At 73.1% G+C, this 110942-nt stretch carries 110 protein-coding genes and 2 pseudogenes (2 of these 112 running past the window's edge); 58 read left to right on the forward strand and 54 right to left on the reverse strand.

Annotated features, from left to right (window positions below):
* Together trpS and ACZ4V6_RS19305 are read left to right on the forward strand one after the other, a co-directional pair.
* A protein-coding gene (gene trpS, locus ACZ4V6_RS19300) for a tryptophan--tRNA ligase (protein ID WP_467828684.1) crosses the window boundary here: on the forward strand, positions 1 to 871 show its 3' portion. It extends 143 nt beyond the left edge of the window; the window shows 871 of its 1014 coding nt (coding positions 144-1014); its start codon lies beyond the left edge, outside the window; it ends in the stop codon at positions 869 to 871.
* Positions 872 to 1043: 172 nt separating this feature from the next.
* A complete protein-coding gene (locus ACZ4V6_RS19305) occupies positions 1044 to 1622 on the forward strand; it encodes a 2'-5' RNA ligase family protein (protein ID WP_467828687.1) in 579 nt (192 codons plus the stop codon).
* A 10-nt stretch (positions 1623 to 1632) separates the two neighbouring features.
* Here the strand turns inward: ACZ4V6_RS19305 and ACZ4V6_RS19310 are convergent, their stop codons facing one another.
* Together ACZ4V6_RS19310 and ACZ4V6_RS19315 are read right to left on the reverse strand one after the other, a co-directional pair.
* The gene (locus ACZ4V6_RS19310; protein ID WP_467828690.1) at positions 1633 to 2388 is read right to left on the reverse strand and encodes a decaprenylphospho-beta-D-erythro-pentofuranosid-2-ulose 2-reductase; all 756 of its coding nucleotides are present in this window, start codon (positions 2386 to 2388) and stop codon (positions 1633 to 1635) included.
* 17 nt (positions 2389 to 2405) lie between these two features.
* The gene (locus ACZ4V6_RS19315; protein WP_467828693.1) at positions 2406 to 3755 is read right to left on the reverse strand and encodes an FAD-binding oxidoreductase; all 1350 of its coding nucleotides are present in this window, start codon (positions 3753 to 3755) and stop codon (positions 2406 to 2408) included.
* Positions 3756 to 3888: 133 nt separating this feature from the next.
* Between ACZ4V6_RS19315 and ACZ4V6_RS19320 the strand changes: the two genes are divergently transcribed.
* The 4 genes from ACZ4V6_RS19320 to ACZ4V6_RS19335 are packed head-to-tail and all read left to right on the forward strand — an operon-like array spanning position 3889 to position 6702.
* A complete protein-coding gene (locus ACZ4V6_RS19320; protein ID WP_467828695.1) occupies positions 3889 to 4395 on the forward strand; it encodes a phosphatase PAP2 family protein in 507 nt (168 codons plus the stop codon).
* The gene (locus ACZ4V6_RS19325; RefSeq protein ID WP_467828698.1) at positions 4392 to 5342 is read left to right on the forward strand and encodes a decaprenyl-phosphate phosphoribosyltransferase; all 951 of its coding nucleotides are present in this window, start codon (positions 4392 to 4394) and stop codon (positions 5340 to 5342) included. The genes ACZ4V6_RS19320 and ACZ4V6_RS19325 overlap by 4 nt, the downstream gene beginning before the upstream one ends.
* Complete coding sequence (locus tag ACZ4V6_RS19330) at positions 5336 to 5806, forward strand: GtrA family protein (protein ID WP_467828700.1); 471 nt, start codon at positions 5336 to 5338, stop codon at positions 5804 to 5806. The genes ACZ4V6_RS19325 and ACZ4V6_RS19330 overlap by 7 nt, the downstream gene beginning before the upstream one ends.
* A complete protein-coding gene (locus tag ACZ4V6_RS19335) occupies positions 5794 to 6702 on the forward strand; it encodes a YihY/virulence factor BrkB family protein (protein ID WP_467828701.1) in 909 nt (302 codons plus the stop codon). Before ACZ4V6_RS19330 ends, ACZ4V6_RS19335 begins: the two co-directional genes overlap by 13 nt.
* On the opposite strand, the gene ACZ4V6_RS19340 is transcribed toward ACZ4V6_RS19335, so the two are convergent.
* Positions 6650 to 7939, reverse strand: a complete 1290-nt coding sequence (locus tag ACZ4V6_RS19340) for a D-alanyl-D-alanine carboxypeptidase family protein (protein WP_467828703.1) — start codon at positions 7937 to 7939, stop codon at positions 6650 to 6652. The genes ACZ4V6_RS19335 and ACZ4V6_RS19340 overlap by 53 nt on opposite strands.
* A gap of 91 nt (positions 7940 to 8030) precedes the next feature.
* On the opposite strand from ACZ4V6_RS19340, the gene ACZ4V6_RS19345 reads away from it, so the two are divergent.
* Together ACZ4V6_RS19345 and ACZ4V6_RS19350 are read left to right on the forward strand one after the other, a co-directional pair.
* Positions 8031 to 8270, forward strand: coding sequence for an SCO4848 family membrane protein (locus ACZ4V6_RS19345; RefSeq protein WP_467828705.1), 240 nt, complete (start codon positions 8031 to 8033; stop codon positions 8268 to 8270).
* 36 nt (positions 8271 to 8306) lie between these two features.
* On the forward strand, positions 8307 to 9605 hold the full coding sequence (locus ACZ4V6_RS19350; protein WP_467828708.1) for a metallophosphoesterase: 1299 nt from the start codon (positions 8307 to 8309) through the stop codon (positions 9603 to 9605).
* On the opposite strand, the gene ACZ4V6_RS19355 is transcribed toward ACZ4V6_RS19350, so the two are convergent.
* From ACZ4V6_RS19355 to ACZ4V6_RS19400, 10 genes are all read right to left on the reverse strand, one after another.
* A complete protein-coding gene (locus tag ACZ4V6_RS19355) occupies positions 9596 to 10342 on the reverse strand; it encodes a TetR/AcrR family transcriptional regulator (RefSeq protein WP_467828711.1) in 747 nt (248 codons plus the stop codon). The two genes, ACZ4V6_RS19350 and ACZ4V6_RS19355, sit on opposite strands and share 10 nt — an antisense overlap.
* Before the next feature lie 11 nt (positions 10343 to 10353).
* Positions 10354 to 10839 carry a thiol-disulfide oxidoreductase DCC family protein gene (locus tag ACZ4V6_RS19360; RefSeq protein ID WP_467828714.1) on the reverse strand — a complete coding sequence of 162 codons (486 nt, stop codon included), beginning with the start codon at positions 10837 to 10839 and terminating at the stop codon, positions 10354 to 10356.
* A gap of 4 nt (positions 10840 to 10843) precedes the next feature.
* Positions 10844 to 11251, reverse strand: coding sequence for a hypothetical protein (locus ACZ4V6_RS19365; protein ID WP_467828717.1), 408 nt, complete (start codon positions 11249 to 11251; stop codon positions 10844 to 10846).
* Between the two features lie 109 nt (positions 11252 to 11360).
* Entirely contained in the window at positions 11361 to 11771 is a 411-nt protein-coding gene (locus ACZ4V6_RS19370; protein ID WP_467828720.1) for a VOC family protein, read from the reverse strand.
* A gap of 41 nt (positions 11772 to 11812) precedes the next feature.
* Positions 11813 to 12433 carry a Uma2 family endonuclease gene (locus tag ACZ4V6_RS19375; protein WP_467828722.1) on the reverse strand — a complete coding sequence of 207 codons (621 nt, stop codon included), beginning with the start codon at positions 12431 to 12433 and terminating at the stop codon, positions 11813 to 11815.
* A 165-nt stretch (positions 12434 to 12598) separates the two neighbouring features.
* Positions 12599 to 13372, reverse strand: a complete 774-nt coding sequence (locus tag ACZ4V6_RS19380; RefSeq protein WP_403516664.1) for a succinate dehydrogenase iron-sulfur subunit — start codon at positions 13370 to 13372, stop codon at positions 12599 to 12601.
* Entirely contained in the window at positions 13372 to 15126 is a 1755-nt protein-coding gene (sdhA, locus tag ACZ4V6_RS19385) for a succinate dehydrogenase flavoprotein subunit (RefSeq protein WP_467828724.1), read from the reverse strand. The genes ACZ4V6_RS19380 and sdhA overlap by 1 nt, the downstream gene beginning before the upstream one ends.
* A 19-nt stretch (positions 15127 to 15145) precedes the next feature.
* Positions 15146 to 15628, reverse strand: a complete 483-nt coding sequence (locus ACZ4V6_RS19390; protein WP_467828726.1) for a succinate dehydrogenase hydrophobic membrane anchor subunit — start codon at positions 15626 to 15628, stop codon at positions 15146 to 15148.
* A gap of 5 nt (positions 15629 to 15633) precedes the next feature.
* Entirely contained in the window at positions 15634 to 16014 is a 381-nt protein-coding gene (sdhC, locus tag ACZ4V6_RS19395; protein WP_467828728.1) for a succinate dehydrogenase, cytochrome b556 subunit, read from the reverse strand.
* Between the two features lie 262 nt (positions 16015 to 16276).
* A complete protein-coding gene (locus tag ACZ4V6_RS19400) occupies positions 16277 to 16777 on the reverse strand; it encodes a 2-oxo-4-hydroxy-4-carboxy-5-ureidoimidazoline decarboxylase (RefSeq protein ID WP_467828730.1) in 501 nt (166 codons plus the stop codon).
* A 224-nt stretch (positions 16778 to 17001) separates the two neighbouring features.
* Here ACZ4V6_RS19400 and ACZ4V6_RS19405 point away from each other — a divergent pair, with 224 nt between their 5' ends.
* From ACZ4V6_RS19405 to ACZ4V6_RS19435, 7 genes and pseudogenes are all read left to right on the forward strand, one after another.
* Complete coding sequence (locus ACZ4V6_RS19405) at positions 17002 to 18630, forward strand: beta-N-acetylhexosaminidase (RefSeq protein WP_467828732.1); 1629 nt, start codon at positions 17002 to 17004, stop codon at positions 18628 to 18630.
* A gap of 108 nt (positions 18631 to 18738) precedes the next feature.
* Positions 18739 to 19284: a hypothetical protein gene (locus ACZ4V6_RS19410; RefSeq protein WP_467828734.1), complete on the forward strand. Its 546-nt coding sequence runs from the start codon at positions 18739 to 18741 to the stop codon at positions 19282 to 19284.
* 88 nt (positions 19285 to 19372) lie between these two features.
* Positions 19373 to 19905, forward strand: a pseudogene (locus ACZ4V6_RS19415) (hypothetical protein).
* Between the two features lie 206 nt (positions 19906 to 20111).
* Positions 20112 to 20729: an RNA polymerase sigma factor gene (locus tag ACZ4V6_RS19420; RefSeq protein WP_467828736.1), complete on the forward strand. Its 618-nt coding sequence runs from the start codon at positions 20112 to 20114 to the stop codon at positions 20727 to 20729.
* A 50-nt stretch (positions 20730 to 20779) separates the two neighbouring features.
* A complete protein-coding gene (locus ACZ4V6_RS19425; RefSeq protein WP_467828738.1) occupies positions 20780 to 21685 on the forward strand; it encodes a hypothetical protein in 906 nt (301 codons plus the stop codon).
* Positions 21686 to 22054: 369 nt separating this feature from the next.
* Positions 22055 to 22717, forward strand: coding sequence for an RNA polymerase sigma factor (locus ACZ4V6_RS19430; protein ID WP_467828740.1), 663 nt, complete (start codon positions 22055 to 22057; stop codon positions 22715 to 22717).
* Positions 22717 to 23877, forward strand: a complete 1161-nt coding sequence (locus ACZ4V6_RS19435) for a hypothetical protein (protein WP_467828742.1) — start codon at positions 22717 to 22719, stop codon at positions 23875 to 23877. Before ACZ4V6_RS19430 ends, ACZ4V6_RS19435 begins: the two co-directional genes overlap by 1 nt.
* Before the next feature lie 231 nt (positions 23878 to 24108).
* Here the strand turns inward: ACZ4V6_RS19435 and ACZ4V6_RS19440 are convergent, their stop codons facing one another.
* Complete coding sequence (locus ACZ4V6_RS19440) at positions 24109 to 25011, reverse strand: L,D-transpeptidase family protein (RefSeq protein WP_467828745.1); 903 nt, start codon at positions 25009 to 25011, stop codon at positions 24109 to 24111.
* 252 nt (positions 25012 to 25263) lie between these two features.
* On the opposite strand from ACZ4V6_RS19440, the gene ACZ4V6_RS19445 reads away from it, so the two are divergent.
* Together ACZ4V6_RS19445 and leuE are read left to right on the forward strand one after the other, a co-directional pair.
* Entirely contained in the window at positions 25264 to 26862 is a 1599-nt protein-coding gene (locus tag ACZ4V6_RS19445) for an acyl-CoA mutase large subunit family protein (RefSeq protein WP_467828748.1), read from the forward strand.
* A 99-nt stretch (positions 26863 to 26961) separates the two neighbouring features.
* A complete protein-coding gene (gene leuE, locus ACZ4V6_RS19450; RefSeq protein ID WP_467828750.1) occupies positions 26962 to 27612 on the forward strand; it encodes a leucine efflux protein LeuE in 651 nt (216 codons plus the stop codon).
* Between the two features lie 10 nt (positions 27613 to 27622).
* On the opposite strand, the gene ACZ4V6_RS19455 is transcribed toward leuE, so the two are convergent.
* Positions 27623 to 29023, reverse strand: coding sequence for an FAD-dependent oxidoreductase (locus tag ACZ4V6_RS19455; RefSeq protein WP_467828752.1), 1401 nt, complete (start codon positions 29021 to 29023; stop codon positions 27623 to 27625).
* Between the two features lie 79 nt (positions 29024 to 29102).
* Between ACZ4V6_RS19455 and ACZ4V6_RS19460 the strand changes: the two genes are divergently transcribed.
* A complete protein-coding gene (locus ACZ4V6_RS19460; RefSeq protein WP_467828754.1) occupies positions 29103 to 29753 on the forward strand; it encodes a TetR/AcrR family transcriptional regulator C-terminal domain-containing protein in 651 nt (216 codons plus the stop codon).
* Here the strand turns inward: ACZ4V6_RS19460 and ACZ4V6_RS19465 are convergent.
* From ACZ4V6_RS19465 to ACZ4V6_RS19480, 4 genes are all read right to left on the reverse strand, one after another.
* Positions 29738 to 30724, reverse strand: coding sequence for a class I SAM-dependent methyltransferase (locus tag ACZ4V6_RS19465; RefSeq protein WP_467828756.1), 987 nt, complete (start codon positions 30722 to 30724; stop codon positions 29738 to 29740). The two genes, ACZ4V6_RS19460 and ACZ4V6_RS19465, sit on opposite strands and share 16 nt — an antisense overlap.
* Before the next feature lie 76 nt (positions 30725 to 30800).
* Positions 30801 to 31961 (reverse strand): acyltransferase family protein, encoded by a 1161-nt coding sequence (locus ACZ4V6_RS19470; protein ID WP_467828759.1) that lies wholly within the window; start codon positions 31959 to 31961, stop codon positions 30801 to 30803.
* 241 nt (positions 31962 to 32202) lie between these two features.
* On the reverse strand, positions 32203 to 33537 hold the full coding sequence (locus ACZ4V6_RS19475) for a polysialyltransferase family glycosyltransferase (protein ID WP_467828761.1): 1335 nt from the start codon (positions 33535 to 33537) through the stop codon (positions 32203 to 32205).
* The gene (locus ACZ4V6_RS19480) at positions 33534 to 34514 is read right to left on the reverse strand and encodes a glycosyltransferase family 2 protein (RefSeq protein WP_467828763.1); all 981 of its coding nucleotides are present in this window, start codon (positions 34512 to 34514) and stop codon (positions 33534 to 33536) included. Before ACZ4V6_RS19480 ends, ACZ4V6_RS19475 begins: the two co-directional genes overlap by 4 nt.
* A 198-nt stretch (positions 34515 to 34712) precedes the next feature.
* Here ACZ4V6_RS19480 and ACZ4V6_RS19485 point away from each other — a divergent pair, with 198 nt between their 5' ends.
* From ACZ4V6_RS19485 to ACZ4V6_RS19545, 13 genes and pseudogenes are all read left to right on the forward strand, one after another.
* Entirely contained in the window at positions 34713 to 36029 is a 1317-nt protein-coding gene (locus ACZ4V6_RS19485) for a DUF6716 putative glycosyltransferase (protein WP_467828765.1), read from the forward strand.
* A gap of 65 nt (positions 36030 to 36094) precedes the next feature.
* A complete protein-coding gene (locus ACZ4V6_RS19490) occupies positions 36095 to 37336 on the forward strand; it encodes a cytidylyltransferase domain-containing protein (protein WP_467828767.1) in 1242 nt (413 codons plus the stop codon).
* Between the two features lie 40 nt (positions 37337 to 37376).
* On the forward strand, positions 37377 to 38315 hold the full coding sequence (locus ACZ4V6_RS19495; RefSeq protein WP_467828769.1) for an N-acetylneuraminate synthase family protein: 939 nt from the start codon (positions 37377 to 37379) through the stop codon (positions 38313 to 38315).
* 42 nt (positions 38316 to 38357) lie between these two features.
* Positions 38358 to 39425: a hypothetical protein gene (locus tag ACZ4V6_RS19500; protein ID WP_467828771.1), complete on the forward strand. Its 1068-nt coding sequence runs from the start codon at positions 38358 to 38360 to the stop codon at positions 39423 to 39425.
* A gap of 242 nt (positions 39426 to 39667) precedes the next feature.
* The gene (locus ACZ4V6_RS19505) at positions 39668 to 40900 is read left to right on the forward strand and encodes a M20 family metallopeptidase (protein ID WP_467828773.1); all 1233 of its coding nucleotides are present in this window, start codon (positions 39668 to 39670) and stop codon (positions 40898 to 40900) included.
* A 174-nt stretch (positions 40901 to 41074) separates the two neighbouring features.
* On the forward strand, positions 41075 to 42127 hold the full coding sequence (locus ACZ4V6_RS19510) for a BMP family lipoprotein (RefSeq protein WP_467828776.1): 1053 nt from the start codon (positions 41075 to 41077) through the stop codon (positions 42125 to 42127).
* A gap of 272 nt (positions 42128 to 42399) precedes the next feature.
* Positions 42400 to 43449 carry a BMP family lipoprotein gene (locus tag ACZ4V6_RS19515; protein WP_467828779.1) on the forward strand — a complete coding sequence of 350 codons (1050 nt, stop codon included), beginning with the start codon at positions 42400 to 42402 and terminating at the stop codon, positions 43447 to 43449.
* A 219-nt stretch (positions 43450 to 43668) separates the two neighbouring features.
* A complete protein-coding gene (locus ACZ4V6_RS19520; protein WP_467828782.1) occupies positions 43669 to 45234 on the forward strand; it encodes an ABC transporter ATP-binding protein in 1566 nt (521 codons plus the stop codon).
* Positions 45234 to 46358 carry an ABC transporter permease gene (locus ACZ4V6_RS19525; RefSeq protein ID WP_467828784.1) on the forward strand — a complete coding sequence of 375 codons (1125 nt, stop codon included), beginning with the start codon at positions 45234 to 45236 and terminating at the stop codon, positions 46356 to 46358. Before ACZ4V6_RS19520 ends, ACZ4V6_RS19525 begins: the two co-directional genes overlap by 1 nt.
* Positions 46355 to 47629, forward strand: coding sequence for an ABC transporter permease (locus tag ACZ4V6_RS19530; RefSeq protein WP_467828786.1), 1275 nt, complete (start codon positions 46355 to 46357; stop codon positions 47627 to 47629). The genes ACZ4V6_RS19525 and ACZ4V6_RS19530 overlap by 4 nt, the downstream gene beginning before the upstream one ends.
* Complete coding sequence (locus ACZ4V6_RS19535) at positions 47626 to 48018, forward strand: cytidine deaminase (protein WP_467828789.1); 393 nt, start codon at positions 47626 to 47628, stop codon at positions 48016 to 48018. The genes ACZ4V6_RS19530 and ACZ4V6_RS19535 overlap by 4 nt, the downstream gene beginning before the upstream one ends.
* Before the next feature lie 18 nt (positions 48019 to 48036).
* A complete protein-coding gene (locus ACZ4V6_RS19540; protein WP_467828985.1) occupies positions 48037 to 49314 on the forward strand; it encodes a thymidine phosphorylase in 1278 nt (425 codons plus the stop codon).
* 96 nt (positions 49315 to 49410) lie between these two features.
* Positions 49411 to 49991: pseudogene (locus ACZ4V6_RS19545) on the forward strand (Uma2 family endonuclease).
* 1 nt (position 49992) lies between these two features.
* Here ACZ4V6_RS19545 and ACZ4V6_RS19550 read toward each other — a convergent pair.
* On the reverse strand, positions 49993 to 50916 hold the full coding sequence (locus ACZ4V6_RS19550) for an AEC family transporter (protein ID WP_467828791.1): 924 nt from the start codon (positions 50914 to 50916) through the stop codon (positions 49993 to 49995).
* A gap of 132 nt (positions 50917 to 51048) precedes the next feature.
* On the opposite strand from ACZ4V6_RS19550, the gene ACZ4V6_RS19555 reads away from it, so the two are divergent.
* A complete protein-coding gene (locus tag ACZ4V6_RS19555; protein ID WP_467828794.1) occupies positions 51049 to 51435 on the forward strand; it encodes an STAS domain-containing protein in 387 nt (128 codons plus the stop codon).
* On the opposite strand, the gene ACZ4V6_RS19560 is transcribed toward ACZ4V6_RS19555, so the two are convergent.
* On the reverse strand, positions 51328 to 52332 hold the full coding sequence (locus ACZ4V6_RS19560) for a sigma-70 family RNA polymerase sigma factor (RefSeq protein WP_467828797.1): 1005 nt from the start codon (positions 52330 to 52332) through the stop codon (positions 51328 to 51330). The two genes, ACZ4V6_RS19555 and ACZ4V6_RS19560, sit on opposite strands and share 108 nt — an antisense overlap.
* Positions 52333 to 52439: 107 nt before the next feature.
* The gene (locus tag ACZ4V6_RS19565) at positions 52440 to 53753 is read right to left on the reverse strand and encodes an MFS transporter (protein ID WP_467828799.1); all 1314 of its coding nucleotides are present in this window, start codon (positions 53751 to 53753) and stop codon (positions 52440 to 52442) included.
* 63 nt (positions 53754 to 53816) lie between these two features.
* Between ACZ4V6_RS19565 and ACZ4V6_RS19570 the strand changes: the two genes are divergently transcribed.
* Positions 53817 to 54770 carry a LysR family transcriptional regulator gene (locus ACZ4V6_RS19570; protein ID WP_467828802.1) on the forward strand — a complete coding sequence of 318 codons (954 nt, stop codon included), beginning with the start codon at positions 53817 to 53819 and terminating at the stop codon, positions 54768 to 54770.
* Between the two features lie 8 nt (positions 54771 to 54778).
* On the opposite strand, the gene ACZ4V6_RS19575 is transcribed toward ACZ4V6_RS19570, so the two are convergent.
* Positions 54779 to 55540 carry an alpha/beta hydrolase gene (locus tag ACZ4V6_RS19575; RefSeq protein WP_467828805.1) on the reverse strand — a complete coding sequence of 254 codons (762 nt, stop codon included), beginning with the start codon at positions 55538 to 55540 and terminating at the stop codon, positions 54779 to 54781.
* Between the two features lie 172 nt (positions 55541 to 55712).
* Between ACZ4V6_RS19575 and ACZ4V6_RS19580 the strand changes: the two genes are divergently transcribed.
* Together ACZ4V6_RS19580 and ACZ4V6_RS19585 are read left to right on the forward strand one after the other, a co-directional pair.
* Positions 55713 to 56888 carry an adenosine deaminase gene (locus ACZ4V6_RS19580; RefSeq protein ID WP_467828807.1) on the forward strand — a complete coding sequence of 392 codons (1176 nt, stop codon included), beginning with the start codon at positions 55713 to 55715 and terminating at the stop codon, positions 56886 to 56888.
* A 144-nt stretch (positions 56889 to 57032) separates the two neighbouring features.
* Complete coding sequence (locus tag ACZ4V6_RS19585) at positions 57033 to 57431, forward strand: ATP-binding protein (RefSeq protein ID WP_467828809.1); 399 nt, start codon at positions 57033 to 57035, stop codon at positions 57429 to 57431.
* Between the two features lie 115 nt (positions 57432 to 57546).
* Here ACZ4V6_RS19585 and ACZ4V6_RS19590 read toward each other — a convergent pair whose 3' ends face one another.
* The 5 genes from ACZ4V6_RS19590 to afsQ1 all read right to left on the reverse strand — a co-directional run bounded on the left by ACZ4V6_RS19590 (position 57547) and on the right by afsQ1 (position 61378).
* Positions 57547 to 57750, reverse strand: a complete 204-nt coding sequence (locus tag ACZ4V6_RS19590) for a PspC domain-containing protein (protein WP_467828812.1) — start codon at positions 57748 to 57750, stop codon at positions 57547 to 57549.
* Between the two features lie 94 nt (positions 57751 to 57844).
* Positions 57845 to 58396, reverse strand: coding sequence for a VanZ family protein (locus tag ACZ4V6_RS19595; protein ID WP_467828815.1), 552 nt, complete (start codon positions 58394 to 58396; stop codon positions 57845 to 57847).
* An 89-nt stretch (positions 58397 to 58485) separates the two neighbouring features.
* A complete protein-coding gene (locus ACZ4V6_RS19600) occupies positions 58486 to 59088 on the reverse strand; it encodes a hypothetical protein (RefSeq protein ID WP_467828817.1) in 603 nt (200 codons plus the stop codon).
* A complete protein-coding gene (locus ACZ4V6_RS19605) occupies positions 59088 to 60704 on the reverse strand; it encodes an ATP-binding protein (protein WP_467828820.1) in 1617 nt (538 codons plus the stop codon). The genes ACZ4V6_RS19600 and ACZ4V6_RS19605 overlap by 1 nt, the downstream gene beginning before the upstream one ends.
* The gene (gene afsQ1, locus ACZ4V6_RS19610; RefSeq protein ID WP_029394402.1) at positions 60701 to 61378 is read right to left on the reverse strand and encodes a two-component system response regulator AfsQ1; all 678 of its coding nucleotides are present in this window, start codon (positions 61376 to 61378) and stop codon (positions 60701 to 60703) included. Before afsQ1 ends, ACZ4V6_RS19605 begins: the two co-directional genes overlap by 4 nt.
* A gap of 224 nt (positions 61379 to 61602) precedes the next feature.
* On the opposite strand from afsQ1, the gene ACZ4V6_RS19615 reads away from it, so the two are divergent.
* On the forward strand, positions 61603 to 62346 hold the full coding sequence (locus ACZ4V6_RS19615) for a SigE family RNA polymerase sigma factor (protein WP_467828822.1): 744 nt from the start codon (positions 61603 to 61605) through the stop codon (positions 62344 to 62346).
* Positions 62347 to 62580: 234 nt separating this feature from the next.
* Here the strand turns inward: ACZ4V6_RS19615 and ACZ4V6_RS19620 are convergent, their stop codons facing one another.
* The 4 genes from ACZ4V6_RS19620 to deoC form a co-directional block, all read right to left on the reverse strand.
* Positions 62581 to 63285 (reverse strand): uridine kinase family protein, encoded by a 705-nt coding sequence (locus tag ACZ4V6_RS19620; RefSeq protein WP_467828824.1) that lies wholly within the window; start codon positions 63283 to 63285, stop codon positions 62581 to 62583.
* 167 nt (positions 63286 to 63452) lie between these two features.
* Complete coding sequence (locus ACZ4V6_RS19625) at positions 63453 to 64346, reverse strand: aldehyde dehydrogenase family protein (protein WP_467828827.1); 894 nt, start codon at positions 64344 to 64346, stop codon at positions 63453 to 63455.
* Positions 64339 to 65775 (reverse strand): aldehyde dehydrogenase family protein, encoded by a 1437-nt coding sequence (locus ACZ4V6_RS19630; RefSeq protein ID WP_467828829.1) that lies wholly within the window; start codon positions 65773 to 65775, stop codon positions 64339 to 64341. The genes ACZ4V6_RS19625 and ACZ4V6_RS19630 overlap by 8 nt, the downstream gene beginning before the upstream one ends.
* A 5-nt stretch (positions 65776 to 65780) precedes the next feature.
* Positions 65781 to 66764: a deoxyribose-phosphate aldolase gene (deoC, locus tag ACZ4V6_RS19635; RefSeq protein ID WP_467828988.1), complete on the reverse strand. Its 984-nt coding sequence runs from the start codon at positions 66762 to 66764 to the stop codon at positions 65781 to 65783.
* Between the two features lie 113 nt (positions 66765 to 66877).
* On the opposite strand from deoC, the gene ACZ4V6_RS19640 reads away from it, so the two are divergent.
* Positions 66878 to 67576 carry a PH domain-containing protein gene (locus ACZ4V6_RS19640; RefSeq protein WP_467828832.1) on the forward strand — a complete coding sequence of 233 codons (699 nt, stop codon included), beginning with the start codon at positions 66878 to 66880 and terminating at the stop codon, positions 67574 to 67576.
* A 138-nt stretch (positions 67577 to 67714) separates the two neighbouring features.
* Here the strand turns inward: ACZ4V6_RS19640 and ACZ4V6_RS19645 are convergent, their stop codons facing one another.
* The 4 genes from ACZ4V6_RS19645 to ACZ4V6_RS19660 form a co-directional block, all read right to left on the reverse strand.
* Entirely contained in the window at positions 67715 to 68944 is a 1230-nt protein-coding gene (locus ACZ4V6_RS19645; protein ID WP_467828834.1) for a hypothetical protein, read from the reverse strand.
* Between the two features lie 169 nt (positions 68945 to 69113).
* Positions 69114 to 70757 (reverse strand): phospho-sugar mutase, encoded by a 1644-nt coding sequence (locus ACZ4V6_RS19650; protein ID WP_467828990.1) that lies wholly within the window; start codon positions 70755 to 70757, stop codon positions 69114 to 69116.
* 647 nt (positions 70758 to 71404) lie between these two features.
* A complete protein-coding gene (locus ACZ4V6_RS19655; RefSeq protein ID WP_122615924.1) occupies positions 71405 to 72229 on the reverse strand; it encodes a purine-nucleoside phosphorylase in 825 nt (274 codons plus the stop codon).
* 94 nt (positions 72230 to 72323) lie between these two features.
* Positions 72324 to 72761 (reverse strand): gamma-glutamylcyclotransferase family protein, encoded by a 438-nt coding sequence (locus ACZ4V6_RS19660; protein WP_467828836.1) that lies wholly within the window; start codon positions 72759 to 72761, stop codon positions 72324 to 72326.
* Between the two features lie 86 nt (positions 72762 to 72847).
* Here ACZ4V6_RS19660 and ACZ4V6_RS19665 point away from each other — a divergent pair, with 86 nt between their 5' ends.
* Positions 72848 to 74296: an NAD(P)H-quinone dehydrogenase gene (locus ACZ4V6_RS19665; RefSeq protein WP_467828839.1), complete on the forward strand. Its 1449-nt coding sequence runs from the start codon at positions 72848 to 72850 to the stop codon at positions 74294 to 74296.
* Between the two features lie 167 nt (positions 74297 to 74463).
* Positions 74464 to 75444: a DeoR/GlpR family DNA-binding transcription regulator gene (locus ACZ4V6_RS19670; RefSeq protein ID WP_467828841.1), complete on the forward strand. Its 981-nt coding sequence runs from the start codon at positions 74464 to 74466 to the stop codon at positions 75442 to 75444.
* A gap of 105 nt (positions 75445 to 75549) precedes the next feature.
* Here ACZ4V6_RS19670 and ACZ4V6_RS19675 read toward each other — a convergent pair whose 3' ends face one another.
* Positions 75550 to 77322: an acetyl/propionyl/methylcrotonyl-CoA carboxylase subunit alpha gene (locus ACZ4V6_RS19675; protein ID WP_467828843.1), complete on the reverse strand. Its 1773-nt coding sequence runs from the start codon at positions 77320 to 77322 to the stop codon at positions 75550 to 75552.
* 374 nt (positions 77323 to 77696) lie between these two features.
* Here ACZ4V6_RS19675 and ACZ4V6_RS19680 point away from each other — a divergent pair, with 374 nt between their 5' ends.
* A complete protein-coding gene (locus tag ACZ4V6_RS19680) occupies positions 77697 to 78176 on the forward strand; it encodes a hypothetical protein (protein WP_467828846.1) in 480 nt (159 codons plus the stop codon).
* Here the strand turns inward: ACZ4V6_RS19680 and ACZ4V6_RS19685 are convergent.
* The 4 genes from ACZ4V6_RS19685 to ACZ4V6_RS19700 form a co-directional block, all read right to left on the reverse strand.
* Positions 78145 to 78765, reverse strand: a complete 621-nt coding sequence (locus tag ACZ4V6_RS19685; protein WP_467828848.1) for a Maf family protein — start codon at positions 78763 to 78765, stop codon at positions 78145 to 78147. The two genes, ACZ4V6_RS19680 and ACZ4V6_RS19685, sit on opposite strands and share 32 nt — an antisense overlap.
* 32 nt (positions 78766 to 78797) lie before the next feature.
* On the reverse strand, positions 78798 to 78926 hold the full coding sequence (mmpB, locus tag ACZ4V6_RS19690; protein ID WP_351025917.1) for a morphogenic membrane protein MmpB: 129 nt from the start codon (positions 78924 to 78926) through the stop codon (positions 78798 to 78800).
* A 150-nt stretch (positions 78927 to 79076) separates the two neighbouring features.
* Positions 79077 to 79286, reverse strand: coding sequence for an acyl-CoA carboxylase epsilon subunit (locus ACZ4V6_RS19695; RefSeq protein ID WP_467828851.1), 210 nt, complete (start codon positions 79284 to 79286; stop codon positions 79077 to 79079).
* Between the two features lie 9 nt (positions 79287 to 79295).
* Positions 79296 to 80897 carry an acyl-CoA carboxylase subunit beta gene (locus ACZ4V6_RS19700; RefSeq protein ID WP_467828854.1) on the reverse strand — a complete coding sequence of 534 codons (1602 nt, stop codon included), beginning with the start codon at positions 80895 to 80897 and terminating at the stop codon, positions 79296 to 79298.
* 110 nt (positions 80898 to 81007) lie between these two features.
* On the opposite strand from ACZ4V6_RS19700, the gene ACZ4V6_RS19705 reads away from it, so the two are divergent.
* Together ACZ4V6_RS19705 and ACZ4V6_RS19710 are read left to right on the forward strand one after the other, a co-directional pair.
* Positions 81008 to 81874: a biotin--[acetyl-CoA-carboxylase] ligase gene (locus ACZ4V6_RS19705; RefSeq protein ID WP_467828856.1), complete on the forward strand. Its 867-nt coding sequence runs from the start codon at positions 81008 to 81010 to the stop codon at positions 81872 to 81874.
* An 867-nt stretch (positions 81875 to 82741) separates the two neighbouring features.
* Positions 82742 to 83881, forward strand: coding sequence for an adenylate/guanylate cyclase domain-containing protein (locus ACZ4V6_RS19710; RefSeq protein WP_467828859.1), 1140 nt, complete (start codon positions 82742 to 82744; stop codon positions 83879 to 83881).
* Between the two features lie 36 nt (positions 83882 to 83917).
* Here ACZ4V6_RS19710 and ACZ4V6_RS19715 read toward each other — a convergent pair whose 3' ends face one another.
* Entirely contained in the window at positions 83918 to 84580 is a 663-nt protein-coding gene (locus ACZ4V6_RS19715) for a hypothetical protein (RefSeq protein ID WP_467828862.1), read from the reverse strand.
* A 215-nt stretch (positions 84581 to 84795) separates the two neighbouring features.
* On the opposite strand from ACZ4V6_RS19715, the gene ACZ4V6_RS19720 reads away from it, so the two are divergent.
* Both ACZ4V6_RS19720 and ACZ4V6_RS19725 read left to right on the forward strand, forming a co-directional pair.
* Entirely contained in the window at positions 84796 to 85596 is an 801-nt protein-coding gene (locus ACZ4V6_RS19720) for an enoyl-CoA hydratase/isomerase family protein (protein ID WP_467828864.1), read from the forward strand.
* 77 nt (positions 85597 to 85673) lie between these two features.
* The gene (locus ACZ4V6_RS19725; RefSeq protein WP_467828866.1) at positions 85674 to 86825 is read left to right on the forward strand and encodes a GGDEF domain-containing protein; all 1152 of its coding nucleotides are present in this window, start codon (positions 85674 to 85676) and stop codon (positions 86823 to 86825) included.
* A 173-nt stretch (positions 86826 to 86998) separates the two neighbouring features.
* Here the strand turns inward: ACZ4V6_RS19725 and ACZ4V6_RS19730 are convergent, their stop codons facing one another.
* Positions 86999 to 87316: a hypothetical protein gene (locus tag ACZ4V6_RS19730; RefSeq protein WP_467828868.1), complete on the reverse strand. Its 318-nt coding sequence runs from the start codon at positions 87314 to 87316 to the stop codon at positions 86999 to 87001.
* A 109-nt stretch (positions 87317 to 87425) separates the two neighbouring features.
* On the opposite strand from ACZ4V6_RS19730, the gene ACZ4V6_RS19735 reads away from it, so the two are divergent.
* Positions 87426 to 87779: a hypothetical protein gene (locus ACZ4V6_RS19735; protein WP_467828871.1), complete on the forward strand. Its 354-nt coding sequence runs from the start codon at positions 87426 to 87428 to the stop codon at positions 87777 to 87779.
* A 223-nt stretch (positions 87780 to 88002) separates the two neighbouring features.
* Complete coding sequence (locus ACZ4V6_RS19740; protein WP_467828874.1) at positions 88003 to 89250, forward strand: L,D-transpeptidase; 1248 nt, start codon at positions 88003 to 88005, stop codon at positions 89248 to 89250.
* A gap of 45 nt (positions 89251 to 89295) precedes the next feature.
* Here ACZ4V6_RS19740 and ACZ4V6_RS19745 read toward each other — a convergent pair whose 3' ends face one another.
* A complete protein-coding gene (locus ACZ4V6_RS19745) occupies positions 89296 to 90021 on the reverse strand; it encodes a TetR/AcrR family transcriptional regulator (RefSeq protein ID WP_467828876.1) in 726 nt (241 codons plus the stop codon).
* An 81-nt stretch (positions 90022 to 90102) separates the two neighbouring features.
* Here ACZ4V6_RS19745 and ACZ4V6_RS19750 point away from each other — a divergent pair, with 81 nt between their 5' ends.
* Positions 90103 to 90741, forward strand: coding sequence for a CatB-related O-acetyltransferase (locus tag ACZ4V6_RS19750; RefSeq protein ID WP_467828878.1), 639 nt, complete (start codon positions 90103 to 90105; stop codon positions 90739 to 90741).
* Between the two features lie 49 nt (positions 90742 to 90790).
* Here the strand turns inward: ACZ4V6_RS19750 and ACZ4V6_RS19755 are convergent, their stop codons facing one another.
* On the reverse strand, positions 90791 to 91666 hold the full coding sequence (locus ACZ4V6_RS19755; RefSeq protein WP_467828880.1) for a helix-turn-helix transcriptional regulator: 876 nt from the start codon (positions 91664 to 91666) through the stop codon (positions 90791 to 90793).
* A gap of 153 nt (positions 91667 to 91819) precedes the next feature.
* Between ACZ4V6_RS19755 and ACZ4V6_RS19760 the strand changes: the two genes are divergently transcribed.
* Positions 91820 to 92863, forward strand: a complete 1044-nt coding sequence (locus tag ACZ4V6_RS19760) for an NAD(P)-dependent alcohol dehydrogenase (protein ID WP_467828883.1) — start codon at positions 91820 to 91822, stop codon at positions 92861 to 92863.
* 302 nt (positions 92864 to 93165) lie between these two features.
* Here ACZ4V6_RS19760 and ACZ4V6_RS19765 read toward each other — a convergent pair whose 3' ends face one another.
* A complete protein-coding gene (locus ACZ4V6_RS19765) occupies positions 93166 to 94413 on the reverse strand; it encodes an MFS transporter (protein WP_467828885.1) in 1248 nt (415 codons plus the stop codon).
* Between the two features lie 120 nt (positions 94414 to 94533).
* Here ACZ4V6_RS19765 and ACZ4V6_RS19770 point away from each other — a divergent pair, with 120 nt between their 5' ends.
* Together ACZ4V6_RS19770 and msrA are read left to right on the forward strand one after the other, a co-directional pair.
* On the forward strand, positions 94534 to 95466 hold the full coding sequence (locus tag ACZ4V6_RS19770) for a LysR family transcriptional regulator (protein WP_467828888.1): 933 nt from the start codon (positions 94534 to 94536) through the stop codon (positions 95464 to 95466).
* 124 nt (positions 95467 to 95590) lie between these two features.
* Complete coding sequence (gene msrA / locus ACZ4V6_RS19775) at positions 95591 to 96103, forward strand: peptide-methionine (S)-S-oxide reductase MsrA (RefSeq protein WP_467828891.1); 513 nt, start codon at positions 95591 to 95593, stop codon at positions 96101 to 96103.
* 52 nt (positions 96104 to 96155) lie between these two features.
* On the opposite strand, the gene ACZ4V6_RS19780 is transcribed toward msrA, so the two are convergent.
* Entirely contained in the window at positions 96156 to 97274 is a 1119-nt protein-coding gene (locus ACZ4V6_RS19780; RefSeq protein WP_467828894.1) for a hypothetical protein, read from the reverse strand.
* Positions 97275 to 97370: 96 nt separating this feature from the next.
* Between ACZ4V6_RS19780 and ACZ4V6_RS19785 the strand changes: the two genes are divergently transcribed.
* Positions 97371 to 98525 carry a cystathionine gamma-synthase gene (locus tag ACZ4V6_RS19785; RefSeq protein ID WP_467828896.1) on the forward strand — a complete coding sequence of 385 codons (1155 nt, stop codon included), beginning with the start codon at positions 97371 to 97373 and terminating at the stop codon, positions 98523 to 98525.
* 10 nt (positions 98526 to 98535) lie between these two features.
* Here ACZ4V6_RS19785 and ACZ4V6_RS19790 read toward each other — a convergent pair whose 3' ends face one another.
* From ACZ4V6_RS19790 to ACZ4V6_RS19800, 3 genes are all read right to left on the reverse strand, one after another.
* Positions 98536 to 98793, reverse strand: coding sequence for a hypothetical protein (locus tag ACZ4V6_RS19790; protein WP_467828898.1), 258 nt, complete (start codon positions 98791 to 98793; stop codon positions 98536 to 98538).
* Between the two features lie 34 nt (positions 98794 to 98827).
* Positions 98828 to 99328 carry a sigma factor-like helix-turn-helix DNA-binding protein gene (locus tag ACZ4V6_RS19795; RefSeq protein WP_467828900.1) on the reverse strand — a complete coding sequence of 167 codons (501 nt, stop codon included), beginning with the start codon at positions 99326 to 99328 and terminating at the stop codon, positions 98828 to 98830.
* A 197-nt stretch (positions 99329 to 99525) separates the two neighbouring features.
* Positions 99526 to 100029, reverse strand: coding sequence for a MarR family winged helix-turn-helix transcriptional regulator (locus ACZ4V6_RS19800; protein WP_467828993.1), 504 nt, complete (start codon positions 100027 to 100029; stop codon positions 99526 to 99528).
* Between the two features lie 162 nt (positions 100030 to 100191).
* On the opposite strand from ACZ4V6_RS19800, the gene ilvA reads away from it, so the two are divergent.
* The 3 genes from ilvA to ACZ4V6_RS19815 all read left to right on the forward strand — a co-directional run bounded on the left by ilvA (position 100192) and on the right by ACZ4V6_RS19815 (position 103522).
* The gene (gene ilvA / locus ACZ4V6_RS19805) at positions 100192 to 101421 is read left to right on the forward strand and encodes a threonine ammonia-lyase (protein WP_467828903.1); all 1230 of its coding nucleotides are present in this window, start codon (positions 100192 to 100194) and stop codon (positions 101419 to 101421) included.
* 251 nt (positions 101422 to 101672) lie between these two features.
* Positions 101673 to 102719, forward strand: coding sequence for an ATP-binding cassette domain-containing protein (locus ACZ4V6_RS19810; RefSeq protein WP_467828905.1), 1047 nt, complete (start codon positions 101673 to 101675; stop codon positions 102717 to 102719).
* Between the two features lie 5 nt (positions 102720 to 102724).
* Entirely contained in the window at positions 102725 to 103522 is a 798-nt protein-coding gene (locus ACZ4V6_RS19815) for an ABC transporter permease (protein ID WP_467828995.1), read from the forward strand.
* 195 nt (positions 103523 to 103717) lie between these two features.
* On the opposite strand, the gene ACZ4V6_RS19820 is transcribed toward ACZ4V6_RS19815, so the two are convergent.
* Positions 103718 to 104188: a hypothetical protein gene (locus tag ACZ4V6_RS19820; RefSeq protein WP_467828908.1), complete on the reverse strand. Its 471-nt coding sequence runs from the start codon at positions 104186 to 104188 to the stop codon at positions 103718 to 103720.
* A 136-nt stretch (positions 104189 to 104324) separates the two neighbouring features.
* On the opposite strand from ACZ4V6_RS19820, the gene ACZ4V6_RS19825 reads away from it, so the two are divergent.
* On the forward strand, positions 104325 to 104654 hold the full coding sequence (locus ACZ4V6_RS19825) for a hypothetical protein (RefSeq protein WP_467828911.1): 330 nt from the start codon (positions 104325 to 104327) through the stop codon (positions 104652 to 104654).
* 97 nt (positions 104655 to 104751) lie between these two features.
* On the opposite strand, the gene greA is transcribed toward ACZ4V6_RS19825, so the two are convergent.
* Both greA and ACZ4V6_RS19835 read right to left on the reverse strand, forming a co-directional pair.
* Positions 104752 to 105249, reverse strand: coding sequence for a transcription elongation factor GreA (gene greA, locus ACZ4V6_RS19830; RefSeq protein WP_467828913.1), 498 nt, complete (start codon positions 105247 to 105249; stop codon positions 104752 to 104754).
* A 168-nt stretch (positions 105250 to 105417) separates the two neighbouring features.
* Positions 105418 to 105816: a DUF4307 domain-containing protein gene (locus tag ACZ4V6_RS19835; protein ID WP_467828916.1), complete on the reverse strand. Its 399-nt coding sequence runs from the start codon at positions 105814 to 105816 to the stop codon at positions 105418 to 105420.
* A 149-nt stretch (positions 105817 to 105965) separates the two neighbouring features.
* On the opposite strand from ACZ4V6_RS19835, the gene mca reads away from it, so the two are divergent.
* Entirely contained in the window at positions 105966 to 106847 is an 882-nt protein-coding gene (mca, locus tag ACZ4V6_RS19840) for a mycothiol conjugate amidase Mca (RefSeq protein ID WP_467828918.1), read from the forward strand.
* On the forward strand, positions 106840 to 107100 hold the full coding sequence (locus ACZ4V6_RS19845) for a hypothetical protein (RefSeq protein ID WP_467828921.1): 261 nt from the start codon (positions 106840 to 106842) through the stop codon (positions 107098 to 107100). The genes mca and ACZ4V6_RS19845 overlap by 8 nt, the downstream gene beginning before the upstream one ends.
* Before the next feature lie 122 nt (positions 107101 to 107222).
* Here ACZ4V6_RS19845 and ACZ4V6_RS19850 read toward each other — a convergent pair whose 3' ends face one another.
* Entirely contained in the window at positions 107223 to 110432 is a 3210-nt protein-coding gene (locus ACZ4V6_RS19850; RefSeq protein WP_467828923.1) for a tetratricopeptide repeat protein, read from the reverse strand.
* Between the two features lie 435 nt (positions 110433 to 110867).
* Between ACZ4V6_RS19850 and fabG the strand changes: the two genes are divergently transcribed.
* Positions 110868 to 110942, forward strand: partial view of a 3-oxoacyl-[acyl-carrier-protein] reductase gene (gene fabG, locus ACZ4V6_RS19855; RefSeq protein ID WP_467828925.1) — the 5' portion only. Its footprint extends 672 nt past the window's final position; only the first 75 of its 747 coding nucleotides appear in the window; its start codon is at positions 110868 to 110870; the stop codon falls past the right edge of the window.

Below are 110942 nucleotides of genomic sequence, written 5' to 3' on the forward strand. Positions count from 1 at the left end.
CGCGATCACGGTCCCGCAGGACCCGAAGGTGCTCCGGGAGAACACCCGGGTCGCCGCCGCCCAGCTCCTCGCGGCCGGCCTCGACCCGGAGCGCTGCACGCTGTTCGTGCAGAGCCACGTGCCCGAGCACGCCCAGCTCGGCTGGCTGATGAACTGCATCACGGGCTTCGGCGAGGCCTCCCGGATGACCCAGTTCAAGGACAAGTCCGCCAAGCAGGGCAGCGACCGCACCACTGTCGGCCTGTTCACGTACCCGATGCTGATGGTCGCCGACATCCTGCTCTACCAGGCCGACCAGGTCCCCGTCGGCGAGGACCAGCGCCAGCACCTCGAGCTGACCCGCGACCTCGCCGACCGGTTCAACCAGACCTACGGCGACACCTTCACCGTGCCGAGCGCGTACATCCTCAAGGAGACGGCGAAGATCTACGACCTCCAGGACCCGACCGCCAAGATGAGCAAGTCGGCGGCCACCCCGAAGGGCCTGATCAACCTGCTCGACGAGCCGAAGGTCACCGCGAAGAAGGTCAAGAGCGCGGTCACCGACACCGACACGGTGATCCGCTTCGACCGTGAGCTCAAGCCCGGCGTCAGCAACCTGCTGACGATCCACTCCACGCTCACCGGCACGTCGATCCCCGAGTTGGAGCAGCGGTACGAGGGCAAGGGCTACGGCGCGCTGAAGACGGACCTCGCCGAGATCATGGTCGAGTTCGTGTCGCCCTTCCGGGAGCGCACCCAGCAGTACCTGGACGACCCCGAGACCCTCGACGCGGTGCTGGCCAAGGGTGCGGAGAAGGCCCGTTCCGTGGCCGCGGAGACCCTCGCCCGCGCCTACGACGGCATGGGGTTCCTGCCCGCCAAGCACTGACCGGCGGTACCGCACCGAGCGCCCGGCACGCCGCCGTAGCGCTGCACATCACTCCGGTTGCGCCTGCCCGGGGCGGGGCCGTGGCCGTACAGTCGATAACCGGGTGGCCGCATCGGCGGCCACCGCCGCGCGCCGGTGGGCGGCGGCACCGACAGAACGACAGGGAGACGACGTGGGGACCGTAACGATCGGCGTGTCGATCGCGGTCCCGGAGCCTCACGGCAGCCGGCTTCAGCAGCTGCGCGCGGGCTTCGGCGACGCCGCGGCGCACGGCATCCCCACGCACGTCACGCTGCTGCCGCCGACCGAGATCGACGGCGCGGCGCTGCCCGCCGTCGAGTCGCACCTGGCGGAGGTGGCGGCCCGCGGCCGGCCCTTCCCGATGCGGCTGTCCGGCACCGGGACCTTCCGCCCGCTGTCGCCCGTGGTCTTCGTCCAGGTCGTCGAGGGCGCCGCGGCCTGCTCCTGGCTCCAGAAGCGGATCCGTGACTCCTCCGGGCCGGTCCCGCGCGAACTGCAGTTCCCGTACCACCCGCACGTCACCGTCGCGCACGGCATCGACGAGGCCGCGATGGACCGCGCCTACGAGGAGCTGGCCGACTACGAGGCCCAGTGGCCCTGCACCGGCTTCGCGCTCTACGAGCAGGGTTCCGACGGGGTGTGGCGCAAGCTGCGCGAGTTCCCCTTCGGCAGCGCGGTCGTCCCCCCGCAGGCGGGCCGCGTGGAGAGCGGCACCCTGCCGGCCCGCTAGCGCACGGCCACTACACCGGCAGCCGCCGGAACAGCGGTCGCGGCAGGTGCCGCAGCGCCGACATCACCACCCGCAGCGCGCCCGGCACCCACACCGTCTCCGAGCGGCGCCGCAGCCCCAGCTCGATGGCCGACGCGACCGCCTCGGGCGTCGTGGCGAGCGGCGCCTCCTCCATCCCGGCGGTCATCCGCGACCGCACGAAGCCGGGACGTACGACCATGACGTGCACGCCCGTGCCGTGCAGCGCGTCGCCGAGGCCCTGCGCGAAGGCGTCCAGGCCGGCCTTGCTGGAGCCGTAGATGAAGTTGGCCCGGCGGGCCCGCTCCCCGGCCACGGACGACAGCACCACCAGCGAGCCGTGCCCCTGCGCCTGCAGCGCGCGGGCGCTGACCAGGCCGGCCGAGACCGCGCCGGTGTAGTTCGTCTGCGCGACCCGCACGGCGTTCAGCGGCGCGCGCTCGTCGTGCGCCTGGTCGCCGAGGATGCCGAACGCGAGCAGCACCAGATCGATGTCGCCCTCGGCGAACACCTTGCCCAGCGCCTCCTCGTGGGACTCGGGATCCAGCGCGTCGAAGGCGACGGTGCGCACCTCGGCGCCCAGCCCGCGCAGCTGTCCGGCCGCCGCGTCCAGCGCGGGGGAGGGGCGGCCGGCCAGCCACACGGTGCGGGTGCGGCGGGCGACCAGCCGGCGCGCGGTGGCCAGCGCGATCTCGGACGTACCGCCGAGGACGAGAAGGGACTGGGGGAGGCCGAAGGCGTCCTTCACGACAGCTCCAGGAGGGGTCACAGGGCGAGGCGCCGGGACAGGTCGGACGTGAACACCCCGCGCGGGTCCAGCTCCGCGCGCAGCGCGCGGAAGTCGTCCAGGCGCGGGTACATCGCGGCGAGCAGCTCGGGCCGCAGCCGGGAGTCCTTGGCGAGGTAGACCCGGCCGCCGGCCGCGGCGACCTCCTCGTCGAGCTCGTCGAGGAAGGCGCCGAGCCCCGGCAGCCCGGCCGGGACGTCCAGCGCGAGGGTCCAGCCGGGCACCGGGAACGACAGCCAGCCCGGGTCGGCCTCGCCGAAGCGCTTGAGGACGGCCAGGAAGGAGGGGCAGCGGTGCGCGGAGATGCGCCGCACGATCCGGTGCAGGGTCTCCTCCCGGCCGTGACCGACGACGAACTGGTACTGCACGAAGCCGCCGCGGCCGTAGATCCGGTTCCAGTGGGGCACCCCGTCCAGCGGGTGGAAGAACGTGGAGATCCGCTGGAGCTGCCCGCGCCGCGCACGGGGGGCCTTGCGGTACCAGAACGCGTTGAACAGGCCCACGCTCGTCCGGCTGAGCAGTCCCTCCGGCAGGAAGGCGGGGGCCGCCGGCAGGCGGGAGGCGCGGAAGACCAGCGGTTCGCGCCGGGCACGGGCCGGCAGCGCGTCCAGCGGGGCGTGGTCACCGCGGGTCAGGACCGCGCGGCCGGTCGCCCTGCCGCGCGCCAGCAGGTCGATCCAGGCGACCGAGTAGCGGTAGCGGTGGTCGGTGGCCGTCAGGCGGGCCATGAGGTCGTCGAGGTCGGCGGCGCGCTCGGTGTCGACCGACATCAGCGCGGTCTCGACCGGCTGGAGCCGCACGGTCGCGGTGAGGATCACCCCGGTCAGGCCCATGCCGCCGGCGGTGGCGTCGAACAGCGGCGTGCCCCGCTCCACCGTGCGGACCCCGCCGTCGGCGGTGAGCAGTTCCAGGGACGGCACGTGCCGGGCGAAGGACCCGGACACGTGGTGGTTCTTGCCGTGGATGTCGGCGCCGATCGCCCCGCCGACCGTCACGTAGCGGGTGCCGGGCGTCACCGGCACGAACCAGCCGAGCGGCAGCAGGACCTCCATCAGCCGGTGCAGGGAGACGCCCGCGTCGCACAGCACGGTGCCGCCGTCGACGTCGACGGCGTGGATGCGGTCCAGGCCCGTCATGTCGAGCACGGCACCGCCCGCGTTCTGCGCCGCGTCGCCGTACGCCCGGCCCAGCCCCCGCGGGATGCCGCCGCGGGCCCCGCAGTCCCGGACCGCCGCCGCGGCCTCCTCGTACGTCCGCGGACGGACCAGACGGGCCGCGGTGGGCGCCGTGCGGCCCCAGCCGGTGACGGGAACGGTGTCGGCAGACATGCCGGCGACCGTATCCCCCCGGTGTGACCGATCAGTTCCGTAACATCCCGTCCCTCCCCGAAACGGGTGATTAATGGTATGTCGCTCGATCATGCCGGACTTACCGCGCCTCCGCGGTGAACAGTGAGTCCACATGGACGACCTCGACGACATGGACCACCGGATCGTGACGGCGCTCAGAGCCTGCGGCACGGACCCGCGCGTGGCCGGTGCCGCGCGCGCCCTGTCCTGGGCCGGGGAGCACGGAACGCTGTGGCTCGCGGCGGGCCTCGCCGCAGCCGCCGTGGACGGCCCGCGACGCGCGGTCTGGCTGCGCGGCACCGCGCTCACCGCGGGCGCGCACCTGGCCAGCATGGGGCTGAAACGGGTCGTGCGCCGTCCCCGCCCCGCGCACGTCCAGCCCCTGGTGCGCACCGCGGGCCGGCACTCCTTCCCCAGCTCCCACGCCACCTCCGCCGCGGCCGCCGCCGTCGTCTTCGGCGCGCTCGGCGTGCGCGCGGCCTGGCCGCTGGCCGCCGCGGTGTGCGTGTCCCGGCTGGTCGTCGGCGTCCACTACCCGTCCGACGTGGCGGCGGGGGCGGCCCTCGGCGCGCTCACGGCCCGGCTCGGCGCCGACTGGATGCGGGGAGGGACCCGGTGACCGACACGGCCGTCCTGCGGCAGCGCTCGTCCGAACAGCCCCCGCAGTCCGCCCCGCCCCGCAGCGGCGGCCTCGCGGGCGGCCTGCTCAGGACCGCGCGCCCCCGCCAGTGGATCAAGAACGTCCTGGTCGTCGCCGCCCCGGCCGCCGCCGGCGAGCTGTTCTCCCGGCACGCCCTGGCACAACTCGTCCTCGTCTTCCTCCTGTTCACGGCCTGCGCCGCCGCCGTCTACCTCGTCAACGACGCCCGCGACGCCGAGGCCGACCGCGCCCACCCGGTCAAGCGCCACCGCCCCGTCGCCGCCGGACAGGTCCCGGTGCCGGCCGCCTACGCCGCCGGGGGCGTCCTGGGCGTCCTCGCGCCCGCCCTCGCGGCCTGGCTGTGCCCCCCGCCCGTCGCCGCCCTGCTGGCCGCCTACCTCGTGATGCAACTGGCGTACTGCGTCAGCCTCAAGCACGTCCTGGTCGTCGACCTCGCCGTCGTCACCACCGGCTTCCTGATGCGGGCCGTGATCGGCGGGCTCGCGCTGGGCATCCCGCTGTCGCGCTGGTTCCTCATCACCACCGGCTTCGGCGCCCTGTTCATGGTCTCCGCCAAGCGCTACAGCGAAGCCGTGCAGATGGCGGACAAGGCGGGCGCCACCCGCGCGCTGCTCACCGAGTACACCACCGGCTACCTCCGCTTCGTCTGGCAGCTCGCGGCCGGCGTCGCCGTCCTCGGCTACTGCATGTGGGCCATGGAGGAGGGCGGCGTCCCGCACACCAGCGTGCTGCCCTGGCGGCAGCTGTCCATGGTCGCCTTCATCCTCGCCGTCCTGCGCTACGCCGTCTTCGCCGACCGCGGCACCGCCGGCGAACCCGAGGACGTCGTCCTGCGCGACCGGGCCCTCGCGCTGATCGGCGCGGTGTGGGTGGCGATGTACGGCCTGGCGGTGGCCAATTGGTAGCAGCCCGGCGCGAACTGGTGGGCTTCGCCTGTGCCGGGCTGCTCGCCTACGCCGTCGACCTCGGTCTCTTCACCGTGCTGCGCGGCCCCGCCGGACTCGGCCCGCTCACCGCCAAGTCCCTGTCCTTCGTCGCCGGCTGCTCCGTGGCCTACGCGGGCAACGCGCTGGGCACCTACCGGCACACCCGCCCCCGCGGCCTGCGCCCGTACGCCGTGTTCTTCGCGGTGAACGTCGCCGGCGCCGCCGTGCAGCTGCTGTGCCTGGCCGTCAGCCACTACGGCCTCGGCCTCACCTCGCAGCGCGCCGACACCGTCTCGGGGGCGGGAATCGGCATGGCGCTGGCCACCATCCTGCGTTTCTGGGGCACAAGGACACTGGTCTTCCGCTCCGGGAGGACGACCGGCCGCGGGCCGGGACCGTGGACCGGGACGACCGGGGGCAGAGTCGGATCATGGACTGGCTGAAGAGGCTCCCCGTGGTGGGGCCGTGGATCGCACGGCTGACGACCACGCACGCGTGGCGGTCGTACGAGCGGCTGGACCGGGTCACGTGGACACGGCTGGCCGCCGCGATGACGTTCACCAGTTTCGTCGCGCTCTTCCCGCTGCTCAGCCTCTCCGCCTCCGTCGCCGCCGCCCTGCTCAGCGAGGGCCGGCAGAAAGAACTCCAGGACAAGATCGCCGAGCAGGTGCCGGGCATCTCCGACCAGCTGGACATCCAGGGCCTGATCGACAACGCCGGCACCGTCGGCCTCATCTCCGGCCTCCTGCTGCTGTTCACCGGCATGAGCTGGGTCGACGCCACCCGGGGCTGTCTGCGCGCCGTGTGGGAGCTGCCGGACGAGGAGGAGAACCCGGTCCTGCGCCGGGGCAAGGACGCGGGCATCCTCGTCGGACTCGGCGGCGCGCTCCTGGCCACCGTCGCCATCTCCACCGTCGCCTCGGCGCTGGTCGGCTGGATCATCCGCCACCTCGGCATCGCCGAGGGCGGCTTCGGCGGCGTCCTGCTGCACATCGCCGCCTTCGCCGTCGCCGTCCTCGCCGACTTCCTGCTCCTGCTGTACGTGCTGACCCTGCTGCCCGGGGTCCATCCCGCCCGCCGCCGTCTGCTGGTCGCGGCGCTGATCGGCGCGGTCGGCTTCGAACTGCTCAAACTGCTGCTGAGCGGCTACATGCAGGGCGTCGCCGCGAAGAGCATGTACGGCGCCTTCGGCGTCCCCGTCGCCCTGCTGCTGTGGATCAACTTCACCTCGAAGCTGGTGCTGTTCTGCGCGGCCTGGACGGCCACGGGCAGCAAGGCCGAGGAACTCACGGACGGGACCGGCGGCGCACCAGCTCCGGCAGCGGCCAGCGACGGTTGACCAGGAACGCGCCGCCCGCGAGCAGCACCAGCACCCCGGCGGCGATGCCGGCCGCGACGCCGACACCGGTGGAGCCGTCCGCGGCCGGGGCGCCCGCCACCGGCTTCGTCCCCGCGGCGCCCTTCCCCTCACCGCCCCCGGCCTGACCCGAGGCGTCGGTCCCCGGGCTCGCCGGCACCGCGCTCCTCGGCGGCACCAGCTCGCCCACCGGCCTCACCTTGCCGGCCGCCTGGAACCCCCAGTCGAACAGCCGGGCGGTCTCCTTGTAGACCTCGTTGTGCTCGTTCTTCGCCGGGTTCATGACGGTGACGAGCAGCACCCTGCCGTTCCGCTCGGCGACACCGGTGAAGGTGGCGCCCGCGTTGGTGGTGTTGCCGTTCTTCACACCGGCGATGCCGGGGTAGACGTCTATGTCGGAGTCGCCCCGCAGCAGGCGGTTGGTGTTCTGGATCTCGAAGGACTCACGGGACGTCCTGCCCTTCTTGTCCTTGGTGGTCTCGCCCGGGAACTTCGCGCGGACCGTAGAGGCGTACTCGCGGAAGTCCTTCTTCTGCAGCCCCGAGCGGGCGAACAGCGTCAGGTCGTACGCGGAGGAGACCTGGCGCGGCGCGTCGTAGCCGTCGGGGCTGACCACGGTCGTGTCGAGGGCCTGCAGCTCCTCGGCGTGCTCGTTCATCTCCGCCACGGTCTTGTCGACCCCGCCGTTCATCGCCGACAGCACGTGCACCGCGTCGTTGCCGGACATCAGGAAGACGCCGCGCCACAGGTCCTCCACCGTGTACGTCTCCTCCTCCTTGACGCCGACCAGGCTGGACCCGGCGCCGACGCCCGCGAGGTCGGACACCGCCACCTTGTGCCGCGCGGTCTTCGGCCACTTCGGCAGCAGCGTGTCGGCGAACAGCATCTTCAGGGTGCTCGCCGGGGCCAGGCGCCAGTGCGCGTTGTGCGCGGCGAGCACCTCGCCGGACTCGGCGTCGGCCACGATCCAGGAGCGGGCGGTGAGGTCCTTGGGCAGGACGGGCGCCCCGCCCGCGAGATCGACCTGCGTCCCGGGCCGCCCGAGCCGCGTGCCGCCCACGGACGACATCGTCGCCGGGGGCGTGGCCGACGGGCTCGCCGAGGGACTGGCCGAGGGGCCCGGGGCCGCGAGAGCGGCGGGCGCGAGGAGGACGAGCGAGGTCAGGGCGGCGGCGGTGACCGGCAGGGGACGCCGGACGGTCTTCTTGGATGCGGGCACGAGCGAGAACGTACCGCCCGGCGGCGGAGTGCTCCCACCCCGCTCCCCACCCCGGACACGGAACCGGACGGGCGGCGGCGATACTGGATTCATGAAGCTCAGCCGCCCCGTCTCCTGGTTCCTGCTCGCCTTCGGGGTGTGGAGCTGGATCATCTGGATCACTTTCGTCAAAAACCTGGTCAAGGACGGCAGCGGGCTGGCCTTCGAGGACGGCGACCCCACGGCGTACTTCTGGGTGCACCTGCTGCTCGCCGTCGTCTCCTTCCTCTTGGGGACGGCCGTCGGGGTCATCGGGTTGCGCGGACTGCGCGCACTGCGCCGAACGTCATAACGTCACGCAGGTCACAACCTAGGGGGATCCGACGCCATGGTGGTCGTCTTCGCGCTCGTCGTACTGGCCGTGGTGGGCGTCCTGGTGACGGCCAACTGGTACGTGTGGCGGCGCCTGTTCCGCGACACGACCCGTGGGCCCGGCACCGCGCGCCGCGTCGGCGCCCTGGTGATCGCCGGGGGCTGGGCGCTGGCCGTCGGCGCGCTGGTCGCCGAGCGCACGGGCGCCCCCTTCCGGCTCCAGCGCGTCCTGGCCTGGCCGGGCTTCCTGTGGCTGGCGCTCTCGGTCTACCTGCTGCTGGCGGTGCTGGCGGGCGAGGCCGTACGGCCGCTGCTGCGCCGGTTCCTGGAGCGGCGGGCGGCCGCGCGGCCGGCGGAGCCGGAAGAGCCGCGCGTCCCGGCCGAGGAGCCCGAGCGCACGACGGCGGGGACCGCGACCCAGGGCACGCCCCCCGCCCCTCCCGAGCCCTCCGCCGCGTCCGGCGCCACGCCCCCGAGCCCCCTCGCCGTCCCCTCGCGCCGCCTGTTCGTCTCCCGCGTCGTCGCCGGCGCCGCGGCCGCGGCGGCCGTCGGGACGGTCGGGTACGGCACGTACGGCGTGCTGCGCGGCCCGAAGGTGAAGCGGGTCACCGTGCCGCTGGCCAAGCTGCCGCGCGCCGCCCACGGCTTCCGCATAGCCGTGGTCAGCGACATCCACCTCGGCCCGGTGCTCGGCCGGGGCTTCGCGCAGACGGTCGTCGACACGGTCAACTCCACGCAGCCCGACCTCATCGCCGTCGTCGGCGACCTGGTGGACGGCAGCGTGAAGGACCTCGGCCCGGCGGCGGCCCCGCTCGCGCAGCTGCGGGCCCGGCACGGCGCGTACTTCGTCACCGGCAACCACGAGTACTTCTCCGGCGCCGAGCAGTGGGTCGCCGAGGTACGGCGGCTCGGCCTGCTCCCGCTGGAGAACGCCCGCACCGAGCTGCCCCACTTCGACCTGGCCGGCGTCAACGACGTGGCGGGCGAGGACGAGGGCCAGGGCCCCGACTACGCCCGTGCCCTCGGCGACCGGGACCGCTCCCGCGCCTGCGTGCTGCTCGCCCACCAGCCGGTGCAGATCCACGACGCCGTCGACCACGGCGTCGACCTCCAGCTCTCCGGCCACACCCACGGCGGCCAGCTCTGGCCCGGCAACCTGATCGCGGGTGCCGCCAACCCGACGCTGGCGGGCCTGGAGCGCTACGGCGACACCCAGCTGTACGTCAGCCGGGGCGCGGGCGCCTGGGGTCCGCCCACCCGGGTGGGGGCGCCGTCGGACATCACGGTGATCGAGCTGGCGTCCCGTCAGGCCTGACCGGCGGTCCTCCCGGCCGCCGGGTCGGGCAGCGCCCGGGTCATCCCCGGCAGGAAGTCCGTGAACAGCTCGTGCACCTCGCGCACCAGCGGGCGCAGCACCCGGAACCGGGCCAGCGCGACACCCCGGGCGGTGAGCCGGGCGCCGCGCTCGGCGAGCCGGTAGCTGCGCTCGCGGCCCGGGGTGCGGTCGAACACCCAGTACAGGACCAGCCCCATCTGGGAGAGCCACATCAGCTCGGGGAGGATGTCCCGCAGTTCCTCGGGCACCTTGGTCTTCGCGCCGGCCAGCACCGCGCGGTGGACGCTGACGGCCTCCACGCGCGCGTGCTCCGACTCCGGGGAGAAGGGGCTGAGCGGGCTGTCCGGGTCGGCGGCGTTCTTGAAGAACTGCACCGCGAACTCGTGGTACGGCGTCGCGATGTCCAGCCACACCTTCAGCACGCCCGCGAGCCGCGCTTCCAGGTCGGTCTCCCGCGCCAGGACCTCGCGGACCGCCGCCTGGTGCTCGGCGGCGATCCGGTCGTAGAAGCCCTGGATCAGGTGCTCCTTGCCGGCGAAGTAGTAGTAGGCGTTGCCGACGGAGACGCCGGCCTCCTGGGCGATGGCCCGCATGGTCGTCCGGTCGTAACCGCGTTCCTGGAACAGCCGCATGGCCGTCTCCAGGATCAGCGCGCGGGTCTGCTCGGACTTGCTGAGGGGGGCACCGTCGTCGGGGCCGTCGTTCTTCGCAGGCACAGGACGAGAGCCTAACGAGTGGCGCAGGCGCCGTCGTCGCAGCCCGGCCCGGTGTACAGCCAGCCGAGCCCCGGCTCGTAGACCCAGCCGTCCGCGCGGCGGTACCCGTTGCCGCCCCACCGCTGCTGTCCGGCCCGCCACCTGGCGGCGGCCAGGACGGCGCCCCGGGCCAGCCGGGCCCCGGCGGGCGTGCTGAGCCGGTGGGCGAGCCTGCGGTACTTGCGCAGCGCCCACAGGACGACGATCCAGGCGGCGGCGCCCCGGTAGACCTGTCCGGCGTCGCCGACGGCGGTGACCTCGTCGAGGGAGGCGCCGTGGTCGAGCCCGGGGAAGCGCAGCCGGGCCTCGTCCGACCCCGCCGGGAGCAGTTCCAGCGGCACCAGCCGGGGCTGCCGCAGCAGCCAGTCCCGCACGTGGGTGCACAGGGAGCACTCGGCGTCGTAGAGGACGGTGAGCCGGCGCACGGGGGCGCCGGCCGCCCCGGGAGCGGGAGCCATCGGCTCAGGCCCCGGCCGTCGGGGCCACCCAGCCCTGCGGCGGGACCGGCGGCACCTGCTCCCGCTCCATCATGCCGCGCCGCCGGATCCTGTTGAGCACGTACACGTTGCCGAGGTGCATCACGCCGAGCACCAGCAGCACCACGCCCAGCTTGGTCGACAGCGCCTCGAAGACGCCGCGGGTGTCGGTGATCGTCTCGTCGCCGCTCAGGTACAGGGCGACGAAGCCGAGGTTGACGAGGTAGAAGCCGACCACCAGGAGGTGGTTGACGGCGTCGGCGAGCTTCTCGTTGCCGTGCAGGACGTCGGCGAGGAAGACCCGGCCGTTGCGGCTGAGCGTGCGGGCCACCCAGACGGTCAGACCGATGCTGACGACCAGGTAGATGACGTAGGCGATGACGGTGCGGTCCATGCCCCACCCCTTCTTGAACGCGTTCAAAACGCTGACGGGAGTGACTGTAGACCTGCTTTTGAACGTGTTCAACTCAAGGGCGGAGTGGCCCGCGTCACGCGACCGGCGGCTACGGGCGCCGGCCCAGCTCGGGCCGCTTGGAGTAGTCCGTGAGGCCGATGACGTTGCCCCAGGGGTCGGCGAACTCGACGGTCCAGCCGGTGGCGACGGGGAACGGCTCGTCGAGCGGCGTGATGCCCGCCTCGCCCAGCGCCCGGGCCGCCGTGCGGGCGTCGGGAACCTCCAGCCACACCCGCGCGGAGGGCCACGGCGGCGGGCGCCGCCCGAACTCCTCCTCGGCCCGCAGCAGGACGCCCGGCGTCTCTCCGCCGACCTTCAGCAGCGCGATCCCGGCCTCGTCGAGCCGGAAGGCCACCGGGAAGCCGGCCCGCTCGTAGAACCCGACGGCCTCGCCGAGGTCACCGACGGGCAGCAGCACGTTGTCGAACCCGAGCAGTTCGTACGACTCGTCATCTGACATGGAGTCAGGCTAGGACGGTCATCGCCCGGAGCGGCTGATTGTCAGCCCTCGTCGGGCGCGCTCTTCGGCCGTCCGGCGGCAAGGATCCCGGCGACGTCCAGGGTGACCTCGGCACCGAGGGAGTCGGGCAGGGTGACGGTCTCACCGGGGGAGTGGACGCGGTGGGTGGAGTAATCGGCACAGTCGGGGTCGGTCAGGACGTGGAGGCGCTGGTGCTTGCGGTCGACGATCACGTACACGGGGACCATGGCGGCGGCGTAGGCGGTGACCTTGGCCTTCAGGTCGTTCTTCCAGTTGCTGGAGGTGACCTCCAGGACGAGGCGGAAGCAGACCGGGTCGTAGCAGTTGTTCTCGACGAGGTGGTCGTCGACGTCGGCGTCCACGATCGCCAGGTCCGGAATCGCGTAGTCCTCGGCGTCGGTGGGCAGCCAGAGACCGATGCCCTGGTGTACTTCGGTTTCGCCGTCATCAAGGCCTGCCGCGATGAACGGGCGCATGAGTTTGGTGAGGGCCCGCGAGTGCGGAACGTCCGGTGGCGGGGTCACGAGGAGCTGGCCTCCGATGATCTCGACGCGGTAGCCCGGGAGCCGGTCCATGAGGCGGTTCGCCTCCGCGATCAGCGGAAGTTCGCCGTGGGGCAGCTCGACGGATGCTGCGGACATCGCGTGCCTCCTAGGGGCTGGTGTCGAGAGCATCATCGTAGGCCGGACCGGGCCCGCGGGGCCCTTCATCGCCCCTTCACCCCATCGTGTGGCATATGCCAGAGGGCCCCGCTTCCAGGGGAAACGGGGCCCTCACGGACGTGAGGCGGCGTCAGCCGGCGGACGTCAGAAGCGGCGCGTGATCAGCGCCCGCTTCACCTCCGCGATCGCCTTGGTGACCTCGATGCCGCGCGGGCAGGCGTCCGTGCAGTTGAAGGTCGTGCGGCAGCGCCAGACGCCGTCGCGGTCGTTGAGGATCTCCAGCCGCTGCTCCCCGGCCTCGTCGCGCGAGTCGAAGATGAAGCGGTGGGCGTTCACGATCGCGGCCGGGCCGAAGTACTGCCCGTCGTTCCAGAACACCGGGCACGAGGACGTGCAGGCGGCGCACAGGATGCACTTCGTGGTGTCGTCGAAGCGCTCGCGGTCCTCGGCGGACTGCAGACGCTCGCGCGTCGGCTCGTTGGTGTCCTTCGTGATCAGGAAGGGCATCACGTCCCGGTACGCCTGGAAGAACGGCTCCATGTCGACCACGAGGTCCTTCAGGACCGTCAGGCCCTTGATGGGCTCGACCGTGATCGGCTTCTCGGGGTTGATGTCCTTGATCAGCGTCTTGCAGGCCAGCCGGTTCTTGCCGTTGATCCGCATGGCGTCGGACCCGCAGATGCCGTGGGCGCAGGAACGGCGGAAGGTCAGCGTGCCGTCCAGGTCCCACTTGATCTTGTGAAGGGCGTCGAGGACGCGCTCCTTCGGGTCGATCTCCAGCTGGAAGTCCTGCCAGGTCGCCTCCGCCGAGACCTCCGGGTTGAACCGGCGGACCCGCACGGTGACGGTGATGTAGGGGGAGTCGGCGAAACCGGGCTCGGGGGCCTTGTCGCTCTTCTCCATGACAGGGGTAGCCATCAGTACTTACGCTCCATCGGCTGGTAGCGGGTCTGGACGACCGGCTTGTAGTCCAGACGGATGGACTCGGTGCCGTCGTCGCCCACCTCGCGGTACGCCATGGTGTGGCGCATGAAGTTGACGTCGTCGCGGTTGGGGTAGTCCTCGCGGTAGTGACCGCCGCGGGACTCCTTGCGGGCGAGCGCGGAGACCGCCATGACCTCGGCCAGGTCGAGCAGGTTGCCCAGCTCGACGGCCTCCAGCAGGTCGGTGTTGAACCGGCGGCCCTTGTCCTGGATGGCCACGTTCTTGTACCGCTCGCGCAGCTCGCCGATCTTCTCGACGGCCGTCTTGATCGTCTGCTCGGTGCGGAACACCATGACGTTGGCGTCCATGGTCTCCTGCAGCTCGCGGCGCAGCGTCGACACCCGCTCGGAGCCGGTGGAGGTGCGCAGCCGCTCGATCTGCTCGACGACCAGGGACTCCGGGTTCTCCGGCAGCTCGACGAAGTCCGCCTTCTGCGCGTACTCCGCGGCGGCGATGCCGGCCCGCTTGCCGAAGACGTTGATGTCCAGCAGCGAGTTGGTGCCCAGGCGGTTGGCGCCGTGCACGGACACGCAGGCGACCTCGCCGGCCGCGTACAGGCCCGGCACGACGGTGGTGTTGTCCGCGAGGACCTCACCCTGGACGTTGGTCGGGATGCCGCCCATGGCGTAGTGCGCGGTGGGCTGGATCGGGATCGGGTCCGTGTAGGGCTCGATGCCGAGGTAGGTCCGCGCGAACTCCGTGATGTCGGGCAGCTTGGCGTCCAGCTGCTCCGGCGGGAGGTGGGTGAGGTCCAGGTAGACGTGGTCGCCCTCGGGACCGCAGCCGCGGCCCTCGCGGATCTCCGTGTAGATGGAGCGCGAGACGACGTCACGGGACGCGAGGTCCTTCATGACCGGCGCGTACTTCTCCATGAAGCGCTCGCCGTCCTTGTTGCGGAGGATGCCGCCCTCACCGCGGGCGCCCTCCGTCAGCAGGATGCCCATGCGCCAGATGCCGGTCGGGTGGAACTGGAAGAACTCCATGTCCTCCAGCGGCAGCCCGCGCCGGTACACGGCGGCCTGGCCGTCACCGGTCAGCGTGTGCGCGTTCGACGTCACCTTGAAGAACTTGCCGGTGCCGCCGGAGGCGTAGATCACGGCCTTCGCCTGGAAGATGTGGATCTCGCCGGTCGCCAGCTCGTACGCCACCACGCCGGCCGACTTCTTGACGCCGTCGACCTCGGTGATGAGCTGGTCCAGGACGTAGAACTCGTTGAAGAACTCCACGCCCTCCTTGACGCAGTTCTGGTACAGCGTCTGGAGGATCATGTGGCCGGTGCGGTCGGCCGCGTAGCAGGAGCGGCGGACCGGGGCCTCGCCGTGGTTGCGGGAGTGACCGCCGAAGCGGCGCTGGTCGATGGTGCCGTTCGGCGTCCGGTTGAACGGCAGGCCCATCTTCTCCAGGTCGAGGACCGAGTCGATGGCCTCCTTCGCCAGGATCTCGGCGGCGTCCTGGTCGACCAGGTAGTCACCGCCCTTGACCGTGTCGAAGGTGTGCCACTCCCAGTTGTCCTCCTCTACGTTGGCCAGCGCGGCGGCCATGCCGCCCTGCGCGGCGCCCGTGTGGGAGCGGGTGGGGTAGAGCTTCGTCAGGACGGCGGTGCGGCTGCGCTTGGTCGACTCGATGGCCGCGCGCATGCCGGCGCCACCGGCGCCGACGATGACGGTGTCGTACTTGTGGATCTTCATGATTCTCGCAGCCCCGTGCCTAGCGGATGTTCGGGTCGAAGGTGAAGATCACCAGCGTGCCCAGCAGGATGGTGAACACCGTGGCGGTGTAGAGCAGGCCCTTGAGCCACAGCCGGGTGTTCGCGCGCTCCGCGTAGTCGTTGATGACCGTGCGCAGGCCGTTGCAGCCGTGCAGCATCGCGAGCCAGAGCATCAGCAGGTCCCAGACCTGCCAGAACGGCGAGGCCCAGCGGCCGGCCACGAAGGCGAAGCCGATCTTCGAGACGCCGCCGTCCAGCACGAGCTGGATGAGCAGGTGCCCGAGGACCAGGACGACCAGCACCACGCCGGACAGGCGCATGAACAGCCAGCCGTACAGCTCGAAGTTGCCGCGCGTGGACTTCGGGGTCTTCTTGGTCCGGACGCGGGGGGCTTCGATCAGCGGTGCCGGGTTGTCGACCGTGTAGACGGAGGCGCCCTCGACGGGGCCGATCCCGGAAGCGGTGGATTCAGAGGTGGACATGCGCGTCAGCTCCCGAACAGTTCACGAGCGGCGTGGCCGAGGACGGGGTAGATCGCCCCGAGCATCAGCACGACCCAGACGGCGACGACGGTCCAGAGCATCTGCTTCTGGTAGCGGGCGCCCTTGATCCAGAAGTCGACGGCGATGACACGCAGACCGTTGAGCGCGTGGAACAGGATGGCGGCGACGAGGCCGTACTCCAGCAGCGCGACGATCGGGTTCTTGTACGTGGCCACGACGTTGTCGTAGGCCTCGGGGGACACGCGGACGAGCGCGGTGTCCAGCACGTGGACGAACAGGAAGAAGAAGATGAGGACGCCGGTGACTCGGTGAGCCACCCAGGACCACATTCCTTCCCGGCCGCGGTACAGCGTTCCAGCCGGCACGGAAATTTCCTCCGGGAGCGGGGATTGGGGCCGCGCCGGCTTTCCTTGTCGGTCGGGCCCGGCCGGGTACGGTCCACCGGCCCCCAGCATGGTAGCGACGTGTGCCTGTGGTGCTTACGGGGGGCCTGCCTATGTGATCAAAGTTGCACTCAAAGGAGCAGTCGGCCGACTGCGGACGGCTACCGGAGTGACATGGTTTGCCCGGTTCGCCGGGTGCGGGGCGCCCGCTGTCGCCCGCGACCGTGCGGCGCGGCCGCCGTCCTCACGGCCCCGTGCCCCCGAAGACGCCGGTCAGCCGCGTCCTCGCCAGGCGCCGGAGCTCTTCGGCCGCCACCAGCCGTTCCTCGTCCGGATCGTTCGTCAATCGTGACCGGATGGCCGCCAGCACGTGGTCCAGCGCCTCGTTCGGCGGCATGCCGTCCAGGCAGATGGCGAACGCGTGTCCGAAGCGGCTCTCGTAGGCCGCCGTCGCCGCGCTCAGGGCCGTGTGGGCCACCGCGTACGTGTCCTCCGGCAGGGCGGGCAGGGCCTCCGCCGCCAGCGCCTCCGCCAGGTCCCGCGGGGTCAGGTCGTACGCCGCCTCGTCGGCCGCCGCCCATAGTGCCGGCAGGTCCGGGTAGGGGCGGTGGGAGGCGAGGAGCCGGGCCCAGCGGCGGCTGTTCAGGCAGGTGAGCAGGGTCCGGGCGGCTTCGTCGGCGGGGGCGGCGTTGAAGAGCTCCAGCGGGGAGCCGGCGGCCGGCGCGACGCGGGTTTGCGTCGGCACCGGTATGGCGACTCGTCCGGGGAGGTCTGGGAGACGGTGCACAGGCAGCGTGGGTCCTTGTGGGCGTCACGTGTGTGTCGGCAGGGGATTGTGCGAGAGATGTGGCGACACGTTATCGAGCGAGGGCACCGCGTGTCCGTACGCTGCCCGAATTTCACCCGAACGGGAGAGTTTCGGAACATGTGGTGGACGCGTTGTGAAGCCCGCGGACTTAGGTTGGCGATGTGAGCCAGCACGGACGCCGGACACCGGCACGCAAGGTGAGGCAGCGAGCGGTGATCGCCGGCGCGGCGGTCGCGGCGCTCGGCGTGGGAGCCGGCCTGTGGGCCGCCGACGGCGGCGGAACCGGCGGGCCCGCCGGTTCCGCGGCGCGGCCCTCGGACGAGGCGGCCGCCCCCTCCGCCCCGCCCAGCCCCAGCCGCTCCTACGCCCTGTCCCGGGCGCCGCGGACCATACCGGCCGTACGGCAGCACACCCCGGCCCGCGGCCCCGGCTGGCGGCCCGCCCCCGGCCACCGGGTCGTCGTCGCCGACGCGTCCCTCGCCGACGAGGGGCGTCTGGTGGCCGGCGAGCTGGGGATGGCGTACGCCGGCGAGAAGGACGACGCGCGCGCCGGGGACCTGCGGCTGGAGGTCGGAACCGACAAGGGCGCGAACCCCGAGTCGTACACCATGACCGTGCGCGACGGCCGCGTCACCGTCAGCGGGCCGGCCGAGGCGGGCGTCTTCTACGGCACCCGCACCCTGAAGCAGGCGGTGGACGGCGGCGGCACCGCGCCGGAGGGGGTGGTGGAGGACGAGCCGGCCAAGCCCAAGCGGGGCTTCATGCTCGACATCGCCCGCAAGCACTACGACGCCGACTGGATCAAGGACCGGGTCCGCGAGCTGGGCGACCTGAAGTACAACGAGCTGGGGCTGCACTTCTCCGACGACCAGGCCTTCCGCATCGAGTCCGACTCGCACCCGGAGATCGTCTCCCAGGACCACCTGACCAAGGCCGAGGTCAAGGAGATCACCGACCTCGCCGCCTCCCGGCACATCACCGTCGTCCCCGAGATCGACTCGCCGGGACACCTCGGCGCGGTGATCGCCGCCCACCCCGACCTCCAGCTGCGCAACGCCCGGGGCACGGCCACGCGCGGCGCCATCGACATCTCCAAGCCCCAGGCCGCCGAGATCGTCGACGACCTGCTGGACGAGTACGCCGAGCTCTTCCCCGGCTCCCAGTTCCACCTGGGCGCCGACGAGTACCAGGCGCTCGTCGTGCCGGACCCCGAGGCGTCCTACCCGACGCTGGCCGCCGCCGCCCGCGACGCCTACGGTCCCGGCGGCACCGTCGCCGACCTCACCACCGGCTGGCTCAACGGCCGTGCCAAGACCGTCCTGGCCCACGACCGCACCCCGCGCGCCTGGAACGACGGCTTCTTCAAGGACACCTCCGTCGAGCCCCTGAAGGACATCAAGGTCGCCTACTGGACCGGCAAGGAGATCGGCGCCCGGAAGCCCGCGGAGTACCTGAGCGCGGGGCGCGAGGTCCTCAACTACAACGACGAGTTCCTCTACTACGTGCTCGGGGAGCCGCAGACCTTCGTCTACCCGACCGGCGAGCGCATCTACGAGCAGTGGACCCCGCGCGTCCTGCGGGGCACCACGGCCGTCGACGCGAAGTACGACGACCAGATCCTCGGCGGCAGCTTCGCGGTCTGGGGCGACATCCCGAACGCCCAGACCCAGGCCCAGGTCGCCGCCGGCATCCGGCTGCCGCTGGCGGCGACGGTCCAGAAGCTGTGGGACCCGGACGAGCCCGAGCTGTCCTGGGCCGACTTCAAGACGCTGGCCGACCGGCTCGACTGACCGGGGCGCGGACCGGCCGCGCCGTGTTGCCCGATACGGCTGCGAACTCCCGTGCGGCTGTGGTGATGTGTGGACGAGCCGAACCGACACGCCGGGGGGAGCCGGGACATGGGCTACTGGGGATATTTCGTCGTGGGCCGCGCCGAGCGGCCGCTCGCGGAACTGGACGCGCTGGCGGGCGCCGCGGACATGGACCTGCGGGTGTCCGCGCCGGACGGCTGGCAGATGTGGGAGTACCCGGGCGGCGAGGGCGACGTCGGGAACATGAACGACCTGGCCGCGCAGACCGGCGCGCCCGCGCTGTTCGGGTACGTCATGGACAGCGCCTGCGTGGTCGTGGAGGCGGCGGCCCCCGGGAGCGGGGCGTGGACGACCTGTCTGGTGCGGGCCGCGATGGCCAAGTACCTCGGCGCCGAGAACGAGGGACTCACGCTGGAGGACTACTTCCTCGAGCCCCGCGACGCCGCCGAGCGCGCCGTCGCCTGGGCCGCCGAGGCCGGGCGCACCGCGGACGCCGGGGAGCTGGCCGACGTGCTGGCGGCAGAGCCGGGGGACGACGCGGGCCCCGGCCCGGGCGCCGCGACCGGGGCGGCCCCGACGGCCGAGGACCTCTTCTTCCGCTTCCTCGACCGGCTGGGCGTGGTGCCGCTGTGACACTCGCGGGCCGTCGCGCGCAGGAGGGGGAAGTGCGGGTTCCGCGGCGGGACGCGGGCCGGAGCGGCAGGGACGAGGGAAGCGCCGGATGAGTCCGGTGGAACTGATCGCGCAGGCCGACGCACGCGGGCTCGCCTGTCTGGACCGCTGCCTGCCCCTGCTGGACGGCGACGACGACGTGCTGCGGCCCTTGTGGGCGACCCTCGCCGACGCGGACGTGACCGGGAACGGGCCCGCCTGGGCGCCGGCGTGGGAACGGGTGCGCGGCGACCTCGCCGGGCCCGACGCGGCCGGCGAGGACGAGGCCGTCCCGCCGCCCCGGCCGGGGGCTCGGCCGCCGAGGTGCGGGCCTGGGCCGACGCCTGCTCCGTGGCCTCGCTGCGGATCCACCGGCTCCTCGACCCCGCTCCGGTGGCCGCCGGTGGCGCCGGCACCGGCCGCGAGGAGCCCGCGCGGGGAACGTCACCGCTGGTCGCCCCCGAACTGCGCCGCCAGGTCACCGTCCTGGAACTGCCCGCCGGCCACGGCCCGGCGGGGCTGCGCGGCGCCCTGGACGTGTCCGTCGAGGGGCGCCGGGTGCTGCGGGCGGTGGTGTCCCGCAGGGCGCGCGGGCGGGGCTGACCGGGCGGGGCTGACCGGGCGGGGCTGACGCCCGCCGGTCCGCGGCCGTCCCGGGGGGACGGCGCGGTGGTGGGGCGGACGCGGGGAGGCGGGACGGGCGGGCCCACGGGCCGTTCGCTGTGACACTTCCGCGCGGCCCGGCGCTGATGACCGTGGAGGCGGGCCCGAGGGGCGCGCCGGGAATCCGGTACGGACGAGGACGCTTCTTGGGCCAGGGAGGGGAACCCCGCCGCGTACAGGCGTACGACGGGGAACTGGGCGAGGCCGTCGCGCTGGCCCAGGAGGGCGACGAGGCCGCCTTCGCGGCCGCCTACCGGCTCGTGCAGCCCGGTCTGCTCGGCTACCTGCGCGGGCTGGTCGGGGACGACGCCGAGGACGTGGCGTCCGACGCCTGGTTGGAGATCGCCCGCGACCTCGGGCGCTTCCGGGGCGACGGGGCCGGTTTCCGGGGCTGGACGGCGACCATCGCCCGGCACCGGGCACTGGACCACCTGCGCCGCCAGAAGGTGCGGCCCCGGGCGTCCGCGCTGGAACAGGACGTGCTGGACCTGCCCGGCCCGCACTCCACCCACGACCAGGCGCTGGAGACGCTGTCCACCCGGACCGCCCTGGAACTGGTGCGCGGGCTGCCGCGCGACCAGGCGGAGGCCGTGCTGCTGCGCGTCGTCGTGGGTCTCGACGGCCCCGCCGCCGCGCGCGTCCTCGGCAAGCGGCCGGGCGCGGTGCGCACGGCGACGTACCGGGGGCTGAAGCGGCTGGCCCGGCAGCTGGGCACCGGCGGTGTGACGGACGAGGGGCCCAGGACGCTGGGGGAGTCGACATGACGGGCGCCGACGGCGGCGGCCCGGCGGACCGAGCGGGAACGGAAGCGGACATGGGTGCACAGCGGAGCGCCGGCAGCCTCCACGGCCGCCGGTCTGCCCGTCCCGACGCGGGGGACGACGCCCGGGACGCCCCCGGTGCCACGCGGGCCGCGGTACTGCTCGCCGCCGCCCTGCGCGGTGACCGCGTCGGGGGCGAGGGGGAACGGCGGGCGGTGGACGCCTTCCGGGACGCCCGGGACGCGGGGGCGCACCAGGCGGCGCGCACCGCGCGCGTCCGCCGACGGGACGACTGGCGGCCCCGGGAACGGCGTCGCGCGCGGCGCTCCCTGAGGACCACCCTCTCCGTCGTGCTGGCGAGCCTCACGCTCGGCGGTGTCGCGTACGCGGCGATCGGCGCGGGCGACACGGGCGGTCCCCCGGCCACGGGCACACCCCCCGCCGGAGACCGCGGGCCGGCGCCCATCGCCCCCACCGGCACGGGCGGTGACGGCCGTCCCGCCGGGCCGGGGCCTTCCGCCGTACCCTCCGCCATGCCCTCCGGCGCCACCGCCGCGCCCGGCGGCCCGGCCGCCGACCGGGACTCCGCCGCCCGCTGCCGCGCGCCGGACGCCGGGGACCGGCAGCGGCCCGTCGCGGTGGCGGGCGGCGAGCAGCACGTCGCGGAGGACTGCGCCCGGCGGCACGCGCGGCGGACGGAACCCTCCACCGCGGACGACGGGAGCACCGGGCCTGCCGGGAACACCGGCTCCGCCGGGGGCCGGCCGGGCGGACCGGCCGGGGCGAGCGGTGACCTCGGAACGGACACCGGGCCGGGCGGCGGCAGCGGCACGGACGGCGGAAACGGCGACGGGAACGGCAACGGGAACGGCGACGGGAACGGCAACGGGAACGGCGACGAGAGCGGGAACGCCGGCAACGGGAAGAAGGCGGACCAGGGCCGCGGCAAGGGCGGGTAGACCCGCGACGGAGGCGTGGCGGCCCCGGCCGAGGCAACGGCCGAGGCCGCCACCCCCCACAGGAGAGGCCCCGGCCGTCGCGCGGCACGGGCCGCGCGGCGGCCCGTACTCCCTACAGCGTCGCCGACGCGTTTTCTGTCACACCTCACCGAGTCACGGCTTAGTTGCATCTTGTACGGCAATGCGATGAGGACATGGACGAGCGGCGGTTTCAAGACGTAACGTGCCTTTCGCGCCGACCAGCGGGGGGATCTTCCTCCCGCGTCGCACCAGCGGTGGACCACCGCAACCACTCAACGCGGAACCACGACGGCGAGCACCCGGTCCGCGAGAGCGGTACCGGCTCAGGCGCAGAGAGAGGCGCGTTCGGTGCTGGGGGACGACGCGGAGCTGACCGCCGCGGTGCGTGCGGCACAGGACGGGGACGAGACCGCGTTCCGGACCGTGTACCGCGCGGTGCACCCGCGGCTGCTCGCGTACGTGCGGACGCTGGTCGGTGATCCGGACGCCGAGGACGTGGCATCCGAGGCGTGGCTCCAGATCGCCCGTGACCTGGAGCGTTTCGACGGTGACGCGGACCGGTTCCGCGGCTGGGCCGTCCGTATCGCCCGCAACCGCGCGCTGGACCACATCCGCCTGCGCGGACGCCGGCCCGCGATCGGCGGCGACGAGACCGAGCTGACCGGCCGGCCCGCCGAGTCCGACACCGCCGGCGAGGCCATCGAGGCCCTGGCCACCGACAGCACCCTCTCCCTCATCGCCCGGCTGCCCCGGGACCAGGCCGAGGCGGTCGTCCTGCGGGTGGTCGTCGGCCTCGACGCCAAGAGCGCGGCCCGGACGCTGGGCAAGCGCCCCGGCGCCGTCCGTACGGCGGCGCACCGTGGTCTGAAGCGCCTGGCCGAACTTCTCGGCGGCGATCCGGAATCCACCGGGGCGCTCGACGTCGTGCCGCCCCAGCGAGAACCGCGCGGCGGTACGGTGACGTCCGCGACGGTGACGCATACGCGTGCGCGGACGCAGAAGGACATGTGATGGCGGACGAGCAGGACGGGTGGCTGGACCGCGAAACGGCGGAGATCCTGCTGCGCGGAGAGTCACTGAAGGCTGTCGACCCCGCGGTCCGGGAGCGGGCCGAACGGCTCGCCGGGGCCCTGGACGCCCTCGCGGCGTACCCCGCCCCGACCAGCGGCGAACTGCCCGGCGAGGCCGCCGCGCTGGCCGCCTTCCGCAAGGCGCGCGCCGATCGCGCCGGGGAGCGGGCCGACGTGCCGGGCGCCCTCGGCCACGGCACCGCGGCGCGGTCCTTTGACGCCGGACCGGTCCGCACCGGTGCGCGTCGCGGCGGCGCCCGGGGCCCCCGCTGGGGCCGTCCCCTGCGCCTCGGGCTGGCCGCGGCGCTGACCGCGGGAATGGTCGGCGGGGTCGCGGTCGCGGCCGGAACCGGAGTCCTGCCGACGCCGTTCGGCGGTACCGAACCGGCCCCCGCGCCCACCGTCTCGGCGGCGGTGTCGTCCTCCGACGGCCCGCTCGGTCCGTCCACGCGGCCGGGCGGCCCGCGGGGCGGATCCACGCCCGACGGTGCCACGCCCGGCCCCTCCGGAACCACGCGCGACGAGGCGGGCGGCGGCACGGCCGGTGACCACGACCCGGGCGCCGACGACCGGGCGCGGGACGGCGCCGGCGGACGGTGGCCGGAACTCGCCAGGTCCTGCCGTGACATGAGCGCCGGCAAGGCACTCGACGGCGCCCGCGGGCGCGCGCTGGCGGAGGCGGCCGGCGGCACCCCGGGGGTGGGCGCGTTCTGCCGGAGCGTCCTCGCCGGAACCGACACCGGCACCGCGGCCCGGGGCCGCGCCGGGGCAGGGGCAGGGGCGGGGGCCGGTGCCGGGAAGACCGCGGAGGGCCTCCTCCGCGGGGCGGGGAGCGACGGCGAACCCCAGAAGGACACCGGCGGCACCGGCGGCAAGGGCGACAACGGCGAGCAGGGCGGCGGCAAGCAGGGCGACAACGGCAAGCAGGGCGGCGGCAAGCAGGGCGGGGGCGGCGGGAACGGCGGGGGCGAGCACGGCGACGGTCCCCGCACGGTCCCCCGCGCCCACGGGGCCCCGGCACCGCGGCCCGCCCACGCCACGGGCGCTCACACGGCCCTCGTGCCCCCGCCGGACCAGCGGCCGAAGCGCGCGTCGCAGTAGGCGGCGGTGCTTGGCAATACCGCCTGACCTGCGATTTCGTGAACGGGCGGGGTTTTTTCCGCGGTAGGTGTGACACTTTTGGCCGCCGGTGCGCAGTACTGAGTGAGCCGACTGGTCATCGGCTTTCGCACCGAGCCGGGGTTCCCCCCGTACCCGCGGCTCGTGCCCCTCGGCGCGGGCGGGACACGTTCCCCCTGTCCCGCCCGCGCCCCTTCCCGCTCCCGCGCCGTCTCACCGGTACACGACGACCTTGTCGCCGTTGCGCACCCGCGCGTACAGATCCGCGATGGCCCCCTCGTCCCGCACGTTGACGCACCCGTGCGAGGCGCCGGCGTAGCCGCGGGCGGCGAAGTCGTACGAGTAGTGCACGGCCTGGCCGCCGCTGAAGAACAGCGCGTACGGCATCGGCGAGCGGTAGAGCGTCGACCAGTGGTGACGGGACTTCCAGTAGACGTGGAAGACGCCCTCGCGGGTCGGCGTGTACTGGGAGCCGAACCGCACCGCCATCGTCGACACCGTCCGGCCGTCGACCATCCAGCGCAGCGTCCGGCTCGACTTGCTGACGCACAGCACCCGTCCGGTCATGCAGCGCGGATCGGGCGCCGCGGCCGGCTGCCCGCCCATCAGGTACAGCTGCCACTTTCCCGGTTCGCGCGTCATCGCCAGCAGCCGCTGCCAGGTGACGGTGTCCGTGCGGCCCGTCCCGGGCAGCCCGCGCTTGCGCTGGAAGCCGCTCACCGCCCGCTCGGTCAGGTCGTCGTACGTCCCCGTCGGTCCGTCGACGAGCCAGCCGATCTGGCGCAGCCGGGCCTGCAGTTCGCGGACGTTCCGGCCCGTGTCGCCCCGCGACCACAGCACCGGCGCGGGCCGGGCGGGCGGAGCGGCGGCCGGCCGGCGGGCGGACGGGGCCCGCTCCGACGGCCCACCGGGGGCGGCGCCGGGCACGGGCGAGCCCCCCGGCCCGCCGGCGCCGGGCGCCGGCCGGCCCGTGCCGTCGACGCCGGGAAGCGGCCGGCCCGTGCCGTCGATGCCGGGGCCCTGCACCGTGCAGCCGCCCGCCGCCAGCACGGCGCCCAGGGCACAGGCCACCGCGCCCCGCCCGTACCGCACACTCCTCATGCGCCTCATACGCATCACTGTCCCCGCCGTCTCACGGTTCCGCACGGATGTCCCCCCGAGATGCTCCCCGCGGATGACGCGCCGCGAACGGCGCGGCATCGTTGTGACCGGGACCGCAACGCGGCTGTGAGGAAGGTCCCAGCGTGTGCCCCTCCACCCGGGCGCGCGCCCGCCGATACCCTCCGTCGGAGGGTCGGTCTGTACTGGCGAGTAACTGACGGGCAGTTCGAGCAGCTCGAACACATGCTCAGCGGGAGGCAACACACCATGACGCGCGAGTCGGGCGGTGCTCGGTCCACCGAGAGCGGACTGCCCATCGAACCGGTCTACGGACCCGGCACCCAGGAGGGCTGGGACCCGGCCGAGAAGCTGGGCGAGCCGGGGCGGTACCCCTTCACCCGCGGCGTGTACCCGACGATGTACACCGGCCGCCCCTGGACGATGCGCCAGTACGCCGGTTTCGGCACGGCGACGGAGTCCAACGCCCGCTACAAGCAGCTGATCGCCAACGGCACGACGGGCCTGTCCGTCGCCTTCGACCTGCCCACCCAGATGGGCCACGACTCCGACGCCCCGATCGCCTCGGGCGAGGTCGGCAAGGTCGGCGTGGCGATCGACTCGATCGACGACATGCGGGTGCTGTTCGACGGGATCCCGCTGGACAAGGTCTCCACGTCCATGACGATCAACGCGCCCGCCTCGCTGCTGCTCCTGCTCTACCAACTCGTCGCGGAGGAGCAGGGCGTCAGCGCCGACAAGCTGACCGGCACGATCCAGAACGACGTGCTGAAGGAGTACATCGCGCGCGGGACGTACATCTTCCCGCCCAAGCCGTCGCTGCGGCTGATCGCGGACATCTTCAAGTACTGTCGGGCCGAGATCCCCAAGTGGAACACCATCTCGATCTCCGGCTACCACATGGCCGAGGCGGGCGCGTCCCCCGTGCAGGAGATCGCGTTCACCCTCGCGGACGGCATCGAGTACGTGCGCACGGCGGTCGCGGCCGGCATGGACGTCGACGACTTCGCGCCCCGCCTCTCCTTCTTCTTCGTGGCCCGCACGACGATCCTGGAGGAGGTCGCCAAGTTCCGCGCGGCCCGCCGGATCTGGGCGCGGGTGATGAAGGAGGAGTTCGGCGCGCGGAACCCCAAGTCGCTGATGCTGCGCTTCCACACCCAGACGGCCGGCGTCCAGCTGACGGCCCAGCAGCCCGAGGTGAACCTGGTCCGCGTCGCCGTCCAGGGCCTGGCGGCCGTCCTCGGCGGCACCCAGTCGCTGCACACCAACTCCTTCGACGAGGCCATCGCGCTGCCGACCGACAAGTCCGCCCGCCTCGCGCTGCGCACGCAGCAGGTCCTCGCCTACGAGACGGACGTGACGGCGACGGTCGACCCGTTCGCCGGGTCCTACGTCGTCGAGAAGATGACCGACGACGTCGAGGCCGCAGCCCTGGAGCTGATGCGGAAGGTCGAGGACCTCGGCGGCGCGGTCAACGCCATCGAGCACGGCTTCCAGAAGAGCGAGATCGAGCGCAGCGCCTACCGCATCGCCCAGGAGACCGACTCCGGCGAGCGGGTCGTCGTCGGCGTCAACCGCTACCAGCTCGACGAGGAGGAGCCGTACGAGCCGCTCCGCGTCGACCCGGCCATCGAGGCCCAGCAGGCCGAACGCCTCGCCAGACTCCGTGCCGAGCGCGACCAGCAGGCGGTGGACACGGCCCTGACCGCCCTGAAGAAGGCCGCCGAGGGCGAGGACAACGTCCTCTACCCGATGAAGGACGCGCTGCGGGCCCGGGCCACGGTGGGCGAGGTGTGCGACGCGCTGCGCGAGGTGTGGGGGACGTACGTGCCCTCGGACGCCTTCTGAGCGCGTTTCTGATCACCCGTCGGACGCGCTGCGTGCGCGTCCGTACCGACGGCTGGAACGCCGGTACGGAGTGTCGCACCCCCGTGCGACACTCCCTCCATGTTCGGCGTCATCGACCTCCCCACCTACCTGGCGGGCCTTGCCCTCATCGTCCTGCTGCCCGGCCCCAACTCCCTCTACGTCCTCTCCGTGGCCGCCCGTCGGGGCGTGCGCGCCGGGTACACGGCCGCCGCCGGGGTCTGGTGCGGGGACACGGTGCTGATGACCCTGTCGGCCGCCGGGGTGGCCTCGCTGCTCCAGGCCAACGCCGTGCTGTTCGGGATCGTGAAGTACGCCGGCGCCGGCTACCTCACGTGGCTCGCGGTCGGGATGATGCGGGCCGCGTGGGGGATGTGGCGGACGCGCCGGGAGCAGGCGGCGCCCGACGCCGCCGCCCCCGTGGCCGGGGACGAGCGGCCCTTCCGCCGGGCACTGGTCGTCAGCCTCTTCAACCCGAAGGCGATCCTCTTCTTCGTCGCCTTCTTCGTGCAGTTCGTCGACCCGGGCTACGCCTACCCCGCCCTGTCCTTCGTCGTCCTCGGCGCCTTCGCCCAGTTCTTCAGCTTCCTCTACCTCAGCGCGCTGATCTTCAGCGGCACCAGGCTGGCCGCCGCCTTCAGCCGCCGCAAGCGGCTGTCGGCGGGGGCCACCACGGCGGCGGGAGCGCTGTTCCTGGGCTTCGCGGTGAAGCTGTCGATGGCCGGCGCCTAGGCACCGGCCGTCAGACCAGGCCGAAGCGGGCCAGGTAGCCGTCGAGGCCGGCCGGGTCCTCGCCCGCCCAGCCGACGTGGCCGTCCGGCCGGACCAGGAACAGTCCCGTCCCGTACGCCCGGTGCCCGGGCCCCCGGACCACGGACACCGGCTCCGGCACCGGCGGCGCCCCGGTGCCCAGGGCCAGCAGCGTCCAGTGCGGTCCGCGGAACGCGTCGAAGAGCCGGACGCCGTCCACCGTGCCGTCGGGCGCGCGGTCGCCGGCCCGCAGGGCACCGTCCGGGACGGCGCGCGTCTCCGTCGTCAGGGACGACTCCCGGTAGCCGATCCCCAGTTGCCGGGTCGCCCCGCCGCGCCGCACCTCGCCGCGGTGGACGGCGGTCGACAGGCCGAGCATCTCCGCGGCGACCGGGCGCCGTTCCTCCTCGTAGCTGTCCAGGAGCGTGGCCGGGGCGCCGCCCGTCAGCACCGCGTCCAGCTTCCAGCCCAGGTTGTAGGCGTCCTGGACGCTGGTGTTCAGCCCTTGACCGCCCGCGGGTGAGTGCACGTGCGCCGCGTCGCCGGCGAGGAAGACCCGGCCCGCGCGGAAACGGTCGGCCAGGGCCGCCCGCGGCCGGAAGTCGGAGGCCCAGCGGATCTCGGTCACGTCCTCGACGGCGATGTGCGAACGCTCCGCGACGACCTTGCGGACGCCGTCGGGGGAGGTGTCCACGTCCGCGCCCTCCGGGAACCGCGCCATCACCTGGAAGTCCTCGGTGCCGGCCAGAGGGCAGACGGCGAGGAACCCGTCGCCCTCGTGCGGCGGGAAGACGTGCCAGTTGTCCCGGTCCAGGCCGTTGATCCGGACGTCCGCCACCAGCGTGGGATTCGGGTCGACGGGCTCGCCGGTCATGCCGATGCCCAGCGCGCGGCGCACCGCCGACCGGCCGCCGTCCGCCGCGACCAGGTGGCGGGCGCGCACCGTCCCGCCCGAGGAGAGGTGCGCGGTGACGCTCTCGTCGTCCTGCGAGACGCCGACGACCTCGTGCCCGAAGGCGATCTCGCCACCCAGTTCCGCGAGCCGTGCCGCCAGGATCTCCTGCGTGCGCCACTGCGGCACCATCCACGCCCTGTTGTACGGCGAGTCCTCGCTCGGCTCGGCCGGGTCGAACATGTGGTGTTCGCCGACCCGCTCGCCGTTCTTCCAGATCATGCCGACCGGGTAGCCGCCGCCGGCCGCGTGGATCGCGCCGAGGACGCCCAGGTCGTCGAAGACCTCCATGGTGCGGGGCTGGAGGCCCTTGCCGCGCGATCCGGGGAACAGTGTCCCCTCCCGCTCCACCACCAGCGCGTCCACGCCCCGCCGGGCCAGGTCGATGCCGAGCGCGAGTCCGGTGGGGCCCGCGCCGACGATCAGGACGTCCGTGTGCATGCCGCTTCTCCTTAACGCTGTTAAGTGCCGCCTGCCCCCGAGGATCCCCTTAACGGCGTTAAGGTGTCAAGCTGTGGGCGTGGGAACGGAACGGCGCGCCCCCCTCGACCGCCGACGGGTCGCGGACACGGCGCTGAAGCTGCTGAACGAGGTGGGCCTCGACGGCCTGACCCTGCGCACCATCGCCCGGGAACTGGACGTCAAGGCGCCCGCCCTGTACTGGCACTTCAAGGACAAACAGGCCCTGCTCGACGAGATGGCCACCGAGATGTACCGCCGGATGGTCGCCGAGGGCTCGCTCGACCCGGGCGACACCTGGCGCGAACGGCTGCTCAAGACCAACCGGGGCCTGCGCGCGGCGCTGCTCCGCTACCGCGACGGCGCCAAGGTCTTCAGCGGCTCACGCTTCACCGGCCTGGAGCACGCCGAACAGATGGAGGACGGCCTGCGCCTGTTCACCGCGGCCGGCTTCACCCTCCCCCAGGCGGTGCGGGCGACCTCGACGACGTACGTCTACACGCTCGGTTTCGTCACCGAGGAACAGGGCGTCGCACCCCTGCCCGACCAGCGGCGCGAGGGCTACGACATGAACGAACGCGCCCGCCGGATGGCCGACTTCCCCCTGTCGGCCGCGGCGGGCGCGGAGATCTTCGCGGACTACGACCGGCACTTCGAGGAAGGGCTGGCGCTGGTGATCGACGGGATCGCGGCGCGCTACGGCTTCGGCTGAGCCCCGGCCCGCCGCCGGGCCAGCCGACGGCGCACCGCCCGGGTGACGACCGGCGGCAGCAGGTCCACGGCGAGCCGGCGGGCCCGGGCGCGGGGGGACGGTGCGGGCGCCTGCCGTGCCGTGCGGCCCGCCTGCGGCGCCGCCTTCGTCTGTCCCGGAAGCGACGCGGCACCCGGCTGCCGGCCCGCCGGGCCCGGCGCGGGCGCCCGGTGCCGGGAGACCGGCAGCGACGGCGGCCGCACGGTCCTGCCCTCGGCGCGGGCCCGCACCAGCCGGTGCCCGGCGGCCTGCTCCACGGTCACCGCGACGTCGTCGCGTTCGCGCAGCGCGGCGAGCAACTCCTCCTGGACGGGCTCGGGGTCGCCCCAGGTGCCGTACATCTTCTGGCTGCTCAGGCAGACCGGGCGCAGTCCCCGGTCGAGCACGGCCTCCCAGGCGGCGGCGGCCACGCCCGGGGTGTGCTCGGTGCGGTAGTCGTCGAGGACGACGATGCCCTCGGGCAGCAGCAGGTCACGGGCCGCGCCGATGTCCCCGTGGACGTGCTCGTACAGGTGCGAGGCGTCGACGTGGGCGAAGCGGCAGGTGCCGGGCGCGACCTCCCCGGTGATCGCGGAGCTCGGGGCCTGGACGATCGCCGGCAGGGTGTCGTGGAAGGACAGGTAGTTCCGCTCGAAGGCCTGCCGGGTGAGCGTGGAGTACGACTTCGCCGACTCGGCCCGGTTCGCCTCGTCCGGGGCGTCCGCCTCGAACAGGTCGCAGACGGTGAGCTTCTCGCCGTCCCGCAGGTGGTGACCCAGCAGGATCGCGCTCTTGCCGAGGTAGGCGCCCAGCTCGAGCAGGTCGCCGCGGGTGCCCGCGATCTCCTGCCGTTCCAGGAACCAGGAGAACAGCACCTGGTCGAGCGGCCAGAACCAGCCGGGGACGTCGTTCAGCTCAGCGGGATACGTGTGCGTAGCTTGCGCGGTCGCCATGAGGGGAGGATGCCCCCTCGGCACCGGAAGGCGGCGGGCGCGCGCGGCCCGGTGGGCGGAATATCGCACGAATCGCTCAATGTGACCGGTTGAGGACCGCCCGCAGCCGCGGCGTCAGCGGCTTCTCGACGAACCGGTGCAGCAGCCAGGCCAGCCCCAGCATCCCGGCCACCGTCAGCGCGAAGGTCGCCGCCGACGGCACGTGCAGCCCGCGGTGCAGGAAACGGATCACCACCCAGCCCAGGTGCTCGTGGACCAGGTAGAACGGGTACGTCAGCGCGCCGGCCACCGTCAGCCAGCGCCAGTTCGCCCGGTTCAGCCATCCCAGCGCGACGGCCGCGACCGCCACGAAGCCGAGGGCGACGACCAGGACGATGCCGAAGGTGGTCCGGTGCGCGAAGGCGTTCGGGTCGGTGGCGTTCCACAGGTCGCGCACCGCGTGGTGCTGGCCGATCAGGAACCCGGCGGCCACCAGGCCCCAGGCGTGCGCGTCCCGCCGGTCGCGGTGGACGAGGTACAGGCCCACGCCGCCCACGAAGAACGGGGCGTACTCCGGCATCAGCACCAGTTCGAGCAGCGGCTCGTGCGCGGCCTGCGCGAGCGCCGCGGCCAACAGCCAGCCGGCGCAGAACATCAGGACGCGCCGGCGGTTCGCGCCGGGCAGGACGACGCACAGCGCGAACAGCGCGTAGAAGCGGATCTCCACCCACAGCGTCCAGCACACGCCCAGCACCCGGTCCGCGCCCAGCGGCTGCTGGAGCATCGTCAGGTTGACCAGCGCGTCGCTCGGCGACACCGCCTCGTAGACCACCACCGGCAGCGCGAACACCGCCGTCACGAGGATCACCGCCGCCCAGTACGCGGGCAGCAGCCGGGAGGCGCGGGAGGCGACGAACGACGTCAGGGAACGGCCCCAGCCGCTCATGCAGATCACGAAGCCGCTGATCACGAAGAAGACCTGGACGCCGAGACAGCCGTAGGCGAAGAAGGCGTGCAGCGTGGGGAACTGAAGCCGGGCCGAGCTGCCCCACGCGTCGGTGACGGAGCCGCCGCGCCCGCCGTAGTGGTACGCCGCCACCATCAGCGCGGCCACCAGCCGCAGCCCGTCCAGGGCCCGCAGCCGGGCCGGCGCCGCCTTCGCCTTCGGCGCCTCCGGTACCGGCGGGCCGGACTCCGCGGTGGGGGCGGTCGCCGTGCCCGGCCCCGCTGCCGTCGTGCTCACGACCGTCTCGGTCACTGCTCGTCTCCCTCGGCCGTTCCCTCACCCGTCGTCGTCGGGACGCCCGCGGACAGGCCGGTGCGAACAGCCGTGCGGGGAACGTGTGTGTGGTGGGTGGGGCAAGGCTAGGCATGCCCCCGGCCGGGAACGGCACCGCCGAGCGGACCACCGGGGGAATTTCTGCCGAACGTCGGACGACGGAACGGTGACGGCCGCCGGTCCCCCCGCGCGGTTCACCTTCCCGTCGTCCGGCGTCACCTCAGCGTTTGACCGAGCGCCGAATGGCCCGCGCCCGCCGCACCACCTTCCGGGCCGCCGAATTGTGCGGCAGGAAGGCCAGCCGCTCCGGAATTCCGCCGGGCAGCCCCAGCGAGGTGAGCCGCCGCTTCTTGAAATACCGCCGGGTGCGGGCGTCCGGATTCCCGCGCAGGAATTCCTCCGCGTCCGGCCGCAGCCCGGTCAGGATCTTCGGCTGCATCGCGAAACCCACCGCCCGCACCAGCGCGCCGAGGGTGTCCGTGTCCATGCCCGGGCGCCCCTTCGCGACGGCCGCCGCGTCGTCCGGCTCGGGCAGCAGCGCGTCGACGATCGTGACGGGCACCCGGTTGCTGTTCTCGTACGGCGTCAGCCGGTCCAGCAGCGCCCCGGTGCCGACCCGCGCGACCGGCAGGCCGTACAGCGCGGACGCGGTGAGCAGCGCCGTGGAGAAGCAGCCGACCACCAGCGCCGGGCGCATCCGCTGGTACAGCACCTCCGCGAGCACCGGCGTGTCCACCACCGTGAGGGCGACGCCGAGCCGCTCCGCCTCCTCCTCCAGGGTGCGGATGAAGCGGGCCGGGGCCGTGGGGTGCGGCTTGAACACCACCCGGGTGTGCCCGAGGCCGACGGCGCCGGTGAGCATCCGCACGTGCAGGGCCTCCTCCTCCTCGGCGGAGAGGATGCCCAGCGCCGACAGGTACTGGCCGAGCAGCAGCGCGGGTTCCTCGACGTCCGGCAGGCCGGCGCCGGTGTCCGCCAGCTCGGCCAGCACCCCGGTGAACGCCGGGGTCGGCACGAGCTGCGGGCCCACCCCGAACTCGGTCAGCAGCAGCGGGGTGAGCCCCGGCACCAGGTCGAGGTGGAGCAGCCGCTCCACGCGGGTGCCGACCAGCGGGTCGAGCTTGTTGCGGGTCGGCCCGTAGCTCATCAGACCGTCCGCGTACACGGTCAGGGGCGCGTCCGGGAACATCTGCGCCACCCCCAGCGCCGGCTGCACCTGGATCGACTCCACGACCAGTGCCACGTCGTCGTCCCCGAGCCCCCAGGCCAGCCGCAGGTACCGCTCCCACATCGGGGCGTCGTCCACGCGCGGCGCCCAGCCGCCCGGGTGGAAGGGGAAGACCGTCTCGTTCCACGACACCACGTCGTCGAACCGGTCCCGCAGCTTCTCGAACCCCGGCATCGCGTCCAGGGACGGCGTCGTCTCGGGCGTCGCCGCGTTGTTGGACACCAGCAGGATCCGCCGGTCGGCCGCCTCGAAGCAGCCCGCGTCCAGGGCGGCGGCCAGCGTGGCCGTGCCGTACAGCGTCGACGCCAGGAAGATCTGCGTGCTCACGCGGCCACCTCCGCGGCCGGCACCGGACGGCGGCGCAGCCGGCGCAGCCGCGTCGCCCGCTCGGTGTCCATCGAGGCGAGCACCTCGTCGAGCGCGTCCTGCGGCATCCGCCGCAGCGCGGCGGCGCTCATCGCCTTCAGTTTGCGTGCCACGGCAGGCTCGAACCTCTCGATGGAACCCAGATGGTGGGAGATGATCGCGCAGTACGTGCGCACCGCCTTCGGCAGCAGCCGCGCGGCGTCGGCGTCCGCGGCCGTCTCCGCGACGACCTGGTCGAAGGCGCGGACGAAGTCCAGCTGGCGGACGTCCCCGATCTGGGTGAGCGAGGACGCCACCCCGCGCCGGTAGAAGACGCCGAGCAGCCCGGTCACCGCGAAGGACTCCGCCTCCCGGTGCAGCTTCCAGATCCACGGCCGGTCCTCGGCCGTGCGCAGCCCGTCGGTGAAGTGCAGCAGACCCCGGTCGGCCAGCCGGCGGTGGTAGATCCCCGCCCAGGCGTACGCGTAGTCGACCGAGGTGGAGCGGTGGGCGGGCAGGATCGCGTCGCGCGGGCACAGGGAGACGTTCCGGCGCCCGTGCGGCACCCGGAACACGGCCCGGGACCTGGCCGTGCACTGCACGTGGTCGGTGCGCACGAAGTCGCAGCCCAGACCCTCGATCGCGGCGACCAGACGGTCGTAGTGGCCGGGGGCCAGCCAGTCGTCGCCGTCCAGGAAGGTCAGGTACTCGCCGCGCGCCCGGTCGATGCCGGTGTTGCGGGCGGTCGCCAGGCCGCCGTTGCGCTCGTGGCGGACCAGCACCGCCCCCGGCAGCTCGTCCCGAGCGCGCGCGAGGAGGTCCGCGGTGCCGTCGGACGAACAGTCGTCGACGAGAATGAATTCGAAGTCGTCCCGCGCGTTCGCGCGCAGACTCCGCAGGGTGTCGGGTGCGTATTGCCGCACGTTGTAGAACGGCACGATGACGGAGAGCTTGGGCACGTCCGCGACGTTAGGCGCCGGCCCGGCATGCCGCTTTACCTGTGTCTTGATGCGAGGTGAACGAGGCATGGCGAAGCCGTGAAGCGGACGGGATTTCCGGCCCCCGGTGCACCGATTCGCCGTTCGGCGACGTGCTGTTCACCCTTTGTTGCTTTCCGGTTGGGCGGTTCCTAGAAATGGATTCCTAGCGTCTTAGGCGTGCCAGCAAGTGCAACGAAGGCCCGGCGAGTCGCCGTTCTCGCGGATTCCGACACCCGGTGGAAATGGGGCGCGCTCACCGCGGCCCGCATCTCCCCCGACGGTGCGGACCTCCACCTGGACGGCTACCTCCTGCGGGGCCGAGCCACCCCCACCGCCCGCCAACTGGCGGAAGTCGGCGCCGAAGCGGACTCGCTCCGCGAGGTGACCGCCGCCGAGTTCCTGCGCGTCATGGCCGAGGAGCCGTACGACGTGCTCGTCCTCGCCCTGGTCGGCGGCGGCGTCCAGGCCGTGCTGCACGGCCTGCGACACGTGTGGGAAGGCCGCACCGGCCGGCCCGTCGTCGTCACCGGCTACGTCGGCGTCGTCTACGAGAAGCTCACCGACGGCCTGCTGCTGCGCCACGGCGCCGACCTCGTCCTCGCCAACTCCCGCCAGGACGCGGACCGTTTCCGCGCCGTGTACGAGGGGGTCGGCGCCGACGCCTCCGCGGTGACCGAGGTCGCGCTGCCCTTCCTGGGCGGGGCGGAGCACACCGGCGAGCACGGCCACCCGTACACGGTGGTCTTCGCCGCCCAGCCCTCCGTCCCGGACAGCCGCCGGGACCGTACGTACCTGCTCGACCGGCTCGTCGGCCACGCCCGGCTCCACCCCGAGCGGGAGGTGCTGCTCAAGCTGCGCTCCAAGCCCGGCGAACACACCACGCACATCGAGGAGCTGCCCTACCAGAAGCTGGTGCAGAAGGCCGACCCGCCGCCCAACTTCCGCCTGGTCTACGGGCACATGGGCGACGTCCTCGACCGCACCGACCTGCTGGTCACCGTCAGCTCCACGGCCGCCCTGGAGGCCCTGCACCGCCGCATCCCGACGGCCGTGCTGACCGACCTCGGGGTGCGCGAGGCCCTCGGCAACCACCACTTCACCGGCTCCGGCTGCCTCGCCTCCTGGGACCAGCTCGACGACGGCCACCTGCCCGTGCCCGACCCGGTGTGGACCGCCCGGCAGGGCGTCGCGGCCGACGGCACGTACGCCACCGCCTTCGACACCGCCCGCGCCCGCATCACCGCGCTGCTCGACCGGCCCGGCGGCCTGCCCCCGCTGGCCCCCTACTACACGCCCGTCACCGCCCCCGGCTACCTGCCCGGCATCCTCGCCCGCCACCACCTCGCCCCGGACGGCAGCCCGCTGCCCGGCGCCCCCGCGGCCGACCGCGCGCCCGGACCGGTCCGCCAGATCGTGCGCCGCGCCGCACGCGGCGCTTACCGGCACGGCGTCCAGCGCGTCGCCCCGGTGATCCGGCGGATGGGGGAGCTGTGACCGGCCCGCGCCCCGCCCGACCCCGCACCCGCGTACCCGCCCCCGGAGACCGAGGAGCCCCTCCCATGACCCAGCCGGACGACCCGCGAGCGGGCCGAGACGCCTCGGTGCGCCGTGTGCTCGCCGTCATCCCCGCGCGCGGCGGCTCCAAGGGCGTGCCCGCGAAGAACCTCGCCCCCGTCGGCGGCGTCCCCCTCGTCGCCCGCGCCGTCCGCGAGTGCCGGGCCACCCGCCTGGTGACGGACGTCGTGGTCTCCACCGACGACCGGGCCATCGCCGCCGCCGCCCGCGAGGCCGGCGCCGAGGTCGTGCTGCGGCCCGCCGCCATCGCCGGGGACACGGCCACCTCCGAGGCCGCGGTGCTGCACGCCATGGACACCCACGAGGCCCTGCACGGCGCCGCCGTCGACGTGGTGCTGCTCGTGCAGTGCACCAGCCCCTTCCTCGTCCGCGAGGACGTCGACGCGGTGGCCGGCGCGGTCGCCGAGGGCGGCGCCGACACCGCGGTCACCGTCGCCCCCTTCCACGGCTTCGTCTGGCGGGACGGCGAGGGCGAGGGCGACGGCGGCCACGGCGTCAACCACGACAAGGCCCACCGCCCCCGCCGCCAGGACCGCCCCCAGGACCTCCTGGAGACCGGCGCCGCCTACGCCATGGACGCGGCCGGCTTCCGCGCACACCGGCACCGCTTCTTCGGCCGCACCGAACTGGTCCGCACCGACCCGGCCCGCGTCCTGGAGATCGACGACCCGCACGACCTGGCCCGCGCCCGGGCCCTCGCCCCCCTCCTCGACGGCGCCCGGCCCGGCGCCCTCCCGGCCGGCGAGGACATCGACGCGGTCGTCCTCGACTTCGACGGCACCCAGACCGACGACCGGGTGCTGATCGACTCCGACGGACGGGAGTTCGTCTCCGTGCACCGCGGCGACGGACTCGGCATCGCCGCCCTGCGCCGCAGCGGCCTGAGGATGCTGATCCTGTCCACGGAACGGAACCCGGTCGTCGCCGCCCGCGCCCGCAAGCTCCGGATCCCGGTGCTGCACGGCATCGACCGCAAGGACCTCGCCCTCAAGCAGTGGTGCGAGGAACAGGGCGTCGCCCCCGAGCGGGTGCTCTACGTCGGCAACGACGTCAACGACCTGCCGTGCTTCGCCCTCGTCGGCTGGCCCGTGGCCGTCGCGAGCGCCCACGACGCCGTCCGCGGCGCCGCCCGCGCCGTCACCACCGTCCCCGGCGGAGAAGGCGCCGTCCGCGAGATCGCGAGCTGGCTCCTCGGCCCCTCCCTCGACGTACCCGACTCCCTCTGAACCCCCACGCACACCCAGCCCACGTAAGGAACCCCCTGGCATGAGCACCGACTCCCGCACCCGCACCTTCGGCACCCGCGAGGCCGGCCCCGGCCGCCCCGTCTACATCACCGGCGAGATCGGCATCAACCACAACGGCGACATCGAGAACGCCTTCAGGCTGATCGACGCCGCCGCCGAGGCCGGCTGCGACGCCGTCAAGTTCCAGAAGCGCACCCCCGAGATCTGCACCCCGCGCGACCAGTGGGACATCGAGCGCGACACCCCCTGGGGCCGGATGACCTACATCGACTACCGCCACCGCGTCGAGTTCGGCGAGGACGAGTACCGGCAGATCGACGACTACTGCAAGTCCAGGAACATCGACTGGTTCGCCTCCCCGTGGGACACCGAGGCCGTCGCCTTCCTGGAGAAGTTCGACGTCCCCGCCCACAAGGTCGCCTCCGCCTCCCTGACCGACGACGAGCTGCTGCGCGCCCTGCGCGCCACGGGCCGCACGGTCATCCTGTCCACGGGCATGTCCACCCCCAGGCAGATCCGCCACGCGGTCGAGGTCCTGGGCAGCGACAACATCCTGCTGTGCCACGCGACGTCCACCTACCCGGCGAAGGCCGAGGAGCTGAACCTCCGCGTGATCAACACCCTCCAGCAGGAGTACCCGAACGTCCCGATCGGCTACTCCGGCCACGAGACGGGCCTGCAGACCACCCTCGCCGCGGTCGCCCTCGGCGCCACCTTCGTCGAGCGCCACATCACCCTCGACCGCGCCATGTGGGGCTCCGACCAGGCCGCCTCGGTCGAGCCGCAGGGCCTGGCCCGCCTCGTCCGCGACATCCGCACCATCGAGGCCTCCCTCGGCGACGGCGTCAAGAAGGTCTACGACTCTGAACTCGGCCCCATGAAGAAGCTGCGCCGCGTCACCGGCGTCGTCGCCGAGGCGGAGATCGCCGCGGCGGCCGGCGAGCCGGTCACGGTCTGACCCACCCTCCACCACGCCCTACGACGGGACGGTCGCACACCGATGAGCCCCCGTGCCGGGAACACCGGCTCCCGCACTCTCGCCTTCGTCGAGAGCCCGGTACAGCTGCTGAACGTACTGGAGTGGGCGCACACCCGTGCGCCCGGCGCGGAGCTCACCCTCGTCGTCCTCTCCCCGGTGGACCCCATGACCCGGGGCCAGCTGCGCCGCATGGCGGAACTGGCCCGGCGCGAGGGCCACGAGGTCCGCTGGGAGGAGGCGCGGGGCGGCGCCACGGCCCCCTTCCGCACGGTGGGGGGTCTGACGGCCCCCCTGCGCCGCGCCGACCGGGTCGTCATGGGCGACCCGTTCTCCCGCTACGTCCAGCTGCTCCTGACCATCACCCGCGCCCGCGACCTGGTCGTCGTCGACGACGGCACGGCCACGATGGAGTTCGTCACCCAGCTGGCCCGCGGCGAACGCCTGGTCCGCTGGCACCGCAAGGGCGCCCGGCCCGGCCCCCGCGACCTGCTCCTCGCCCCCGTCTCGGCGTCCGCCCGGCGACGCCTGACCCCGGCCCGGGGCCGCGACGTGGAGGTCTTCTCCGCCATGCCCGTGGACGACACCCCGGACGGCGTCACCGTCACTCCCAACGCCTTCGCCTGGACCCGTGCCCGCTTCGGCCCGCCCCGCATCACCAGGGGCGCCGACATGGTCGGCACCTCCCTGGTGGAGACGGGCGTCGTGGACGGCGACCGCTACGTGGACGCCGTACGCGGCCTCGCGCAGACCCACGGGGCCGCCCGCTACTTCGCCCACCGCCGCGAGAGCGCGGAGAAGCTCCACCGCCTGGCCGTCGAGACCGGCCTGGAGATCGTCCGCCCCGACCTCCCCCTGGAACTGATCGCCCGCCGCGGCCCCATCGGCCGCACCGTCCTCAGCTTCCCGTCCACGGTCGTCCACACCCTCCCGCTGGCCCTCGCCGGCACGGACGTCCGCGTCGCCGTCTGCGACATCGACCCCGCCTGGCTCACCCGCTCCGCCTCACCCCGGGCGAGCGGCTTCCTGTCGGGCGTGACGGGCACGGCGAGGGGGGCGCACCGGCTGTCGGCGGTGACGGGGGCCGGGTAGGGGCACCCGGCCGGGCCACGACGTGGACCACTCCGGCGTGGCACGCCCGTACCGTGGTATCCGTGGATACAGCAAGGAAAGCGGAGGCGGGCAGGGCAGCCAAAAGCGGGTGAGTTTACCCACCTCCGTCGGCAGCCATGCGCCGTACGGCCAACTTTTCTTCCCCTAACGGGTTGAACTTTTGTTGATCGCAGGACAGTTGACCGCCTCGGCGTCCTACCCTTCAAAGGGTGAAGCAATTGATGTCCCGAGAGTCCGAGGCCGACCCGTCCGGGGAAGCGCTGCTTCCCGGCACCCTTCCCGAGGCGCTGCGCGCCGAGCTCGTGGCCTTCCGCCGCGATCTGCACATGCACCCCGAGCTGGGCAATCAGGAGTTCCGCACGACCGCCGCGATCAAGGAGCGGCTCGAGCGGGCCGGTCTCAAGCCGCGGGTGCTCCCCGTCGGCACCGGGCTCGTCTGCGACATCGGCACGGACTCGGGGCAGTGGGCCGGCGGGCCGCGCATGCTCGCCCTGCGCGCCGACATCGACGCGCTGCCCATCCCGGACACCAAGAGCGAGTGCCCGTACCGCTCGATCGTCCCGGACCGCGCCCACGCCTGCGGGCACGACGTGCACACCACCGTCGTCCTCGGGACCGGTCTCGTCCTGGCCGCCCTGCACGAGCAGGGCCTGCTGCCCCGGCCCGTGCGGCTGATCTTCCAGCCCGCCGAGGAGGTGCTGCCCGGCGGCGCCGCCGACGCCATCGAGGGCGGCGCGCTCGACGGGGTGCGCCGGATCCTGGCCGTGCACTGCGACCCCCGGGTGGACGCCGGGAAGATCGGGCTGCGGGTGGGCCCCATCACCTCCGCCTGCGACCGGCTGGAGATCTCCCTGAACGGGCCCGGCGGGCACACCGCCCGGCCGCACCTGACGACCGACCTGGTCACCGCCGCCGCCCGCGTCGTCGTCGACGTGCCCGCGATCGTCGCCCGGCGGGTGGACAGCCGCAGCGGCCTCGCCATGACCTGGGGCCGGATCGACTGCGGCCACGCCCCGAACGTCATCCCGCAGCACGCCGAGCTCGCGGGCACCGTGCGCTGCCTCGACCTCGACGCCTGGCGCCAGGCGCCCGACCTCCTGGTCGGCGCCATCGACGAGGTCGCCAACCTGCACCGGGCCAAGTCCGAGATCACCTACGTGCGCGGGGTCCCCCCCGTCGTCAACGAGGTGACCAGCACCGAACTGCTCCAGGCCGCCATGGTCGCCCGGCGCGGCACGGACGCCGTCGAGAGCACCGAGCAGAGCCTCGGCGGCGAGGACTTCTCCTGGTACCTGGAGCACGTGCCCGGCGCGATGGCCCGGCTCGGCGTCCGGCCGCCCGGCGAGCGCACGGTGCGGGACCTGCACCAGGGCGACTTCGACGTGGACGAGCACGCCATCACCGTCGGCGTGGAGATGTTCACCGCGGCCGCCCTCATCGACGCCGTGCAGTAGCCCGCCCCGGTACCGTTCGACCGCGTTCGGCCCGGTGGCCCACCGGGCCGTGACGGGCCAGCGGCACGAATGGGTAACGGCCCCGCGGAATCCCGTTCCCAGGAGTTTCTACGCGCGTTAATGTGCGCCGAACCGAGCGCCCGCTGCGGGGCTTTGGAGAATGGGGAACTTCGGATGCGTCGGATATCGAGACTGACCCGCGTCGCGGTGGGGGTCGCGTCGCTCGCACTCGCCGCCACGGCCTGCGGAGGCACCAGCAGCGAAAGCGACAGCGTCGACAAGGGCACCAAGGGCGACAAGGGTCTCGCCATCGCCTACGACATCGGTGGCAAGGGCGACCAGTCCTTCAACGACGCCGCGTACGCGGGCCTGGAGCAGGCGAAGAAGGAGTTCGGCTACGAGACGGCCGACATCGAGCCCACCGAGGGCGAGACGGACGCCGACAAGGAGCAGCGGCTCGCCTCGCTGGCGAAGCAGGGCTACAACCCGGTCATCGGCGTCGGCTTCGCCTACGGCCCGGCGATGAAGGCCGTCGCGGAGAAGTACCCGGACACCACCTTCGGCATCGTGGACTCCGTCGTCGAGGGCAAGAACGTCGCCTCCCTCGTCTTCGCCGAGCAGGAGGCCTCCTACCTCGCCGGCGTCGCCGCCGCCAAGGCCACCAAGACCAGGACGGTCGGCTTCGTCGGCGGTGTGGACGTCCCGCTGATCCACAAGTTCGAGGCGGGCTTCAAGCAGGGCGTCACGGACACCGACCCCAAGGTCAAGGTGCTGTCGCAGTACCTGACGCAGACCGCGGAGGAGGGCGGCTTCTCCAGCCCCGACAAGGGCCGGGCCGCCGCCGAGGGCCAGATCGAGAAGAAGGCCGACGTCGTCTACCAGGCGGCCGGCCTCTCCGGCCAGGGCGTGATCGAGGCCGCCGCGAAGGCGAAGGTCTGGGCGATCGGCGTCGACTCCGACCAGTACAAGCAGGAAGCCCTGGCGGCGTACAAGGACTACATCCTGACCTCCGCCCTCAAGGACATCGACGGCGCGGTGTACGCCCTGGCCAAGTCGGTGAAGGACGGCAAGCCGCTGACCGGCACCCAGACCTTCGACCTGAAGTCCGACGGCGTGGGCCTGTCCGACAGCAATCCGAAGTTCGCCGGGGTCCCGGGCGCCAAGGACGCCGTGGCCAAGGCCAAGGAGGGCATCGTCAGCGGTTCGATCAAGGTCAAGACCGAGTAGACGGCCGCACGGAACCCCATGAAGCGGGCGGGCGCCCCCGGCGCCCGCCCGCTTCGGCGTTCCCGCGGGCCGGGCCCCAGGCCCGTCGCGTCACCCTCCGCCACCCCGCGTTCGCGGCCGGCAAGCCCCCGGCCCTCCTCCGCGTCACCTTGCTCACGGGCGGATAACAAGGTGGACAGAAGGGGTTTTCAGGCAGGTCTACGCGCGTTAATCTGCGGCGAAGCCAGCGCCGAAGCCGAACCGTACGGCGCTTGTACGACAGGAGCTCCACAATGCGCCGGATTTCCCGGATCACGGTCGCAGGCGCAGCGACCGCCTCCCTGGCCCTCGCCCTCGCCGCCTGCGGTGGTACCTCGACCTCCTCCGGGTCGTCCGAGTCGAAGGGCGACAAGGGCCTCGCCATCGCCTACGACGTCGGCGGCAAGGGCGACCAGTCCTTCAACGACGCCGCCTTCTCGGGCCTGGAGCAGGCGAAGAAGGAGTTCGGCTACGAGACGGCCGACATCGAGCCCACCGAGGGCGAGACGGACGCCGACAAGGAGCAGCGCCTCGCGTCGCTGGCGAAGCAGGGCTACAACCCGGTCATCGGCGTCGGCTACGCGTACGCCACCGCCATGAAGAGCGCCGCCGAGAAGTACCCGGACACCACCTTCGGCATCGTGGACGACGCCACGATCGAAGCGAAGAACGTGGCGGACCTGGTCTTCAACGAGGAGGAGGCCTCCTACCTCGCCGGCGTCGCCGCCGCCAAGAGCACCAAGACCAACACGGTCGGCTTCGTCGGCGGTGTGGACGTCCCGCTGATCCACAAGTTCCAGGCCGGCTTCGAGCAGGGCGTCACGGACACCAATCCCAAGGTCAAGGTGCTGTCGCAGTACCTGACGCAGACCGCGGAGGAGGGCGGCTTCTCCAGCCCCGACAAGGGCAAGACCGCCGCCGAGGGCCAGATCGAGAAGAAGGCCGACGTCGTCTACGCCGCCGCCGGCCTCTCCGGCCAGGGCGTGATCGAGGCCGCCGCGGCCCACAAGATCTGGGCGATCGGCGTCGACTCCGACCAGTACAAGCAGGAAGCCCTGGCCAAGTACAAGGACCAGATCCTGACTTCGGCCACCAAGGACGTCGCCAAGGCCGTGTACAACCTGGCGAAGTCGGTCAAGGACGGCAAGCCGGCGACCGGTATCGTCAAGGGCGATCTGAAGTCCGGCGAGGTCGGCCTGTCGGTCTCCAACCCGAAGTTCGCGAACGACGCCGAGCTCCAGGCAGCCATCAAGACGGCCAAGGAGAAGATCGTCAGCGGCGAGATCAAGGTCAAGAGCAGCTGACCTGAGCACCACCTCGAACAGCGTGTAACCGCGGGGTTGCGCCGCTCGGCGGGGTACGGGGAGGGCGCTTCGGTCCTCCTCGTACCCCGTCGTGTCGATGTGCCGCCGCCGCTTCAGATGCCGTAGGGGCGCTACGCGCGTAGACGACCCCCGTCCCCAGGAGAGTGCGCCATCAACGCGTCCAGCAGCCCTCCGGCCGGAGCGGCGGTCAACGAATCGGTGACCGCCGTCGAACTCGCCGGGATCACCAAGCGTTTCCCCGGTGTCGTGGCCAACCGCGACATCCACCTCACCGTCCGCAAGGGCACCGTCCACGCCCTCGTCGGCGAGAACGGCGCCGGCAAGTCGACGCTGATGAAGATCCTCTACGGCATGCAGAAGCCGGACGAGGGCACCATCGCGATCGACGGCGAGCAGGTCTCCTTCTCGTCGCCCGCCGACGCCATCGTCCGCGGCATCGGCATGGTCCACCAGCACTTCATGCTCGCCGACAACCTCACGGTCCTCGAGAACGTGGTCCTCGGCAGCGAGAAGCTGTACGGCATCGGCGGCAGGGCCCGCCGCAAGATCAAGGAGATCTCCGACCGTTACGGCCTGGGCGTGCGCCCCGACGTCCTGGTCGAGGAGCTCGGCGTCGCCGCCCGCCAGCGCGTGGAGATCCTCAAGGTCCTCTACCGCGGCGCCCGCACGCTGATCCTCGACGAGCCGACGGCCGTCCTGGTGCCGCAGGAGGTGGACGCCCTCTTCGACAACCTGCGCGAGCTGAAGGCCGAGGGGCTGTCCGTCATCTTCATCTCCCACAAGCTGGGCGAGGTCCTCTCCGTCGCGGACGACATCACCGTCATCCGCCGCGGCACCACGGTCGGCACGGCCGTGCCCGCCGAGACCTCCCCGCGCCAGCTCGCCGAGCTGATGGTGGGCAGCGAGCTGCCGACGCCGGAGACGGCGGAGTCGACGGTCACCGACCGTCCGGTCCTCACCGTCGACACGCTGCGCCTGGTGGCGCCGGGCGGCAAGGCCCTGCTCGACGACGTCTCCTTCACCATCCACGCCGGCGAGGTCCTCGGCATCGCCGGTGTGGAGGGCAACGGCCAGACCGAGCTGGTCGACGCGCTGATCGGCCTGCGCCACGCCGACTCCGGCACCATCCGCTTCCTCGGCGAGGACATCACCTCCCTGCCCACCCGCAAGCGCCGCGAGCAGGGCGTCGGCTACATCCCCGAGGACCGCCACCGGCACGGCCTGCTCCTGGAGGCCCCCCTCTGGGAGAACCGCATCCTCGGCCACGTCACCGAGAAGCCCAACGCCAAGGGCGTCTGGCTGGACCCGAAGGCCGCGCAGGAGGACACCCGCCGCATAGTCGAGGCGTACGACGTCCGCACCCCCGGCATCGACGTCACCGCGGCCTCCCTGTCCGGCGGCAACCAGCAGAAGCTGATCGTCGGCCGCGAGATGAGCCACGAGCCGCGCTTCCTGATCGCCGCCCACCCCACGCGCGGCGTGGACGTCGGCGCGCAGGCCGCGATCTGGGACCACATCCGCGAGGCCCGCCGCGAGGGCCTGGCCGTGCTGCTGATCTCCGCCGACCTGGACGAGCTGATCGGCCTGTCCGACACCCTCCGGGTGATCTACGACGGCAAGCTGGTCGCGGACGCCGACCCGGCCACCATCACCCCCGAGGAGCTGGGCTCGGCGATGACCGGCGCCGCCTCGGGCCACCTGGAACACGACGAGACCCCCGAGATCCGCAAGTCTCCCGAGTCTCCGGAAGACGAGGCCCGCTGATGAAGAAGTTCGACAAGGAGCGCGTGCTCCTCGCGGTGGCCGGACCGGTCATCGCGCTCGCCGTGGCCTTCGTGCTCAGCGCGATCGTCCTGATCGCCTCGGGCAAGAACCCGGTCGAGCCGTTCGCCCTCATGTTCGAGCAGGCCGGTTTCTCCGACATCCAGGTCCTGATCGTCAACCAGGCGTCGATGTACTACATCGCGGCCCTCGCGGTCGCCATCGGCTTCCGGATGAACCTGTTCAACATCGGCGTCGACGGCCAGTACCAGCTCGCCGCCATGATGGCCGCGATCGTCGGCGCCCACGCGAACCTGCCGGCCGCCCTCCAGATCCCGCTGCTGCTCCTGACCGCCGTGTGCACCGGCGCCTTCTGGTCCGGCGTCGCCGGTGTCCTCAAGATCACCCGCGGCGTCAGCGAGGTCGTCGCGACGATCATGCTCAACGCCATCGCCACCGCCGTCATCGGCTACCTGTGGCTGCCGGACGTCTTCGGCGTCAAGATCGGCAACAACAACACCACCGGCGAGATGCACGAGTCCGGCTGGATCCCCGGCATCGACATGGGCGCGGCCGGCGAGGTCTACGGCCTGGTGATCCTCGCCGTCCTGCTCGGCATCGGCTACTGGATCGTCCTCAACCGCACCCGCTTCGGCTTCGACCTGCGCGCCTCGGGCGCCTCCGAGTCCGCCGCCGCGGCCAGCGGCGTGGACCCCAAGCGCATGGTGCTCACCGCGATGCTCATCTCCGGCGGCCTCGCCGGTCTCGCGGGCCTGCCGATCCTGCTCGGCGGCACCCACACCTACAGCCTGAACTTCCCCACCGGCATCGGCTTCCTCGGCATCGGCATCGCCCTGCTCGGCCGCAACAGCCCGGTCGGCATCGCCTTCGCCGCCCTGCTGTGGGCCTGGCTCGACAAGGCCAGCCCCGAGCTGGACTTCCACGGCTACGACAAGGAGATCGCGGTCATCATGCAGGGCCTGATCGTCCTGTCCGTCGTCGTCTCCTACGAGGCCGTCCGCGAGTGGGGCCTGCGCCGCCAGCAGCGCCGGGTCGGCGCGGAGCTGGCCGCCGGTCACGTCCTCGGCGCCACCGACAACACCCAGAAGGAGGTGGCTGGCCGATGACCACGCCGACCTCAGCGACCGACGTCAACCAGCCCTCGCTGCAGAGCGCGGCGCCGACCGGCCGCCGCATGCCGCTGCCCGTACTGCTGCTGGTCATCGTCGGAGCCCTGGCGCTGACCTCGATCGTCCGGCTCATCACCGGCGCCGACGGCATCACCAACGTCAGCCAGATGTCCACCGCGCTCCAGCTCGCCGTGCCCATCGGCCTCGCCGGTCTCGGCGGCCTGTGGGCCGAGCGCGCGGGCGTCGTCAACATCGGCCTCGAGGGCATGATGATCCTCGGCACCTGGTTCGGCGCCTGGGCCGGCTTCCAGTGGGGCCCGTGGACCGGTGTCCTCGTCGGCATCGTCGGCGGCGCGATCGGCGGTCTGCTGCACGCGATCGTCACCGTCACCTTCAACGTCAACCACATCGTCTCCGGTGTGGCCATCAACATCCTCGCCCTGGGCGCCACCCGCTACCTGGCCCCGCTCGCCTTCGAGGGCCACCAGGGCGGCTCGGCCAAGCAGTCCCCGCCGGTCGACTCCCTCGGCCACTTCACGGTGCCGGGGCTGTCCGACGGGCTGCAGACCCTCAACGACAAGGGCTGGTTCCTGGTCTCGGACGTCGCCGGCCTGCTCGGCGGCCTGGTCACCGACGTGTCCTGGCTGACCCTGATCGCCGTCGCCCTGATCCCCGCCACCTGGTGGATCCTGTGGCGCACGCCGTTCGGCCTGCGCCTGCGCTCCTGCGGCGAGAACCCGGTCGCCGCCGAGTCCCTCGGCGTCAACGTCTACAAGTACAAGTACCTCGCCGTGATCATCTCCGGCGGTCTGGCCGGCCTCGGCGGTGTCTTCCTCTCCATCGTGGCCAACCCCTTCTACCTGGAGGGCCAGACCAGCGGCCGCGGCTACATCGGCCTCGCGGCGATGATCTTCGGCAACTGGATGCCGGGCGGCCTCGCCATCGGCGCCGGCCTCTTCGGCTACACCGACAGCCTCAACCTGCGCGGCGGCTCCGCCAACGTGCACGCCCTGCTGCTGCTCGGCGCGCTCCTGCTGGTCGCCGGCGCCATCTGGCTGGCGGTCCGCAAGAAGTACGTCAACGCCGTGGTCACGCTGGTCGTCGGCGCGCTGGTCTTCGCCTGGTACGCGAGCACCGACGAGGTCCCGAACCAGGTCGTCTCCGCCACGCCGTACGTCGTCACCCTCGTCGTCCTCGCCCTGTCCGCGCAGCGCCTGCGGATGCCGAAGGCGGACGGCATGCAGTACCGGAAGGGGCAGGGCAAGTGACCGGCGTCGACTGGGAGGCCCTGCGCACGGCGGCCCGGGACGCGATGTCCCGGGCGTACGCCCCCTACTCCGGGTACGCCGTGGGCGCCGCCGCCCTCGTCGACGACGGCCGCACGGTCACCGGCTGCAACGTGGAGAACGCCAGCTACGGCATCGGCCTGTGCGCCGAGTGCGGCCTGGTCTCCCAGCTCCAGCTGACCGGCGGCGGCCGGCTGACGCACTTCGCCTGCGTCGACGGCCACGGCGAGATCCTGGTGCCGTGCGGGCGCTGCCGCCAGCTGCTGTACGAGTTCGGCGGTCCGGAGCTGCTGCTGGAGACCCCGGCCGGGGTGCTCCCGCTCTCGGAGATGCTCCCGCAGGCCTTCGGCCCCGACCACCTCACGAAGTAAGGAAAGCCAGACATGGCCATGGACGTCATCTCCGTCATCCGCACCAAGCGGGACCGCGGCGAACTCAGCGGTGAGCAGATCGACTGGGTCATCGACGCGTACACCCGCGGCGAGGTGGCCGACGAGCAGATGTCGGCCCTCGCGATGGCGATCCTGCTCAACGGCATGAACCGCGGCGAGATCGCCCGCTGGACGGCCGCGATGATCGCCTCGGGCGAGCGCATGGACTTCTCGTCCCTGTCCCGCCCGACCGCCGACAAGCACTCCACGGGCGGCGTCGGCGACAAGATCACCCTGCCGCTCGCACCGCTGGTCGCGGCCTGCGGCGCAGCCGTCCCGCAGCTGTCGGGCCGCGGCCTCGGCCACACCGGCGGCACCCTGGACAAGCTGGAGTCGATCCCCGGCTGGCGCGCGCTGCTGTCCAACGAGGAGATGCTGAACGTCCTGGACGGCGTCGGCGCGGTGATCTGCGCGGCGGGCGACGGCCTGGCCCCGGCGGACAAGAAGCTGTACGCGCTGCGCGACGTCACGGGCACGGTCGAGGCGATCCCGCTCATCGCCTCGTCGATCATGTCGAAGAAGATCGCGGAGGGCACCGGCTCCCTGGTCCTGGACGTGAAGGTGGGCAGCGGCGCCTTCATGAAGACGATCGAGGACGCCCGCGAGCTGGCCTCCACGATGGTCGGCCTCGGCACCGACCACGGCGTGAAGACGGTCGCGCTGCTCACCGACATGGCCACCCCGCTCGGCCTCACCGCGGGCAACGCCCTGGAGGTCCGCGAGTCCGTCGAGGTCCTGGCCGGCGGCGGCCCGTCCGACGTGGTCGAGCTGACCCTCGCCCTGGCCCGCGAGATGCTCGACGCGGCGGGTCTGAAGGACGCCGACCCGGCGAAGGCCCTCGCCGACGGCTCCGCGATGGACGTCTGGCGCCGCATGATCGCGGCCCAGGGCGGCGACCCGGACGCCGAGCTTCCCACCTCGAAGGAGCAGCACGTGGTGAAGGCCGCCTCCTCGGGCGTCCTGACCCGCCTCGACGCCTACGACATCGGCGTCGCCGCCTGGCGCCTCGGCGCGGGCCGCGCCCGCAAGGAGGACCCGGTGCAGGCCGCCGCCGGCGTCGAACTCCACGCCAAGCCCGGGGACACCGTCACCGAGGGCCAGCCCCTCCTGACCCTCCACACGGACACCCCGGACCGCTTCGCGTACGCGCTCGCGGCGGTGGAGGGCTCGTACGACATCGCGCCGGCGGGCACGGACTTCACCGCCTCGCCGGTGGTGCTGGAGCGCATCGCCTGACCTGCGCTTTCATCTTTCGGGTGAACGGGATCGGCAGACCACTGCCGGTCCCGTTCGGCACGCTGGGATCGGTGACGCACCGATGGGAGAACCGCCGTGAGGGCACTCACCGTGAGCCAGGAGCCCGACCGGAACTGGGACGACCTCGTCCGGTTCCGGGAGGAGAGGGAATGGCCCGAGGGCAGCAAGGTGGAGATCATCGAGGGGATCATCACCGTGTCACCTGCTCCGGGACTGCCTCACAACGACATCACCGAATTCAGCGCCGTTTGTACTCGATGATCCCTGGCCGTTGGGGGATCTACCAGACCCTCGCGCTCTCGGTGCCGTCCCGCCTCGGGATGCTGATCCCGGATCTCGTGGTGGCACAGCTGCCCGATCACACGGAGTCCGACACCCACATCCCGGCCGCTCTCGCGGAGCTCGTCGTCGAGGTGACCTCCAAGTCCGACGCCCGGCACGACCGCATCAGCAAGCCCGCTGCCTACGCCACCGCCGGCATCCCGCTCTACCTCCTCATCGACCGCTGGGCCCCCGGCGGACCCACCGCGACGCTCCACGGTGAACCGGAGGGCGACGTCTACCGGGTGCTGAGCGCCGCCAAGTCCGGCGATCCCCTCACCCTGCCCGCCCCCTTCGGCCTGGTCATCGACACCGGCGAGTTCCCCGAGGCCTGACTCACCCCAGCACCGCGGCCACCCCCACCAGCACCGGCACGGACACCACCGTCGACACCAGGATCGCGTCCCGCGCCAGCCGCTCGCCCACCCCGTACGTCGACGCGTACGTGTACAGGTTCTGCGCGGCGGGCAGTGCCGACGTCACCACCACGTCCAGCAGCCGAGGGCCCCGCAGCCCGAACACCCCCGACGCCAGCGCCCAGGCCACCGCCGGCTGACCCGCCACCTTCAACGCCACCGCCAGCAGCACCGGCCGCCGCTCCGCGCCCCGCAGGGGCATCGTGGAGCCGCACAGGCCGATGCCGAAGGCCAGCAGCACCGCCGGGACCGACATGTTGCCGATCAGCGTCACCGGGTCCATGACCGCGTCCGGCACCCGCAGCCCGCTCGCGGCGACCGCCACCCCGGCGAGCGAGCCCAGCGCGATCGGATTGCGCAGCGGCGTGAGCAGCCGCCGCGTCACCGAGCCGCCCCGGCCGCCCTCGCCCGACAGGTCCAGCAGCGTCACCGCCACCGGCGTCACCAGCACCAGCTGGAACAGCAGCACCGGCGCCACCAGCGAGGCGTCGCCCAGCACGTACACGGCGATCGGGATGCCGAGGTTGCCGGAGTTGACATAACCCGAGCACAGCGCGCCGATCGTCGTACGGCCCACGCCCCAGCCCCGTACCGCACCCACCGCCACGAAGACGCCGGCCACCGCGACCGTGGACAGCGCCGTCACCAGGAGGCGGCTGGAGAACACCACCGAGAGGTCGGCCCCCGCGAGCGTGGTGAACAGCAGGGCCGGGGAGGCCACATGGAAGGCGAGCCTCGTCAGGACCTCGCGCCCCTGGGGGCCGAGGTGGCCGCGCCGCCCCAGCACATAGCCGACGCCGATCACCACCGCGATCACCGCGAAGCCGGTCAGCACCCCCTGCACGGCGACGCCTCCCCGGTCACGAGGAGGCGAAGAGCGTCGGGCAGCGCGGCGCGCCGGGGTATGCGGGGCATACGTCAAACCCTCCGGGGGAGGGCGCGGGCAGGTCAATGTGATCTCTGCCCGCGGGCACCGATGAGTTCCCCGCCCGCCCCTGGTCTACCGCACGTGGACGCCGTGACACCCGCCGTACTCGTGCTGCCGGGGCCTGTCTCCCGCGGGGAGACGCCCCGGCTCTGCGACGAGGTGCGCGCACTGCTGGAAACCACCCGGGCCGGGGTGGTCGTCTGCGACGTCGGCGGTCTCGGACCGCCCGGGCTCGCCGTCGTCGACCTGCTGGCCCGGCTGGAGCTCACCGCCCGGCGGGGCGGGGGCCGGATACGGCTGCGCGACCCCGATCCCGCGCTGTACGCCCTACTCGACCTCGTCGGTCTCCGCTTCGAGACGGAGGGGCAGGTCGAACAGCGGGAACCACCGCTTGGTGTCCAGGAAGCAGTGGAACCCGGTGATGCGGCCGTCTGAGATCTCCAGCACCTGGACCGCCCACGGCGCGAAACCGCCCGCCTCCGGGTCCGGCTTGTAGTGCGCGAAGGCCGGCAGCCCGTTGGCCTGGACCGATACCAGCCGCGAGCCCGCGCACGCGGCGCCGAGCGTCGACATGAAACCGGTGATGTCCGACGGGCCGGCCAGCCACAGGTCGAACGGCGGCATGGTCATGACCGCGTCCTCGTGCAGCAGCGCCGTCAGCGCCGTCATGTCGTAGTCCTCGAAGGCCGCGACGTAGCGCTCCAGGAGCTTCTGCTGCTCCTCGTCCAGCGGGTCGGACACCGCCGCGTCCGCGCCCCTCTCCTCCCGCTCGGCGAGGGTCGCCCGGGCCCGCTGGAGGGCACTGTTGACGGACGCGACCGTCGTGCCGAGCAGCTCGGCGACCTCGCTCGCCCTCCACGCCAGCACCTCGCGCAGGATCAGCACCGCCCGCTGCTTGGGCGGCAGTTGCTGGAGCGCCGCCATGAAGGCGAGCCGCACCGACTCCTTGGCGACGGCGGCCTCCGCCGGGTCGGCCGTCGCCGGCAGCACGCGGGCGTCCGGCACCGGCTCCAGCCAGGTGTTGTCCGGGCGGGGCGACAGGGCGGCCCGGGCGAGCGGCGTCGAGTCCGTCAGGTCCATCGGGCGGGCCCGCTTGTTGCCCGCGGACAGCATGTCCAGGCAGACGTTGGTCGCGATGCGGTACAGCCAGGAGCGGAGACTGGAGCGGCCCTCGAACTTGTCGTAGCTCCGCCAGGCACGGACCAGGGTGTCCTGCACCGCGTCCTCGGCCTCGAAGGAGGAACCGAGCATCCGGTAGCAGTACCCCGTCAGCTCGACCCGGTGCTTCTCCAGTGCGGAGTCCAGCTCCGGCGTCACGGTGCCGTCGGTCATCGTCCACCCACCCCTGTGGCCGTCCCTCGTGCGCGTCTTCGCGCCTCGCACTTCGGAAGCTACCGCAGGGGACTGACAATGGCCCGTGGAGTCGGGAAAAGCACAGGTCAGCGGGTGACGCCCAGAGTCCGGACCGGAGCGCCCGCGCCCTGGCGGCGCGCCGCCAGCGTCCCGAGGGCCGTGATCGCCACGACGCCCAGCACCGCCAGCAGCCCGACCCCGACCGTCCCGGCCCAGCCGCCGGAGTGGAAGGCCACCGCGCCCACCGTGCTGCCCGCGCTGGAGCCGATGTAGTAGGCGGACTGGTACAGCGCCGACGCCTGGGCGCGGCCGTGCGTGGCCGTCCTGCCGACCGCCGACGAGGCCACCGCGTGCCCGGCGAAGAAGCCCGCCGTGATCAGCACCAGCCCCAGCAGGACCAGCGGCAGCGAGGGCGCGAGGGACAGCAGCAGACCCGCCGCCGTCGTGCCGCCGCCCAGGTACAGGGCCCCGCGGCGCCCGAGCCGGCCCACCAGCCGGCCCGCCGCGGACGCCGAGACCGTCCCGACCAGGTACACCAGGAAGATCGAGCCGATGACCCCCTGCGGCAGGGAGAACGGGGCCTCGGTCAGGCGGTAACCGATCACCGTGTAGACGCCGCCGAACACCGTCATGAACAGCGCGCCGATCGCGTACAGGCGGCGCAGCAGCGGGTCGGACAGGTGGTCGCGGACCGTGCTGACCAGGACCCGGGGGCGCAGCGACCCCGCCGTGAAGTGCCGCGGCGCCGGCAGCAGCAGCCGGAAGGCCACCGCGCACGCCACCGCGACCAGGCCGATCACCCCGACGGCGGCCCGCCAGCCCCACTCCTGCGCGACCCAGCCGGTGATGACGCGGCCGCTCATGCCGCCGACGCTGTTGCCCGCCACGAACAGTCCGATCGCGGTGACCAGCGCCCGCGGCCGCACCTCCTCCGCGAGGTACGCCGTCGCCGAGGCCGGCAGCCCGGCCAGTGCCGCGCCCTGCACCGCGCGCAGCGCGACCAGCGCCGGCAGCGACGGGGCGAGGGGCACCAGCAGCCCGACGGTCACCGCGACCGCCAGCGACGCCGTCATGACCGTACGCCGTCCGAAGCGCTCCGACAGGGCGCTCATCGGCAGGACGAACACCGCCAGGCCGCCCGTCGCGGCGGCCACCGTCCAGCTCGCGTCGCCCGCCGACACCCCGAGGTCGCCGGAGATCAGCGGCAGCAGGGCCTGGGTGGAGTACAGGAGCGCGAAGGTCGCGACGCCCGCGAGGAAGAGGGCGAAACTCATCCGGCGGTAGCCGGGACCGCCCGGTGCCATCCGGGAGTCGGCGACGGCGGCGGAGACGGAGGGGGCGGGGGAGACGGATGCAGCGGCGCCCACGGTGGTGGACGCCCCGGTATCGGCGGGAGTCATGCTGCGAAGGTACGGAGCACGAGACTCATCCGTCCAATGCATGGAATCGCCATAATCGTTCCCATGATGCATCAGCAGAGCTCACGGGCGTCCCTGTCACCGTCCGGTGACACAGAAGACATCGTCACGCTGCTCGTGCCGCGCCTCGCGCACTTCGCCGGTGTCGCCCGCACCGAGCACGTCACCCGGGCCGCGCAGGAGATGAACGTCCCGCAGTCGACCCTCTCCCGCGCCCTCGTCCGCCTGGAGGCCGACCTCGGGGTGGACCTGTTCGTCCGCCGGGGCCGCACCCTCGCCCTGACCCCCGCCGGGCACGGTTTCCTCGGCTCCGTCGAACGCGCCCTCGCCGAGATCGGGCGCGCCGCCGAGGAGGTGCGCGCGGACGCCGACCCCGCCACCGGCAAGGTCGCCTTCGGCTTCCTGCACACCATGGGCGCCGAGACCGTCCCCGGCCTGCTGCACGCCTTCCGCGCCGACCACCCCCGCGTCCGCTTCAGCCTCGTCCAGAACTACGGCGAGGCCATGCTGGAGCGGCTGCGCGCCGGCGAACTCGACCTCTGCCTGACCTCCCCGGTCCCCGACGCCCCCGACCTGGTCGCCCGCCGCCTGGACGAGCAGAAACTGCGCCTCGTCGTCCCGGCCGACCATCCGCTGGCCGCCCGCCGGCGCATCCGCCTCGCCGAGGCGGCCGACGAGAACTTCGTGACCCTGGAGCCCGGTTACGGGCTGCGCCGCATCACCGACGACCTCTGCGGCGCGGCCGGCTTCCGGCCCCGGGTGGCCTTCGAGGGCGAGGAGGCGGAGACGCTGCGCGGCCTGGTCGCCGCGGGCCTCGGCGTCGCGCTCCTGCCGCCGCCGACCGTGCCCCGCCCCGGCGTGGTCGAACTGACGGTCACGTCACCGCGCGCGGCCCGCGAGATCGGCGTCGCCTGGCTGGCGGGCCGCACGGACACGCCCCCGGTGGCGGCCTTCAAGAAGTTCCTGCTGTCCAGGAGGGGCAACCTGCTCCCCGGCTGAACCCGCCCCTACCGCCGCAGCGACTTCCCGAACCCCGTCGCCAGCGGCATCCGCAGCCCCAGCGGCGGCGGCGCGGCCAGCGCGTCCTCCACGGGCCGCGAGAAGGACCGCCCGAACAACGTGCCCATCACGAAGTCCTCGGCCAGCGCGACGACCTCGTCCCGGTAGTGCCGCAACCCGTGTCCGTCGGAGTGCACTTCGAACCGGCACACGTCACGGTTGGCCTTCTTCGCCCGGGACGCCAGCCGGAACGACAGCTCGGGGTCGCTGCGCGCGTCGTTCGTGCCGTGCACGATCAGCACCTGGCGCCCGGCGAGCTGCTTCACCGGTTCGGGTTCCGCCGCCACGTCCTCGTCGGGCAGCCAGGGGGCGACCGCCAGCACGGAGTTGACGGCCTCGTGCCCGCCCGCGCGCAGCGCCGCCCGGCCGCCCATGCCGACGCCGGCGAGGCAGACCGGGACGTCGCCGTAGCGTCGCACGGCCTCGGCGGCGGCCCAGTCGGCGTCCCGGGCGAGATGCGCCTCGGCGCCGTTCCAGCCCCGGTAGCTGTAGTGGACGACGTGCGTGGCCAGGCCCTCGTCCCGGCCCGCGCGCGCCAGCCGGCGTCCCAGCGCGCGGACCGACGCGGTCGCCAGCAGCGGAGACGGCCGGCGGCCGGAGACCTCGTCGCCACCGGGGAGCAGCAGCACCACACCGCTGACCGCCGTCCCCTCAGGACCGAGCGTTCGCCCCAGCCGGGCCCGACGGACCGGCGTCGCTTGCTGTGCCATGACAGAACATTCTCAGAAGACGAGGTGGACGCGACCCGTCCTCGCGGGCACCGTTACATTTCGGCGGCGGCGTACACCGGTGCGCCGGGGGATTTCCCCACGGGCGGACACTTCTGTCCCTGCTCGCCCGTAGTCCTGCCGTTCTGCGCGCGTAGGGAACTAGAGTGCGCGAATGACGAGCCAGAACACCGCGAAGGCCGGCGCGAAGACCGCCGGGAGGACTCCGACGCCGGACCAGATCCGCCGGGCACCGAAGGTTCTGCTGCACGATCACCTCGACGGCGGGCTGCGTCCCGGCACGGTCGTCGACCTCGCCCGCGCCGCCGGGTACGGGAACCTCCCCGAGACCGATCCCGGCCGGCTCGGCGCCTGGTTCCGGGCGGCCGCCGACTCCGGATCGCTGGAGCGGTACCTGGAGACCTTCTCCCACACCGTCGGCGTCATGCAGACCCGCGACGCCCTCGTCCGGGTCGCCGCCGAGTGCGCCGAGGACCTCGCCGAGGACGGGGTCGTCTACGCCGAGGTCCGGTACGCCCCCGAGCAGCACCTGGAGGCCGGGCTGAGCCTCGAGGAGGTCGTCGAGGCCGTCAACGAGGGCTTCCGCGAGGGCGAGCGCCGGGCGCGGGAGAACGGCCACCGCATCCGCGTCGGCGCCCTGCTCACCGCCATGCGGCACGCCGCCCGCTCCCTGGAGATCGCCGAACTCGCCAACCGGTACCGCGACCTCGGCGTCGTCGGCTTCGACATCGCGGGCGCCGAGGCCGGCCACCCGCCCACCCGGCACCTCGACGCCTTCGAGTACCTCAAGCGGGAGAATAATCATTTCACCATCCACGCCGGCGAGGCCTTCGGGCTGCCGTCCATCTGGCAGGCCCTGCAGTGGTGCGGCGCCGACCGGCTCGGGCACGGGGTGCGGATCATCGACGACATCCAGGTCCGCGAGGACGGTACGGTCAAGCTCGGCCGGCTCGCCTCCTACGTGCGGGACAAGCGGATCCCGCTGGAGCTGTGCCCCAGCTCCAACCTCCAGACCGGGGCGGCGGACTCGTACGCCGAGCACCCCGTCGGCCTGCTGCGCCGGCTGTACTTCCGCGTCACCGTCAACACGGACAACAGGCTCATGTCCCACACGGACATGAGCCGGGAATTCGAGCACCTTGTCGACGCGTTCGGTTACACGCTCGACGACATGCAGTGGTTCTCCGTCAATGCGATGAAATCAGCGTTCATTCCTTTCGATGAACGACTGGCCATGATCAATGACGTGATCAAGCCGGGATATGCGGAACTGAAGTCCGAATGGCTGTTCCAGCAGACGGCCTCCACCAGCGGCTCTTCGGAAGAATAAGGGCTGGGCGGCGCCGAGGGGGAAAGCGGTCCGCGGAGGGGTGTTCACCATCCGTCCGCATTTCGATGTTTGCGGTGGACGGTGCCGCGTGTTTACGGTCGAGAACCGCTCACATCCCCGTCATCCATTTCGAGGACGCATTTCATGAAGCAGTCTGCTGCCAAGACCCTCGGCGTCGCCGCCCTCGGTGCCGCATTCGCCGCCGTCGGCGCGGGCGCCGCCCACGCGGCGCCGCAGCTCCCGGACGCCGCCGGGACCGTGGGCTCCGTCGCCCGGACGCTCCCCGCCGAGGCCGTCTCCCAGGTGGCACCGGGCGCCGGCACCGTGCTGGAGCAGGGACGCCAGGTGGCGGGCGCGGGTCTGACCGCCACGCAGCCGGCCGCCGGACAGACGCTCGGCGGGAAGCTCGCCGACGGCCCGGCCGATCAGGCCACGGGCCTCCTCGGCGGACTGCCGGCGCACACCCTGCCGGCCCAGGCGCTGCCGCCGCGGACGCTGCCCGCGCACGACCTGTCGACGAACGGTCTGTCGCTGGGCGACTGATCCCCACCCGCTCCACGCGCCGACGGGGCGCACCCGGACACCGGGTGCGCCCCGTCGGCGCACCAGAAGGACAGGCGGGTCCGGGCGGGCCGCCGGCACCGCCCGCGCGCGCCCGTCACCAGGCCGTCCGCGCCGCCTTCTCCTCCGACGGCAGGAGGATCCACAGGGCGAGGTAGAGCAGGAACTGCGGGCCCGGCAGCAGGCAGGAGAGGACGAAGAGCACCCGCATCGTGGTGGTGGAGGTGCCGAAGCGCCGTGCCAGCGCGGCGCACACTCCGCCGATCATGCGGCCGTGGGTGGGGCGGGCGAGGCGGGACATCGCGGCTCCTTCGTGAGCGTGTGGCGGAGGCTGTCGGTCGACCGCCCCTCATCTGCCCTCCACGCTACGGAGACGAACGGAACAAAGCGTCGCTCTACGGTGCGATACCGACCCTGGGAATCGTCGGGGTCCGACCCTGAGCCGGCTCCTCCCGGGGAACGTCCTCCCGGTGCTCCCGCTCGGACCTGCGGCGGAGCCGCGCCCGGCCCGCGGGGACGACGGCGAGGTGGGCGAGGGCCACGCCCAGGGTGTTCAGCAGCAGCGAGTCGACGTCCACGACCTGACCGGGCACCCCGGTCTGCAGCAGTTCGATGCCCAGCGACAGCAGGGCGCCCGCGGCCGTGGTGCGCAGCAGGGAGGCCGTCGGCGACACGGCCAGCCGCCCGTTCACCATCGGCAGCAGCACCCCCAGCGGCGCCAGCAGGGCCAGCGCTCCGCCGAGGGAGCGGGCCGCCGCCGGCCAGCCCAGCGCCAGGTCGGCGCGGATACCGGCGAGCGGCTGCACGTTGGGCGGCAGGACCCAGGGGACGTCCAGCGGCCGCAGGGTGTACCAGGCGACGAACGCGAGGTGCGCGACGAGGAGGACACCTCCTGTCACACGGATGCGGTGCGGGGCGCTGCCGCCGATGAACCCTTGACGCTGCACGCCCCCCTAGACGCGGCCTCCGGCTCGGTCGGTTCCGGACCCTCCCACCCGAGGGTGAGGCTTGCGCCACACGGCCCCCGGGCCCGGCGTCAGCCGCCGGCGACGGCCCGCGAGGGCGGCTCGCTGCCGCCGGGCCGGGCGCGGACCTCGTCCGTGCAGGTGTAGCGGCGCGGGGCCCGGTCGTCCGGCCCGGCCAGGACCACGGAACCGTCGCCCTCGGCCGCGGCCGAGTCGGAGAAGGTGCAGACCACCTGGGCGAGGGCGTACGAGGTGAGGTCGCCGGGCGCGGTGCCGAGCCGCAGGGTGTCCTCGGGGTCGCCGGGGCGGGGTCCCTCCACGGTGACGCCGGCGCGCACGTCCGTGGTGTACCCGGCCTCCTTCTCCGCGGCCGACGGCGGCACGGCGAGCTGGTCCAGCAGCCCCTGGGCGACCAGCACCCGCCGTGCGGCACCGGCGGCGCCGTCCGGGACCCGTACCGCCCGGTCCACGCCGACCAGCGACGAGCCGCACAGCAGGAACACCCGCACCGGCATGCCGGTGGTGGCCCCGTCCGGCCCGGCGAGCGAGCAGCGCACCCGCGAGGGCGCGGGGCCGTAGTCCGTGGGCACCTCGGTGGCGCGGATCCCGCACCCGGCGAGCAGCACGGCCAGCAGGGGGAGCACGAGGAGTGCCGGCAGGCGGCGTACGGTCATCAGCCCTGTCCCTTCGCGTCCTTGCCCCGGTCCCGGTCCGCGTCCCCGCCCCCGTCGCCGTCACCCGCCGCCGCGTCCCCGGCGTCCTCCTCCGCGGGCACCGACGCGTCCTGCGGCAGCCGCAGCGTGAACACCGCACCGCCCTCGGGGGAGTTCTCGGCGGTGATCTCGCCGCCGTGGATGTGGGCGTTCTCCAGGGCGATGGACAGGCCGAGCCCGCTGCCCTCGGAGCGGGGCCGGGAGGCGCTCGCCTTGTAGAAGCGGTCGAAGACGTGCGGCAGGACGTCCTCGGGGATGCCGGGGCCGTGGTCCCGCACCCGGATGACGACCTCGTGGTCCGCCCGCGTCACCGAGACCCGTACCGGCGACCCGCCGTGCTTGAGCGCGTTGCCGATCAGGTTGGCCAGGATGACGTCCAGGCGGCGCGGGTCGAGGCGGGCGTGGATGCCGCGCTCGGCGTCCAGGTCGACGGCGTCCAGCCAGGCGCGGGCGTCGATGCAGGCGGTGATCTGGTCGGCGACGTCGACGTCGTCCAGGACCAGACGGGCGGTGCCCGCGTCGAAGCGGGTGACCTCCATCAGGTTCTCCACGAGGTCGTTCAGCCGCCGGGTCTCGCTCACCACCAGCCGCACCGCCGGTTCGATCATCGGGTCGATGCCGCCGCCCTCGAACTCCAGCTCGTCCTCCAGCACCTCCGTGACGGCGGTGATGGCCGTCAGCGGCGTGCGCAGCTCGTGGCTCATGTCCGCCACGAAGCGCCGCGAGGCCTGCTCGCGGTCGGCCATGTCCGCGACCCGCTTCTCCAGCGCCTCCGCCGCGCTGTTGAACGTCCGGGACAGATCGGCCAGTTCGTCGGTGCCGGAGACCCGCAGCCGGGTGTCCAGCTTGCCCTCGCCCAGCCGCCGCGCCGCGACCCCGAGCCGGTGCACCGGCTTCAGCACGGTCGTCGCCAGGGCCTGGGCGAGCAGCGCGGAGCCGAGCAGCGCGAGCCCGGTGGCGATGCCCAGCGACCAGGCCAGCGAGTTCAGGTCCTTGGCCTCGGGCTCCAGCGACTTGAACATGTACCCGGTCGGCCCGCCGCCGATCACCTTCGAACCCGCCACGAGGTAGGGGGTGCCGTCCTCGACGACCCGCTGCCAGTACAGGTGGTACGGGTACTTGTTGGCCGAGGAGACCTTCTGCTGCTTGTTCACCGCGGTGCGCAGCGACTCGGGCACGTCGGCCGGCGAGAAGCCGCCGAGCCCGCCCGAACTGCCGTACACGGCGCGGCCGTCGGCGTCCTCGGCGACGAGCAGCACGCCGAAGCGCTGACTGCTGCTGGCCATCTGCCCCGCGGCGCGCTGCAACTCGTCCTGCGTGGGGCGCGCGGGCAGCGCACCCGCCCGGTTCTGCATCTCCTGCTCGAAGTCGCGCAGCACGGCGTCCTGGGTACGGGTGAGCACCGCCTCGCGGTTCAGCCAGTACGCGATGCCGGACGCCGACACGGCGGCGGTGAGCGCGACGAGCCCGAAGACGACGACCAGCCGGAGGCGCAGGCTGGTGAGGCGCAGCCGGGACCGGACCCCCTTGCGCGTCGCGGCCCAGCCGTGCGAACCCCCCTGGTGTTCCTGTGTCACTGAGGCGGATCCAGCCGGTAGCCCACGCCCCGCACGGTACGGATCAGGGTCGGCGACGACGGCACGTCCTCGACCTTCGCGCGCAGACGCTGCACACAGGCGTCCACCAGCCGCGAGTCGCCGAGGTAGTCGTGCTCCCACACCAGCCGCAGCAGCTGCTGCCGCGACAGCGCCTGCCCCGGCCGCCGGCTCAGCTCCAGCAGCAGCCGCAGCTCGGTCGGCGTGAGCTGGAGGTCCTCGCCGTTCTTCGTCACGGTCATCGCCGACCGGTCGATGACGAGGCTGCCGAAGCTCGCCGAGTCGCTCGACTCCCGCTCCCCGCGCCGCAGCACGGCCCGGATCCGGGCGTCCAGCACACGGCCCTGCACGGGCTTGACGACGTAGTCGTCGGCGCCCGACTCCAGGCCGACGACCACGTCGATGTCGTCGTTGCGCGCGGTCAGCAGGATGATCGGCAGCTGGTCGGTGCGCCGAATGCGCCGGCACACCTCGAAACCGTCGATGCCGGGCAGCATCACGTCCAGCACGATCAGATCCGGCCGCTGCTCGCGCAGCAGCTTCAGACCGTCCTCACCACTGGCAGCGGTCGCCACGCGGTGGCCCTGGCGCGTCAGAGAGAGCTCCAGGGCCGTCCGGATGGCGTCGTCGTCCTCGATCAGCAACAGGGAAGGCACGGGCTCATTCTGGCCCATGGAGGGGCCGGGGTTCGACCCGCGGGCCCGGATGGACTCCCGACCCGCCGACGGGCCCTGTGAAGGATCCGTGGCGCAACTGTGGCCGACCCCTGTGACAGGTCTGTGACAGTCGGCGGACACGGCCATGAAGTGGGCGCGGCAAGCTTTTCGGCACGGGCAACACAGCAGGTCGAACACCGGAAGTCCACGACGGGGGGCGCGAGATGAACACGCTGAAGGGCACCAGCACCAGCGCAGTGGTCACGCGTCTGCACGACGTGCACACACACCGGTCTTCCGAGAAGTCCGGTGCCGTGAGCGGGCGGGGGTGCGCTCGCGGCGCCGGACGGCAGCACATCACCTACATGACGGTGGTGGACGCGGCCAAGGGGGGAACGCACGGGGGAACGACGTACGGGGAGGGCCCGGGGGAGCGGAGCTCGCTGTCGGAGGCGGAGTTCACCGCCTACGTCCAGGAGCGCCGCGCCTCCCTGTACGCCACCGCCTACCACCTCACCGGCGACCGCTTCGAGGCCGAGGACCTGCTGCAGAGCGCGCTGTTCTCGACCTACCGGGCGTGGGACCGGATCAGCGACAAGGCGGCCGTCGGCGGATATCTCCGCCGCACCATGACCAACCTGCACATCAGCGCCTGGCGGCGCCGCAAGCTCAACGAGTACCCGACCGAGGAACTGCCGGAGACGCCCGGCGACACGGACGCCATGCGCGGCACCGAACTGCGCACGGTCCTGTGGCAGGCGCTGGCCCGGCTCCCCGAACTCCAGCGCACCATGCTGGTCCTGCGCTACTACGAGGGCCGCACGGACCCGGAGATCGCGGACATCCTCGGCATCAGTGTCGGCACGGTGAAGTCCAGCATCTGGCGCTCGCTGCGCCGGCTGCGCGACGACGAGGCCCTCAGCTTCGGCCGTGACCGGGAGGACGCCTTCGGCGAACTGGTCGCCTGAGGGCCCGGGGGTCCTGGGGGGACCCGCGGAAAAAAAGTTGGAGTCCGGGTGTATCACGGGGGCGCTCCCGGGCTCTTACTCACGGGGAAGCACCACGGGGGAACGACGGGGGACGGGGGAAGCGGGGGGAACGGGGAACACGGGGGAGTACAAGGAAGCGGGACTGGAGGGCCGGGGGGTCCGTCCAGTCCCGTTCTCTTTGCGTCTCCCCGCGTACGCGCCCGCGTACGTCCGTCAAACAGCCGTACGTGCCGTGGGGCGCCGGCCCGCCGCCGCGGCGGCCAGACGGCCCATCGCCTCGTCCCGGTCGCAGGCGTGGGCGCCCAGGGCCGTCTGCCGGGCGATGATCGTCCGCTCCTGACGCATCAGCCGCCAGCCGCGGCGCAGCAGGAACGGCACGGACTTGCGGCCCTCCCGCAGATCCCGCAGGAAGCGTCGGCGGAAGGTCGTCAGCGGCCCCCGGCTCAGACACAGCGCGTCGGCCAGGACGCCCAGTTCACGGCAGCGCGCGACGATCTCCGCGGCGAAGATGCCCTCCGCGAGGAACAACGGGGTGCGTCCGATGTCGACCGCGTCCTCGCCGGTGCGGGCGCTGAGCGAGATGTCGTAGACGGGCACCTGCGTGCGGCCAGACCGGCACAGCTGGGTGATCGCGGCGACGGCCGCGTCCGCGTCCCACGAGCCGGGGTGGTCCCAGTCGATGTCGGAACCCCCCGCCACCAGCGGCAGCGTCGGGTCGGTGCCCTCCTTGTAGAAGTCGTCGAGCCGCAGCACCGGGAGACCGGAGCGGGCGGCGAGGAGGGACTTGCCGGAGCCGGAGGGGCCGCAGAGCAGCACGACTCGCGTCGGTATGGGCGGATGGGAGGTCACGGGACACCAGTGTGAGGCATCGGCCGGTCGCCGTACGAGCCCGCGGGCGGGCTTTGCAGCGCGCGTCACACCCCGGCGACGCCGCGCGGTGGACCGGTCACCCTCCGCAGTGCCGACACGGCGTCCCGGAGCACCCCGAACGCCCGGCGTGCCGCGCCGGCGCCCGTCGTCGCCCGGCACGCGCGGAGCCGCGCCCCTCCCGGACGGGGGAAGGACGCGGCTCGCTCGCGGGTGCCTCAGTACGCGGAGCCGGACGCGCCCAGCGAACCCGTGGGGTGCCAGACCGTCTTGGTCTCCAGGAACGCCGTCATGCGGTCGGTGCCGGGCGTCGCCGACCAGTCGCCCACAGGCTGTGGACGCAGGACGCGCTTGAGGTTGTCCGCCGCCGCGATCTCCAGCTCCTTCGCCAGCGCCTCGCCGGCGCCCGTCAGGTCGATCGCGTTGACGTCCTGGTGGGCGGCGAGCGGCGCGGCGATCTCCGCCGTACGGCCGGAGAGGATGTTGACCACGCCGCCGGGCAGGTCGGAGGTGGCCAGGACCTCGCCGAGGGAGAGGGCCGGCAGCGGGGACCTCTCGCTCGCGATCACCACCGCCGTGTTGCCGGTGGCGATGACCGGGGCGACGACCGAGACCAGGCCCAGGAAGGACGACTCCTGCGGGGCGAGGACGGCGACCACACCGGTCGGCTCCGGGGAGGAGAGGTTGAAGAACGGGCCCGCGACCGGGTTGCCGCCGCCGATCACCTGGGCGATCTTGTCGGTCCAGCCCGCGTACCAGACCCAGCGGTCGATCGTCGCGTCCACGACCGCGGCCGCCCTGGACTTCGACAGGCCCTCGGCGTCGGCGACCTCCGCGACGTACTGGTCGCGGCGGCCCTCCAGCATCTCCGCGATCCGGTACAGGATCTGGCCGCGGTTGTACGCCGTCGCCCCGGACCAGCCGCCGAACGCCTTGCGCGCGGCGACCACCGCGTCACGGGCGTCCTTGCGGGAGGAGAGCGGGGCGTTCGCCAGCCACTTGCCCTTTGCGTCGGTCACCTCGTACACCCGGCCGCTCTCGGAACGCGGGAACTTCCCGCCCACGTACAGCTTGTAGGTCTTGAAGACGCTCAGTCGGTTCTGGTCAGACATCGAGGTACGCCTCCAGGCCGTGGCGGCCGCCCTCGCGGCCGAAGCCCGACTCCTTGTAACCGCCGAACGGCGAGGTCGGGTCGAACTTGTTGAACGTGTTGGACCAGACGACGCCCGCGCGGAGCTTGTTCGCGACCGCGAGGATGCGCGAGCCCTTCTCCGTCCAGATGCCCGCCGACAGCCCGTACGGGGTGTTGTTGGCCTTGGCCACGGCCTCGTCCGGGGTGCGGAAGGTGAGGACCGACAGCACCGGGCCGAAGATCTCGTCGCGGGCGACGGTGTGCGCCTGGGTGACGTTGGTGAACAGCGTCGGGGCGAACCAGTAGCCGGAGGAGGGCAGTTCGCAGGACGGAGACCAGCGCTCGGCGCCCTCCGCCTCGCCCTGGTCGGCGAGCGCGGTGATCCGGGCCAGCTGCTCGGCGGAGTTGATCGCGCCGATGTCGGTGTTCTTGTCCAGCGGGTCGCCCAGGCGCAGCGTGGACAGGCGGCGCTTGAGGGAGTCCAGCACCTCGTCGTGGACCGACTCCTGGACGAGGAGGCGGGAGCCCGCGCAGCAGACCTGGCCCTGGTTGAAGAAGATGCCGTTGACGATGCCCTCGACGGCCTGGTCCACGGGGGCGTCGTCGAAGACGATGTTGGCGCCCTTGCCGCCCAGTTCGAGCGTCAGCTTCTTGCGGGTGCCCGCGACCGTGCGCGCGATCTGCTTGCCGACGGCGGTGGAGCCGGTGAAGGCCACCTTGTTCACGTCGGGGTGGGCGACCAGCGCGGCTCCGGCGCGGCCGTCGCCGGTGACGATGTTGACGACGCCCTTGGGGAGGCCGGCCTGACGGCAGATGTCCGCGAAGAACAGGGCGGAGAGGGGGGTCGTCTCGGCGGGCTTGAGGACCACCGTGTTGCCCGTCGCCAGTGCCGGGGCGATCTTCCACGCCAGCATCAGGAGGGGGAAGTTCCAGGGGATGACCTGGCCCGCGACGCCGAGGGGCTTCGGGTCCGCCCCGAAGCCGGCGTGGCCGAGCTTGTCCGCCCAGCCCGCGTAGTAGAAGAAGTGCGCGGCGACCAGGGGGAGGTCCGCGTCGCGGGTCTCCTTGATCGGCTTGCCGTTGTCCAGGGTCTCCAGGACGGCCAGCTCGCGGCTGCGCTCCTGGACGATCCGGGCGATGCGGAAGAGGTACTTCGCGCGCTCGGAGCCGGGGAGCGCCGACCACTTCTCGAACGCCCTGCGGGCGGCCTTCACCGCGCGGTCGACGTCCGCCTCACCGGCCTCGGCGACCTCGGAGAGGACCTCCTCGGTGGACGGCGAGACGGTCTTGAAGACCTTGCCGTCGGCCGCCTCGGTGAACTCGCCGTCGATGAACAGGCCGTACGACGGGGCGATGTCGACGACCGCGCGGGACTCGGGCGCCGGTGCGTACTCGAAAACAGGTGCCATGGTGATCAGTCCACCGTCACGTAGTCGGGGCCGGAGTAGCGGCCGGTGGCCAGCTTCTGACGCTGCATCAGCAGGTCGTTCAGGAGCGAGGAGGCGCCGAAGCGGAACCAGTGGTTGTCCAGCCAGTCCTCGCCCGCCGTCTCGTTGACCAGGACCAGGAACTTGATCGCGTCCTTCGCGGTGCGGATGCCGCCGGCCGGCTTCACGCCGACCTGGACGCCCGTCTGCGCGCGGAAGTCGCGGACCGCCTCCAGCATGAGGAGGGTGTTGGCGGGCGTGGCGTTGACCGCGACCTTGCCGGTGGACGTCTTGATGAAGTCGGCACCCGCCAGCATGCCGAGCCAGCTCGCGCGGCGGATGTTGTCGTACGTCGACAGCTCGCCGGTCTCGAAGATGACCTTCAGGCGGGCGGACGTCCCGCAGGCCTCCTTCACGGCGACGATCTCGTCGTACACCTTCATGTAGTTCCCCGCGAGGAAGGCCCCGCGGTCGATGACCATGTCGACCTCGTCGGCGCCCGCCGCGACGGCCTCGCGCACGTCGGCCAGCTTGACGGCCAGCGAGGCGCGGCCCGCCGGGAACGCCGTGGCGACCGAGGCGACCTTGACGCCCGAGCCGGCGACGGCCTCCTTGGCGACGGCCACCATGTCGGGATAGACGCAGACGGCCGCCGTGGCGGGGCTCGTCCGGTCCGTCGGATCGGGGCGGACCGCCTTGGCGCCGAGCGCCCGGACCTTGCCCGGGGTGTCCGCGCCTTCCAGCGTCGTCAGGTCGACCATGGAGATGGCCAGGTCCAGCGCGTACGCCTTCGCGGTGGTCTTGATGGAACGGGTGCCGAGCGAGGCGGCGCGCGCCTCCAGGCCGACCGCGTCGACGCCGGGCAGCCCGTGGAGGAAGCGGCGCAGCGTGCTGTCGGACGCGGTGACGTCCGTGAGTCCGTGGGAGGACGCAGCGGATGCAACGGGTGCAGCGGATGCAGTGGTGGGCATGGTCACCAGCCGAGCATATCTACGCGCGTAGCGGCTGTACAGTCCCCGGCGCTCGTCCCGCCGGCCGGCACCGCGGCCGAAGGACGCCCGGCCCGTCGGGCACAATCGGCAGCATGACGACCCCGGAGCCCCAGTCACCCTCGCCCCATCCTTCGGCACCCGCGCCCAAGGACCGGGTCTACCGCTCGCCCGCGGGCATCCTCGGCGGCGTCCTGCTGCTCGCCCTCGTCGCCTGGCTCGGCATCGACGCGGTGGTCTCCGGCGAGGGGGACACCCCGTGGAAGGCGCTCGCCGCGATGCTGCTCCTCGTGCCGCTCGCCGCCGCCTACACGGTGCGGCCCGCCGTCTTCGCGAACGAGGAGCGGCTGCGCGTGCGCAACCCCCTCCGCGTCGTCGTGCTGCCCTGGGACCAGGTCGCCTCGCTGCGGTCCGGTTACTCCAACGAGGTCCGCACCCAGGACGGCACCAAGTACCAGCTGTGGGCCATCCCCGTCTCGCTGCGGGCCCGCAAGAAGGCGGTGCGGCGGGAGGAGCGGCGCCTGGCCGGGGACACCCGCGGGCGCGGCGGCCTCGGGGACCTGACCGGCGGCGCCCGTGGCGCCGGGCCCGGGGCCCTCGCCGACGGGCCGGTGCGGGCGGAGGGCGACCGGGCCATGGACGAGCTGCGGGAACTGCTCGAGGCACGCGAACTGCGGGCCCCGGAGCAGGACGGCGCCGCGCGGGACGGGGTCACCGTCCGCTGGGCCTACGAGATCGTCGTGCCGGCGGTGGTGGGGGCCGTGTTGCTGGCGGTGCTGCTGGGGTTGGGGTGACGGTCCTTCCGGTCTCCCCGTCTTCCGGTCTTCCGGTCTCCCGGTCTTCTGGACTTCCGGTCTCCCGGTCTCCCGGTCTTCTGGACTTCCGGTCTCCCGGCCGTGGGGTGATCCGGCCGGCCGTCGTGGGCCGTCCCGCTACGGCGCGGCCGGCCAGACCAGGAGCATGTACGCCCCGCAGTACGCCGAACCCAGCACCGCCGCCGTCAGGGTCAGCGCGCGGTGCCGCCCCGAGGCGCGGGACAGGTGCACCGCCGCCGGCAGGAGCAGGGGAAAGGCCGGCAGCAGGAAGCGGGCCCTCGGGAAGTAGACCCCGCCGCTGCCCAGGACGATCACCAGCAGGACGCCGGCGAAGACCAGCAGCGGCAGCGGCTGGCGGTCCCACGCCGACAGGCCGAACAGCACCACCGACGCGATCAGCGTGAGGGTCACCATCACCAGGAACAGCTGCGGCGTCGGGTCGCGCCACAGCAGCCAGCGCACCTGGTGCAGCGTCCGCAGGCCGCCGTCCAGCTCGTTGTGCCACAGCCGCTGCACCGCGAAGTAGCCGTCCCAGCGGCCCAGCCGCAGGCCCACCCAGCCGATGTACGCACACCAGCCGAGCGGTGCGAGCACCGCGGCGGCGAGGACGCGGGGGCGGAGGGTGCGGTGGCGGGCGAGGTGCACCAGGGCCGTCGCGGTGACCGCCGCCGCCACCGCGATGCCGGTCGGCCGGGTCAGGCCCGCCAGTACGGCGCAGCCGGCCGCCCACAGCCAGCGGCCGCTGAGCACCGCGTACAGCGACCAGGCCGCGCACGCCGTGAACAGCGACTCGGTGTACCCCATCCACTGCACCGCGCCGACCGGGAACGCGGCCCACAGCGTGGTGAGCAGCACGCCGACGCGCCGGCCGTACAGCCGGTCGCCCACGGCGAAGATCCCCCAGGCGGCGACCAGCGAGGCGACGACCGCGATGCCGAGGCCCGTGGAGGCGCGGGTGCCCGGGGTGAGGACGGCCACCGCCTTCACCAGGACCGGGTAGAGCGGGAAGAAGGCCAGGTCGTTGGCGTTCAGGGCGGTGCCGAGCTCGCGGGTGTAGCCGTGGTCGGCGATGCCGAGGTACCAGTCGGAGTCCCACTGCGCGGCCAGCACCGTCCAGAGGTCCTGGTGCCGGCGGTGGGCCCAGACGGCGAGCAGCAGCAGGCCCGTGACGCGTACGGCGAGATAGGCGCCGAGAGCCGGGGCGGCGCGGCGCGCGGCCCGCAGCAGCCGCCGGGCGCGGGCCCGGGCGCTGCGCTGCGGGGGAGGCGGGGCGGCCGTGCGGGTGTGGGGGCGCCGGGTGCCCGGGATGTGTCCGCTCTGGGTCGTTCGGGGGGCGGTCGAGGACACGGCGGCGGCTCCCTGGCGGTGCTCGGTGGTGCGGTTTCCGGTCCACCGTTGCCCGGGGGGCGGCCAGGGAGGTGCAGGGCGGGTCAACGGGTGGGGGTAAATCACCCGATGGGGTGCCGCCGGGCGGAGGCACCCCGTCGTCGGGGCCGGAGGCCGGGGCCGGGGCCCGTCAGATGCCCGCCGCTGCCGAGAGGTCCCGCTTCAGCGCCGTCAGCAGCTCCGTCGCCTTCGCGCGGGCCTCGGGGAGGCCGGCGTGCGCGGCGACCGGGACGACCACCTCCAGGTAGCACTTCAGCTTGGGCTCCGTGCCGCTCGGGCGGACGATCACCCGGGCGCCGTCGAGCGTGTAGCGCAGGCCGTCCGTGGGCGGGAGCGTGTCCGTGCCCCGGGTGAGGTCCTCGGCCCTCGTGACCGGAAGACCGGCGAGGCGCGTGGGGGGCTGCTCGCGCAGGCGGTGCATCGCGGCGGCGATCAGGGAGAGGTCCTCGACACGCACCGAGAGCTGGTCGGTGGCGTGCAGGCCGTGCTCCACGGCGAGGTCGTCCAGGAGGTCGAGGAGGGTGCGGCCCTCCGCCTTGAGGGCGGAGGCGAGTTCCGTGATCAGCAGCGCCGCGGTGATGCCGTCCTTGTCGCGGACGCCCTCCGGGTCGACGCAGTAGCCGAGGGCCTCCTCGTAGCCGTAGCGGATGTTCTCCACGCGGGCGATCCACTTGAAGCCGGTCAGGGTCTCCTCGTACGGCAGGCCCGCCTTCTCGGCGATGCGGCCGAGGAGGGAGGAGGAGACGATCGACTCGGCGAACGTGCCGTGCGCTCCGCGGGAGACCAGGTGGGCGGCGAGGAGCGCGCCGACCTCGTCGCCGCGGAGCATGCGCCAGTCGGTGCCGTCGTGCACCGCGACGGCGCAGCGGTCGGCGTCCGGGTCGTTGGCGATGACCAGGTCCGGGTCGGTCTCGCGGGCCTTCGCGAAGGCGAGGTCCATCGCGCCGGGCTCTTCCGGGTTGGGGAAGGCGACGGTGGGGAAGTCCGGGTCGGGGTCGGCCTGCTCGGCGACGAGGGCCGGCTCCGGGAAGCCGGCGCGTTCGAAGGCGGCGAGGAGGGTGTCCTTGCCGACGCCGTGCATCGCCGTGTAGACGGTGCGGGCGGTACGGGGGGAGCCGGGGGCGAGGACCGCGTCCGTGCGGGCGAGGTAGGTGTCCAGGACGTCGTCGCCCAGGGTCTGCCAGCCGGTGGTGGGGCGGGGGACGTCGTTCAGGGAGCGGACGGCGTCGATCTCCGCGGCGATGCCGGCGTCGGCGGGGGGCACGATCTGGGAGCCGTCGCCGAGGTAGACCTTGTAGCCGTTGTCGCGGGGCGGGTTGTGGCTGGCGGTGACCTCGACTCCGGCGACCGCGCCGAGGTGCCGGATGGCGAACGCCAGGACGGGCGTGGGGAGGGGACGGGGGAGGACGGCCGCCCTCAGGCCGGCGCCGGTCATGACGGCGGCGGTGTCGCGGGCGAAGTCCGCGGACTTGTGGCGGGCGTCGTAGCCGATGACGACGAGGCCGTCGGTGTGGCCTTGCTTCCTGAGGTACGCGGCGAGGCCTGCGGCGGCCCGGATGACGACGGAGCGGTTCATGCGCATCGGGCCGGCGCCCAGTTCGCCGCGCAGGCCCGCGGTGCCGAACTGGAGGGTGCCGGCGAAGCGTGCGGCGAGTTCGGCGTGGTCCTCGGTGTCGATGAGCTCGGCGAGCTCCGCGCGGGTGTCCGCGTCGGGGTCCTCGGCCAGCCATGTCCTGGCGCGTGCGAGGAGGTCGTCGTCTTGCACGTCGGTCAGCCTCTCGTGTGGTCGGTGCGTCGGTCGTACGTCTTGCCTGCGGCGGCCTGTGCGGGTGTGGTGGGGGTGCGGGGTGCCTGCGGCGGCCTGTGCGGGTTCGGTGGGGGTGCGGGGTGCCTGCGGCGCCTGTGCGGGTGTGGTGGGGGTGCGGGTAGCGCCTTGGGTCCGGTGGTGGGTTGGGGCCGCGTCGGGGGGTGTCCGTCCTCGGAACGGCGCGGAATCGGGTACTGACCAGCAGGCGGGGCGTTGACGCGCCAACCGCTGCGGGCGGACACCCCCCGACACGTCCCCTTCCCGCCGTACGCGGCTCCCCCGCCGTCGCACCACGCCGCCCCGGCTGCGGGCAGCCGCCATACGCCGCCGCCCCAGCTGCGAGCAGCCGCCATGCACCGCCCGCCGTAGCTGCGGGCAGTCGTGCCTCCCCCAGTGCCTGAACGGCCTGGGAGGTGCCCCCAGGGGCGGCACGGGTGGGCGGTGGGGGTCCCCCCGCTCGAGCGAAGCCGAGAGTGGGGGAGGCACCCCCGTAGCGCCGGGCCGGGCGAACCCGCCCCGCGTCCACCCCCGCGCCGGGCACCCCGGCAGCGCCGGGCCACGTGATCCACCCCGACCCGCACCCGCGCCGGGTCACGTGGCTCGCCCCGCGTCGGTTACAGCCGCCCCAGCACCTGCGTCAGCAGCGCGCCCATCCGCGTCGCGGAGTCGCGGCCCGCCTGCAGGACCTCCTCGTGGTTGAGGGGCTCGCCCGTCATGCCCGCCGCCAGGTTGGTCACCAGCGAGATGCCCAGCACCTCCGCGCCCGCCTCGCGGGCGGCGATCGCCTCCAGGACCGTCGACATGCCCACCAGGTCGGCCCCGATGACGCGCGCCATGCGGATCTCCGCCGGCGTCTCGTAGTGCGGGCCGGGGAACTGGGCGTAGACGCCCTCCTCCAGCGTGGGGTCCACCTCCTTGCACAGGGCGCGCAGGCGGGGGGAGTAGAGGTCGGTGAGGTCGACGAAGTTCGCGCCGACGATGGGGGAGGTGGCGGTGAGGTTGATGTGGTCGCTGATCAGGACCGGCTGGCCGGGGCGCATGCCCTCGCGCAGGCCGCCGCAGCCGTTGGTCAGGATGATCGTCTTGGCGCCGGCGGCGACGGCCGTGCGGACGCCGTGGGAGACGGCGGCCACGCCGTGGCCCTCGTAGTAGTGGGTGCGGCCGAGGAAGACCAGCGCGCGCTTGTCGCCGATGGAGTACGAGCGGATCTTGCCGCCGTGACCCTCCACTGCGGGCTTGGGGAAGCCCGGCAGGTCGGTGACCTGGAGATCGGCCTCGGGGGCGCCCAGGGCGTCCACGGCCGGTGCCCAGCCGGAGCCCATCACGAGGGCTACGTCGTGGGTCTCGGCGCCGGTGAGTTCGCGCAGGCGGGCCGCGGCGGCGTCGGCGGCGGCGTAGGGGTCGCCCTGGATGTCGTCCGGAAGAAGAGATGCGTTCACGCCGATGAGGGTAGCCGGTTTACGCCTACGCGCGTAGATGACGGAGCTCACGGGATCGCGATTGTTGTTTTGTCGTTTCCGACGAGGGCGCCGCTCAGCAGGGGCGCTTGCGGAGCTCCATGACGTAGTCGTGGGGCGCGCCCGCCGATTCCGCCGCGTCGGCCACCTCGCCGAGGTAGCGGGCGGAGGGCAGGCCGCCCTCGTAGGCGTTCAGGACGTACGTCCAGGCCCCCTCCTCGCCGTCCAGGGTGTGGACGCGCACGCGCATGCGGCGGTATATGTCCAGCCCCACGCCCTCCCAGCGGTCGAGCGAGTCCTCGTCCATCGGGGCGATGTCGTACAGGGCGACGAAGACCTGGGAGACCGGGTCCTCCACCAGGGTCGCGAGCGCGCCCTCCCAGCCCATGTGCTCGCCCCCGAAGGTCAGCCGCCACCCGTTCAGCCAGCCGGTGGCGCGCAGCGGCGAGTGCGGGGCGCGACGGGTCATCAACCGCGCGTCGAGGTTGCCGGCGTATGCGGCGTAGAGCGACATGGGGGAGAGCGTACGGCAGGCGTCCCGGGCGTCGCCGTCGTCACAGACGTGCCCCCGGGCGGTTCCACACCGGGCGGTGCGGGACAATGGAGTACGTGACTCGGATCGTGATCATCGGTGGCGGACCCGGCGGATACGAAGCGGCCCTGGTGGCCGCGCAGCTCGGCGCGGAGGTGACCGTCGTCGACTGCGACGGCCTGGGCGGGGCGTCGGTGCTGACCGACTGCGTGCCGTCCAAGACTCTGATCGCCACGGCCGAGGTGATGACCACCTTCGACTCCTCGTACGAGGAGCTGGGGATCATCGTCGCCGACGACACCCCGCCCATGGAGCAGGCCGCCCGGGTGGTCGGCGTGGACCTGGGGAAGGTCAACCGGCGTGTGAAGCGGCTCGCGCTGGCGCAGTCGCACGACATCACCGCCTCCGTGACGCGCGCGGGCGCGCGGGTCGTGCGCGGGCGCGGGCGGCTGGAGGGCATGCAGGCCCTCGACGGGTCGCGGAAGGTCGTGGTGCGGGCCGCCGACGGGAGCGAGGAGACGCTGACCGCGGACGCGGTGCTGATCGCGACCGGCGGGCACCCGCGCGAGCTGCCCGACGCGCGGCCCGACGGCGAGCGGATCCTGAACTGGACCCAGGTCTACGACCTGGAGGAGCTGCCGGAGGAGCTCATCGTCGTCGGGTCCGGTGTGACCGGTGCCGAGTTCGCCGGCGCCTACCAGGCGCTGGGGTCCAAGGTGACGCTCGTGTCGTCGCGCGACCGGGTGCTGCCCGGCGAGGACCCCGATGCCGCCGCCGTCCTGGAGGACGTGTTCCGGCGGCGCGGGATGAACGTCATGGCGCGGTCGCGGGCCCAGTCCGCCAAGCGCGTCGGGGACCGGGTGGAGGTGACGCTGGCCGACGGGCGCGTCATCACCGGGTCGCACTGCCTGATGGCCGTCGGCGCCATCCCCAACACCGAGGGCATGGGCCTGGAGGAGGCCGGGGTCAAGCTCAAGGACTCCGGGCACATCCGTACCGACCGGGTGTCGAGGACCTCGGCTCCCGGCGTGTACGCCGCCGGTGACGTCACCGGCGTGTTCGCCCTCGCCTCGGTGGCCGCCATGCAGGGGCGCATCGCCATGTACCACTTCCTGGGGGACACGGTCACTCCGCTGAACCTCAAGACCGTCTCCGCCAACGTCTTCACCGACCCCGAGATCGCCACGGTCGGGTACTCGCAGGCCGACGTCGACTCCGGCAAGATCGACGCCCGTGTGGTGAAGCTGCCGCTGCTGCGCAACCCGCGCGCCAAGATGCAGGGCATCCGGGACGGCTTCGTCAAGATCTTCTGCCGGCCCGGTACCGAGATCGTGGTCGGCGGCGTGGTCGTGGCGCCGCGCGCCTCCGAGCTCATCCACCCCATCTCGATCGCGGTCGACAACAACCTGACGGTCGAACAGATCGCGAACGCCTTCACGGTCTATCCCTCTCTTTCGGGATCGATCGCCGAGGTGGCACGGCAGCTGCACACCCGGAAGACCAACGGAGAGGGCTGACACGGACGGAACCGGCCCCCGCCGGTCACGGGGAGTCGCGGGGCCGCGGACGGCATGCGCGTCCGGAGTGGGCGCGTATACCACTTCCGTCCCTGCCGTGCGAACAACTTCTGTTATCCGGCGCATACTGCTGAAAGCAGACGGTCGTTGGGGTTACTGTCAGTTTCGTGTTCGCTGCAGAACGTCGCCAATTGATCCTCGAAATGGTGCGAGCGAACGGGGCCGTGTCGCTCCGTGAGCTCGCCCGCGTCGTCCAGACCTCCGAAGTGACCGTACGGCGGGACGTGCGCGCGCTGGAGGCAGAAGGACTCCTCGACCGCCGGCACGGCGGTGCGGTACTGCCGGGCGGGTTCACGCGAGAATCCGGCTTTCCGCAGAAGTCCCATCTCGCGACCGCCGAGAAGACGGCCATCGCCGACCTCGCCGCGGGTTTCGTCGAAGAGGGCGAGGCCATCGTGGTGGGGGCGGGGACCACCACCCAGGAGCTGGCGCGCCGGCTCGCGCGGGTGCCGGGGCTGACCGTCGTCACCAACTCGCTGCTGGTGGCCCAGGCCCTCGCCCACGCCAACCGCGTCGAGGTCGTCATGACCGGCGGCACGCTGCGGGGGTCCAACTACGCCCTGGTCGGCAGCGGCGCCGAGCAGTCCCTCCAGGGGCTGCGGGTGTCCAAGGCCTTCCTGTCCGGGAGCGGCCTGACGGCGGAGCGGGGTCTGTCGACGTCCAACATGCTGTCGGCGTCCGTCGACCGCGCGCTGGTGCAGGCCGCCGCCGAGGTCGTCGTCCTCGCCGACCACTCCAAGCTGGGCACGGACACCATGTTCCAGACCGTGCCGACGGACCTCGTCACCCGCCTGGTGACGGACGAGCCGCCCGGCCACGACGACCGCGCGGCCACGGAGCTCCAGGCCCTGGCCGACCAGGGCGTGCAGATCGCCGTGGCCGGGGCGCCGGGGGGTGCGGCCGACGCGGGAAATCACCAGGCCGCCCCGGCTGAGGCGGCCCCGGCACGGCAGCGCCGGGACGTGCCGCTGCCCGGGCCGCGCCGGCAGGTCCCCGGCGCGGGGGCGGCGCTGCGGACGGCCACGGCGCTCGGCGAGCAGAACGCCGGGGCGGAGCGGGCCCGGGTCGCGGACCTGCGCCGGCGCTGAGGAGCCGCACGGTCCGTCGCGTCCCCCCTGACAACAGCGGGACGCCCGGCGGACCGTGGGAGACGGTCCGCCGGGCGCCCCGGCCGTCCTGCTGTCGTGCGGGTGTCAGTCCTTGATCTCGCAGATCGCGGCACCGGAGGTGACGGACGCGCCGACCTCGGCGCCCAGACCCTTGACGGTGCCGGACTTGTGGGCGTTGAGGGGCTGCTCCATCTTCATGGCCTCCAGGACGACGATCAGGTCGCCCTCCTGGACCTCCTGGCCCTCCTCCACCGCGACCTTCACGATCGTGCCCTGCATCGGCGAGGCGAGGGTGTCGCCGGAGGCCGCCGGGCCGGACTTCTTCGCCGCGCGGCGCTTGGGCTTGGCGCCGGCCGCCAGACCGGTGCGGGCCAGGGACATGCCCAGCGACGACGGGAGGGAGACCTCCAGTCGCTTGCCGCCGACCTCGACGACGACCGTCTCGCGGCCCGCGTCCTCGTCCGCCTCGGTGTCCGCGGGGGCGGTGAACGGCTTGATCTCGTTGACGAACTCCGTCTCGATCCAGCGGGTGTGGACCGTGAACGGGTCGGCCGAGCCGGTCAGCTCGGGCGCGAACGCCGGGTCACGCACGACCACGCGGTGGAACGGGATCGCGGTGGCCATGCCCTCGACCTGGAACTCCTCCAGCGCGCGGGCGGCACGCTGCAGGGCCTCCTTGCGGGTGCGGCCGGTGACGATCAGCTTGGCGAGCAGGGAGTCCCACGCCGGACCGATGACGCTGCCGGACTCCACGCCCGCGTCCAGGCGGACGCCGGGGCCGGTGGGCGGGGCGAAGGTGGTGACGGTGCCGGGGGCGGGCAGGAAACCCCGGCCCGGGTCCTCGCCGTTGATGCGGAACTCGAACGAGTGACCGCGCAGCTCCGGGTCGCCGTAACCGAGCTCCTCGCCGTCGGCGATGCGGAACATCTCGCGGACCAGGTCGATGCCCGCGACCTCCTCGGTGACCGGGTGCTCCACCTGCAGGCGCGTGTTGACCTCCAGGAAGGAGATCGTGCCGTCCAGGCCGACGAGGAACTCGACGGTGCCGGCGCCGACGTAGCCGGCCTCCTTCAGGATCGCCTTGGAGGCGGAGTACAGCTGGGCCACCTGCTCCTCGGACAGGAAGGGGGCCGGGGCCTCCTCCACCAGCTTCTGGTGGCGGCGCTGCAGCGAGCAGTCACGGGTGGAGACGACGACCACGTTGCCGTGCTGGTCGGCCAGGCACTGGGTCTCCACGTGGCGGGGCTTGTCGAGGTAGCGCTCGACGAAGCACTCGCCGCGGCCGAACGCGGCCACCGCCTCACGGACGGCCGAGTCGTACAGCTCCGGCACCTCTTCGAGGGTGCGGGCGACCTTCAGGCCGCGTCCGCCACCGCCGAAGGCCGCCTTGATGGCGATCGGCAGGCCGTGCTCCTTCGCGAAGGCCACGACCTCGTCCGCACCCGAGACGGGGTCCGGGGTGCCGGCGACCAGCGGGGCGCCGGCGCGCTGGGCGATGTGCCGGGCGGCGACCTTGTCGCCCAGGTCGCGGATGGCCTGCGGGGGCGGGCCGATCCAGATCAGACCCGCGTCCAGGACCGCCTGCGCGAACTCGGCGTTCTCCGAGAGGAAGCCGTACCCGGGGTGGATGGCGTCCGCCCCCGACTCGCTCGCGGCCTTCAGTACCTTGGCGATGTCCAGGTAGCTGGTGGCGGGGGTGTCACCACCCAGGGCGAACGCCTCATCAGCGGCGCGGACATGCAGAGCGTCCCGGTCCGGGTCCGCGTAGACGGCCACGCTCGCGATCCCGGCGTCCCGGCAGGCCCGGGCCACGCGGACAGCGATTTCGCCACGGTTGGCGATGAGCACCTTGCGCACGATTGAGGCTCCCTCCTTGAAACAAGCCGAGTTTAGGGACTGCCGACACGGCACTTCGACCCGTCCCCAATGGTGAGCTTGCCCACACGGAGCGTGATTCGAGGCTCGCTCGACCCGCGAAATCCCTTGCCGCACCGCGATACGCAGGACTCCTCGGACAAACCCTAGCCCTCCCATGTGGTCAAGGTCTCTGTGAGAGCGTGCTGCGGGCCACTCCGTTTCTTTGTGGAGTCCCTACGAATGGCCCAATGATTCTTTGCTCGCGGCGGACCTCTTGTCGCGAGGTTTACCCGTTAGTAACGTTCGTGGGGTCTCGAACGTACTTGGGGTAACAGCTGTCCTGCGGGGCAGCGGTCGAAAGTGGGTGGGGACCGGTGAGGGTGCGCAGGCCGGTGGCGTGGACCGTGGCGGTCGTGCTCTTCGCGGAGGCGCTCGGCGTCGCCGCGCTGAACTGGTTCCTGGGGATCGTCGTCGACCGGCAGGACATGTCCCTGGCCGGCCTCGACCCGGACGCGATGTCCGTGTCCTCGAAGATCGGCGGCGTTGTCTTCGGTCTCTACTTCGCGCTGTGCGGGCTGGTCGCCCTGCTCGTGGCGCTGCGCGACCGCCCGCCCGCCGGCCTCGGCCGGGTCCTGCTGATCAGCGCGGCCGTGGTGCACGGGCTGCTCGGCGCCTTCACCTGGGGGCTGGTGGGCTGGAGCGCCTTCCTGTTCATGCTCCTCGTGCTCGGCCTCATCGTGCTGCTGCTGATGACCTACGACGACCGGGAGGACCCGGCCGCCGGGCCGGCCGGGGCCGGCAAGGGCGACGGCGGTTCCCCGGTCAGTCCTCCGCCGGCGCCCACAGCTCCGTGATGCCGACCCCGAGCTCGGCCAGCAGGCGCCGGACGAGGGGCAGGCTGATGCCGATCACGTTCCCGTGGTCGCCCTCGATGCCGTCGATGAACGGCGCCGAGCGGCCGTCCAGGGTGAAGGCCCCGGCGACGTACAGCGGCTCGCCCGAGGCGACGTAGGCGGCGATCTCCTCGTCGGTCGGCTCGCCGAAGCGGACGACGGTGGAGGCGGTGGCCGAGACGTGGCGGCCGGTGGCGGTGTCCCAGACGCAGTGGCCGGTCTGCAGCGTGCCCGCCCGCCCGCGCATCGCCTTCCAGCGGGCGGTGGCCTCCTCCGCGTCGGCGGGCTTGCCGAGGGCCCGCCCGTCCAGGTCCAGCACCGAGTCGCAGCCGATCACCAGGGCACCGTGGACCTCGGGCTTCGCGGCCACGACGGAGGCCTTCGCCTCGGCGAGGGCGAGGGCCAGCTCGGCGGGGGTCGGGGCGGTCACGGCGTCCTCGTCGACGCCGCTGACGAGCACCTCGGGGTCGAGCCCGGCCTGACGCAGCAGCCCGAGCCGGGCGGGGGACTGGGAGGCGAGGACGAGACGCCTGCGGCGCTGAGCAGTCATGGGGTCAGGTTAGCCACCCGGGCGGGGCCGGCTCACCTCAGGCCGATCACGATCATCGCCAGCACCATGGCCATGGCCAGGAGAACACTCAGCCGCCGCAGCATGTGCTGCATGTCGCGCAGTTCTTCGGGCGGCTCGTTCTCGGGATCGGACCACAGCATTCCACCAGCGTGGGGCCGGGCGAGGCGGCGGCGCTTGAGTACGGGTACTCATTTGAGTACGGGCACTCGTCCAGGGCGCGGGGTTCCTCCTCCGCGCGCCCACGCGGCGAATCCGCGTACCGCACGGCCCCGCGCCCCGGGGCGTCCTCCCTACGCCGGCCAGTACGTACGGCCCCAGGACGCCGGGCCCGGCTGGGGCAGCCTGTGGGCCGCGATGCGGGACGGGTCGGACCACGCGTCCCTGGTGGCCGGTGCGCCGGACGGCTCGGGCTGGGCCGCCGCGGCGCGGGCGCGGACCACCGCCAGGGCGGCGGCGAGCTCCTCGGGGGTCGGGTTGCCCCGTACGACCTTGATCGTCACAGCGGCTCCTTACAGGGGGATGTTGCCGTGCTTCTTCGGGGGCAGGGATTCCCGCTTGGTGCGCAGTTGACGCAGACCGCGGACGATGTGGCGGCGGGTGTCGGACGGCATGATCACCGCGTCGACGTAGCCGCGTTCGGCCGCCGTGTAGGGGTTGAGGAGGGTGTCCTCGTACTCCTGGATCAGGCGGGCGCGGACGGCTTCGACGTCCTCGCCGCCCGCCTCGGCCTCGGCGAGGGTGCGGCGGTGCAGGATGTTGACGGCGCCCTGGGCGCCCATGACGGCGATCTGGGCCGTGGGCCAGGCCAGGTTGAGGTCGGCACCCAGGTGCTTGGAGCCCATGACGTCGTAGGCGCCGCCGAAGGCCTTGCGGGTGATGACCGTGATCAGCGGGACCGTGGCCTCCGCGTAGGCGAAGATCAGCTTGGCGCCGCGGCGGATGATGCCGTCGTGCTCCTGGTCCACGCCCGGCAGGAAGCCGGGGACGTCCACGAAGGTCAGCACGGGCACGTTGAAGGCGTCGCAGGTGCGCACGAAGCGGGCGGCCTTCTCGGACGCGGTGATGTCCAGGCAGCCGGCGAACTGCATGGGCTGGTTGGCGACGATGCCGACGGGCCGGCCCTCGACGCGGCCGAAACCGGTGAGGATGTTCGGCGCGAACAGCGGCTGCGTCTCGAAGAACTCGGCGTCGTCGAGGACGTGCTCGATCACCGTGTGCATGTCGTACGGCTGGTTCGCCGAGTCCGGGACGATCACGTCCAGCTCGCGGTCCTCGTCGGTGACCGCGAGGTCCGCCTCCTCGGGGAAGGCGGGGGGCTCGGAGAGGTTGTTGGACGGCAGGTACGACAGCAGCTGCTTGACGTACTCGACGGCGTCCTTCTCGTCCCCGGCCATGTGGTGGGCCACGCCCGAGGTGGAGTTGTGCGTGCGGGCGCCGCCCAGCTCCTCGAAGCCGACGTCCTCGCCGGTGACCGTCTTGATGACGTCGGGGCCGGTGATGAACATGTGGCTGGTCTGGTCGACCATGACCGTGAAGTCGGTGATGGCGGGGGAGTAGACCGCGCCGCCCGCGCACGGGCCGACGACCAGGCTGATCTGCGGGATCACGCCGGAGGCGTGGGTGTTGCGGCGGAAGATCTCGCCGTACGCCCCGAGGGAGGCCACGCCCTCCTGGATGCGGGCGCCGCCGGAGTCGTTGATGCCGATGACCGGGCAGCCGGTCTTCAGCGCGAAGTCCATGACCTTGACGATCTTCTGGCCGTAGACCTCGCCCAGCGCTCCGCCGAAGACGGTGAAGTCCTGCGAGAACACCGCGACCGGGCGGCCGTCGACCGTGCCGTAGCCGGTGACGACGCCGTCCCCGTAGGGGCGGTTCTTCTCCAGGCCGAAGTTGGTGGACCGGTGCTGGGCGAACTCGTCCAGCTCGACGAAGGACCCCTCGTCGAGCAGGAGGTCGATCCGCTCACGCGCCGTCAGTTTGCCCTTGGCGTGCTGCTTCTCGACGGCGCGTTCCGAACCGGCGTGCGTAGCCTCCTGGATACGGCGCTGGAGATCCGCGAGCTTGCCCGCGGTCGTGTGGATGTCAGGCTGCTGCTCTTCCGGCTCGGACATCGGGATGCGGCTCCCTGCCTGCTCAAAAGGGGGGACGGTTACTCATCCGTAGAGTAGTAGGGGGTCCTCCGATCGGCAGTGCGGTCTTTCCCACACCTAGTGTGGGTTGCATGACACCCCGAGACGCCTCCGACCCCTCGCCCAGCCGTTGGTCCGACCTGGACCGGCCGCCCCTCAACACCACGTCGCTGCGCCGGGGCCTGGTACGGGAGGGAGGACTGTGGCGCCAGGTGGACGTGGTGCAGCGCACCGGTTCCACCAACTCCGACCTGGTGGCCCGCGCCGCGGCGGGGGAGGCGGACGAGGGGGCCGTGCTCGTCGCCGAGGAGCAGACGGCCGCGCGGGGGCGTCTCGACCGGCAGTGGACGGCACCGGCCCGCTCCGGCCTCTTCTTCTCCGTACTCCTGCGGCCCACCGAGGTGCCCGTGGCCCGCTGGGGCTGGCTGCCCCTGCTCACCGGCGTCGCGGTGGCGACCGGGCTGTCCCGGGCGGCGGGGGTGGACACGGCCCTGAAGTGGCCCAACGACCTGCTCGTCACGGTGGACGGGGAGGAACGCAAGGCCGGCGGGATCCTGGCGGAGCGGGCCGGGGACGGCGGGGTGGTCGTCGGCGTCGGGATCAACGTCACCCTGCGGGCGGACGAGCTGCCCGTCCCGCGGGCGGGGTCGCTGGCGCTGGCCGGGGCCGTGAGCACGGACCGGGACCCGCTGCTGCGGGGAGTGCTGCGGGCGCTGGAGGAATGGTACGGGCGGTGGCGGTCGGCCGGGGGTGACCCGGCGGTGAGCGGGCTGCAGGAGGCGTACGCGGCGGGGTGCGCCACGCTCGGCCGGGTGGTGCGGGCGGAGCTGCCGGGGGACCGGGCGCTGGTGGGGGAGGCGGTGGCCGTGGACGGGGACGGGCGGTTGGTGCTGGCCACGGAGGAAGGGGTGCGGGAGCCGGTGGGGGCGGGGGACATCGTGCACTTGCGACCGGCTTGAGGGGGGTCTCGCCTGCGGCGGCCCGTGCGGGTGTGGTGGGGGTGCGGGGTGCCTGCGGCGCCTGTGCGGGTTCGGTGGGGGTGCGCGGGTGCCTGCGGCGGCCTGTGCGGGTTCGGTGGGGGTGCGCGGGTGCCTGCGGCGGCCTGTGCGGGTTCGGCGGGGGTGCGCGGGTGCCTGCGGCGGCCTGTGCGGCTCCGGTGGGGGTGCGCGGGTGCCTGCGGCGGCCCGTGCGGCTTTGGTGGGGGTGCGCGTAGCGCGGTGCGTGGTCTTGTGGGTCGGGGCCGCGCCGGGGGGTGTCCGTCCTCGGAACGGCGCGGAATCGGGTACTGACCAACAGACGGGGCGTTGACGCGCCAACCGCTGCGGGCGGACACCCCCCGACACGTCCCCTTCCCGCCGTACGCGGCTCCCCCGCCGTCCCCACTCAGCTGCGGGCAGCCGTCGTGCGCCGCCGTCCCGGCTGCGGGCAGCCGCCGTGCCGCCGCCGCTGCGGGCAGTCGTGCCTCCCCCAGTGCCTGAACGGCCTGGGGGTACCCCCCAAGGGCGGTACCCCCAGGGAGGTACCCCCGGGGCGGCACGGGTGGGCGGTGGGGGTCCACCCGCTCGAGCGAAGCCGAGAGTGGGGGAGGCACCCCGAAAGCGCCGGGCGCGCGAACCCACCCCGCATCCACCCCTACGCCGGGTGACCCGGCAGAGCCGAGCCGCGCGAACCCACCCCGCGTCCACACCCGCGCCGGGTGACCTGGTAGCGCGGGCCGCGTGGCCGGACCGCTCCGGGAGGCGGCTCGCGGGAGTGAGCTGGGGCACACCTGACGTAAAGTTGGGGCCGGTCGAACCTGACCGCGGCAGATCGGAAGGGCAGCAGGCGTGACCGTCGACGACACGGGCTCCGGCGCGGACGGGGACGGCCGGGTGGACCCCGAGCCCGCCCCGGATCCCGCCGACTCCGGCGAGGACCCGCTCGCGCTGCGCCTCGAAGGGCTCATCCTGGGCGCCGAGCGTCGCTACACCCCCTTCCAGGCCGCCCGCAGCGCGGGCGTCTCCATGGAACTGGCCTCCCGCTTCTGGCGGGCCATGGGCTTCGCCGACATAGGACAGGCCAAGGCACTCACCGAGGCCGACGTCCTGGCCCTGCGGCGCCTGGCCGGTCTGGTGGAGGCGGGGCTGCTCAGCGAGGCCATGGCCGTGCAGGTGGCCCGGTCCACCGGGCAGACCACCGCCCGGTTGGCCGAGTGGCAGATCGACTCCTTCCTGGAGGGCCTGACCGAGCCGCCGGAGCCGGGGATGACCCGCACCGAGGTGACGTATCCGCTGGTCGAGCTGTTGCTGCCGGAGCTGGAGGAGTTCCTCGTCTACGTCTGGCGCCGTCAGCTCGCCGCCGCGACCGGCCGGGTCGTGCAGGCCGGTGACGACGAGGAGATGGTGGACCGGCGGCTCGCGGTCGGCTTCGCCGACCTGGTCGGCTTCACGCGGCTGACCCGCCGGATGGAGGAGGAGGAGCTCGGCGAGCTCGTCGAGGCCTTCGAGACCACCGCCGCCGACCTGGTGGCCGCCCGTGGGGGGCGCCTGATCAAGACCCTCGGCGACGAGGTGCTGTACGCCGCCGACGACGCGGGTACCGCCGCCGAGATCGCGCTGCGCCTCATCGAGACGATGGCGAACGACGAGACCATGCCGGAGCTGCGCGTGGGCCTCGCCTTCGGCACGGTGACCACCCGCATGGGCGATGTGTTCGGCACGACCGTGAACCTGGCCTCCCGGCTCACCTCCATAGCCCCCAAGGACGCCGTGCTCATCGACTCCGCCTTCGCCGAGGAGCTGATCCGCACCCGGGACGCCCCGGCCTCCGAGGCGCAGGCGGCCGAGGAGGCCGCCGCGGCGGAGAAGGAGGGCGAGGAGCCGCCGGCGTACCGCTTCGCGCTCCAGCCGATGTGGCAGCGGCCGGTGCGTGGTCTCGGCGTGATCGAGCCGTGGCTGCTCTCCCGGCGCGGCGACGGCGGGGAGTGACGCGCGGGACAGGGGGCGGGCGGACGCGGGCGGTGGTCAGCCGTCGCCGTCCAGCAGGTCCACGCACAGGCCGATCAGCGGTACGCACAGTCCCCCCGAGGGCTCCGGCTCCGGAGCGGGGGGTGCGGTGCGGCTCGGGGCGGGCGTGGGCACGGGGCGCGGGGCGGGGGTGCCGGCCTCCGGCGGCCGCGGCGCGGGAGGCGTCGGTTCCCCGGTGTCCGGCGCGTGCGGGGTCTTCGAAGCGCTCGGGGTGTTCGGGCGGTCCGGGACGGCCGTCGAGCCCGTTGACGGCCGTCCCGGCGCGGCCGGTGCCGAGGGACGTGGCGCCGGGGAGCCGCTCGTGGAGGGGCCCGGTATCAGGCCGCCCGGGCGGGGGAACGCGCTCGTGCCGCCCATGACGGACGTCGCCGACGGACTCGCCCCGGGCGTGGCGCCGTGGCCCGTTCCGGTGTCCCGGTCCGTTCCGGTGTCGCCCGCGCCGTCCCCGCCCGTCTCCACGCGCGGTGCGGCCTCGGCGCCGTAGCCGTGGAGTCCGCCGCCCCCGGGCTCGGGGACCAGGCGTACGAGGCTGAGGGCGCCGGCCGCCAGGACCAGGCCGCCGGCCGCCAGGAGGGCCTTGCGGGGACGTGGCCGGCGGTGACGGCCCCGGATCCGGGGGAGCCGAGGGCGCGGCGTGATCGGCGTGTCCGTCGTCGTCATGATTCCTCCCCGGTGCGCAGGTGCCCCCGCCGCTGCGCTTGGCGAGCGACCATAGGCGCTGCCGGGCGCCGGGGCGGCGGCATCGACCGGATGTCACTCGAACGGGTGGACGGAGAGGGGATGCCGCGATGGCACGCGCCCGGCCTTTCCCCGCGCGTCCGCGCCTGCGATGATCGGGCGGTCGAGTTGTTAACCCGCGTTAACCGGAGGGTGTCATGAGCGAGGAGCGGTTCGGAGAGTTCGTCCTGATGCGGCGGCACGGGGACGGGCATGTCGCGGAGCTCGCCCTCGACCGGCCGAAGGCCATGAACGCCGTCTCGACCGAGATGGCCCGGTCCATCGGCGCGGCCTGCGCGGCGCTGGGCGAGGACCGGGACGTACGGGTGGTGGTGCTGACCTCGACGCACGAGCGGGCCTTCTGCGTCGGCGCCGACCTGAAGGAGCGCAACTCCTTCTCCGACTCCGATCTGCTGCGCCAGCGCCCGGTGACGCGGGGCGCGTACACCGCGGTGCTGGAGCTCGCGGTGCCGACGGTCGCGGCCGTGCACGGGTTCGCGCTGGGCGGCGGCTTCGAGCTGGCGCTGTCGTGCGACGTGATCGTGGCCGACCGCACGGCGGTGGTGGGGCTGCCCGAGGTGTCGGTCGGAGTGATCCCGGGCGGCGGCGGCACGCAGCTGCTGCCGCGCCGGGTGGGAGCGGCGCGCGCCGCCGAGCTGGTGTTCACGGCGCGGCGGGTGGAGGCCGCGGAGGCGCGCGAGCTGGGGCTCGTCGACCAGCTGGTGGACGAGGGCCGCGACCGTGAGGAGGCGCTCGGCCTGGCGTCCCGGATGGCCGCGAACTCGCCCGTGGGGCTGCGGGCGGCCAAGCGGGCGCTGCGGCTCGGCCACGGGCTGGACCTGCGGGCCGGCCTGGAGGTCGAGGACGCGGCGTGGCGGTCGGTGGCCTTCTCCGGGGACCGCGCGGAGGGTGTCGCGGCGTTCAACGAGAAGCGGGCGCCGCGCTGGCCCGGGGAGTGACGGGCCGAGGGCGTGGACCGGGCCCCGTTCGCGTCGTTCATGTCCACTTTTGGATAGAACGTCCCTAGCCTGGAGTGATGGGTGAGGACAGACGGCTCACGGCCGTCGTGGCGTTGGCGCAGGGCATGGCCGCCGCGCACAGTTCGCGGGAGGCGTGGCGGGCGGCGGCCGTCGGCGCGTGCCGGGCGCTGGGCGGCAGCTTCGCGGCCCTGTCGGTGTGGGAGCGCGAGCTCGGCCGGCTCCGGGTCCTGGTGAACGTGGGCGAGCGGGCCGAGGACGAGGAGGAGTTCCCGGAGGACGAGTCCTACCCCGTGCACCAGTTCGCCGAGATCACCGAGTTCCTGCACGAGCGCTGGGCCGGCGGCGGCGAGCCCGACGCCTGGGTCGAGACGGCCGCGGGACCCGCGGCGGGGAGCCCCGGGTACGTCCATCAGCGCGTCGCGGCCCTGCGCCGCCGCGGGCGCGGCTGCTGCGTGATCGCGCCGATCGTGCTGCACGGCCGCGCCTGGGGCGAGCTGTACGTGGCCCGTCCGGTGGGCGAGCCCGTGTTCGCGCGGGGCGACGCCGACTTCGCCACCGTCCTGGCCTCGGTCGTGGCCGCCGGGATCGCGCAGACCGAGCGGCTGGAGGAGGTCCGGCGCCTCGCGTACACCGACGCGCTCACGGGGCTCGCCAACCGCAGGGCGGTCGACTCCCGTCTGGACGAGGCGGTGGAGCGGCACCGCGAGGAGGGCGTCGTCGTCAGTCTCGTCGTGTGCGACCTCAACGGGCTCAAGCGGGTGAACGACACCCACGGGCACGCCGTCGGCGACCGGCTCCTGGAACATTTCGGGTCGGTGCTGTCGCTGTGCGGGGCCATGCTGCCGGGGGCGCTCGCGGCCCGGCTCGGCGGCGACGAGTTCTGCCTGCTCGCGGTCGGGCCGTCCGCCGACGAGGTGGTCAAGGCGGCGGAGGAGCTGTGCCGCCGGGCGGCCGAGCTGGAGCTCGGCGACGGCGTGGCCTGCGGGGTCGCCTCCACCGAGGATCCCGTGGGTCCCGTCCGCTCCGCCCGCCGGCTGTTCCGGCTGGCCGACGCCGCGCAGTACCGGGCCAAGGCCGAGCGGGCCGGCCGGCCGGTCGTGGCCGGCCGCGAGGGACCCGACGATCCCGTCGTCCGGCTGGCGGACGAGCCGCCCCGGGGGGAGGAGGACGGGGAGCGGCGCCGCTTCCGCGGGCGGCATTCGCCCTAGGGGGCGGGAGTCCGGCGGCAGGGCGTGGTGGCCGCGCCGGCGTTCCGCACCCTCCGGCCGAGGGGTGGACCCCTCGGCCGGAGGACGGCACCGTCACGCGCGCGGTCCGGCTCCCCGAGGGGCTCGCCCCGGCCCCGGCAGGGTCGACAGTGTCAAAAGAACGTCAAGTGATCTCAAAAACCGAGGCGTTCCCGACGCACCGAGTACATGACGAACCCCGCGCCGAGGCCGAGACAGGCGGTGCCGCCGAGGACGTACGGAGTGCTGTCGAAGCTTCCGGTGTCGGCCAGCCGGGCGCTCTCGGCGGCGGTGGTCCCCGTGTCCGTCGACACGGCTCTGGCCTGCTCGGTGACCTGCGGAGACGGACTCGTGGAGGTGGTACCCGCGGCCGGGGTCCCGGGCGTCGCGTTCGCGGACGGGACGAACCACAGGGCGCACAGCAGGCCCCCCGCGGCGGCGGCGGTCAGCAACGGACGGCGAGCGGATGACACGGAATATCGATCCCCTTGTGGCGCTGGCGAATTGGCCGTGTGGGCAGATGTTAGTGAAAGGCGCGGGTCACAGGAAAGTCACGGGAGCGGCCGGCCTTACTCTCCGGGCATGAGCACTCCAGAGACATCACGTTTTGTGCGGCTTCGCGTGGACCTCGTCCTGGCGATCGACGACGAGGAGGCGGTCACCGGCGCCGCGCTGCGGAACCTCGCCGGGGACTTCGGGCTGTCCGACGCGGAACGGGCGCACACCGAGTGTGCTGTGACCGAGGACACCGCCGAGGCCCTGGCCTATCTCGTGGATCCGTTCGACCTGGTCAGCGCGGTGCCCGGGATCGAACTCCAGCAGGCCTCCTGGAGCAGCGAGCGGATCGACCACGACCCCGGCTCGCCCGATTGGGGCCTGGACGAGGATGATGGCGGCCAGGACGATCCGGAAGACGGGGAATCGGCGGCCGGCTGACGCACCGTGGGGAAAAGTCGACCCCCGGCGGCAACCGCCGTCCGGGGTTTCGCCGTCTCAAGGGACGCACCGACCGACCCCCGCACCACCACCGCCCCACGGCGGACGTGGTGTGTCCCACATACGCCGGCGATATGGAACGGGACGAACCGGTCGTAGCGTTGGACGTCTTGACGGGGGATCTCGGGGTTTTCGGGAATCGGCAACGATGGAGAAGCGTGTGATGACGGACGGTAAGCGGCGCAAGGGTCTGGCGGCCGCGTCCGCACTGCTCGGCGGTGTGCTGGTGCTCTCGGCATGTTCCGGCAATGACGCCGACGCCTCCGGAGGCGGAGACGGCAACACCTCGCAGGCGCAGGTCGACGAGGCGGCGGCGAAGAAGACCTCCGAGGCGCAGATCAAGATCACACCCGCGAACGGCTCGGACAACGCCTCCATCAACAACTCGGCCACCGTCACCGTGAGCAAGGGCACGCTCACGGACGTCAAGATGACCACGACCGACGGCACCGAGGTCAAGGGCGAAATATCCGCCGACAAGACCAGCTGGAAGCCCAGCGGCCAGCTCGAGCGGGCCACCACCTACAGGCTGTCGGTCACCGCGCAGGACTCCGAGGGCCGCGCCGCCCACGAGAACTCCTCGTTCACCACGGTCTCCAAGAGCAACAGTTTCATCGGCACCTTCACCCCGGACGACGGCACCACCGTCGGCGTCGGCATGCCCGTGTCGATCAACTTCGACAAGGAGATCACCAACAAGGCCGCCGTCCAGAAGGCGATCACCGTCAACACCACCAGCGGCCAGGAAGTCGCCTGCCACTGGTTCAGCACCCAGCGCATGGACTGCCGCCCCGAGAACTACTGGCAGGAGGGTTCCACCGTCACCCTCAAGCTGGCGCTCGACGGCGTCGAGGGCGCCGAGGGCGTCTACGGCGTCCAGCAGAAGACGGTCACCTTCAAGATCGGCCGCAACCAGGTCTCGTACGTCGACGCGCAGACCAAGCAGATGAAGGTCACGCAGGACGGCAAGACCATCCGCACCATCCCGATCTCCGCGGGCTCGCCCGAGAACAAGACCTACGAGGGTCAGATGGTGATCTCCGAGAAGTACAAGGAGACCCGGATGGACGGCTCGACGGTCGGCTTCACCGACGACGACGGCAAGGGCGAGTACGACATCAAGGACGTGCCGCACGCCATGCGCCTGAGCACCTCCGGCACCTTCATCCACGGCAACTACTGGGGCAAGGGCATCTTCGGCAGCGCCAACACCAGTCACGGCTGCGTGGGCCTGGAGGACGCCAAGGGCGCCGGCGACCCGAACACGCCGGGTGCCTGGTTCTACGACAACTCCATCGTCGGTGACGTGGTCGTCGTCCAGAACACCGGCGACAAGACCATCGCCCCGGACAACGGCCTCAACGGCTGGAACATGGACTGGGCCCAGTGGAAGGCGGGTTCGGCGGTCTGACGCCGAACGCCCCGCGACCCACGGCGACTTCACGGCAGGCGCCCGTCACCCCGCACCGGGGCGGCGGGCGCCTGCCGTTTCCCCCGGCTCCCCCTCCCCGCTCCCCGGGCCGGCGAAGGCCCCCGCCTCCGCGGCCGTGGCGGCCGTGGCGGCGGCCCGTTCGGGCAGCCGCGGATCGGGAGCGGTCCGCAGCAGCACCAACTCGTGGTACAGCGGCGCGGTCGAGGCGACCAGCAGGCGCCGGGCGTCCGTGTCCGGCGCGAGTTCACCGCGCCGGACGGCGCGCTCCACGACCGCCTCGCACCGCGCGTAACGGTCCTCCCACAGCCGCTGCTGGGCCCGGGCGGCCTGCTCGGAGCGGAACGAGGCGGCGATCAGGGCCGCGGCGAGCGACGGCCGCGCGGTGAGGGACTCCTGGATCTCGGTGTTGAGCGCCGTCAGGTCGCCCCGCAGGGACCCGGTGTCCGGGGGCTGCCAGTCGTCCTCGCCCGCGGCGTCCAGGACGTCGGCCAGCAGACCGCCCACGTCCCGCCAGCGCCGGTAGACCGTGGTGCGGTGCACGCCCGCGCGGGCCGCGACGCCCTCCGGCGTGAGCCCTTCGAAGCCGTGGTCACCGAGTTCGGCGCGCACCGCGGCGATGACCTGGGCCCGCACGCGGGCGGTACGGCCCCCCGGCCGACGTGCGCCCCGTGCGGCGGACGCGCCGTCGGCGCGCCGGTGGCCGGCCGGCCGGTCCTCGGCGGGACGGGCGCTGTCCGGTGGTTCGGTCATGGGAAATCCGATTGTTCATGGACGGGGACGCGTGACAGCATCCTAATGCAGCATCCGTCGCATTAAGGGAGCCGAACCGCGATGCCCCTCGTCCCCGCCGACCCGACCGTGCTCCACCCGATGCCCGGACAGCCGCGCGTCGTGCAGCTCAAGCCGCTGGTGACGTCGCCGCTCATCGAGGTGGGGGAGTACTCCTACTACGACGACCCGGACGACCCGACCGCGTTCGAGAGCCGCAACGTGCTCCACCACTACGGTCCGGAGAAGCTGGTCATCGGCAGGTTCTGCGCCCTCGGCACCGGCGTGCGCTTCCTCATGAACGGCGCCAACCACCGCATGGACGGCCCCTCCACCTTCCCCTTCCCCACCCTGGGCGGCTCCTGGGCCGACCACTTCGACCTGCTCACCGGCCTGCCGAACCGCGGGGACACCGTCGTCGGCAACGACGTCTGGTTCGGGCACGGCGCGACCGTGCTGCCCGGCGTACGGATCGGGCACGGCGCGATCATCGGCACCGGCGCCGTGGTCACCGCGGACGTGCCCGACTACGGCATCGTCGGCGGCAACCCCGCCCGCCTGATCCGCACCCGCCACGACGCGTCCGACACCGCCCGCCTGCTGGCCGTGGCCTGGTGGGACTGGCCCGTCGAGCACATCACCCGGCACATCCGGACGATCATGTCGGGCACCGTCGCCGAGCTGGAGGCCGCGGCCCCGTGACACCGGCCGCCCGTGGCACCGGCCCCGGCGTGCGCCGCGGCCGGCCGGGTCACGCGGTCAGCGAGGCCGCCGCGTCCCTCCCCCAGCTCGCCAGCAGCCGCAGCCCCTCCGCCGACGAGGAGCCCGGCTCGGCGTGGTAGGTGATGAACGCCTGCTCGTCGTCGTCGACCAGGCGGAACGTCTCGAAGGACAGCGTCAGGTCGCCGACCAGCGGGTGCCGCATGCGCTTGACGCCGTAGCTCTTCTCCTTGACGTCGTGCGTGGCCCACAGCCGCCGGAACTCCTCGCTCTTCACGGACAGCTCGCCGACCAGGGCGGACAGCCGCGGGTCGTCCGGGTGCCGGCCCGCGTCCATGCGCAGGAAGCTGACCATGTCGTACGCCTTCTGGTCCCAGTCGACGAACAGCTCGCGGTACTCCGGGTTCAGGAAGACCAGCCGGGCCCAGTTCCGCTCCTGGGCCGGCAGTCCGCCCCAGTCGCCGAAGAGGGCGGCGGCCATGCGGTTCCAGGCGAGGATGTCCGAGCGGCGGCCCGTCACATAGGCGGGCACCGTGTCGATCGACTCCAGGAGCTGCAGCAGCGCCACCCGCACCGGCTGCTGCGCCCGCGCCGCCGAGGCCCGCCTGCGCTGCCGCTTGGGCTTGGCGAGGTGCGTCAGGTGGGCGTGCTCGGCGTCGGTGAGCCTGAGCGCCCGGGCGATGGAGTCCAGGACCTCCGCCGACACGTTCTGTCCGTTGCCCTGCTCGAGCCGTGTGTAGTACGCCACGGACACCCCGGCGAGCTGCGCCAGCTCCTCGCGGCGCAGTCCGGGCACCCGGCGGTGCCGCCCGAACTCCGGCAGCCCCACGTCCTGCGGCTTCAGCCGGGCCCGCCGGGTGCGCAGGAACTCGCTCAGTTCGGCACGCCGGTCCAGCTGTCCATCCATGCCCTCCAGTATTCCCGGTCGTACGCACGGGAGCCTGTCCCCGCTGGTGGTAGGCACGCCGGACGTAGGCACGACCGTGGTCTGGGTGGAGTCCGGCGGGCGGGGCAGGGTGGAGACCGAACACCCCTCTACGAGAATCCCGGAGACTCCGGCATGACCACCACTGTCGTCGCGTACGCCGCACCCGCCGCCAAGGCTCCGCTGGAGCGCACCACCATCGAGCGGCGCGAGGTGGGTGAGCACGACGTCCTGATCGACATCAAGTTCGCCGGCATCTGCCACTCCGACATCCACCAGGCCCGCGAGGGCTGGGGCGAGGCCATCTTCCCGATGGTCCCCGGCCACGAGATCGCGGGCGTCGTCGAGGCCGTCGGCTCCGGCGTGACGAAGTTCAAGGTCGGCGACCACGTCGGCGTCGGCTGCATGGTCGACTCCTGCGGCGAGTGCGAGAACTGCCGGGCGGGCGTCGAGCAGCACTGCGTCCGCGGCAACGTCCCGACGTACAACGGCATCGGCAAGGACGGCGAGCCCACCTACGGCGGCTACTCGCAGAAGGTCGTCGTCGACGAGGCCTTCACCCTGCGCATCCCGGACGGGCTGCCCCTGGACGCGGCCGCGCCGCTGCTGTGCGCCGGCATCACCACGTACTCCCCGCTCAAGCACTGGGGCGCGGGCCCCGGCAAGAAGGTCGCCGTCGTCGGCCTGGGCGGCCTCGGCCACATGGGCGTCAAGATCGCGCACGCCCTCGGCGCGGAGGTGACGGTCCTGTCCCAGTCCCTGCGCAAGAAGGACGACGGCCTGAAGCTGGGCGCCGACCACTACTACGCGACCGGCGACCCGAAGACCTTCGAGGAGCTGGCGGGGTCCTTCGACCTCATCCTCTCCACCGTCTCCGCGCCCCTGGACTTCGGCGCGTACCTGGGCCTGCTGAAGACCGGCGGCGCCCTCGTGAACGTCGGCGCCCCCGAGGAGCCGGTCTCGCTGAACCTCTTCTCCCTCATCGGCGGCAACAAGACCCTGGCCGGCTCGATGATCGGCGGCATCGCCGAGACCCAGGAGATGCTGGACTTCTGCGCGGAGCACGGCATCGGCGCCGAGATCGAGCTGATCGCCGCGGCCGAGATCAACGAGGCCTACGAGCGCGTGCTGGCGAGCGACGTCCGCTACCGCTTCGTGATCGACACCGCGACGATCTGACCCGTCGACCACACCCGCGGGCCGGGCGCGTCCACCCCACCGGTGGGCGCGCTCGGCCGCTTCCGGACTCGGGCGGCCCTCACCGGGGCGGGACCGTACCGGCCGGCGGCCGCCGCGGGAGGAACGGACCGTCCGGGGCGGCCCGGTGCGGGAGCGCGACGGTCCTGCCGCCGGGGACGGCCCGTCGTGCAGATCGGCGGACCGGTCACCGGTACCGGCCCCGGCCCCGGCCGCCCCGTGCTCCGGCAACCGTCGCGGCAGGGCGTCGAGGTCCTGACCGCCGGACGACGCGCGGCGGTGCGTCACCCGGCCGGGACCCCCTCCGGCGGCGCGGTGGGGGCCGGGTCGGACAGATGCGCCCGGCGGGGCAGCAGCAGCGGGGTCGCGAGCAGGAGGACGCCGGAGACGGCGATCGCGGCCCGGACGCCGGTGAGGCCCGCGAGGACGCCGAGGAGCAGCATCAGCGCGGCCTGCGCGAGTCTGCTGCTGACGGTCCACGCGGCCATGACGCGCGCGGCACGGCCCGTCGGGGTCCGTCGCAGGCGTTCGGTGGCGTGGACCGGGTTGAAGACGCCCATGCAGATGATCAGCAGGCCCTCGACGGCGATCACCGTGAGGAGCCCGGGGACACCCGGCCCCACGAACGCGAGACCCAGCGGGAAGAGGGACCGCAGCCGGCCGGAGACGGCCAGCACCCGGTACCGGCCGTGACGCCGCACCAGGCGGGGCGAGAGGCGGGCGCCCAGGAAGCCGCCGAGTGCCGGGACGCCGAAGGCGACCCCGTACTGCCAGGCCGGGAAGCGGTACTCGCCCAGCAGCAGGACGGCCAGGAGGGGGACGGTCGCCATGATCAGGCCGCCCACCAGGACCGAGTTGAGGAACAGCCGCCGCAGGACGCGGTCGTCGAGGATGAACCGCCAGCCGGCGAGGAGGCCGGCCACGCCCGGCCGGTCCGCCGGGCCGCGGGGTGTGGCGACGTCGTCCCCGCGGATGCGCAGGACGCCGAGCGCGGACAGCAGATAGCTGAGGGAGTCGGCCAGGACCGTGACGACCGGGCCGAGCAGCCCGACGAACGCGCCGCCGAGGGGCGGGCCGGCCGCGGTCGCCACCCAGGCGGTGCCCTCGAACCTGCCGTTGGCGGCGAGGAGGCCCTCGCCGCGCACGAGGTGCTTCAGGTACGCGCCGGACGCTGCGGTGAAGGCGATGCCCGCCGTCCCGGAGACGACCGAGACGACCAGCAGCTGCACGAAGGACAGCAGGCCGAGGACGTACGCGGCCGGGACGCTCGCCATCGCGAGGAACCGGACCAGGTCCGCCGCGACCATCACCGGGCGCTTGGCCCGGTGCTCGACCCACGGCCCGAGCGGGAACGCGACGAGCGCGGCGACGGCGGGCCCGGCCGCCTCCAGCACCGAGACCGCGAACGCCGACGCGTCCAGCACCCGCACCGCGATGAGCGGGAACGCGCCGAACGCCGTCCACGTGCCGTACGTGCTGACGGCGTAGGCCCACCACAGCCGGCGGAAACCGGACTCCGAACTCACGCGCACGACTCCTCGGGAACGACCGGTGACGGGACGCGCCCATCACATCGGTCGCGTGAGCACGGGATCAAACAACCGGATCGCGGCACGCCACAACCACCGGTTGTACGCGCATAGGCTGCACCCATGGACACCGAGGCGGTGCGCACCTTCGTCCGGGCGGCCGAGCTGGGACAGCTGCGGCACGCGGCCGACGAGCTGGGCGTGACCCAGCAGGCGGTCTCGAAGCGGATCGCCGCCCTGGAGCGCGAGCTGGGGGTCCGTCTGTTCACCCGCACCGCCCGCGGCGTCGAACCGACGCTGGACGGCCAGGCGTTCCTCCCGCACGCGCGGAGCGTCGTCGCGGCCGTCGACCGCGCCGTCACCGCGGTCCGGCCGGTCTCGCGGGCCCTGCGGATCGACGTGCTCGGCCTGCGGAGCGCGCAGGCCGTCGTGCTGCACGACCACTGGCGTGCGCATCCCGGGACCGACCTCGACGTGGTGACCCTCAGGGTCGACGACCCCCACGTGGCGGCCGCCGCCGTCCGGGCGGGCGAGATCGACGCCTCGTTCCGCAGCGTCACCGACCCGGCCACGCTGCCGCCGGACGTGCGGATGATCCACGCCTTCGACTCCCCGCTGGAACTCCTCGTCGGCCCCCGGCACCCGCTCGCCTCCGCGCGCACCCTGACACCGTCCGGGCTGCGCGGACTGCGGATCCGGGTGCCCGGCATCGCGCCCGGAAGCGAATGGGCGGACTTCTACGACCAGCTCACCGAGGCCTTCGACCTCCGCATCGACGCGGCCGGCCCGAACTTCGGCGACGAGGTGCTCCTCGACACCCTCGCGGACTCCGCCGACGTCGCCACCCTCGTCGGCGCGCGCGACCGGTACACCTGGCCGGACCGGCACGACCTGCGGCGCATCCCGATCGTGGGCCCGACGCTCGCCTACCCGCTCTCCCTCATGCTCCCGAGGACGAACCCGCACCCGGGACTCCGGGCGGTCATCGACCACCTCGCCACCCTGACACCGCCCCCGGGGCCGTCCTGGCGGCCGTCCTGGGCCCTGACGCGGTGAGCGGCCGGGCGGGCACGGAATCGCGCGGAACCCCCGCGCGTTGAGGGAAGCGGGCAAGGAACGCCGGTGGTGTGCGAGCCGGCCGGCCCGAGCGACCGGATCGAACGATTTTGGAGGGGCCGTAATGGCTGCGCAGACGCAGAGGGCCGTCCTGGCGGGCGGATGCTTCTGGGGGATGGAGGAGCTGATCCGCCACCTTCCGGGTGTGACCGCGACCCGGGTCGGATACACCGGGGGTGACGTGCCGAACGCGACGTACCGCAACCACGGCACGCACGCGGAGGCCATCGAGATCCTCTTCGACCCCGAGCAGACCGACTACCGCGCGATCCTGGAGTTCTTCTTCCAGATCCACGACCCGAGCACCAAGAACCGCCAGGGCAACGACATCGGCCTCAGCTACCGCTCGGCGATCTACTACGTCGACGACGAGCAGAAGCGGATCGCCGAGGACACGATCGCCGACGTGGACGCCTCCGGACTCTGGCCCGGCAAGGTCGTCACCGAGGTGGAGCCGGTCGGCCCCTTCTGGGAGGCCGAGCCCGAGCACCAGGACTACCTGCAGCGCTACCCGGAGGGCTACACCTGCCACTTCCCGCGCCCGGGATGGCGGCTGCCCTCCCGCAGCGAGGGCTGAGCCCGGGGCGGCCCGGCCGGCGTTCCGGCCGGGCCGCCCCCACGGCGACCGCTCAGTGCGGCAGCGTCGCCGGGCTGCCGCCGTTCGCCTCGTAGCCCGCCACCGCCAGGGCGCGGTAGACCGCGAACTCCGCGGCCGGGTCGGCGGACAGGATCCACGGCAGGGCGCCGACATGGCCGTCGACGAGTATCAGCTGGTTCATGGCCTCCGCCCACCGCTCGCCGCGGACCAGGAAGAACACCAGCAGATGGCGCACGTGCGCCTGCATCGGGTCGTCGGGGCGTGCCGAGTGCACCGCGTGCAGGGCGCCGTGGACCGCCTTGGTGACGACCTCGCTCTGGTGGAAGCCGCTGACCAGATTGACCTCGGGCAGGTGCTCGAAGACCGCGAAGAGCGGCAACGCGGCCAGCAGCGACCCTTGGGGCGCGCGGGCCGCGGCGGCCTCCGCGAACGAGTACGCCAGCTCACGCGATCCGTGCCACTTCTCGCACCAGTAGTGCAGGGCGGCCAGGTGCGCGCCCATGTGGGCCGGGGCGCGGTCCAGGATCTTCAGCCACAGCTGCTCGAAGTCCTCGCGCGGGTAGGCCAGGCCGCGCGCCACCGACAGCTCGATGATGTACGGGACCGGGTCGCCGGGGGCCAGCAGCGCCGCCTCGGCGCACGCCGCCCTCGCCTCCTCCATGATGATCCGGAACTCGTCCGTGCCCGGCGTCGCCGTCCGCCACGCCTGCTGCGCCAGGAACTCGGCGTGCACGGCCGCGCCGCCCGCGTCCTTGGGGGCCTCCGTCCGCCACACCCGCAGCCACTGCCCGCCCGGCGCCTCGCCGGTCCCGCCGGGCCGCTGCTGCAGTTCCAGCGACGCGGCGCCCGCGAAGGACTGCACGCGCTGCCAGCGCCGCTCGCCCTCCGTCTCCGTGCCGGCGAGCAGCTGCTGCGCCCCCCGGTGGTCCCGCGTGCGCTGGACCAGGTCCAGGACGTCCAGCAGGTCCTGGTCGGGACCCGGCATGCGGACGTCCAGCTCCTCCTCGCGGGCGAAGCCGTAGTTCGCGGGGTCCGCGGCGTCCGGGTGGCCGGGCGGGACCAGCCCCACCGCGCTCTGCCGGCGCCGCAGCACGGGGAGCAGCACGAAGCCGAGCATGACCAGGGCGATCAGGACCCAGAGAATCTCCATGCCACCAGCGAACCAGACGCCGCCGCCACTTGGCCAACCTGTGCCCCGGCCCGGGGAGGACGCGCGGAGCCGTCCGCGGCACTACTCTCGGGGCTCATGAGCGACAGGCACATCAGTCAGCACTTCGAGACGCTCGCGATCCACGCGGGCAACACCGCCGATCCCCTGACCGGAGCGGTCGTCCCGCCGATCTACCAGGTGTCGACCTACAAGCAGGACGGCGTCGGCGGCCTGCGCGGCGGCTACGAGTACAGCCGCAGCGCGAACCCGACCCGCACCGCGCTGGAGGAGAACCTCGCCGCCCTGGAGGGCGGCCGCCGCGGCCTCGCGTTCGCGTCCGGACTGGCGGCCGAGGACTGCCTGTTGCGCACGCTGCTGCGCCCCGGCGACCACGTGGTCATCCCCAACGACGCCTACGGCGGCACCTTCCGGCTCTTCGCCAAGGTCGCCACCCGGTGGGGCGTGGAGTGGTCGGTGGCCGACAGCGGCGACCCCGCCGCCGTGCGGGCCGCGATCACCGACCGGACCAAGGCCGTGTGGGTGGAGACCCCGTCCAACCCGCTGCTCGGCATCACCGACGTCGCGGCCGTCGCCCAGGTCGCCCGGGACGTCGGCGCCCGGCTCGTCGTCGACAACACCTTCGCCACGCCGTACCTCCAGCAGCCGCTGGCGCTCGGCGCGGACGTCGTCGTGCACTCCCTGACCAAGTACATGGGCGGCCACTCGGACGTCGTCGGCGGTGCGCTGATCGTGAACGACCAGGAGCTCGGCGAGGAGCTGGCCTTCCACCAGAACGCGATGGGCGCCGTCGCCGGCCCCTTCGACTCCTGGCTGGTGCTGCGCGGCACCAAGACGCTCGCGGTGCGCATGGACCGGCACAGCGAGAACGCCGGCAAGGTCGCCGAGATGCTCACCCGGCACGCGCGCGTGACGAGCGTGCTGTACCCGGGGCTGCCGGACCACCCGGGGCACGAGGTCGCCGCCAAGCAGATGAGGGCGTTCGGCGGCATGGTCTCCTTCCGCGTCGAGGGCGGCGAGGAGGCGGCCGTCGAGGTCTGCAACCGCGCGAAGGTGTTCACGCTCGGCGAGTCCCTGGGCGGCGTCGAGTCGCTGATCGAGCACCCCGGCCGGATGACGCACGCCTCCGCCGCCGGTTCGGCCCTGGAGGTGCCCGCCGACCTGGTGCGTCTGTCGGTCGGCATCGAGAACGCCGACGACCTCCTGGAGGACCTCCAGCAGGCGCTCGGCTAGTCCGCCGGGCTCACCAGCCCTCCCAGCCCGTCACGGGCGGGGTCGTCCCCGACGGCGGCTCCGCCCAGGGCCGGACGGTCAGCGCCCACACCGTGAACGCCACGGCCGCGGCGCACAGCACCAGCCACATCAGACGGCGGGCGGCGGTCCTGCGCCGCAGCATCCGGCTGCCGCGGCGCAGGGCGTCCGCGTACAGCTCGGGCGGCACCCGCGGCGGCGACTGCTCCATGATCCGCCGCACGGCGGCCTCCCGTTCGAGCCGGTTCACCGGCGCCTCCCGCATCCCCACGCGCGCGTGCCGGTCACGGCGCCGCCGCCTTCGCGATCCGGCGGACGGGCTCCGGCGGCGGATGCAGCAGGGCGGCCACCGCCCGGTCGTGGACCGTCCGCACGCGTTCCACGGGCAGCGCCAGCAGAGCCGCCACCTGTTCCTCGGCGACCCCCTCGTACAGCCTGAGCACCAGGACCAGGCGCTCCTGCGGGGCGAGCCCGCCGAGGGCCCCGCCGGGGCGCCGGCGGAGGCGGCCGAGGGCGCCGCGGTGACGGTGCCAGGCCTCACGGGCGAACCGGGTGGCCAGGTACTGGCGGGCGCGGTCGTAGGGGTCCTCGCCGCGCAGCCCGTCCCAGCACGCGTACGCGTGGGCCAGGGACAGCGCCAGCAGGCGCCGCGCGCGCGGGTTGTCGTCCGGGAGCTCGGCCGTGAGCAGGGTGGCGGAATGCAGCAGCCTCCCCGCCGCGCCCGCGACGAAGGCCTCGAACTCCCGGGTCCGGCGGGCGTCTCGGACCGCATGCCGTTCTCGCACCGCGCCTCCCGCCTGGTGGGCGACACCCGTGGCCTCGTCGAGGACAGGGGCACCCGTCGCGCGCGTGAGCGTGTGCCGGCCGCGTGCGCCGGGGGCCCGGTCTCATATCAGGCCAGGGCCGGCCCGCCGGTCAAGAGTGCGGCGCCGTCCGCCCGGGAAAGCCCGGCGGGGCCCCGCGGACCCGGGGGCGGGCGGGCTCAGGAGGCCGACGACTCCGGGCCCGCCGCGCCCTGTCCACCCGTACGGGCGGACAGGGCGCTGTTGAAGCGCGTGAGGAGCGTGCAGAACGCCTCGCGCTCCTCCGGCGCCCAGTCGTGGGTCAGCTCGGCCATCAGCTGACGCCGCGAGGACCGCACCTCGTCCAGCCGCGAGACACCGCGCGGGGACAGCTCGAGCACCACCGCGCGCCCGTCCTCGGGGTGCGAGGTCCGCTTGACGAGCCCGTTGTCGACGAGCGGGGCCACCTGCCGGGTGACCGTCGAGGAGTCGATCCCCATGCTCGCGGCAAGGGCCTTGACCCCCATCGGGCCCTCCTTGTCCAGGCGGTTGAGGAGCAGGTAGGCGGCGCGGTCCATGGAGTTGCGGACCTGCCCGACCCCGCCGAGCCGGGTCTGTTCCGCCCGGCGGGCGAAGAGCGCCACCTCGTGCTGGAGCGTCTCGAGAAGACCGGTGTCACCGGCGGTCGTCATGTCCATCGACATCTCGGGCGTTGTGGGCATGGCCGGGGGCTCACTTCGTGGAGGGCTGCTGATTGGGGGACAGGGTACGCGGCCGGGCGGCGAGACGTACCGCCGCTGCGCAAAGCGGGTCTCGGAGGTTGGTCACAACGGTCGTCCGCGCCCGTGAACTGCGATGCTGAGGGCATGAGCTACAGCACCGCCGCCGCTGTCCGACCCGTCACCCTCGACGACGTGCGCGGAGCCCGGAAGATGCTCTCGGGCGTGGCGCGGGTGACGGCGATGGAGGGCAGCCGGTACCTGTCGCAGCTGGTCGGGGCGCCGGTGCACCTCAAGTGCGAGAACCTCCAGCGGACGGGTTCGTTCAAGCTGCGCGGCGCGTACGTCAGGATCGCCGGGCTGCTGCCCGAGGAGCGGGCCGCCGGAGTCGTCGCGGCCAGCGCGGGCAACCACGCGCAGGGGGTGGCGCTGGCGTCCTCGCTGCTCGGGGTGCACGCGACGGTGTTCATGCCCAAGGGCGCCCCGCTGCCGAAGATCAGCGCGACCCGGGACTACGGCGCCGAGGTGCGCCTGCACGGCCAGGTGGTCGACGAGACGCTGGCCGCCGCGCAGGAGTACGCGGAGCGCACGGGCGCGGTCTTCATCCACCCCTTCGACCACCCCGACGTCATCGCGGGGCAGGGGACGGTCGGGCTGGAGATCCTGGAGCAGTGCCCCGAGGTGCGGACCGTGGTGGTCGGCATCGGCGGGGGCGGGCTGGTGGCCGGGACGGCGGTCGCGGTGAAGGCGGTCCGGCCGGACGTGCGGGTCGTGGGCGTGCAGGCGGAGGGCGCGGCGGCGTACCCGCCCTCGCTGGCCGCGGGGCGGCCGGTGGCCGTCGAGCACCCGGTGACGATGGCCGACGGCATCAGGGTGGGGCGCCCCGGTGACGTGCCGTTCGAGATCGTCGGCGACCTGGTCGACGAGGTCCGCACGGTCTCGGAGGACGAGCTGTCCGCCGCGCTGCTGCTGTGCCTGGAGCGGGCCAAGCTGGTCGTGGAGCCGGCCGGGGCGAGTCCGGTGGCGGCGCTCATGAGCGATCCCGGCGCCTTCGAGGGCCCGGTGGTGGCGGTGCTGTCCGGGGGCAACGTGGACCCGGTGCTGATGCAGGGCGTGCTGCGGCACGGCATGGCCGCGCAGGGCCGCTACCTGGCGGTCCGCCTGCGGCTGACGGACCGGCCGGGCGCCCTCGCCACGCTGCTCGGGGTGCTGTCGGTGGTGGACGCGAACGTGCTGGACGTGAGCCACGTCCGGACCGACCCGCGGCTCGGGCTGACCGAGGCGGAGGTCGAGCTGCACCTGGAGACGAAGGGCCCGGAGCACTGCGCCGAGGTCGGCCGCGCGCTGCGGGACGCGGGCTACCCGGTCATCGGCTGAGCCGGGCCGGGTCCCTCCCTCCCCTCCCGTCACCTGTTCGGAGAATTCCGTTGTGGCACGCGATACATCGCGTTACTCTGTGTCGCGCGCCACTCGGTCACTCGGTCATTCGGCCGCCCGGCGACCGGCGGCACGCGCGGGGCGGGCCGAGCGTGCCGGAGGAACCGGTGGAAGAACTGGCGGAAGAACAAGCGGAAGAAACCGCACGATCCTAGGCTTCCCGAAGAATCCCCGACGACGTGGAGACTCATATGCCAGGTGCCATTCATGCCGAAGGCCTGGTGAAGACCTTCGGTGACGTAAGGGCTCTGGACGGCGTCGACCTCGACGTCCCCGAGGGCACGGTCCTGGGCCTGCTCGGGCCGAACGGCGCGGGCAAGACCACCGCCGTCCGCTGCCTGACCACCCTGCTGCGGCCCGACAGCGGCAAGGCCGTCGTCGCCGGCCTCGACGTGCTGGAGCAGCCCGACGCGGTACGTCGCTCGATCGGGCTCTCCGGCCAGTTCGCCGCGGTCGACGAGTACCTGACCGGCCGGGAGAACCTGCAGATGGTCGGCCGGCTGTACCAGATGCGCGCCAAGGAGGCGAAGCGCCGGGCGGCCGAGCTGCTGGAGCAGTTCCACCTCGTGGACGCCGGCGACCGCCCCGCCAAGACCTACTCGGGAGGCATGCGCCGCCGGCTCGACCTCGCGGCGGCCCTCGTCGTGTCACCGCCCGTGATGTTCATGGACGAGCCGACGACGGGCCTGGACCCGCGCAACCGCCAGCAGCTGTGGGACGTCATCAAGCAGCTCGTCTCCGGCGGCACGACGCTGCTGCTGACCACCCAGTACCTGGAGGAGGCCGACCACCTCGCGCACGACATCGCGGTGGTCGACCGCGGCCGGGTCATCGCCAAGGGCACCTCCGACCAGCTCAAGGCCCGTATCGGCGGCGAGCGCGTCGAAGTGGTCGTGCACGAGCGCGGGCACATCCGCACCGCGTCGGAGGTGCTGCGCGGCTTCGGCAAGGGCGACACGACGGTCGAGGAGCACATGCGCAAGCTGACCGTGCCCGTGACCGGCGGCGCCAAGCTGCTCGCCGAGGTCATCCGCGAACTCGACACCCGCGGCATCGAGATCGACGACATCGGCCTGCGCCGCCCCACCCTCGACGACGTCTTCCTCTCCCTCACCGGTCACGCGGCCGAGGCGGGGGACGAGGCGAAGGCCCCGGTGGAGGCGGACGGCCCCGCGGAGGGGGACGGCCGCCCGCAGGGGGACGCCGGTCACCGGCAGGAGAAGGAGGTCACCAAGTGAGCATGATGGCCGACTCCCTGGTCATCGCCCGCAGGAACCTGATCCGGATGACCAGGATCCCCGAGATGGTCCTCTTCGGGATCATCCAGCCGGTGATGTTCGTGGTCCTCTTCACGTACGTCTTCGGCGGCTCGATGCAGATCGGGAACACCACCGACCCGGACGTCTACAAGGACTTCCTGATGGCGGGCATCTTCGCGCAGACCGTCACCTTCGCCACCGCGGGATCGGCGGCCGGCATCGCCGACGACATGCAGAAGGGGCTGGTCGACCGCTTCCGCTCCCTGCCGATGGCCCGCGGCGCGGTGCTGACCGGCCGGACGGTCGCCGACCTGGTGCAGACGGCGATCACGCTGCTCGTCCTCGCGGTCGTCGCGCTGATCGTGGGGTGGCGCCCCGGGTCCGCGGCGCCGACCGACGCCGGACGGGTCCTGGCCGGCTTCGGCCTGCTGCTCCTCCTGGGGTACGCCTTCACCTGGATCGGAGCGCTGATCGGCCTGTCCGTGCAGACCCCGGAGGCGGCGACCTCCGGAGGGATCATCTGGCTGTTCCCCGTGACGTTCGTGTCGAACGCCTTCGTGGACTCCGGTCAGATGACCCCCTGGCTCCGGCACATCGCCGAGTGGAACCCGTTCAGCGCCACGGTGCAGGCCTGCCGGGAACTGTTCGGCAATCCGGGCGTCGTGCGGTCCGACGCCTGGCCCATGCAGCACCCCGTCTGGGCCTCGGTGCTCTGGTCCGTCCTGATCATCGCGGTCTTCCGGACGCTGGCGGTGCGCAAGTACCGCTCGGCCGACGGCTAGCGCCCGACCGGGGACCGGCCGGCGCGGGGCACGGAGCCGGGGCGGCGCCGGCTCCGTGCCCCCGACGTCTTTCGCCACGCCGTCACCCGGCCGCGCGGGGACGGCCCGGGACAGGCCGCGTGACCCTGCCGGAGATGCTCCCCGGCGTCCGGACGGGCGGGGGCGCGCCCCTCGCCGGCGGTGGGTGGGGAAGTGTCACGGCCGGCCCTTGCGCTCGTCGGCGTTGCGGCGCCGGGTGGTCTTCCGCGGCGGCCGGCGGATGATGTCGTCGTCCTGCGGTTCCCGGGGGACGTAGAAGAAACCCTCTGCCGTCTCCGGGTCGTAGTGCACGACCGCGTTCTCCTCCTCCAGCATCGCCTTCCAGGACGCCAGCCGGGTGAGCCGGTCCTCGTCCAGCGGCATGCCGGCGCGGCGCCGGCCTTCCACCCGCAGCATCGCGACCGGGTAGAGCTGCCGGTGCTCGGGCCTCATGGCCCACGGGATCAGGTCGTCGTCCCTCGCGATCCGCCTGTTCAGACCCTTGCGGTAGCGGAAGTTCCCCCACATCGAGGAGACGGTGTCGATGCCGTACTTCCTCTTGTACTCGTCGGTCATCTGCTGGTAGGTCCATCCCTGCTCGAACCAGCGGATGACCTCACCCTCGTCGACGATCTTGCGCTTGGCCATGCCCTCTTCCTGTTCCGGTGGTCCGGCCCGCCCTCGCCGTCCCTGGAGCGCTTACACTTCCATCGCCTCGTGATCTTGACAAACTTGCACACCGTCACGCCGCGAGGCGCGTGAGGGACATGTACGGGGAGCAGGCGTGAAGATCCAGATCGTCGTGTGCGACAACGACCGGCGCACTCCCGCCAGGACCTATGAGATCAAGGCGGACGACGGCCGGTCCGTCGGCAGGGACCTGTGCGAGACGTGCGCCGCGCCGCTGGAGGCCCTGCTGGGGGACGCCGGCGACAGCGCGCCGGCCGCAGGGAAGGCGGTCACCGCCCCGGTGGAGGAGAAGCCGGTCACGCGCGTCACCCGCAGGCGCACGCGCGTGACCACCCTGGAGGAGATCGAGGCGCTGAAGAGGGCGGCCGCCGGGCCGGACCCCGAGGAGGCCCGGCGGCAGACCGCCCGCAGGGCCGGCGCCTGAGACGGCGGGAACCGGGACGACGAGGCCCCCGGCGTCACGAGGACGCCGGGGGCTTCGTCGACGGCAGGGGAGGCCGGACGCGCCGGCCGGGCCGGGGTCAGCCGTTGTAGGGCTCGGCCTTGAGGATCTTCACGGAGGCCGTCTTGCCGTTCGGCAGCTCGTACTCCGCGTTCTCGCCGACCTTGTGGCCGTTGACGCCGGAGCCCAGGGGGGACTGCGGCGAGTAGGTCTCGATGTCCGAGCTCGCGTACTCGCGCGAGGCGAGCAGGAAGGTCAGCGTGTCGTCCTCGTCGCCGTCGAAGGCGATCGTGACGACCATGCCGGGGGCCACCACGCCGTCCGCGGCGGGGGCCTCGCCCACCTTGGCGCTCTCGAGGAGCTGGGTCAGCTGGCGCACACGGAGCTCCTGCTTGCCCTGCTCCTCCTTGGCCGCGTGGTACCCGCCGTTCTCGCGCAGGTCCCCCTCCTCGCGCGCCGCGGCGATCTTGGCAGAGATCTCGGTGCGCGCGGGACCAGTAAGGTACGCAAGCTCCTCCTTGAGCTTGTTGTACGCCTCCTGGGTCAGCCAGGTGACGTTCTCGCTGGTCTGGGTCACAGGTGCTCCTCGTCGGTACTGGGAATACAAAGCAACGCCCTACCCAGAAGGATGTTCCTCCACGGAAGGGCGAAACCACGAGCCTAACAATTCAATGGCCAAAGAGGGAGGACATAAGCCACTAGTTCCTCGTCGGCGCAGGTCGGCGCGGACGGATACCCGGGGGTGTCACTCCGGGTGGCAGCCGAGCAGCTCGGCCGACGTGCCGCGGGCCTTCGTGCGCAGCGTGACGACCTTGTCGATACGCGTGGCGTCGCCGTCGAAGCGGAAGTCGGCCCGGCCCACCTCGTCGCCGTCCTCGGACCGGGAGCGCATCGTGCAGTAGCCGGCGGTCCCGGCGTCCTTGCGGACCTCCAGGTGCACCCGCACCGCGTTCTCGGCGGTCTCGAAGCCGATCACCTCGGCGCTGATCTCGTTCTGGCCGACGTAGTGGTAGCCGAACCAGCCGATCACCGCGAGCAGCACGGCGCCGAGCACGGCGCCGACGACCTTGAGGGTGCGGTCGGACCGTTCGTCCGAGGAGCGGCCGTACCGGTCCTCGGGCGCTCTCGTGGTCGCCGTGCTCATGATCGTCCTCTCGGCAGGAGCGGGACGGATGTCCCGAAAAGGGCCCCGGAGTCTGACTCCGGAATTATTCACCCTCCGATTCGGTCACTATAGAAGCCGCCGAACGCGCCGAGGGACACCGGGGCGCCGACTTAACCGAGGATCGAGTCTTGACTGACCAGCTGCGACTGATGGCCGTCCACGCCCACCCCGACGACGAGTCGAGCAAGGGCGCGGCCACCATGGCGAAGTACGTGTCCGAGGGGGTGGACGTGCTGGTGGTGACCTGCACGGGCGGGGAGCGCGGCTCCATCCTCAACCCCAAGCTGCAGGGTGACGCGTACATCGAGGAGAACATCCACGAGGTGCGCAGGAAGGAGATGGACGAGGCCCGGGAGATCCTGGGCGTCAAGCAGGAGTGGCTCGGCTTCGTCGACTCCGGCCTGCCCGAGGGCGACCCGCTGCCGCCGCTGCCGGAGGGCTGCTTCGCCCTGGAGGACGTCGACAAGGCGGCCGGTGAGCTGGTGCGCAAGATCCGCTCCTTCCGCCCCCAGGTGATCACCACCTACGACGAGAACGGCGGCTACCCGCACCCCGACCACATCATGACCCACAAGATCACGATGGTGGCCTTCGAGGGCGCGGCCGACACCGAGAAGTACCCGGAGAGCGAGTACGGCCCGGCGTACCAGCCGCTGAAGGTGTACTACAACCAGGGCTTCAACCGCCCCCGCACCGAGGCGCTGCACAACGCCATGCTGGAGCGCGGCCTGGAGTCGCCGTACGGGGACTGGCTCAAGCGCTGGTCGGAGTTCGAGCGCAAGGAGCGCACGCTCACCACGCACGTGCCCTGCGCCGACTTCTTCGAGATCCGTGACAAGGCGCTGATCGCGCACGCCACGCAGATCGACCCGGACGGCGGGTGGTTCCGGGTGCCGATGGAGCTCCAGAAGGAGGTCTGGCCCACCGAGGAGTACGAGCTCGCGAAGTCCCTCGTGGACACTTCCCTCCCCGAGGACGACCTCTTCGCGGGCATCCGGGACAATGCCTGACATGAGCGCAAGCGCAAGCCTGGCAATGACGCACCTCGTCACCCTCGCCGAGATCGACGAGGACAAGGTCACCCCCGGCGTCCTCGGCTTCATCGTCTTCGCGGTGATGGCCCTGGCGGTGTGGGGTCTGATGAAGTCCATGAACCGGCACATGGGCAGGGTCGACTTCAAGGAGGCCCAGGACCCGGAGGCCGGTGCCTCCGGCGGCGGGACCGGCAAGACCTCCGGCCGGGCCGAGCCCCAGCGGGGCTGACCCGGCACACCCGCCCCCGGGACGTCCGGCCCGGGGCCGGGCCGGCGGCCGTGCCGCTCCGGCCCGGTGCCCGCTCCGGCGGTGCCCGCTCCGGCGGTGCCCGGACCGGCGGTGCCCGTGGCTCAGTGCCCCGCCGTCACCGCCACGCCCATCACCTCGCGCGCGTGCCGGTCCGGGACCATGCCGAGGCGCCAGGCCTGCCACCCGTCCTCCAGCCGCACGCCCCGCTCCAGCAGGAGCCGGTACGTCTCCACGCAGTCGTCCAGCTTCGCGTCGCGTGCCGGATGCCGGGCGCGGGACAGCCGGGCCAGCTCCTCCTGCGCCACCGCCGTACCGATCTCCACACCGCCGGGGGCGGCGTACGGCAGCAGGGTGCAGCGCAGGAAGCGGGCCCAGTCCTCGCCGCGCCGGTCGCCGTACGCCGCGAACAGCTCCGCCGCCTCGTCGCACAGCGCCAGCGCCTGCGGCGCGCGGGCGTTGCCGGCGTCCACGACGGCCAGCTCCAGGCACGTCCACGCCTCCCCGTGGCCGACGCCGATGCGCTGGAAGTCGGCGCGCGCGTCGACGAGGAGCTGGCGGGCAAACCCCGAGTTCCTGAGCGAACCCGTCAGGGCGGCCCGCTGGTCGCGGGTCACCCGCGCCGAATGGTGCCGGGCGCAGGCCAGGCCGTACACGTCCCGCATCCGCGAGAACATCGTGCGCGAGCGTTCCAGCTCGCGGACCGCCCGGTCCAGGTCGCCGGTCTCCTCGAGGGCCTGCCCCAGGTAGTAGACGCTCCACGCCTCGCCGCGCGCGTCCTCGTTCTCGCGGTGGCGGGCCGCCGCCCGCCGCAGCTCCTCGGCCGCCTCCGGGGCGTCGCCGTCCGTCAGCCGCGCCCGCGCCAGCTGGGTCAGCGCCCAGGCCTCGCCGCGGGCGTCCTGGGTACGGCCGTACAGCTCCAGGGCGGTCCGCAGCTCGGTCCGGGCCCGGGGCACGTCGCCCATCCGCAGCCGCAGCTGGCCGAGCTGGAAGTGGGCCCACGCCTGGCCGTGCACCGACTCGCCCGCGCGGTGCAGGACCAGTGACTCGGTGAGCAGCTCCAGGGCCTCCGCCGGCCGGGCCCGGTCCCGCTGCACGGCCGCCAGCGCGTGCAGGGTCCACGCCCGGTCCGCGGCCAGCTCGGGCGGGGCCTGGAGGTCCAGCGCCTCCCGCAGCTTCGCCGCCGCCTCGGTCAGGCTGCCCTGGTGGTGCAGCGTGATGCCGAGCGAGCACAGGGCACGCGCCGCCCCCGCGTCGTGATGGGCCTCCCGGTACAGGTCGACCACCGAGGTGAGCGTGGTCCGCGCCTTGTCCAGCTCGCCGAGCTGCCGGGCCGCGATACCGGTGCGCCACTGCACGGAGCGCACCAGCAGCCCCTGGTCCACGGACTGCGCCAGCTCGCTGATCTCACCCAGCCGGTACAGGTCGCCCCGCAGCAGGCAGTAGTCGCACAGCGCGCCCAGCAGGTTCAGCACCGCGCCCTGGCCGACGCCCTCCGTGTGCCGCAGCGTCGCCGTGATGAAGCTCGACTCGTCGTCCAGCCAGCGCAGCGCCTCCTCCAGGGACGTGAAGCCGTGCTGCCCGAACCGGTCCGAGCGGGTCGACACGTTGCCGTCCACGAGCCGCAGCACCGAGTCGGCCAGCTCGGCGTAGTTCGCGATCAGCCGTTCCTGCGCCGCCACGGTCTGCGCCGGCTCCTCCTCGTCGCGGAGGCGGGCCCCGGCGAAGGCCCGCACCACGTCGTGCAGCCGGTAGCGGCTGCCCCGGACGTGATCGAGCAGCCCCGCGTCCGACAGGGCCGCCAGCTGCCGCGCCGCCTCCGTCTCGTCGGTGGCCAGCAGCGCGGCGGCAGCGGCGGCGCCCAGCGAGGTGCGCCCCGCCAGCGCCAGGCGCCGCAGCAGCCGCCGGGCCGGTTCCGACTGGTCGGTGTAGCGCAGCCACAGCGCCCGCTCGACCGGCTCCACCGGGCCGTACGCGCCCAGGTCGGCGGCCAGCCGGCGCGGTGAGCGCGGGCCCAGCGAGGAGCCCGCGACGCGCAGCGCCAGCGGCAGCCCGCCGCACAGCTGCCGGATCCGCTCGGCGGACTCGGCGTCGTAGGGCCCCGACGCGTCCTGGGCGACGGCGCCGAGCAGTTCCTCCGCGCCGGCCGCGTCCAGCGGCTCCACCGGCAGCCGGAACACCCGCGCCGGCAGGTCGGGCGGCAGGTCCAGCGCCTCGCGCGCGGTGACCAGCACCAGGCTGTCCGACCGCTCGGGCACCAGCGCGCGCACCTGCTCGGGGTCGCGGGCGTCGTCCAGGACGACGGTGACCGGCACGCCCGTCAGATGCTGGTGGTACAGCTCGCTCAGCCGTTTGACCTGCTGGTCCGCCGAGGAGCGTTCGCGGAACAGGAGCTGCTCGCGGGGTGCCCCGAGCCGGTTCAGCAGGTGCAGCAGGGCGTCCCGGGTGCTCAGCGGCGCCTCGCCGCCCGACGAGGCGCCGTCCCCGCGCAGATCGACCACGCACGCCCCGCGGAAGTGGTCCCGCAGCTCGTGCGCGGCCCGCACCGCGAGCGTCGTACGGCCGCTGCCGGGCGCCCCGTGCAGGACCACCACCGTCGCTCTGGTCTCCGTGCTCGCGCGGGCCGCCCGCACCCACTGCCGCAGCCGCGCCATCTCCTGCCGCCGGCCCGCGAAGGCGCCCCCCGGCTCGGGGAGCTGCCCGAACGACTGCTCCAGGGCGCTGCGCCCCCGGGCCGCGGCGCTCTTGTCGGCGCCCCGCAGCTTCGGTCCGGTCTTCTTCGGACCGGTGGACGCGGCGAGCATCCGCTGCTGGTCCAGGAACGGGCGGATGCCGCGCACCTCCAGCGCCGTCAGCCACTGCAGCCGCAACTGCTCGGGCCCGCCGGGCTGCCCGGCGGCCCCGGCGCGGTGGTGCGCGGCCGGCACGTGGGACCCGGCCACCTTCACCACGGTCGCCGCGGCGCCGACGACCCCGACGGCCACTCCCGCGCCCACCGCCGTGCCCGTGCCGGTGCCGAGCGCGACGTCGGCGACGACCGCCGCGACCGCCGCGACGGCGGCCACCAGCAGGGGAGTGCCGCCGCCCTCTTGGGCGTAGCGCTGCCGGAAGGTGAGCCGGCCCGCCGACGCCTCGTCGAGGGCGCGGACGTAGGCCTCGTACTCCTCGGCGGCCGTCTCGGCCATCGCGTCCAGGGCCCCGCGGGCCCGCGACAGCAGCACGTTCCCGTCGGTGCGCCCGCCCGAGCGCCGCACCTCCTCCTCCACGGCGCGCCGCAGCAGCCGCTCCGCCTCCGCCCGATGACCGTCCCGCATGTCGCGTCCCCCTCCGGCGGCAACTCCCTCGGTGACTCCCAGGCATGCAAGTGTCCTTCGGACGCGGTGCCGGCGCGAGGGGGCGGCGATCACCGAAAGCGCGCGGCCCGCGTCGGACTCGTGTCCGCCGGGTGAGCGGAACACCGTATTCAGCCAGTGCCGGAGGCGGGCGGCGGTGGACGCGCCCGGTACGGAGGGCACATGACGGGCAGTCACGACCGACTCGGTGACGGGGACGGTCCGTCCGCGACGCGGTGGGCTCGGACGGCGACGACCTGCGGGACGGCGGGCACCGGCGCCGCACCCGTGGGGAGAGCGCGTCGGCGCGGTGGGCGGCGTGCGCGGGGCGTGCGCGGGGGCCGGATGCAGGGTGCCGTATAGGCCAGATATAGCCCGCGAACACACGCTCGACGCATCCGAACGGATGGGGGAGAGATGTCGGAGCAAGCAACTCAGGTGGCTCTGGTGACCGGGGGGTCGCGAGGGATCGGGCGAGCGGTCGCCACCCGG

This window comes from Streptomyces sp. NPDC029152 (assembly GCF_055564355.1).

Excerpts from the sequence above, each read along its gene's own strand:
- ACZ4V6_RS19845 (WP_467828921.1), top strand. The coding sequence starts at position 106,840 with ATGCCTGACATGAGCGCAAGCGCAAGCCTGGCAATGACGCACCTCGTC.
- ACZ4V6_RS19390 (WP_467828726.1), bottom strand. The coding sequence starts at position 15,628 with ATGTCCACCTCTGAATCCACCGCTTCCGGGATCGGCCCCGTCGAGGGC.
- ACZ4V6_RS19365 (WP_467828717.1), bottom strand. The coding sequence starts at position 11,251 with ATGGACCGCACCGTCATCGCCTACGTCATCTACCTGGTCGTCAGCATC.
- ACZ4V6_RS19750 (WP_467828878.1), top strand. The coding sequence starts at position 90,103 with ATGCCCCTCGTCCCCGCCGACCCGACCGTGCTCCACCCGATGCCCGGA.
- ACZ4V6_RS19320 (WP_467828695.1), top strand. The coding sequence starts at position 3,889 with ATGGACGACCTCGACGACATGGACCACCGGATCGTGACGGCGCTCAGA.
- ACZ4V6_RS19615 (WP_467828822.1), top strand. The coding sequence starts at position 61,603 with ATGAACACGCTGAAGGGCACCAGCACCAGCGCAGTGGTCACGCGTCTG.
- ACZ4V6_RS19445 (WP_467828748.1), top strand. The coding sequence starts at position 25,264 with ATGACGCGCGAGTCGGGCGGTGCTCGGTCCACCGAGAGCGGACTGCCC.
- ACZ4V6_RS19335 (WP_467828701.1), top strand. The coding sequence starts at position 5,794 with ATGGACTGGCTGAAGAGGCTCCCCGTGGTGGGGCCGTGGATCGCACGG.
- ACZ4V6_RS19525 (WP_467828784.1), top strand. The coding sequence starts at position 45,234 with ATGAAGAAGTTCGACAAGGAGCGCGTGCTCCTCGCGGTGGCCGGACCG.
- ACZ4V6_RS19515 (WP_467828779.1), top strand. The coding sequence starts at position 42,400 with ATGCGCCGGATTTCCCGGATCACGGTCGCAGGCGCAGCGACCGCCTCC.
- ACZ4V6_RS19760 (WP_467828883.1), top strand. The coding sequence starts at position 91,820 with ATGACCACCACTGTCGTCGCGTACGCCGCACCCGCCGCCAAGGCTCCG.
- ACZ4V6_RS19725 (WP_467828866.1), top strand. The coding sequence starts at position 85,674 with ATGGGTGAGGACAGACGGCTCACGGCCGTCGTGGCGTTGGCGCAGGGC.
- ACZ4V6_RS19315 (WP_467828693.1), bottom strand. The coding sequence starts at position 3,755 with ATGTCTGCCGACACCGTTCCCGTCACCGGCTGGGGCCGCACGGCGCCC.
- ACZ4V6_RS19375 (WP_467828722.1), bottom strand. The coding sequence starts at position 12,433 with ATGTCCGCAGCATCCGTCGAGCTGCCCCACGGCGAACTTCCGCTGATC.
- ACZ4V6_RS19345 (WP_467828705.1), top strand. The coding sequence starts at position 8,031 with ATGAAGCTCAGCCGCCCCGTCTCCTGGTTCCTGCTCGCCTTCGGGGTG.
- ACZ4V6_RS19380 (WP_403516664.1), bottom strand. The coding sequence starts at position 13,372 with ATGGCTACCCCTGTCATGGAGAAGAGCGACAAGGCCCCCGAGCCCGGT.
- ACZ4V6_RS19770 (WP_467828888.1), top strand. The coding sequence starts at position 94,534 with ATGGACACCGAGGCGGTGCGCACCTTCGTCCGGGCGGCCGAGCTGGGA.
- ACZ4V6_RS19835 (WP_467828916.1), bottom strand. The coding sequence starts at position 105,816 with ATGAGCACGGCGACCACGAGAGCGCCCGAGGACCGGTACGGCCGCTCC.
- mmpB (WP_351025917.1), bottom strand. The coding sequence starts at position 78,926 with ATGCTGTGGTCCGATCCCGAGAACGAGCCGCCCGAAGAACTGCGCGAC.
- ACZ4V6_RS19800 (WP_467828993.1), bottom strand. The coding sequence starts at position 100,029 with ATGTCGATGGACATGACGACCGCCGGTGACACCGGTCTTCTCGAGACG.
- ACZ4V6_RS19530 (WP_467828786.1), top strand. The coding sequence starts at position 46,355 with ATGACCACGCCGACCTCAGCGACCGACGTCAACCAGCCCTCGCTGCAG.
- ACZ4V6_RS19580 (WP_467828807.1), top strand. The coding sequence starts at position 55,713 with ATGACGAGCCAGAACACCGCGAAGGCCGGCGCGAAGACCGCCGGGAGG.
- ACZ4V6_RS19660 (WP_467828836.1), bottom strand. The coding sequence starts at position 72,761 with ATGTCGCTCTACGCCGCATACGCCGGCAACCTCGACGCGCGGTTGATG.
- ACZ4V6_RS19665 (WP_467828839.1), top strand. The coding sequence starts at position 72,848 with ATGGAGTACGTGACTCGGATCGTGATCATCGGTGGCGGACCCGGCGGA.
- ACZ4V6_RS19370 (WP_467828720.1), bottom strand. The coding sequence starts at position 11,771 with ATGTCAGATGACGAGTCGTACGAACTGCTCGGGTTCGACAACGTGCTG.
- ACZ4V6_RS19555 (WP_467828794.1), top strand. The coding sequence starts at position 51,049 with ATGAGTTCCCCGCCCGCCCCTGGTCTACCGCACGTGGACGCCGTGACA.
- ACZ4V6_RS19745 (WP_467828876.1), bottom strand. The coding sequence starts at position 90,021 with ATGACCGAACCACCGGACAGCGCCCGTCCCGCCGAGGACCGGCCGGCC.
- ACZ4V6_RS19600 (WP_467828817.1), bottom strand. The coding sequence starts at position 59,088 with ATGACCGTACGCCGCCTGCCGGCACTCCTCGTGCTCCCCCTGCTGGCC.
- ACZ4V6_RS19565 (WP_467828799.1), bottom strand. The coding sequence starts at position 53,753 with ATGACTCCCGCCGATACCGGGGCGTCCACCACCGTGGGCGCCGCTGCA.
- ACZ4V6_RS19360 (WP_467828714.1), bottom strand. The coding sequence starts at position 10,839 with ATGGCTCCCGCTCCCGGGGCGGCCGGCGCCCCCGTGCGCCGGCTCACC.
- ACZ4V6_RS19740 (WP_467828874.1), top strand. The coding sequence starts at position 88,003 with ATGACGGACGGTAAGCGGCGCAAGGGTCTGGCGGCCGCGTCCGCACTG.
- ACZ4V6_RS19575 (WP_467828805.1), bottom strand. The coding sequence starts at position 55,540 with ATGGCACAGCAAGCGACGCCGGTCCGTCGGGCCCGGCTGGGGCGAACG.
- ACZ4V6_RS19465 (WP_467828756.1), bottom strand. The coding sequence starts at position 30,724 with ATGGCGACCGCGCAAGCTACGCACACGTATCCCGCTGAGCTGAACGAC.
- ACZ4V6_RS19780 (WP_467828894.1), bottom strand. The coding sequence starts at position 97,274 with ATGGAGATTCTCTGGGTCCTGATCGCCCTGGTCATGCTCGGCTTCGTG.
- ACZ4V6_RS19630 (WP_467828829.1), bottom strand. The coding sequence starts at position 65,775 with ATGGCACCTGTTTTCGAGTACGCACCGGCGCCCGAGTCCCGCGCGGTC.
- msrA (WP_467828891.1), top strand. The coding sequence starts at position 95,591 with ATGGCTGCGCAGACGCAGAGGGCCGTCCTGGCGGGCGGATGCTTCTGG.
- leuE (WP_467828750.1), top strand. The coding sequence starts at position 26,962 with ATGTTCGGCGTCATCGACCTCCCCACCTACCTGGCGGGCCTTGCCCTC.
- ACZ4V6_RS19700 (WP_467828854.1), bottom strand. The coding sequence starts at position 80,897 with ATGTCCGAGCCGGAAGAGCAGCAGCCTGACATCCACACGACCGCGGGC.
- ACZ4V6_RS19850 (WP_467828923.1), bottom strand. The coding sequence starts at position 110,432 with ATGCGGGACGGTCATCGGGCGGAGGCGGAGCGGCTGCTGCGGCGCGCC.
- ACZ4V6_RS19815 (WP_467828995.1), top strand. The coding sequence starts at position 102,725 with ATGGCCGACTCCCTGGTCATCGCCCGCAGGAACCTGATCCGGATGACC.
- ACZ4V6_RS19705 (WP_467828856.1), top strand. The coding sequence starts at position 81,008 with ATGACACCCCGAGACGCCTCCGACCCCTCGCCCAGCCGTTGGTCCGAC.
- ACZ4V6_RS19560 (WP_467828797.1), bottom strand. The coding sequence starts at position 52,332 with ATGACCGACGGCACCGTGACGCCGGAGCTGGACTCCGCACTGGAGAAG.
- deoC (WP_467828988.1), bottom strand. The coding sequence starts at position 66,764 with ATGCCCACCACTGCATCCGCTGCACCCGTTGCATCCGCTGCGTCCTCC.
- ACZ4V6_RS19350 (WP_467828708.1), top strand. The coding sequence starts at position 8,307 with ATGGTGGTCGTCTTCGCGCTCGTCGTACTGGCCGTGGTGGGCGTCCTG.
- ACZ4V6_RS19585 (WP_467828809.1), top strand. The coding sequence starts at position 57,033 with ATGAAGCAGTCTGCTGCCAAGACCCTCGGCGTCGCCGCCCTCGGTGCC.
- ACZ4V6_RS19490 (WP_467828767.1), top strand. The coding sequence starts at position 36,095 with ATGACCCAGCCGGACGACCCGCGAGCGGGCCGAGACGCCTCGGTGCGC.
- ACZ4V6_RS19810 (WP_467828905.1), top strand. The coding sequence starts at position 101,673 with ATGCCAGGTGCCATTCATGCCGAAGGCCTGGTGAAGACCTTCGGTGAC.
- ACZ4V6_RS19410 (WP_467828734.1), top strand. The coding sequence starts at position 18,739 with ATGGGCTACTGGGGATATTTCGTCGTGGGCCGCGCCGAGCGGCCGCTC.
- sdhA (WP_467828724.1), bottom strand. The coding sequence starts at position 15,126 with ATGAAGATCCACAAGTACGACACCGTCATCGTCGGCGCCGGTGGCGCC.
- ACZ4V6_RS19735 (WP_467828871.1), top strand. The coding sequence starts at position 87,426 with ATGAGCACTCCAGAGACATCACGTTTTGTGCGGCTTCGCGTGGACCTC.
- ACZ4V6_RS19435 (WP_467828742.1), top strand. The coding sequence starts at position 22,717 with ATGGCGGACGAGCAGGACGGGTGGCTGGACCGCGAAACGGCGGAGATC.
- ACZ4V6_RS19590 (WP_467828812.1), bottom strand. The coding sequence starts at position 57,750 with ATGTCCCGCCTCGCCCGCCCCACCCACGGCCGCATGATCGGCGGAGTG.
- ACZ4V6_RS19820 (WP_467828908.1), bottom strand. The coding sequence starts at position 104,188 with ATGGCCAAGCGCAAGATCGTCGACGAGGGTGAGGTCATCCGCTGGTTC.
- ACZ4V6_RS19500 (WP_467828771.1), top strand. The coding sequence starts at position 38,358 with ATGAGCCCCCGTGCCGGGAACACCGGCTCCCGCACTCTCGCCTTCGTC.
- ACZ4V6_RS19685 (WP_467828848.1), bottom strand. The coding sequence starts at position 78,765 with ATGACTGCTCAGCGCCGCAGGCGTCTCGTCCTCGCCTCCCAGTCCCCC.
- ilvA (WP_467828903.1), top strand. The coding sequence starts at position 100,192 with ATGAGCTACAGCACCGCCGCCGCTGTCCGACCCGTCACCCTCGACGAC.
- ACZ4V6_RS19625 (WP_467828827.1), bottom strand. The coding sequence starts at position 64,346 with ATGTCTGACCAGAACCGACTGAGCGTCTTCAAGACCTACAAGCTGTAC.
- ACZ4V6_RS19425 (WP_467828738.1), top strand. The coding sequence starts at position 20,780 with ATGGGTGCACAGCGGAGCGCCGGCAGCCTCCACGGCCGCCGGTCTGCC.
- ACZ4V6_RS19505 (WP_467828773.1), top strand. The coding sequence starts at position 39,668 with ATGTCCCGAGAGTCCGAGGCCGACCCGTCCGGGGAAGCGCTGCTTCCC.
- ACZ4V6_RS19755 (WP_467828880.1), bottom strand. The coding sequence starts at position 91,666 with ATGGATGGACAGCTGGACCGGCGTGCCGAACTGAGCGAGTTCCTGCGC.
- ACZ4V6_RS19785 (WP_467828896.1), top strand. The coding sequence starts at position 97,371 with ATGAGCGACAGGCACATCAGTCAGCACTTCGAGACGCTCGCGATCCAC.
- ACZ4V6_RS19440 (WP_467828745.1), bottom strand. The coding sequence starts at position 25,011 with ATGCGTATGAGGCGCATGAGGAGTGTGCGGTACGGGCGGGGCGCGGTG.
- ACZ4V6_RS19640 (WP_467828832.1), top strand. The coding sequence starts at position 66,878 with ATGACGACCCCGGAGCCCCAGTCACCCTCGCCCCATCCTTCGGCACCC.
- ACZ4V6_RS19510 (WP_467828776.1), top strand. The coding sequence starts at position 41,075 with ATGCGTCGGATATCGAGACTGACCCGCGTCGCGGTGGGGGTCGCGTCG.
- ACZ4V6_RS19715 (WP_467828862.1), bottom strand. The coding sequence starts at position 84,580 with ATGACGACGACGGACACGCCGATCACGCCGCGCCCTCGGCTCCCCCGG.
- ACZ4V6_RS19720 (WP_467828864.1), top strand. The coding sequence starts at position 84,796 with ATGAGCGAGGAGCGGTTCGGAGAGTTCGTCCTGATGCGGCGGCACGGG.
- ACZ4V6_RS19455 (WP_467828752.1), bottom strand. The coding sequence starts at position 29,023 with ATGCACACGGACGTCCTGATCGTCGGCGCGGGCCCCACCGGACTCGCG.
- ACZ4V6_RS19570 (WP_467828802.1), top strand. The coding sequence starts at position 53,817 with ATGATGCATCAGCAGAGCTCACGGGCGTCCCTGTCACCGTCCGGTGAC.
- ACZ4V6_RS19540 (WP_467828985.1), top strand. The coding sequence starts at position 48,037 with ATGGACGTCATCTCCGTCATCCGCACCAAGCGGGACCGCGGCGAACTC.
- ACZ4V6_RS19495 (WP_467828769.1), top strand. The coding sequence starts at position 37,377 with ATGAGCACCGACTCCCGCACCCGCACCTTCGGCACCCGCGAGGCCGGC.